This is a genomic window from Uliginosibacterium sp. TH139 (assembly GCF_002855595.1).
Classification (GTDB): Bacteria; Pseudomonadota; Gammaproteobacteria; order Burkholderiales; family Rhodocyclaceae; genus Uliginosibacterium; species Uliginosibacterium aquaticum.
This window is the reverse complement of sequence record NZ_PKRR01000003.1, coordinates 109,864-224,906: the sequence shown is the minus strand read 5'-3', so window position 1 is coordinate 224,906 and position 115,043 is coordinate 109,864. Positions and strand designations below refer to the sequence as shown.

Genomic DNA, 115,043 nt, shown 5'->3' with positions numbered 1-115,043 from the left:
CCAAAAAGCCGGCTGGCTACAGCCTCTGGCAGGCCTGCCTTGCGGGAGGCCGCGCCGATCAGCAGGGAGAGCTTGGGGGCCGCTTTGCGCAGGGCCCCCCACAGGCTGAAGACCAGCACCAGCGCGAGGATGACGGGTTCGAGCGAGGCGTAGCTCATGTCAGTGCGGCCGTGATGTGGAAAGTGAGGAAGGCTGCGCCGTAGGCGAGGCCGGTCAAAAGAGCTGCCCACACGGCGGTGGCGCGCCAGGAAGCGGTTTCGCGGCGCACCACGGAGAGCGTGGCCAGGCACTGCGGGGCGAACACATACCAGGCGAGGAGGGCGAAAGCGGTGGCCAGCGACCATTCGTTGGCGAGTGCCGTGCCGAGGATCTGGGCAGTTTCCTCCTCACCAGCGCCGGAGATCGCATACACCGAGGCGAGGCCGGAGACGGCTACTTCGCGTGCGGCCAGACCCGGAATCAGGGCTACGCAGATCTGCCAGGAGAAACCGATCGGCTCGAAGAAGATGGCCAGGGCGCGGCCGATATGGCCGGCGAAGCTGTATTCGATAGCCGGGCGGCTCCAGTCTGCCGGCGGGGTCGGGAAGGTGGCGAGGAACCACAGCAGCACTGACAGTGCCAGGATCAGGGTGCCGGCGCGGCGCAGGAAGATCAGGCCGCGTTCCTTGAGGCCCAGCAGCACGTCGAGCGGATTGGGCAGGCGCCAGGCCGGGATTTCCATCATCAGGGCCTGTTCTTCCGCACCGCGACGACCGAGTAGGCGGGCCACCCAGGCCACGCTCAGCGCGCCGAAGATCCCGGCCATGTAGAGCGCGAAGAGGGTCAGGCCCTGCAGGTTGAACACGCCACCAATGGCGCGGTCCGGGATGAAGGCGCCGATCAGCAGGGCATACACCGGCAGGCGGGCCGAGCAGGTCATCATCGGCGCGACGAGGATGGTCAGGAAGCGATCGCGCGGATCCGGGATGCTGCGGGTGGCCATGATGCCGGGAATCGCGCAGGCGAAGCTCGACAGCATCGGGATGAAGGCGCGGCCCGAAAGGCCGGCGCCGACCATGAAGCGGTCCAGCAGGAAGGCCGCGCGCGGCAGGTAGCCGGATTCTTCGAGCACCAGAATGAAGAAGAACAGGATCAGGATCTGCGGCAGGAACACCAGCACGCCGCCGACGCCGGCGATGATGCCGTCCACGATCAGGCTATGCAGCAGGCCTTCCGGTACGTGTTCGCCGACCAGAGCGCCGAGTGCGCCGATGCCAGCCTCGATACCGTCCGAAAACGGCCCGGCCCAGGCATACACTGACTGGAAGACCACCAGCATGACGGCGGCGAGGATTACCAGGCCCAGCACCGGGTGCAGTACCCAGCGGTCGATGGCGGCGTCGACCGGGCTGGTCGGGCTCGGCATGCTGACCGTGGCGGCCAGGATGCGGCGGGTTTCGGCGTGCAGGTCGGCGTCTTCCGCAAGTTTTGGCGGAGCCGGCGGCAGGTGGCCGTCGAGGGCCGCGATCAGGTTGGCCGCCCCCTTCTTCTTGATGGCGATGGTCTCAATGACAGGGATGCCCAGAATGGCCTCAAGTGCCTGGGCATCGATGCGGATGCCACGGCGGGCGGCGGCATCGGCCATGTTCAGGGCCAGTACCATCGGGCGGCCGAGGCGTTTCAACTCAAGTACGAAGCGCAGGTGCAGACGCAGGTTGGTGGCGTCGGCCACGCACAGCAGCAAGTCCGGCTGTTGTTCGGCCGGATGCTGGCCCAGACACACGTCGCGGGTTACCGCCTCGTCAGGGCTGGTAGCGTTGAGGCTATAGGCACCGGGCAGGTCCAGCACGCGGGCATGGCGGCCTGAGGGCAGTACGAAGAAGCCTTCCTTGCGCTCGACGGTGGCGCCGGCGTAATTCGCCACTTTCTGGCGGCTGCCGGTGAGGCGGTTGAAGAGGGCCGTCTTGCCGCAGTTGGGCACGCCAACGAGGGCCAGGGAGAGCGGGGTGGTGATCAGGCTGGCGCTGTTCATGCACGGGCTCCTGGCAGTTCGATGGTGATGCGCGCGGCTTCCGAGCGGCGCAGGGCAAAGCGTGTGAAGCCGATCTGCACCAGCAGAGGCTCAGCGCCGAAAGGTCCGTGGGCGACCAGACTGACTGGCTCACCCGCTACAAAGCCGAGATCGCGCAGGCGGCTGGCGATCGGATCGGGGCTGCCTTGTTCGCAGACCTGCAGGACGGTGGCCGGCACACCCGGCGTGAGTTCGGACAGCTTCATGGTCATCAGTATGCGATGTGTTGCAATTGAGAATACTTCTCATCGACTGTTTTGTGAACAGGGTTTTATCAAGCCTTTGCCAAATCCTGTGTCTTCGCCAATAATTACTGACCGGTTAGTCATTTGTTTGGCTGACGGCCCCGGTGGTTTGTTGCCTTTCCATTCTTTGTTGTCTTTGCTGCACTCCCCCTGCTTGCCTTCCATGACCCGTGCCATTCGCCAGCGTCGCAAGGAAACCCGCCCGGCCGAACTGCTGGCGGCGGCGCTCGACGTTTTCGTCGGCAAGGGTTTCGCTGCCGCACGCATGGAGGACATTGCCCGCCGTGCCGGCGTTTCCAAGGGCACGGTGTTTCTTTATTACGAGAGTAAGCAAGCCCTGTTCCGGGCCGTGGTGCAGGAGGCGGTGCTGCCGCACCTAGCGGCCGGCGAGGCCTTGCTGGCGCAGCACGCAACCGATCCGGCGCAGCTCTTGCGTGAGTTGCTGCTGCGGTACTGGCAGGTGCTGGGTAATCCGCGCTTGGGCGGCATTTCAAAGCTGGTAATGGCCGAGGCGGGCAATTTTCCAGAGATTGCGGCCTTCTATCACGAACATGTCGTGCAGCGTGGCCACGCCCTGTTCGCGACGGTACTGGAGCGCGGCATCCAGGCTGGCGTGTTTCGCTCCTGTGATCCGCTGATGATGTGCCAGCTGGCCATTGCCCCGCTGATGTTCAGTTGTCTGTGGCAGCAGTCCTTTGCTGGCTGCGAGGCGCAGACCGTTTCACCCGATCTTTACGTTCAGACCCATCTGGACATGTTCATGCGCGGTTTGCTGTGCGAGCCGCCTCCTGCCAGGAGTTCCCGATGAGAAGTACCATTTTCCTGATCGCCAGCGCCCTGACGCTGTCTGCCTGTCACAAGGCGCCCCCTCCGCAGGCGGCGCCGCAGGCGGCGGTGGTTATCCGGGCTGGCAGCGCTGCGGGCGTGAATACCTTGGCCTACGCGGGCGAGGTGCGCTCGCGCTACGAAGCCGATCTGGCTTTCCGCGTGGCCGGCAAGCTGCTTGAGCGACGCGTGAATCTGGGCGACACGGTACGCAAGGGGCAGGTGTTGGCGCGGCTTGACCCGGCAGACCTGGGGCTCTCGGCCAAATCCGCCGAAGCTCAGCTGGCGGCCGCCGAAGCGGATCTGGCCCTGGCCAAAGCCGATTACGAGCGGGCGCAGCATCTCTTTGCACAGAAATTTCTCAGTGTCAGCGCTGTGGATGCGCGGCGCAGCCAGTTCGATGCGGCTCAGGCTCGCCGCCAGCAAGCCCTGGCTGCGCGTGAAGTGGCGCAGAACCAGCTGGGCTATGCACAACTGGTGGCCGAGCGAGATGGCGTGATCACGGCGGCGCCGATTGAAGTAGGCCAGGTGCTGGCGGCTGGTCAGCTGGTGTTGCGGATTGCTGACCCAGCCCAGCGCGAGGTGCTGGTGTGGATTCCGGAATCCCGCGTGGCCGGCCTCAAACCAGGTCAGGTGGCCCAGGTGCAGGCCTGGAGTGCGCCGGACAAGCTCTATTCTGGCGTGCTGCGCGAGCTTGCCGCGAGTGCCGACGCCAGTACCCGCACCTATGCCGCCCGCATCAGCGTGACGGCGCCCGACGAACATCTGGGCCTGGGCTCCACGGCAGCGGCGGGTTTTGTGCTGCCCATCCCTGCCGGAGCGAATATCGAGCTGCCGCTGGCCGCGGTGATCCGCGGCGACGGGGGCAAGGGCCGGGTGTGGATCGTCGATGAGCAGGATCAGGTGCAGCCGCGCGAGGTGGAGGTGGCGGCCTGGGGAGATGAGAAGGTGCGCCTGACGGGGGGCGTGAAGCCCGGCGAGCGGGTGGTGACGGTGGGGGCCCATGCGCTGTCTGCCGGCCTCAAGGTGCGGCCGGTGGAGCAGGGCGCACCGGTGGTACTGGATGTGAAGCGATGAAAAGCTTCAATCTTTCCGACTGGGGGCTGCGTCATCCGCAGATCGTGTTGTTCATGATGCTCGTGGCGACGCTGATCGGTCTGTTCTCCTATACGCGTCTGGGTCAGAGCGAAGATCCGCCCTTCACTTTCAAGGTGATGGTGGTGACCAGCAAATGGCCGGGCGCCAGTGCGCTGGAAGTCGAGCAACAGCTGACCGACAAGATCGAGAAGAAGCTGCGCGAGATGAACGAGGTCGAGACGCTGAGAAGCTACTCACGCCCGGGGGAGTCGCAGATCATCGTGGTGGCGCGTGATTCGCTCAAATCCAGCCAGATGAAGGACATCTGGTATCAGGTGCGCAAAAAGGTGGGCGATATGCGCCACACCCTGCCGACCGGCGCCCAGGGCCCTTTCTTCAATGACGAATTCGGCGACACCTTCGGCAACATCTTTGCGCTGACCGGCGAGGGGCTCTCCTACACCGAACTCAAGCGCCATGCCGAGGCGATCCGCCTGGAATTGCTGCGCCTGCCGGACGTAGCCAAGGTGGAGTTCTTCGGCGAGCAGGAGCAGCGCATTTACATCGAGTTCTCGCCGCTGCGCATGGCGACCCTGGGGATCGACCCGAAGACCCTGATGGCGGCGATCTCGGAGCAGAACAGCAAGCTCGCCGGCGGCTATTTCGAGCTGCAGGACGAGCGCGTGTTCCTGCGTGCCAAGGGCGAATTTGTGTCGCTTGACGACATTCGTGCCCTGTCGCTGCGCGCGGGCGGGCGCACCCTGCGCATCGGCGACGTGGCCGAGGTGAAGCGTGGCTACGTTGATCCGCCAGCAACCAAGATGCGTTTCATGGGGCGCGAGGCGCTGGGCATCGGCGTGTCGATGCGTGAAGGGGGTGACATCATCGCGCTGGGCCGCCACATGGATGAGGCCAGCGCGAAGATCGAAGCGCAGTTGCCACTGGGCGTGAAGTTCGAGCGGGTGGCCAACCAGCCGCGCGCGGTGACCGAGTCGGTGCAGGATTTCGTACGTTCGCTGACCGAAGCGGTGGTGATCGTGCTGGCCGTGAGCCTGCTCTCGCTGGGTTTTCGTACAGGCGTGGTGGTGGCGATCAGTATCCCGGTGGTGCTGGCGATCACCTTCCTGTTCATGTACTACTTCAACATCGGCCTGCACAAGATTTCGCTGGGTGCGCTGATTCTCGCGCTGGGCCTGCTGGTGGATGACGCCATCATTGCGGTGGAGATGATGGCGACGAAGATGGAGCAGGGCTGGGAGCGCGCTCGCGCCGCGGCCTTTGCCTACACCTCGACGGCCTGGCCAATGCTCTCCGGCACCCTGGTCACTGCGGCGGGCTTCCTGCCGATTGCCACGGCAGCTTCTTCAACCGGCGAATACACGCGCTCGATCTTCGAGGTCACGGTGATCGCGCTGCTCGTTTCGTGGGTGGCGGCGGTTCTTTTCGTGCCCTTCATCGGCTACTGGCTGCTGCCCGATTTCTCCAAGCGCTCCGGCAAGACCGGCATCCTTGTGCGCCTGCTGGCAAAACTGGCGCCGCGCCTCGCGGTGCGCCTGATCGAGCGCAGCCACCATACCCACTCCGAAGCAGCGATCTATTCCACGCCCTTTTACGCGCGTTTTCGCCAGACCGTGGGCTGGTGCGTGCAGCATCGCTGGATGGTGATCGGCGCGACCCTGCTGGCCTTCGCCGTGTCAATCTGGGGCTTCCGTTTCGTGCCGCAGCAGTTCTTCCCGGATTCGACTCGCCCCGAGCTGCTGCTTGATCTGCGTCTGCAGCAAGGTGCTTCGCTGAAGGCTGTGGAGCGTTCGGTGGAGCGCATCGAGCACTACTTGCAGCAGCAGGAAGGCATCGAAAACTACGTGGCCTACGTGGGCGGGGGGAGCCCGCGCTTCTATCTGCCGCTGGATCAGCAGCTGCCGCAGGCCAACTTTGCCCAGTTCGTGATCCTCGCGCGCGGCATGCCGGAGCGCGAGGCCTTGCGTGCGCGCCTGATCGAGCTCTTCCAGCAGGAGTATCCGGAGCTACGCGCCTCCATCAACCGGCTCGAGAACGGGCCGCCGGTGGGCTTCCCGGTGCAGTACCGGATCAGTGGGCCGGAGCACGAGCGCATCCAGCAGATCGGTAGCCAGCTGGCTGGTGTGATGCGCGCCAATCCGCATCTGTCGAATGTGCAGAAGGACTGGGAGGAGGCCTCGAAGGTCGTGCGTCTGCATGTGGACACCGAGAAGGCGCGGCTGGCCGGCCTGTCCCGCGAAGCGGTGCAGCAATTCCTTGCCACCGCGCTGAACGGTGTGTCGGTGAGCCAGTTCCGCGAAGGCAGCGAAGTCATCGAGTTGCAGATGCGCAGCAGCCGGCGTGATCTGGGCCTGGCTTGGCTTTCCGAGCTGGTGATCCCGGTTGGCAGCAGTCGCGGCGTGCCCCTGTCGCAGCTCGCCACGCTCGAATATGACTTCGAGCCGGGTCTGATCTGGCGCCGTAACCAGCTGCCGACGGTGACCGTGCGTGCCAGCCTGTATGGCCGCGTTCAGCCGGCTGAAGTGGTCCAGCAACTGGCGCCGCAGATCGAAGCGATCCGTGCCTCTCTGCCGCTGGGTTATCACCTTGAAGTGGGTGGCGCGGTGGAAGAAAGTGCCAAGGGCGGCAGCTCGGTGGCGGCCGGCGTGCCGCTGTTCATCATTGTGGTGCTGGCGATCCTGATGCTGCAGTTGCAGAGTTTCGCGCGCATGTTGATGGTGGTGCTCACCGCCCCGCTGGGCATGATCGGGGTGACGCTTGCGCTGCTCGGTTTCGGCCAGCCCTTCGGCTTCGTCGCCATGCTGGGCACCATTGCGCTCTCGGGCATGATCATGCGCAACTCGGTGATCCTGATCGACCAGATTGATCAGGACGAAAAGAACGGCGTACCGCCTGCGCAGGCGATCGTCGAAGCCACCGTGCGGCGCTTCCGCCCGATCATGCTGACCGCCCTGGCGGCCATCCTGGCGATGATCCCGCTATCTCGTTCGGCCTTCTTTGGCCCGATGGCGGTGGCGATCATGGGGGGGCTGCTGGTCGCCACGGTGCTGACCTTGTTGTTCCTGCCGGCGCTGTATGCCGCCTGGTACCGGGTGAAAGAATGTAAGGCCTAAGGGCGGGGCCGGCGCGCACAGGCTAGAATTCCCGGCTTACGCCCCCGCCCCCATACAGGAAGGAAACAAGAATGGATATCGAACAGGCCCGCTTCTACATGATCGAGCAGCAACTGCGCCCTGCTGAGGTGCTCGACCCGGCCGCCCTGGAGGCCGTATCGCTGGTGCGTCGCGAGCGCTTCGTGGCGCCAGCGCAACAGGCCCTGGCCTTTGCTGATGTGGCGCTGCCCCTGCCGGGCGGGCGCAAGATGCTGACGCCCATCGTGGCTGGCCGCCTGCTGCAGGCTGCGGCGCCCAAGCGGGGCGAGAACGTGCTCTTGATCGGCACTGGCTCAGGCTATCTGGCCGCCCTGCTGGCCGTGCATGCTACGAGCGTGCGGGTGGTGGAGGCTGATCCGGTCCTGGTGAGCCTGGCGCGCGCCAATCTGGCCCATGCCGGGGTAGCCAACGTAACGGTGGAGGAGGCTGACGGCTTGCAGGGCGATGCGGCGCATGGGCCGTATGACCTCATCGTAGCGAGCGGTGCGGTGCGCGAAGTGCCGGCGGCCTGGCTGACCCAGCTCAAGCCGGGCGGCCGCCTGCTGGCTTGCGTGGGCAGTGCGCCGGTGCTCTGTGTGCGCCTGTACACGCCGGCGGGCGGCAGCCGTGCCCTGTTTGAAACCTCGGTGGACGCCTTGCGCACGCCGGCGGCCGCCTTCGCGTTCTGAGCGCGGCATCATGGTGACGCCTTTGAGTGCTGAAGACCTGGCTGCCTGGCTGGCCGATGGCGGGCGCGCCGCGCCGCTGTTGCTGGACGTGCGCGAGCCCTGGGAGGTTGAACACTGCGCGCTGGCCGGCATCACGCCGGTACCGATGGCCGAAATCCCGGCGCGGGCGCATGAACTGCCGGCACAGCAGGCCGTGGTGTGCATTTGTCATCACGGCATGCGCAGCCAGCGCGTGGCCTTGTTCCTGGCGCAACAGGGTTTTGAAAATGTGTATAACCTCACGGGTGGCGTGGATGCGTGGGCGCAGCGTGTTGATCCGGCCATGCCGCGTTACTGAATTTCTGGGAAGTCTGGAGTGGGAGAGAACATGAAGCGTATTGCCCTGTCCGTCGCGCTGCTGTGTGCCGGCAGCGTTCAGGCCGCCGATCTGCTGGGCATCTATCAGGACGCGCGCCAGAGCGATGCCAAATACGGCGCCGCCCGCTACCAGGTGGAAGCCGGGCGCGAGAAGCTGCCGCAAGGGCGCGCTGGTCTGCTGCCGACGATCAACCTGAATGGCGCCAGCACCTATAACAACCTGGATGCCAAGCTGCCGAACGAGCGTGAGTATGGTTACAACACCAACTCCTACACCTTGCAGCTTTCCCAGCCGCTGTTCCGCTGGCAGAACTGGGTGGCCTACAAGCAGGGCGAACTGCAGGTGGGCGTGGCCGAAGCGCAGCTCACGGCAGCCGAGCTGGATCTGATGGTGCGCAGCACCCAGGCTTACTTCGATCTGCTCAACGCGCAGGATGTGCTCACGGTGCAGAGTCAGCTCAAGAAGGCTTCGCGCGAGCAGCTGGATCTGTCAAAGAAAAGTTTTGAAGTCGGTACGGTCACGATTACCGACGTGAATGATGCGCAATCCAAGTACGACATCGTGTCGGCACAGGAAATTGCGGCCCAGAACGATGTGAACGTGAAGCGCGAAGCCTTGCGTGTGCTGATCGCCAAGGAGCCGCCGCAATTGGCGCGTCTGCGTGATGGCGTGATGCTGGAGCCGCCGATGCCGGCAGATGTGGAGCAATGGGCGCTGTCCGCCCAGAAAAATAATCTGGATGTGCAGGTCGGCCAGCTCAACGCAGAAATCGCTGCGCGCGAGGTGGAGCGGACCCGTGCGGCACATCTGCCGACCATCGATGCGGTAGGCTCCTATGGCCGCAATCATGGCGCGGGCTCTACTTCCTCGCAGAGCGAGTTCGAGTATCGCAACTGGCAGGTTGGCGTGCAGGCAACCCTGCCGATCTTCGCCGGTGGCGGCACCCAGTCCAAGGTGCGCGAGTCGCAGGCTTTGTCGGCCAAGTCGCAGCAGGATCTGGAGGCGGCCAAGCGTAACGCCGCGCAATTGGCCCGCTCAGCCTTCCTCAGTGTGACCAGTGGTGTGGCCCAGGTGAGAGGCTATGAAGCGGCTGTGGTGTCGAGCCGCAGCGCACTGGAGTCCAACAAGCTGGGCTATCAGGTGGGCGTGAAGATCAACAAAGATGTGCTGGATGCCCAGAGCCAGCTCGCTGACACCGCCCAGAAGCTGGCCAAGTCGCGTTACGACACGATCATGGCCCAGGTGAAGCTTAAGCAGGCAGTGGGCAGCCTGAGCCTGAAGGATCTGGAAGAGATCAACGCCTTGCTCGAACGCTGATTGAAGAAGGCTTCAGGATCACGAAGGGCGCGGCAACGCGCCCTTTTCATTGGTTGGTGGCGCTGGCTAGCAATGCAGTAATCGCCTGCAGGGTGCGCTCGGTCGCCCCACGGTTGGCGGCCGCAAAGGCTTCGCCGGCGGCTGCCATGGTCTTGCGTGCAGAAGTGTCCGCCAGCAGCTCACGGCAAGTGCGCAGGGCTGTGTCGAGATCCGCGCAGCGCCGGGCGGCGCCGGCTTCGATGGCTTTCATGGCGGCTTCGGTGAAGTTGAAGGTGTGCGGGCCGATCAGCACCGGCGCACCGGCTGCGCAGGCCTCGATCAGGTTCTGCCCGCCCAGTGGCTGCCAACTGCCACCGATGATGGCTACCTCGGCCATGCGGTAGTAGGCCAGCATCTCGCCCATCGAATCGCCGAGCCACACGCGCGTATCCGGTGTGATCTGCAGGCCAGCGCTGCGGCGCTGCAGGGTTAGCCCCAGCTTGCTGACCATGGCCGCCACTTCGTCGAAACGCTGTGGATGGCGCGGCACCAGCACCAGTAGCGCGTCTGCCGGTGCATGGATGAGGAAGGCGGCGAGCAGCGCGCCTTCTTCTCCTTCGCGGGTGCTGGCGGCGAGGATCACTGGGCGCCCGCCCGCAGCGGCGTGGAATTCCGCGCCGAGGGCGAGCTGGGCTGGCGTCAGCTCCAGATCGAACTTCACGTTGCCGCTCACGATCGGCTGCACAGCGCCGCAGGCGGCGAGGCGGCTGGCGTCATCCGCCGTTTGCGCCAACACCTTGCTGAAACGACCGAAGCTTGTGCGGGCGAGCTGGCCGAGGCGTTGATAGCCGCGTGCCGAGCGCGCCGAGAGGCGGGCGTTGGCCAGCAGCATCGGCACGCCCGCCTGCTCGGCGGCGCACATCAGGTTTGGCCACACTTCGGTTTCCATCACGATGCCCATGTGCGGGCGAGCACGGGCGAGGAAGCGGCGTTGGGCCCAGGGAAAGTCGTAGGGGAGATAAGTTCGTACGACACGCGCTTCCTTGCCGAACAGCTCTTCGCTGGTGGCGCGACCGGTGGGGGTCATGTGAGTGAGCAGGATTTCGTGCTGCGGATAGCGAGCGAGCAGGGCTTTCACCAACGGCTGGGCGGCGCGGGTTTCGCCGACCGAGACGGCATGCAGCCAGATGCGCGGCGCCTGACCTGCGCGTGGCGCCGCGCCGAAGCGCTCGCCCAGATGCTGCAGATACTCCGGCTGCTTGCGCGCACGCCACGCAAGGCGCAGGCCGATCAGGGGCAGGGCGAGGTGCCACAGTGCGGAGTAAAGCAGGCGATTCATGGGCGGATCTTCTTCGTCAGCAAGGGCTGCAGGGCGGCGAGCACTTCGGCCGGCGCGGGACATTGCCCCCTGCCACCTAGGTTGAACGCGCGCGGGCCGGCGTAGACGCCGGTCAGCCCGGGTTCGGTGGCCACATAGAGCGCCACGACCGGGCGATCCAGTGCAGCCGCAAGATGGGTCAGGCCGGTATCCACACCGACGATGCCGGCGGCCGCGCCGAGCAGCCGGGCCAGCTCACCGAGCGAGGAGGGTGGTGCCAGCTCGGCACCGGGGATGGCGGCGGCGATGCGGCTTGCTCGTTCGCGTTCGCGCGCCGAGCCAGCCGGCAGCACGCAGCGCAGGCCCTCCGCAGCCAGCGCTTGACCCAATGCCTGCCAGTGGGCTTCGGGCCACAGCTTGTCGTCCCGGCTGGTGGCGGTGAGCAGCACGCAGTAAGGCTTCGCTGTATCGGTCGTGTCGACATGCAGTCCGTAGCGCAGCGGCAGGTCCGGCGAATAGCCGGCGGCCGCGGCAGCCAGCCAGCGGTTGCGCTCCACCGCGTGCGCGGTTTTCGGGATCGCGTAGCGGCAGTCGTAGAACCAGGCGGCGAGTGGCTCGCGCGCGGCTTCGCGACTGTAGCCACAGCGCAGGCCATCGGCCATGCGGGTCAGCAGCGCACTTTTGAACAGCCCCTGGGTGTCGATCACGAGGTCATAGCAGTTGGCGCGCACGGCCTGCCGGAATGCACCTATTTCCTGCCAGGTGATGCGTTGCGTGAGCTGCTTGCGCCAGCGCCGGACGGCGACCGGAAAAACCTGACGCACGCCCGCATGCAAGCGCGGGATCTCGGCGAAGCTTTCTTCCACCACCCAGTCGATGGCCAGCTTCGGCCAGTGATGCAGCAGGTCGCTGACGACCGGCAGGTTGTGGATCACGTCGCCGAGCGAGGAGGTTTTGACGAGGAGGACGGAACGCATGCGCTAAGGGGAATCGCCGGGTCTGGCATAGAATGTGGCCCGGATTGTAAACCCTGGCCACTGCTCATGAGTGCTCGTCTTCCCTTGTCAGCCGTGCTGATCACACGTGATTGTGTCGGCCCGCTGCGCGCCACGCTGGAATCCCTGGCGTTCTGCGCGGAGATCATTGCCGTGGATTCGGGTAGCACGGATGGCACGATCGAGCTGCTGGAATCTTTCGGCGCACGTGTGATCCGCGAGGAGTGGCGTGGCTTTGGTCCGCAGAAACAGTTCGCGATCGAGCAGGCTGCGCATGACTGGGTGCTGTGCATCGACTCCGACGAAATCGTGTCCGAGGCGCTGCGCGTCAGCATCGAGCGCGCGCTCGTCCAGCCGGCCTATCAATGTTACGAATTTCCGCGCTGCAATCGCTTTCTCGGCCGCTATCTGAAGCACGGCGAGGGCTATCCGGATCTGTCGCTGCGCCTGTTTGACCGTCGCCACGCACGCTGGTCCGACGACATCGTGCACGAGCGTGTCATCACGCTCGGTGGTGTAGGCCTGCTGCGCGGGGATTTGCTGCACCACTCCGAAGACACGATCGAAAGCTATCTCGCCAAACAGAACCGCTACACGACGCTGGCGGCCAAGGCGCTGGTCGAGGAGGGCAGGCAGGTGTCGGCAGGCAAATTGCTGCTGAGCCCTTTATTCCGTTTCATCAAGTTTTACGTCATGCGGGCTGGCTTTCTGGATGGCCTTCCTGGCTTGATACACATCCTGATCGGCTGTTTCAACAGCTTCGCCAAGTATGCGAAAATGATCGAGTTTTCGCGGCGTTGAGGCCGCGTTTGTTTTTTCAGCAGCCTGGGCTGCAGGATGGGAAACGACCGGCATGAAAGTCCTCGTCACCGGTGCGGCCGGCTTCATCGGCATGCACACCTCGCTCGAACTGCTCAAACGCGGCGATGAAGTTGTCGGTATCGATAACCTCAACGACTACTACGACCCGCAGCTCAAGCACGACCGCCTCGCGCAGCTCACACCCTGGCCGAACTTCCGTTTCATCAGGCTTGATATCGCCGATCGTGAAGCTCTGGCAAAGCTTTTTGCGGACGAGAAATTCGAGCGCGTAGTGCACCTGGCCGCCCAGGCCGGCGTGCGCTACTCCCTGCAGAACCCGCATGCCTATGCCGACTCCAATCTCGTCGGCTTCGTGAACATCCTCGAAGGCTGCCGTCACAACGCCGTGCAGCACCTCGTGTACGCCTCCAGCTCCAGCGTATATGGTGGTAACGAGAAAACGCCCTTTTCCGAGCAGGATGCTGTGGACCATCCGGTGAGCCTCTACGCGGCCACCAAGAAGGCCAACGAGCTGATGGCCCACACCTACAGCCACCTCTACAACCTGCCCACCACTGGTTTGCGCTTCTTCACCGTATATGGCCCCTGGGGCCGGCCGGACATGGCGCCCTGGTTGTTCACCAGCGCCATCCTCGAAGGTCGCCCGATCAAGGTCTTCAACCACGGCAAGATGCTGCGCGACTTCACCTACATCGATGACATCGTGCAAGGCGTGGTGCGTACGCTCGACCGCCCGGCCGAGCCGGACGCCGCCTACGATGGCCAGGCTCCCAATCCCGGCACGTCGCCGGCACCCTACCGGGTCTTCAATATTGGCAATCAGGACCCCGTGCCGCTGATGGACTTCATCGCCGCTATCGAAACCGCCACCGGCAAAGTCGCTGAGAAAGACTTCCAGCCGATGCAACCGGGCGATGTGCCGGTGACCTCGGCGGACGTGTCGGCGCTGACGGCCTGGACCGGCTTCGCGCCGGGCACGCCGCTGCTGCAGGGGATGCAGCGTTTCGTGGACTGGTATCGCGCTTATTTCCGCACCTGAGCGAAGGAGCTCCGCATGGCTTCGTTCAAGGCCGGGATTCTGGCCAACATGGCCGGCCAACTCTATTCCGTAGCTATCGGAGTATTGATGGTGCCGGCCTATGTGCATTACATGGGGCTGGAGGCATACGGGCTGGTGAGTTTTTTTGTCGCCTTGCAGGCTTGGTTTGCACTGCTGGACGCGGGTATTTCTCCGACATTGATTCGTGAGATCTCGCGCTTTCGCGCCGGAGACGTCCTTGTTGAGGATTTGACTCGCTTTGTCAGAAGTGCAGAGCTTCTGTTTTCTGTGCTCGGGCTGGTGTGTGGAGCAGGTGTTTTTTTGGCAAGAGGTTGGTTCGGGAGCAACTGGTTCCAATTAGAAACAGTCAGTGTTGATCAGGTTTCGCGGTGTGTGGCACTGATGGGGCTGATGTTGTCGTGTCGCTGGTTGGCCAGCCTCTATCGCAGCGGTTTGATTGGCCTGGAGCGTTTCACGCTGATCAATGTCACACAAATCTCCTTGAGCACCCTCAAGTCAGTTCTGGTCTTGCTGGTGCTGGTCTGGGTGTCTAGCGATGTGGTGACCTTCTTTGTTTATCAGAGCATCCTTGCTGTCTCCGAATTGCTGATTTTTGCCAGCCTTTTCAAGCGTGAGCTGCCATTGTCTTCTGGCGTTCTGCCCAGTTTCCAGGCTTTTCGCCCGGTAGTTCGTTTTGCTGGCGCCATGGCGCTGCTGACAATGGTCTGGGGAATTCTTGCGCAGACTGACAGACTGATTCTGTCGCATTTCATCAATCTATCGGCGTTTGGCGAATATTCACTGGCGGCCGTGGCAGCCAGCTCTGTCGCCATCCTCGCGACGCCGTTTACCCAGGCGCTCCAGCCGCGCTTGGTTTACATCGCCGCCCGCCAGGACCCGCAAGGCTTTGAGCTGGTTTATCGGACCGGTACACAGGTCTTGGCGTGGATACTGGGGATAGTGGCAGGCGCGGCGATCATGATGGGGGAGCGAATACTCTTCATCTGGGTAGGAAACGAGGAGTTGGCCGCCAGAAGCGCCCCCTTGCTTTCCTTATACGCTGCGGGACATATGCTCTGGGCGTTTTCCAGCCTGGTTTTTCAGCTTCAGTATGTGAATGGCAAGGTGGGCCGCCATGTTGTCGGCACTTTGCTTTTGGCTGTGCTCTGGATCCCGGCGATTTATTTTCTGGTCGTCAGGTTTGGGGCCGTCGGCGCGGCATGGGCATGGTTTGGCGGCAATGCCCTGTTTTTCTTTGGCTGGATGCTTGAGACTCAGCGACGCATGATGCCAAAGCTGACACTAGCCTGGCTTGCACGGGATGTGTGTCTGATCCTTGCATGCTGCTTTCTGATCTATTGGTGTGCTAACCAGGTCCTTCCGCAAGGAGGACGCATTGCAACGCTTGCTGGATTTGGGCTGGCGGCAGTGTTTGCTGCGCTGGGCGGATTGGCAGCAGGAAGCATGTTGCGTCCCATGGCTGCACGGGTAGTGGGCCACTTGTATGCGAAGTGTCGAGAATGAGATCTGTACAGACTGTTGATATTCTTCTGGCTACCTTTAACGGGGCTGCCTTTCTTGCGGAGCAGCTTGAGTCCTTGCTGGCGCAAACACATCAGGACTGGCGTGTTATCGCGCGAGATGATGGATCCAGTGATGGAACAGTAGCGATTCTCGATGAGTACGTGAAGGCATTTCCCACCAGGTTCACCGTGGTGCGTGATGGCCTGAAGCTTGGGGCCAAAGCAGGATTTGCTTCGCTGATGACTCAGTCCGCTGCGCCCTATGTGACCTTCTGCGATCAGGACGACGTTTGGCAGCCAGAAAAGCTTGAAGTGCTTTTGAGGACGATTCGTGCTGCAGAGGCTGCGCACGGGGAGAGCGTTCCTTTGCTTGTGCACTCGGATCTTGAAGTGGTGGATGCCAGTCTGGAGAGGATTGCCCCCAGTTTCTGGCAGCACCAGGGAATTGACCCTGGACGTGACCGCGTGTCTCAGTTGATTGTGCAGAATGTCGTGACGGGGTGCGCCAGTCTCTTCAACAGGGCCTTGCTCGAAGTGGCATTGCCTGTCCCGCCGGAAGCCTTCATGCATGACTATTGGTTGAGCCTGGTTGCGAGTGCGCGCGGAAAGATCATCGCTGTGCCGGAGCCATGTGTCCGTTACCGTCAGCATGGGAAGAACACGGTAGGAGCCAAGAAAATGCCCGGTCTTTTTTCCTTGCCAAGCAGAATCTTTAGTCGCGAGGGCAGGCGTTTTGATTACTCCGCAGCCTGTGCTCAGGCGCGCAGCCTCCAGGCCGCACTGGGCGAGGCCGTGCCTGAGTCTGTGTCAGACTGCCTCTCGGCGTTCTCAAACCTCTATCGGTATGGCTGGCTTGGGCGGCGTGCCGTCCTGATCAGGCACGGAATTTTTCCGGCCCGTTTACGGCGTCAGCTCTACGTGTTGTTGAGGGTGTAGATGTGAGCTCAGTCAGCCAATTGCGATTTTCGCCTGATGAGACAACTCATGTTGCCGCTGTCATTGTTAGCTACCATCCTGACATTCAGGAGTTTCGACGCGTTCTGGAAAGCCTCCGCGCGCAGGTTGCCGCGATGATCGTTGTCGACAATGGTTCTGGTGATGGGTTTTTGTCGGCTTTGGAGGGGCTGCAATGGCCGGAACTGACTGTATTGCCGTTGCGGCGTAACGCAGGGATTGCTGCCGCGCAAAATGAAGGGATCCGCTGTGCCTTGGAGCAAGGCGCCACGCATGTCCTGCTGCTTGATCACGACAGCCGTCCTTTGACCGGCATGGTCCCGGTTCTGATAAAAGCGCTTGGGAGGCTCTCGGCCAAAGGTCATCGAGTGGCTGCTGTGGGGCCGACCTATGTCGACGCCAGACAGGGAAATCAGCCTGTTTTTGTGCGAGTAAAGGGACTTTCCCTGTCACGAGTTACCGTGCCCGATTTTGAGGATCTGGCGCGCGTGGATCATCTGATCGCTTCCGGCAGCCTGATATCTGCACCAGTTCTGCGGGATATCGGTCTGATGGATGATTCGCTATTCATCGACTATGTCGATGTTGAATGGTGCCTGCGCGCCAGCAGCCGGGGCTATGAAGTTTTTGGCTGCTTCTCAGCGCAAATGGAGCACTCTCTTGGCGACGAGCCTATTCGCCTGCTGGGGCGGAGTTTTCCGGCCAGAACGCCCTTGCGGCACTATTACACCTTTCGCAATGCGGTTGCGCTGACTCGCCGTTCCTATGTCGGTTCCGCTTGGAAACAGGCGAACCTGGTCGCGCTCGTTATCAAATTCGTGTTCTATCTGTCGTTCTCGACGTCACGATCACGCCACCTCAACATGATGTTGCGCGGAGTGTGGCATGGCTTGCGCGGGCTTTCTGGCCCTCTGCGTGAGACGACTTGACGCGGGACTTTGTATATCTTTATGGCCGTGACTTCGCTTTCCATCAGCCTTGTAACCTACCATCCTGACGAGCCCATGCTGCGCGATACCCTCGCCAGCCTGCGCGTTGCGCTTGTGCATGCCCAGGCTGAGGGCGTGATTGGTGAGGCCCGGCTGGTGCTGGTGGACAATGGCAATGACGCTGGCCTTGATGGGCTGATGCGTGATTCTGGCTGGGATGACTTTTCAATTCTTTCAGGGCACGGGAATGTGGGGTTCGGGCGTGGGCACAACCTTGCGCTGGCACAGGGGGCGGGCCAGTTACACCTGGTTCTGAATCCGGATGTTTATCTGCAGCCTGATGCGCTCAGTTCTGCAGCCCTTTTCATGGAGGGAAATCCGGAGTGTGTGCTTTTGTCGCCCGCCATTCTTGAAGGTGGGGGCAGGTGGCACTTCTTGTGCAAGCGCTATCCGAGCATTCTTGATCTCGTTCTGAGGGGCTTTTTACCGACGCTTGGCAAACGTTTCTTTGCGCGCCGTCTGGCGCGTTATGAAATGCGGGAGGCAAACGCTCTGCCTGTTCTTTGGGATCCTCCGATTGCAAGCGGCTGTTTTATGCTCCTGCGTGGAGACTCCTTGCGTGTGCTGAGGGGGTTTGATCCGGACTATTTCCTCTACTTCGAGGATTTCGACTTGAGCCTGCGGGCTGCACGCCATGGCCGGATTGCGGCTGTGGGCGATGTGCGGATTGCCCATTTTGGTGGTGGTGCCGGACGGAAAGGCTGGAAGCATGTGCGCATGTTCTGTCGCTCCGGTGTGCAGTTCTTCAATCGCCATGGCTGGAGGATCGTGTGAGGATTCTCGTTACAGGCGCGAACGGTTTTGTCGGGCGCGAATTCTGTCGTCGGATGCGTGAAGGCGGGCATGCTGTGCGCCCTTGGTTGCGTCAGGCGATTGCCGGCATGCCCGATGATGCGGTAATCGCAGATCTGCGCACATTGCCTGAGTGTTCGAATGCTTTTCTGGGTGTGGATGTGGTGCTGCATCTGGCGGCTCGCGTGCACAAGATGCAGGAGGATGTGGAAGATCCCGAGGCCGCGTATGCGTTGGAAAATGTTGCGGTGACCCGGCATCTGGCTGAGCAGGCGGCCCGAGCGGGCGTCAAACGGTTTGTTTTCGTCAGCAGCATCAAGGCCTGCGCTGAGCGCTCGCAGGGACGTCCTGTAAGCGAATCTGATGCGCCTGCGCCTGAAGATACGTACGGCCGCTCCAAACTCGCGGCTGAGCAGGCCTTGCGTGAAGTGGCGGAGGCTCAAGGCATGGAGTGGGTGATTGTGCGGCCGGTGCTGGTTTATGGCACTGGCGTCGGGGGCAATTTCGAGCGTTTGATTGGATTGGTGAAAAAAGGTGTTCCGCTGCCTTTTGGTAGGGTTGAGGCCTTGCGCAGTTTTGTGAATGTGTGGAATTTGGCTGCGCTATTGGAGCGCTGCTGTGTGCACTCCAGTGCGGTGGGGGAAGTTTTTCATGCTTCAGATACCGAATGTGGCACGGCGACGCTGATGCGCGAGATTGCGGCAGCTGCAGGTGTGCCTGCTAGGTTGGTGGCAGTGCCGCTGTGGCTGCTGCGGATAGGAGCAGGGTTTCCCGGCGTGGGGTCCGCCATGCGCCGCCTGACTGGTGAGCTGTGGGTGAGTGGTGACAAGGCACGGGCCGTCCTGGATTGGGTGCCGAGCGTGAGTCGCCAGGAAGCGCTTCGACGTACTGTAGGTGGTGAGGGTGCGAGGTTTGTCTGATTTTCATTTTGCCGCTGCCGGGCTGACGTTACTGACGTCATTTATTGGCACCCTGGCCTTGCGGCGCTACGCGCTGGCCCGACAGATCATCGATATGCCTAATGCGCGCAGTTCGCATACGGTGCCGACGCCGCGTGGCGGGGGCGTGGCGATCGTGCTGGCTTATCTGGCTGCGCTGATATTCTGGCAGCTCCACGCTGGCCTCGCGCCCGGTTTGTTCTGGAGCTTGCTGCTCGGTGGGGGGCTGATTGCCGTGCTTGGTTTCTGGGACGACCATGCCCCGTTATCGGCGCGAGTTCGCTTTGCTTTCCATTTGCTGGCAGCTGCACTTGCCGTGCTACTGCTGGATGGTTGGCCCCAGCTGGATCTTGGCGGTCTGATCCTCCACTGGGGATGGCTGGGGCATTTGTGCGGAGTTTTGTTGCTTGCCTGGGCTATTAACTTCTACAACTTCATGGACGGAATTGACGGCCTCGCCGCATCCCAGGCTGTATTTGTGGCAGGGACAGGAGGCGTTTTGATGGCTCTGTCCGGTAGCGACGGAATGCCTTTGTGGTTGCTGGCTGCGGCGAGTTGTGGCTTTTTGCTACTGAACTGGCCGCCGGCCAGGATTTTCATGGGGGATGCGGGTAGCGGCTTTCTGGGCTACGCCCTGGCGGTGCACGCCTTGTATGCAACAACGAGTGGGCAGACGACTTTGTGGCCGTGGTTGATCCTCTTAGCTGTTTTCATTGTGGATGCCACGCTCACATTGTTGCGGCGTGCGGCACGTGGCATCCGCGTGACAGAGGCGCACCGCACTCACGCTTACCAGTGGGCCTCACGTCGTGTTGGCGCACACCGGCCAGTGACCTTGGCCATACTGTTCATAGATCTGCTGATTTTGTTGCCGGCCGCTTTGAGTGCGCTGGCTTGGCCCGAATTTGCTTTGCCTATCTGTCTGACAAGCTTTGCCTTGTTGGCTGGGGTGGCTTGGTATTTCGATGCAGGCGTATCTGAATTTGAGCGCATTGAAGGCGCGGCGATGGGCAAATAGAAAGCCTCCTGATGCGAAAAATTGGCCTCAAATCCCTATTGGTATTCCTGTTTGACCTGCTTGCCCTGGCCTTTGCGTGGTGTTCTGCATTCTGGTTGCGATTCAACTTTTCTTGGCCTGAAGATTACGGCCATACCGTCCTGGTCGGTTTGTTGTGCATGCTGCCAGCACACGCGCTGGCTTGCTGGCTGGCGGGGTTGTATCGCGGCTTATGGATTTTTGCGAGCCTGCCGGACCTTAAGCGGGTGCTCAAGGCGGTGGGCGGTACTTTGCTGGCGATGGTGGCTTATGTCGTGCTGCTGACACCACAGCCACCGGTACCGCGTTCGCTGGTGGTGTTGTTCCCGCTGTTGCTGATTATGGGTATGGCTGGTGGCCGGATTGCTTACCGGATGTGGAAGGAGCATCGCATGTTTGGCGGTCTCGCCTGCCAAGGGAAGCCCGTGATTGTGATTGGCGCGGGGCGTGCCGCCGCCATGCTGGTGCGTGACATGGAGCGCTCTCCTGATTGGCGGGTGGTCGGCCTGCTGGACGACAATGCCGGCAAATGGGGGCGGGAGCTGGGGGGGCAACGCGTGATCGGAGCGGTTGACTCTCTGCCCGAGGTGGCGAGTGATCTGAAAGTCAGGCACGCCATTTTGGCAATTCCTTCGGCCTCGATTGCCGTGCGTCGTAAAGTTGCAGGCTGCTGCGCGCAGGCAGGCTTGCAGTTGCTGACCGTGCCAGCACTTGAAGACATCATGTCCGGCCGGATTGCCGTGAACGCTATCCGCAAGGTCGAAATTGAGGACCTGCTCGGGCGTGAAACCGTGTGTATCGATACCGCCAATGTTGCGGCCGTGCTCGCGGACAAGTGTGTGCTGGTGACAGGTGCGGGGGGGTCTATCGGTTCAGAGCTGTGTCGTCAGATTGCACATTTCTCCCCCGCACGCGTGTTGCTGGTGGAGCAAAGTGAATACGCTCTGTACACGATTGAGCAGTGGTTCGCACAGCACCAGCCGCAGATCCCGGTTGTTCCCTTGGCTGCCGATGTCAAGGATGCGGTGCGGCTGCACGAGATCTTTGGCGAATGGCGGCCGCAAGTGGTATTCCACGCAGCAGCCTACAAACACGTGCCGCTGATGGAGGTGCGTAACGCCTGGCAGGCTGTGCGCAATAATGTACTGGGGACGCTCAATGTGGCGCGCTGCAGTCAGTCTTACGGCGCTGAGCGCTTCGTGCTTATTTCCACGGACAAGGCGGTGAACCCTACCAATGTGATGGGGGCTACCAAGCGCCTGGCTGAAATGCTCTGCCAGGCTCTGTACTCAGTTTCCAATGCAACGCGGGTTGAAACGGTGCGTTTTGGCAATGTACTGGGCAGCAACGGCAGCGTCATCCCGAAATTCCAGGAACAGATTGCTTGCGGGGGGCCGGTGACGGTGACGCATCCTGAGATAACCCGCTATTTTATGTCCATACCGGAAGCCGCCTTGCTGGTCTTGCAGGCTGGCAGCATGGGAGAGGGAGGTGAGATCTTCGTGCTGGACATGGGAGAGCCGGTGAAAATTACCGATCTGGCGCGCAACATGATTCGCCTTTCCGGTTTTACCGAAGATGAGATCCGGATTGAATTTACCGGTCTGCGCCCTGGCGAAAAACTCTACGAAGAGCTTTTGGCCGACGCTGAGCAGACCCGACCAACCCATCATCCCAAGCTTAGAGTGGCGCGTTCGCGTCTGGTTGCGACAGACCTAATCCAGCAGGTCGAAGCTTGGTTGCTCCAGACTGCCAGCCCTTCTGATGGTGTCGTTCGTGACATGCTTCAGCGTTGGGTCCCAGAGTACACGCCCGTCTGCCACGAAGCCTGTGTTAACGCATCTACGGTCAATTCCCTGCGTAAGGCCTGAGCATGCTCCCCTGTCGTTATCGCTACGTAATTGGAGATATCCAAGGCTGCGATGCAGAGTTGGATGCTCTGCTGAGGGAAATAGATTTTGATCCTGTGCAGGATCGATTGTGGGTAGCGGGGGATATGATCAATCGCGGCCCCGGCAGTTTGGCGGTCTTGCGCCGGCTAATGGCGTTGGGTGACAGCGTGGTGTGCGTACTGGGAAATCACGACCTGTTCTTTTTGGCGGTAGTGGCTGGGGCTGTCAGCCAAGGGGAGGGGGATACCCTGCATGACTTGCTGGAGGCGCCTGATCTTTCTGAACTGGTCGATTGGCTGCGCTGCCGCCCGTTGCTCCACGTTGAACAGGGCTTCGCCATGGTGCATGCGGGCCTCCTTCCCAGTTGGACCATTGCGCAGGCGCGAAGTCTGGCGTGCGAGGTCGAGCACGTTTTGTCCAGAGCAGACTGGCAAGCTTGTCTAGGCGATCTGTGGGGAGGTAAGCCTGTGCTGTGGTCGGAGGATCTTATCGGTCCCGATCGACTGCGCATCATCGTCAACACCATGTGCCGGCTGCGTTTTCTGAGTCTGGATGACTGCATAGAACTTAAGCCGAAAGGGCCGCCGGAGGCTTGGCCAAGGCTCCGGCCTTGGTATGCCCATCCATTAGCGCAATGGCGTACGCACACTGTGCTGCATGGTCATTGGTCCGCACTTGGCTACCGAGATATGGGCGAAGTTATCTCACTTGATACGGGGTGTGTCTGGGGCGGACGCTTAAGTGCTTTGCGCCTAGAGGATAGGCGTCTTTTTCAGGTCGAAGGCCAGCCCGGGTGTGCTTCAGAGACAGGTGATTGAGCGCGTCCTCTTTGTCCTTTAGGGAATATTTGATGTGAGTTCAGACGAGGATTTGTGAAGTCACGTTAAGATATAGGGCTTTTTTTTGGGGTGGCCTTCGTTGTTGGGCTGCCTAATTTTTTTGGTTTAGGACATCATGAGCATTCTCGTTACCGGCGGAGCCGGCTTTATTGGCAGCAATTTTGTGCTGGACTGGTTCAAGCAGAGCGATGAGTCGGTGGTGAATCTGGATGTGCTGAGCTACGCCGGCAACCTGGAGAATCTCAAGAGCCTGCAGGGGGATGCGCGCCACACTTTTGTTCAGGGCGACATCTGCGACCGCGCCCTGATTGATCGCCTGCTGGCCGAACACCGGCCGCGCGCCATCGTGCACTTTGCTGCCGAAAGCCACGTCGACCGCAGTATCCACGGCCCGGCCGCCTTCCTGCGCACCAACATCGACGGCACCTTTACCCTGCTCGAAGCCGCCCGCGCCTACTGGAGTAGCCTCGAAGGCGAAGCCAAGGCGGCTTTCCGCTTCCATCACGTGAGCACCGACGAAGTTTACGGCTCGCTGGGCCCCAACGACCCGCCCTTCACCGAAACCAACACCTACGAGCCCAACAGCCCGTACTCGGCCAGCAAAGCCTCGTCTGATCACCTCGTGCGCGCCTGGCACCACACCTACGGCCTGCCGGTCACTACCAGCAACTGCTCCAACAACTACGGCCCCTATCACTTCCCCGAGAAGCTGATCCCGCTGATGATCGCCAACGCGCTCGCCGGCAAGGCACTGCCCATCTACGGTGACGGTCAGCAGATCCGCGACTGGCTGTATGTCACCGACCACTGCAGCGCCATCCGCGCCGTGCTCGCCAAGGGCAAGGTCGGCGAGGTGTACAACGTCGGCGGCTGGAACGAAATGCCCAACATCGAGATCGTCCAGACCCTCATCAAGTTGCTAGACGAACTCTCACCGCGCGCCGACGGCAAGTCCTACGCCGAGCAGATCACCTACGTCACCGACCGCCCCGGCCACGACCGCCGCTACGCCATCGACGCCCGCAAGATCGAACGCGAACTCGGCTGGCGCCCGGCCGAAACTTTCCAGACCGGCATCCGCAAGACCGTCGAGTGGTACCTCGCCAATCAAGACTGGGTGGCCAACGTACTCAATGGCAGCTATCGCGAGTGGCTTGCCAAGAACTACGAGGCGCGCTGAACCCATGGCCTCACGAATCCTCATTCTCGGCTGCGGTGGCCAGGTCGGCTGGGAGCTGCAGCGCGCACTCGCCCCGCTCGGTGACGTGATCGCGCTGGATTTCGACAGCACCGACTACTGCGGCGACTTCAGCCAGCCCGACGCCGTCGCACACACCGTGCGCACGCTCAAACCTGACGTCATCGTCAATTCAGCAGCCCACACCGCCGTCGACAAGGCCGAAAGCGAAGCCGACTTCGCCCGTCTGCTCAACGCCACCACCCCTGGCGCAGTCGCACAAGCCGCCAAAGACATCGGCGCACTGCTCGTGCACTACTCCACCGATTATGTGTTTGACGGAAGTGGCGACACGGCGCGCGACGAAACCGCCGCGACCGGCCCGCTCAGCGTCTACGGCCAGACCAAGCTTGAGGGCGAACAGCTGATCCAGCAATCCGGCTGTCGCCACCTCATCTTCCGCACCAGTTGGGTCTATGCCGCACGCGGCGGCAACTTCGCCAAGACCATGCTCAAGCTCGCGAGCGAACGCGAAGCGCTCAAAATCATCGACGACCAGATCGGCGCCCCCACTGGGGCCGACCTGCTCGCCGACGTCACCGCGCACGCCATCCGCCAGACCCAGGCCAACGAAGCGCTGTGTGGCCTCTACCACTGCGTGGCCGGTGGCGAAACCAGCTGGTACGACTACGCCCGCTTCGTCTTCGAAGAAGCGCGCAAAGCCGGCCGCGAGCTCAAGGTACAAGAGGTCAGCCCGATTCCGACCCGCGACTACCCGACGCCCGCCACGCGCCCGCTCAACTCGCGCCTCGTGACCACCAAACTCCAGCAAGCCTTTGGCCTCACCCTGCCGCACTGGCAAAAGGGTGTTGCCCGCATGCTCACCGAAATCCTCTGAGAAAGACCTCCCCGATGACCGCACCTCTGGCCAACAAGCCCCGCAAAGGCATCATCCTCGCCGGTGGCTCCGGCACCCGCCTGCACCCGCTCACCCTCGCGGTCTCCAAGCAGCTCGTGCCGGTGTACGACAAACCCATGATCTACTACCCGCTCAGCGTGCTCCTGCTGGCGGGCATTCGCGACATCCTGATCATCTCCACCCCGCAAGACACCCCGCGCTTCGAGCAACTGCTCGGCGACGGCAAAGCCTGGGGCGTGAATTTCGAGTACGCCGTGCAGCCGAGCCCGGATGGTCTCGCCCAGGCCTTCATCATCGGTGCCGACTTCGTGGGCGACCACCCCTCGGCCCTCGTGCTCGGTGACAACATCTTCTACGGCCATGATCTCGCGGCCCGGCTCAAGGCCGCCGATGCGAACCCGAGTGGCGCCAGTGTCTTTGCCTACCCGGTATCCGACCCCGAGCGTTACGGCGTGGTCGAATTCGATGCGGAAGGCCATGCGATCAGTCTCGAAGAGAAGCCCAAAGCCCCGCGCAGTCGCTATGCCGTGACGGGCCTCTACTTCTACGACCAGCAAGTCGTCGAGTTCGCCCGGAACCTCAAGCCCTCCGCGCGCGGCGAACTGGAAATCACCGATCTGAACCGGATCTACCTTGAGAAAAACCAGCTCGATGTACAGATGCTGGGCCGGGGGGATGCCTGGCTGGATACCGGCACGCACGACAGCCTGATCGAAGCGGGCCAGTTCATCCAGACCTTGGAGAAGCGTCAGGGGCTCAAGGTGTGCTGCCCGGAAGAGATCTGCTGGAGAAATGGCTGGATCGATGATGCGCAGATGGCCGAGCAGGCTAAGCGACTGGGCAAGAGCGGCTACGGGCAGTATCTCTTGAAGGTTCTCGACGAAAAGGTATTTTGATCGCTGGAGCCAAAAGCACCGTTAGCTAACCCCTCCCGTTTGCGATGTTGTTTTCTCGATGTTCTCACAAAATAATGAACACAAACGGATTTGTATTGCGCCGCAAACGGAGGCAAAAGTGGCTGAGCTCATCAGCCGCTTGCTAAGCGAGGTGAGGGAGTAAAGGGGCGCCGGGGGCGCCCCTTTTGGGTAGAGATCAAGGCAGGATGAAGTACGCTGGTTTACTCGGATGAAAATGTTCAATTTATTTAAAAGCATAATGCATCTTCTTCGACAGGATGGTGTTGTCGGGGTTTTTGCAAAGGCGTTTCGTATTTTTCGACGAAATGGAGCTGCTGGGTTGTGCAAAGCACTGCGCTTCGCTGCAACTCCGGCTTTTTTGATAAATGAATATGCGGATTGGATTCGTTTGTACGACACTTTGTCGGACGAGGATCGTGCGGATATGGCGACAAAGGCAAACAGCTTCAAGCACCGTCCGTTGATAACAGTCTTAATGCCTGTATATAAGTCGACTCCGCGGTGGCTGATCGAGGCTATCGAGTCCGTAAAACGCCAGACTTATCCAAACTGGGAGTTGTGTATAGTTGATGACGCGTCGGAGGATGAAGAGATGCAGGCCATCTTCGAGCGTTTCAGCAGGGAAGACTCCCGTATTAAAGTAAAGTGCAGGGAGACGAATGGCCATATTTCAGCGGCGTCCAACGATGGGCTGATGATGGCTAGTGGCGAATGGGTTGCATTGCTCGATCACGATGACTTGATGAGCGAAAGCGCCTTGTTCTGGCTGGTTGACGCAATCAACGCTAATCCAGATGCCCGTCTAATCTACTCGGACGAAGACAAAATCGACGAGATCAGCAAACGCCATTCACCATATTTTAAATGCGACTGGAACGTTGATCTGTTCTACTCGCACAACCTAATTACTCACCTTGGCGCCTATAGACTGGATCTCATACAAGAGGTTGGAGGATTCAGGATAGGATTCGAAGGTGCGCAAGATTATGACTTGGCTTTGCGGTGTATTGAAAAAATACGGCCCGATCAGATCCATCATATTCCGAGAGTGCTTTACCACTGGCGCGTTCATTGTGGAAGCACAGCGCAGTCCGCTGAAGCAAAACCTTATGCAATGATTGCAGGTGAAAAGGCTCTGAATGATCACTTCCAGAGGATGGGAGTGCGTGCAACCTCGGAGTTGCGTGGGCATGGCTACCGCACACACTACTTGTTGCCCGAGCAAGAGCCGACGGTGAGCATAATAATTCCAACGCGAAACGGATTGTCACTGACAAGGCAATGCGTTGAGAGCATTCTATCCAAGACTACATACAGCAATTATCAGATCGTAATTGTCGATAACGGCTCTGACGACCCTTTGGCGTTGCAATATTTTGAATATTTGAAGAGTTCGCGAGGAGTTCACATTCTGCGCGATGAGCGACCTTTTAATTACTCTTCCTTGAATAATGCCGCAGTAAAGTCCGCTCAAGGAGAATTTGTCGCCCTTCTTAATAATGATGTTGAGGTGATATCTCCTGAGTGGTTGTCGGAGATGGTGGCTATAGCAATGCAGCCAGGCGTGGGCGCCGTTGGGGCGAGACTCTGGTATCCGTCACTGACACTTCAGCACGCCGGAATAATTTTGTTGGGGGATTTGGTGGCAGGCCATGCGCACAAGGGGTTGCCAAAAAACTCCCCTGGCTACGCGGGCCGTGCTTCGCACATTCAAAGCTTTTCGGCCGTAACTGGCGCTTGTATGGTCGTCCGAAAGAGCGTTTACGAAGAGGTTGGTGGGCTCAATGAAGTCGACCTTAAGGTCGCCTTCAACGACGTGGATTTCTGTCTGAGGCTTAAGGAGGCGGGTTACCGAAATATTTGGACGCCTTACGCTGAACTATTCCATCATGAATCGGCCACTCGGGGGTATGAGGATACGCCAGAGAAGAAAGAACGCTTTGCAAGCGAGAGTTATTTCATGAAAAATCGGTGGGGCAATATTCTCTGGCATGACCCCGCATATAGCCCGAATTTGACGCTGGATAATGAGGGCTTTGGTTACGCCTGGCCTCCAAGAAACTGATTATGTTTTCTTGGCCAGGCTTCGGCTTTGTATTGGATTCAGCTGACTTTTTCTTGGCACGGCTCCCAATCCTTGTGTCAACTGCGACACTCGCGTAGTCGATGCTGGAAGGAACGTAGGGTTTTTATTGACATTTGCCGGCATGAAAACGGCTTGTTGAAATAGCCGCCAATCGAGGTGCGGTCTGCCTCCTTAAAAAGACGTAGCAAAAGTTGTTTAATCAGGAGATGTTCCTCTGATGCGCAGTTTCTCAGTTTCTCCCCTAGAGATGTTGGCCGGATTTTGGCTCAACCGTGGGCTTGTTCGCAATCTGATCCACCGCGAAGTAGTGGGGCGTTACAAGGGCTCCATGCTGGGCATTTTCTGGTCACTGATCACCCCTGTATTCATGTTGTTGGTGTATACGTTTGTATTCAGTGTTGTTTTCAAGGCCCGATGGGGCAGTGGTGATGGCGATTCAAAAGCAGAGTTTGCACTGGTGTTGTTTGCCGGCCTGATGGTTTTCAACCTCTTTGCCGAGTGTGTGACTCGAGCGCCAAATCTCATTCTGGCCAATGTGAACTACGTCAAAAAAGTGGTATTCCCTTTGGAGATACTCCCTTGGGTGGCGATGGGGAGTGCTCTATTCCATTTTTCGATTAGCTTCGGGGTGTGGCTGGCGGCATATGTTTTGCTGGTAGGTGTGCCTCATTGGGAGGTGCTGCTCTGTCCGCTGATCATTGCCCCATTTGTAATGTTCGTAATGGGGCTAAGTTGGGCATTAGCGTCGCTGGGAGTATTCCTGCGCGACGTGGGCCAACTGATTGGTGTTGTTGTACAGGTACTTATGTTCCTGACCCCTATCTTTTACCCAGCATCAGCGCTGCCAGAACGATTCCAGACGGTAATGTTTCTTAATCCTTTGACTCCCCCAATTGAAATGATGCGGGATGTGATGTACTGGGGTCGCCTACCAAATCTGCAGCTATGGGGGGGTGGCATGCTGACGTCCCTGGCTGTAGCAATGCTGGGGTTCGCCTGGTTCCAGAAAACTCGCAAGGGATTTGCTGATGTCCTCTGATAAGACTGAAGAGTTCGCAATTGAAGTAAATGATCTAAGTAAGTGCTATCCGATCTTCTCCAGGCCCAGCGATCGACTTAAGCAGCTCCTGATTCGTGGACGAAAGCGCTACTACAAAGAATTCTGGGCGCTCAACGGCATCAGTTTCACGATAAGGAGGGGGGAGACGGTTGGAATTATCGGCCGCAATGGTTCCGGCAAGTCCACCTTGCTGCAAATGATCTGCGGCACGCTCAACCCTACTGCGGGCGAGATCAGGGTAAATGGTCGAGTCGCGGCACTGCTGGAGCTAGGCGCTGGCTTTAATCCTGAGTTTAGCGGCGTTGAAAACGTTTATATGGCGGCTTCGCTATATGGGTTGAGCAAAGAAGAGGTTGATCAGCGCTTTGCGGCCATAGCGAACTTTGCCGATATCGGCGACTACATTCATCAGCCAGTTAAAACATATTCGAGCGGGATGTATGTGCGGTTGGCGTTTGCGGTGATTGCTCACGTCGATGCGGATATTTTGGTAGTAGACGAGGCGCTGGCTGTCGGGGACGCGGTCTTTACACAAAAGTGCATGCGATTCATCAGGGCATTTAAAGAAAAGGGTACGCTTCTTTTTGTGAGCCATGATATGGCATCAGTGAGAAATCTTTGCGAGCGCGCGATGTGGCTGGATTGCGGGGGAGTGCGCCTGCAAGGAACAGCAAAGGATGTTTCTGAAGAGTACTTGAAATATACGCTCCAGCAGGTATATGGAGAGAATATTAAGCTTCAGACAATTGATGTTGAAAAAGAGCGTCAGTTGTCTGGGTGTGTTGAAGCTCAAGTCATAGAGGGCCGGAGCTCCATAGATTACAGAGGTGAATTGTCCGTAGAGAATAATTTGTGTGCGGCCAATGGTTGGAAAACGGGGGCAGGAGAGTTGACTCATGTTGAATTTGGGTTGGCGGACCCGAGGAAAATTCTGAGCGGCCCATTGGCTGGAGGTGAGCTGGTTAAGGTGGGAATACACGCCGTCGCTCACCAAGATCTGGAGCGGCCGATATTAGGATTCATCGTGCGCGACAAGCTCGGTCAGGATTTGTTTGGTGAGAATACTCTTTCGTTTACTCAACGCAACCCGCTGAGATTTAACGCTGGGGGGCATTTTAAAGCAGAGTTTGTCTTTAGACTTCCTATGCTTCCGAATGGCGATTATAGCGTAATGGTTTCTTTGGCGGATGGCGATTTGGTTAACCACGTGCAGCACCATTGGCTTCATGACGCAATAATATTGAAGGTCTCATCAAGCGATGTTAGGTGGGGGCTTGTGGGTGCAGAGATCAAAGGGATTGAGTTAAGGGCGCTATGAAAAATTTAAAAGACTACTACGCCGAGCATGCAGGAAAGGGGTCCGACAAGTGGGACCTATACTTGAGCAGCTACGATCAGGTTCTTGCTGATTTAAGGAGCAAGCCTGTTTCCATGCTTGAAATCGGAGTCCAGAACGGCGGTTCTCTGGAAATATGGTCGAAATATTTCAAGAATGCGCATAGCCTTGTTGGCTGTGATATCGATCAAAGGTGTGAGCGCTTGTCCTACTCGGATGAGCGAATTTCTTTGGTAATTGGAGATATAAATAATAAAGAAACACTTGAACAAGTTCTGAAAATTTCGACCGAATTCGATTTAATTATTGATGACGGGTCGCATGCGTCGGGTGATATTGTCAAGTCGTTCGCGAGACTTTTTTCGCGCGTAAAGGAAGATGGCGTTTACATCGTCGAGGATTTGCATTGTAGCTATTGGGCTCACTATCAAGGCGGCGTGTTTTATCCGGAGTCGTCTATAAATTTCTTCAAAATGATGGTTGATGTCGTCAATCATCAGCATTGGGGTAATGGCTATTCGCGAACGAAAGTTGTCGAGAATTTTTGTTCAGCGTATGGATGCGAAATTTCGGAAGAGGATCTTTCAAATATTCATTCGATTGAGTTTTTTAACTCGATATGCGTAATAAAGAAAAAAAACTCTGACAAGAATGTGTTGGGTACTAGGCTTATTTCCGGAAGCGTATTCGATGTTTGCGAACCAGCACAGATAAATAGTTTTAGCCGGATCGTTCAGGCTTCGGAGTTCGGAAACAAGTGGGCATTTGTTCAAAAAACAGCACAGGAGCATGACGAAGAAAAGCGACTTCTTGAAGGTGAGAAAAACAAATTTTCAGAAGAAAACGAAAGGCTGTCGGCGGCTTTAAATAAGCTCTCCGCCGAAGCGGAGTCCATGAGTTCATACATTTTGAAACTTGAAAAGGATGTCAAGCACTTTGAGGTGCTGGATAACGAAAAGTCAATTCATCTTGAACAAATGGCCGCTACTCTTTCGTGGCGAATCACGAAGCCTCTTCGCGCCATGCGCAGGGTGTTTCGTAACACCTTTGGTCGCTAATCGGATTTTGCATGCTGACATGCTAAAAAATGCAATTAGAATTATTTTGATGTGGTGCGGTCTGTACAAGAGGCCGGCCTATCTAGGCAATAAGATAATATTCAGCGAGCGAGCCTTCGGGCGGGTCAATCGGCTGGATTTTGATCGCAATTTTTATCTCGAGTGCTATGACGACGTTCGCCAAAGCGGCCGAGATCCTGTTTTGCACTATCTAGATTTTGGTAGGCATGAAGGGCGCGTAGGCATGCCCTTTGCGCCAGAAATAGATTTAACGAAAATAGACAGAAGCATGGAAGCCGTATTGCTGGTGACCCATGAGCTTTCTGCTACGGGCGCCCCTATTCTCGCATACAACATTGCCAAAGAATTATGCGCTAAATATAATGTTTTGATAGTTTCGCTGGGGAATGGATGCCTGCTAGATGAGTTTTTGAAGCTGGGCGTACACATGTTTTGCGAGCCGGGGCTGCGCCGCTCCGAGCCCATGTCTAAATTTCTCATTGATAAGTTGAATGATTCAATAAGAATCAAGTTTGCCATTGTTAACAGCATTGAGTCGGCCTCTGTTTTGCCCGGTTTGTACAGCCTCGACATACCAACCGTTTCCTTGCTGCATGAATTTCCGAGCTACTCTGGCGGTCTGGACAGATTCAGAAGATGCATTTATTGGTCAGGAACTGTGCTGCTTTCTAGTGAATTGGCAAGAACCGATTTGCTGAAATCAGGGCAGATATCTAATTCAGATAAGATCTTTGTTCTGCCGCAAGGAAAGTGTCTAGTCCCAAGCTACGGAGCTAACAACACAGAGTCTCGCCCAGCCCTTAAATCGCGTGGGGTTATACGCATCATTGGGGCAGGGACAATTACGTACAGAAAGGGCGTGGACCTCTTCATTGAGTGTGCCCGGACAATTCGCGAGAGGCTCCCTGGTCGTGCTCTGGAGTTTGCGTGGGTTGGTAAAAATGTTGATAGCTCAATAGGAGCAGATTACTTCCAATACTTGGAAGATCAGATTGAACGGTCCCGGCTGACCCAATGCTTTAGCTTCATTGATGAGGCTGATAATTATGAGGAGCTGCTTGGGTCCGCTGATGTATTTCTTATGACGTCTCGGCTAGACCCTTTGCCGAATGTGGCGATCGACGCGTTTGCGAAAAACGTTCCGGTTTTTTTCTTTCGCGACGCTTGCGGCCTTACAAGCCTGATATCCGCAGCCGGCCAAGGGGGTTTTCTTTGTGCGGAATACCTAAGTCCTTCTGATATGGCCAGCAAGGTTGTCCGTTTTATCCTGGATGAAGGGAAAGGCGATAAGCTGGCGGAGGTCAAAAGAATATACGAAGAACATTTTAGATTTGATGCGTACTTCAAAAAACTCGAGACCTATGCAAGCGAGACAATTGAAAAACATCTGCAATTTAATCGGGATGCGGACTTTATTAGATCAAAATCGGCCATTAATGAAAGCTTTTGTGACCCGAGGGCGTGGGAATTGTTTGGTCCGGAAGATAAGGCTAAGCGATATGTCAACATGTGGAGGTCAAATATCTACCAATACAGGCCCGTCCCTGAGTTTCATCCGAGCGTGTATCGCGATGCTGTAAATCCAGAGTGTGATCCGTATGTTCACTATCTGAAAAGTGGCATGCCTTCAGGGGCGTGGAAAAGCGAATTGGTGGATGTTACGACTGATCCAAAATCAGTTTCCGAGCTGTCTGTTGCGATTCATATACATTGCTACTACCCGGATCTGCTTGGAGAAGTGCTTCGCAGACTTGCTGTTAACCACAGCAATGTAGATATTTATGTTTCTACCGATACAGAAGAAAAAAAGAATGCAATCTCGCTGGTGTTCGACGAATTTCACCTAGCACCGAGCTCTATAGATATCGCACCAAACGTTGGGCGAGATATTGGGCCATTTTTGAACATGTATTGCCGGAATCTGTCTGATGGCTATGACGTGATATTCCATGTTCACACAAAGAAGAGCCCTCACGTCAATGAGGACGACGGCCGGAATTGGTATGAATATTGCCTGGAGAATTTATTGGGCGGGGTTGGTGGGCGTGTGCTAGATAAAATACTTTTTGATTTTCAGGATAAATCTTTGGGTTTAGTTTTTCCGTCTGACCCAAACTCTCTTGGTTGGGGCAAGAATTTAAAATACGCAGCAAACATTCTTGGAAGGCTTGGCTATAGTGCCCCAGAGGGGGAGTTTAATTTTCCGATTGGAACGATGTTTGCAGCTTCCAGGCAAGTTATCCGGTCGCTTTCGGAATTGAATTTCTCCTGGGATGAGTATCCCAGCGAACCACTGCCGATTGATGGAACGATGTTGCATGCAATTGAGCGTGTAATTCCGTTTATTTCGGAAGGCTTGGGCTTGCGCCAGAAACTTGTGTACGTTGATAAAACGACGAGGGTATGAGTTTCAAAGGGCGGAAAGTGGTCGCAGAGCCTGATTTCTGGCGACTAGTGGATGTTCTCCTGAGGGAGGAGGGGGGACGTATCAAACCAGCATGATCCGATTTTACAGCCCATAAAGAGAGTGATGCGTGGACGGTTTTTGCCAAAATCCGGTCTCAAAAAAGGTGTGTCCTGAATTTCGTGTCGCCGCCGACATAAAGGTGTAACGCGTCCTAGTAAACAGGTACGCCTGATCTTCTGGCATAGGCGGCGTCGAGGTTTGTGCTGAGATTTTTCTCTGTATGGCTGTCAACCTAGTTGCAGTCATGTTTCTGTTTGTGCAACGCGGCTGTTTTACCACGAGTGATGGTCGGGGGGCTGTTATGAATGCACCGGGGTTGATGGGATGAAAATAGGAATATTTGGAGGCGGGGGATTCATCGGTTCGGCAATTGTTGATCGGTTGCTGATGGATGGGCATGAACTTAAGGTGTTTGAGCGCCCTCGAGTAGAGCCTTTCAGGAGATTTTTAGAGGCGGAACGCGTTGAATGGATTGTCGGCGATTTGATGAGCGCGTATGACGTTGGGAATTTCGTTGACGGACTGGACGCTGTCATCCATTTGGTTTCGACCACCTTGCCAAAAAGCTCCAATGACGACCCTATTTATGATGTTCAGACAAATCTAATCGCATCGCTGCAAATCTTGAACGCGATCCGGTCCCGTGGGGTGGGGAAAATTTTGTTCATTTCTTCGGGCGGAACGGTATATGGAAGGCCCGTCTATTTGCCAATTGACGAGGCACATCCGACTGAGCCATTGGTTTCGTACGGGATCACCAAGTTAGCTATTGAAAAGTATCTCCTGCTGTACCAGCGTCAGCATGGGATAAAGGCTACAGTTCTCAGGGTGGCAAATCCGTATGGAGCACGCCAGCGCGTAGAAACCGCGCAAGGGGCTGTAGGTGTTTTCTTGAGCCGAGTTGTGCAAGGACTCCCTGTTGATATTTGGGGCGACGGTAGCGTAGTCCGTGACTACATCTATGTGGGCGATGTTGCGGAGGCATTTGCGCGCGCACTGGATTACGATGGAACGGAGTCCGTGTTCAATATCAGCTTTGGTGCTGGGACCTCTTTAAATGAACTTGTCGGTTTGATAGAAAATGTACACGGCCGAAAGGTTGACCGGCATTATTCTCCGGGCCGTTTGTTTGATGTGCCTAGCAGTATCCTTGATAACAGCTTGGCGCGCCGGGAGCTTGGCTGGCAGCCAACGGTCGATCTATTGGGTGGCATCCGAATTACTTTGTCTCACATGCTACAAGCGCAGCAAGCATGATGCAGAGAAAATATATTCTGGGATTCGAGCCGTTTGTCAAATATCGTAGCTACAGTTTTTCGTGTGCGGAAGCGGATGTCTGATGACGCACCAGCAAGAATATTCTGCGCACTTAGTTTGGGATTTTTAAATTCATGCCCATCGGAAGGTGCGGTGGGTTTTTGATAGATGATTTTTGGGATATGCAGATGAGAGAGTTAAAGCAGCAAGGAAGCCTTGAACTCTGGATGCGTCAGAATATTGCTTGGGGAGTTTTCGGGATTCTGGTTATCCTTCGTATTGCTCTTTCGAGCAGACTTCCTTCCTATATCCTTGCCGGTACGCCTCATGATGATGGGTGGGTAGTCGGTCGTGCGGTTTCCATAATTAATGGTGATTGGTTAGGGGGGTACGATCAGTACACTCTTATCAAAGGCGCATTTTCTCCGTTATTGATGGCCTTTACTGCCCTATTTGGTGTTACGTACAGTGGATTAAATACCGCGATTTACTGTCTCGCGTGCTTTGTCTTTGTTGCGTCCGTGCGGCCAGTGATAAAAAATCATTGGTTTTTGCTCTTAATGTTTGCGATTCTCCTGTTCAATCCACTTACATATGCCATGGAGACTGGTCAGAGAATTTATAGAAACGGCATTGGGCAGTGGGAGATTCTGCTTGCCTTTGGCGGACTGATTGCCGTCTTATTTCGCCGTCATGCGGATTGGAAGGTGTTGTTGAAGTGGGGGCTTGTAAGTGGCTTTGCATTGGGTGCCTTTATGCAGACAAGAGAGGATGGGGCCTGGATCTATCCTTTTGTCATTGGTGTTATCGCCTCAACGGTATTGTTGTATCTCGTTGAGCAACGCAGCGGGAAAAAGAAAATATTAGTTTTTTTTGTTCCGGTATTTGTTGCCGTGGTGCTGAATCTTGCCATGGCCTTTGTGAATTACAAAACCTATGGGGCTCTGGTTCTGAATGACCGTAATGGCGGTAATTTTTCGAGAGTAGCGGGAGATTTGTACGCTATTTCCCCTGATCCAGAGGAAGATGCTCTTTATAAGTCTGAAGAGTATAAAGGTAAGTATTACAACATTTATGTGTCCACTATGGAAAAGGCGTTCGTCGCCAGTCCGACACTCAACAGTGCGTCGAAGTCCATCCGGGAGGCTATTCAGATGTGGGCCAACTGGGAGGACATAAAAAACGGCCAGCTATCAACCGACCATATGCTGTTTGCCCTGCGAGACGGAGTGAAGGGAGCTGGATACTATAAGTCGTTGCCTGAGACGGAGGCGTTCTACGAAAAAGTTCATGAGGAGTTGAAAGCGGCTTTTGATAAAGGCCTTTTGGTGAAGCAGGGGTTTCCCGTGTCGCCCTTAATGAAGCGCTTGCAACGAGGCGATGTCGGTAAAGCGCTTTCTCTTATGCCCAAGGCAGCGAAGGACGTCGTGACGTTTGCCGGCGTGAGTGCTGTAGACTTTCCGCCTGTTGGTCCCCCTGAAGGGATCAGGGAGTTTGTCTTCATGGCGGGGGGCGAATACAACGCCGAGCGCGGCAGACTTATAGGCGGTGGCTGGGCGTTTGCAAAGAACGACAAAGTTGTCCTGAGCGCAGGTTTGTATGACAAGCAAGGGCGCTTAGTTGCAAACCTGCCGTTCAGCGCGGGAGATGACGTTTTCGCGCACATGAATTCAATTGGATTCAAATATCAAAATGCGAAACGGTCCCGGTTTGCGTTTGATGTTGAAGGTTTTGATCTGAATAGTGGTGTTGTTTTGAAGTTTGTTGACCCAAACGGCGAAATATTCAGGGAAATCCCGTTAGATGGTTCGGCTCTTAATGGTGACAACGATTCGTTCCGCTATCACTTTGAGCAATTAAGCGAGACGGGTAAAAATAGCGTTCATTCACGCTTCGTGAAGCGCGCCAATCGTGTGAGCAGCGCGTATCAAAAAGTGGCGCTTGTTCTATTTTGGCTCGCATGTTTCGCTTATTTGTGCGCGACATGTATGTTGATTACGGAAGTGGCCATGAGGAAAGTGTTGAAGACGCTGCCTGTATGGCTAGTGCTTACTGGAACTTTATTGACTTTTATTTTGTTTTTGTTTGGCATGTGTCTGATTACTGCCACCTCTTTCAACGCACTGCATTATTTATATACTGCACCAGCTTACATTTTGTCCTTGATTTTCTGTACCGGGGCTTTTTTTTGGGGCGTGCAAAATATTACTGAGATAGGTAAGCGAGGCATTTTGTGAAGACAATTATTGTTATCGGGTCTGGTCCGGCCGGCGTGTCGGTCAGCAAGGCGCTGCTCGAACGTGGTTTGCGGGTGACCATGCTTGATGTTGGCCGAACCATAGAAAAAGACCTTGGCGACGAAATTGACGGCTTGCGTCGCAAAGATTCACTTTCGGAAGCCGATAAAGGCCGCATTCGGGGGAGTGTGAAGGCTACCGCGTCCGGCGTGGACGAAAAGAAGCAATTCGGCTCATCTTACGCCAACAAATTGAACGACAACTTCCGGGTTGAGAAGCGTAATGCCTGGTTTTATATGTCGTTCGCAAAAGGAGGGTTGTCGAACCTCTGGGGGCGGTTGATGATGCCGCTTTGCAAGGATGACGAGAGGGACTGGCCCTTTCCGGAAGGAACTTTGGCTCGTTATTATTCTCGCGTGCTGACGTATGTTCCGCTTGCGGGTCGTAAAGATCGCCTCGAGAAACTTTTGCCTCTATATACCAACAGTCCTGAGCCCATGACGTTGTCAGGACAGGCTGACAAGCTCGACAAACGCTGGAATCGTCACGTTGAATATCTGGAACAGCAGGGGTTTATCTTTGGTCAATCACGGCTAGCAGCGTGTTTCGATGGTTCGTGGGAGCGTTCAGATAAATGTCGACGTTGCGGGCTTTGTTTATACGGTTGCGCATATGAAAATCTGTATTCGTCGGCCTGGACGGTAGATGAGCTGTGTCGCGATAAAAACTTTACGTATTTGAGTGGCTATGTAGTCGACTTCGTTGAGAAGCAACAGGGCAAGTTGCTCATTCACGCAAAGGGGGACTGCGACGGTTCCCCCACGCAGTTCGAGGCAGATAAGGTTTTTCTGGCTGCCGGTTCGGTTTCGAGCACTCGAATTGTGCTTAAGTCCAAAAATATCTACGACGTGAAGGTAGATTTCAAGGTCAGTGATTTCTACATTTTTCCGTCGTTCACATTGTTTTCGCAACGCAATGTTGTAGAGGAAAAGCTGAATACATGCTGTCAATACTTCCTGCAGCTTGACGACAAGTCCGTTGACTCGCGGCTTGTCAATATGCAGGTTTATACGTATACGGATTACTATTACCAGGCGCTGCGGAGAATGACGGGAGTGCTCTTTCCGCTTCTCAAGGCGCCGATCAGTTGGTTTCTGGATAGATTCATCGTGGTATTCGTTTATTTGCATTCAGATAACTCAGCGCACATGCAACTACGTTTGAAGAAAGATGATGTCCTGGAAGTTGTTGGTGTGGATAACCCGGAGAGCCGGAACGTTATAAAGCGGCTTAAGCGGAAACTGTGGAAGTCAGCCGGAAAGACTGGAGTGATTCCTCTCCCATTTTTTGGAGAAGAACAGGAAATTGGCCATTCTGTTCATTTTGGAGCCAGCCTGCCAATGAGTGCCGAGTCAAAGGGGCTTTCTACGGATAGCTTCGGAAGGGTGGATGGCATTGATGGTCTCCATGTTGTCGATGCAGCATCTTTCCCTGCTATTCCTGCGACCTCTCTTACCTTTGTCATCATGGCGAACGCCTATCGAGTCGGGGCAGAGGTGGAGATTTGATGGAAAACACCGAAAGCAAGAGCTGTATCGCATGTGGGGCCTCTTACGTCGACGGCATTTGCGGCGTGGCGCGTTGTCCGCAGTGCGGCCTGCTCTTTTCCGGGCAGACGGCCGGGTTTGGCAACTCGATTCAAGGCATGAATGCTATAGCGCAGCGCAACTACGCGATCGTTGCAGATGCGCTGAAAAAAGCTCTTTCGCTTCGCGGAGCCAGGATATTGGATGTTGGCAGCGCTGAAGGGGGCTTTACCGAATTGATGTTGCGTGAGGGCGCTGACTGTGTTGGTCTAGAACCCGATCGTGATGCGGCCCGTGAAGCGCTAGAAAAAAAATTGCCAGTTGAGCTTGTTGGATTTGAGGGGTTTGTCGGAGAGAAAGATTTTTACGACGCCATTGTGTTCAATGATGTATTTGAACACATGCAGTCCCCCACCTTGTCACTTGAGAAAAGCTGCGATCTTTTGAAAGACGGCGGGTTGATTCTTATCAACCTGCCTGTCAGTACCGGGTTCATTTTCAGGATGGTCGGCATTGCCGCTCGCCTAGGGGTCGATACTCTCTATCGAAGAATATGGGCGCAGGGGCTTGCGTCGCCCCATATTTATTTTTACTCGGAACGAAACCTGACTGCCCTTGCCGGAAAGTTCGGGTTCAGATTAATCGGCAAAGGACGGCTTGTCGCGCTGGCGACAGAAGGAATGTATCAGCGCGTTCGGTCAACATACGGGCCGTTTCCCGCTATTGTTATCAGCGGGATAGCGAGTCTTTTCGTCTTTGTGTCAAACCTGTTCAGTGCTGACGTCGTCTATTTGATGTTCAAGAGAAATGAATAAAAAACAGAAGGTTGCCATTGATCGCGTGGTTGGTTACGCCTTGAGCGTTGCTTTGCGGGTGCCTGCGAAGATTCTCGAGCGCGTGTTGCGCCGTGATCATGCCATGCCGCCTCGCAATCCGCCCAAGACAATTGTGGTTGCCAAATATCTGGGGATCGGAAGCATCGTGCAGGCGACTCCGGTGCTCAAGGGGCTGAAGGAAAGATATCCGGATGCCCGGCTTATTTTTGTTTCTCTGAGGTCCAATAAAGGGCTTTTGTCCCGTTATGGATTCATCGATGACATCTTGTGCGTCGATGACTCATCCATTTCCAAGGTCGCGATATCGAGCTTTCGAGTTATTTCGGACTTGATGCGAAGAAAGGTTGACCTTTTTCTTGATCTTGAAGTCCACTCGACTTACGGCTCTCTTATGTGCCTGCTTTCGTGTGCGCGAAACCGCCTTGGTTTTTCCCTGGGCGACGAGGATCACAGGGCTTTTTTGTATACGCACCTGCTCTATCTGAACACCAGCTTTCCGATCCGGTATTGCTACGCCCAGCTAGGGCAACTGGCTGGGATGGCGCCACTTCCTCCAATGCAGACCCTTTTGTGTCCAAGCATCTCCGGTGCTGAGGTGAGCAAGGTGCGCGAGCGGATGGACGCTGTTTTCGATTTTGAGCACAAAGGCATTGTCGCAATTAACCCGAATGCTTCGGACTTGAGGTATGAACGCCGATGGAGCAGGGAGCGTTTTGCCGCCGTAGCAAAACACTTTTCTGATCAGGGTTACGCTTTGGCGCTGGTTGGTGCGGCTTCCGAGCATGCGTATGTCCAGGGAGTCGTCGAGCATCTTGGTAGCGATGCGGGAAGGGTGCGGAATGTTGCCGGGATGTTTTCGCTGATCGAGTTTTTTGCGTTCCTTGAGCAGTGCTGCCTAGTGGTAACCAACGATTCAGGCGTAATGAACATGGCGCTGACCTTGCCTGTCCCGATGCTGCTTCTGGCGGGGCCTGTGGACCCTGAGCAATACTTCATGCCCAATGACTACAGGTCTTATATCTACCATCAGACGTACTGCAGCCCGTGTACTCATTATCTGGATACCCCTCCATGCGCGGGGGATAATGTATGCATGCAACAGATACTCGCCGACGAGGTGATAGAGTATAGTGAGAGGCTTATACGCGGGGAGCATGTCGTGCCCAAGAGGAATGCTTGTTTTTCTCGCGGCTCAGAAGTGTTCGGTGTTCTCAAGAATGTGGGTAAATCATGAAACTATATAATGAACATGTCGAAAATTTCGGCGTCCGAGTCATTTATCTATTCAATACAATCAATTCATTTTGTGTTCTGTCCAGCATATTTGCACTGCTGGTGACTTATTGGTTTGCGCCGTTTCCTGTTGCTGCGCTTTCGATGGCCGTGGCGGCAATTGTCTGCTTTGCCTTGATGAAGATTGCTGATTGGCATCCTTATTATGTACCGTGTGCGCTGCTTTCTATGGTGTATCTGGCCTTTGCGTATGCACCGGACTACAGGGTGTATTCGATCGCACTTGCCGGGGTGACTGTTTTTTATCTCGGCGTGCTCCTCGTTATCAACGGAGGGCCTCAGGTCATTGTCGGGCGGGATTTGACCATCCCTTTCCGGATGTTGGCGCAGTGCATCACCACGGTTGTTCCGACTACGCTTTCCCTGCCGATTTCGGTGTTTTTTGGTTACTTCATGGCGTCCAGTGTACTGATTACCGGGCATGTGGTCGCGCAATCGCAGCCGCTTGCTTCGCTGGTGGGCGTGCTTGTGGTCAACGTTGTCTGGGCACTGGTTGTACGCAAATATCTCCCTGATAATGTCCCCGTCAATCAGTATCGTCCGAGAGAGTCGATTGCCAAGCCGTTCAAGAAGGTTGTCATTCTTAATATCGACGGGGGGCGCTGGGATATTATTCAGCAGCTTGACCTCCCCAACATCAAGCGTCTTATCGCCAACGGCACGCACGTCAAGAACGGTCTTTTGACTGTGTACAGGGCGCTTACCAATCCCGCATTCGGTACGATCCTGACCGGCGCGCGCCCGCAAGATCACGGCATTTTCGACAACAACATCGGACAAAGTCTGAAGGTGCAGGGGCTGGGCGATTTGGTCAAGATCACCATCTACGGCTGCATGCACATGAAGCACTTTGCCAAGGATGGATGGGAAACCAAGATCGTTTCATTGCCCGAAATCGGCATTCAGAAGAGTGACGATGTGGCCATGGAGTGGCTGCTTGACGATTTGCGCAACGACAAGAAGACCCAGTTCTTCGTCTTTGACTACAGCGAGGCCGATTTTTGCGGCCATAGCTACGGGGGGCAATCCAAGCAGTACAAAAATGCCCTGGGCAAGGTTGATGCACGGATTGGCAAGGCTCTGGAAGTTATCGAATCCCTCGAGGACAGTGAGGATATCGCTGTGATCGTTTGCTCGGATCACGGCTTGCACAATCTGGATCACGGCTATCGTTTGTTCCGGGGAGAGAGCTATGTTCCCTGCATTATTTACGGCAAGCGGATCAAGCAAGGCTATGTCATCGAGAAGGACGGCATGATTAATGACATTTGCATGACTGCGGCCTGGATGCTGGGTAAAGGGTATCCGTCGAGTGCGCAGGGTCAAGTCTTCGATGATGTTCTGAAGTAAGGAGTCGATCCTTCGTGACACAAGCTAAACCGTCCCGATCTGACGAGATTCGCGCGCGGATCAAAAGTCAGATAACAGAAAAAAATTTCTGGGAATTACTTCGCTACTTGATTATGGGTGGCATTGGTGCGCTGAGTTATCTTTTTTTCAGCAATCTCTACGACTGGATGGGGGTGGCGACGCATCTTTCGCCGTTCTATGCGTGGCTGTCTGGTCTGCTTATTGTTTATTTCGGGCACATGAAGTTCACCTATAAGGTGAAGGCTCGGCACAAGCAGATGGTTTTCCGATTTCTGGTCATGCAGTCTTACAACCTGGCGATGTCGACCTTCGCCACAATTGTGGTGAGGGATTGGCTCGAATTTCCCTACTTTGTTGCCTCTATTGTGGCTCTTGCTACGACGGTTCCGGTCCTCTACGTGCTGGGGAAGTGGTGGGTTTATCGCTCAAGCGATGCGGTTTCTGCTTCGGTTTAACCGACGATGAGTTGATTAGAGCCCATATGTAAAGGAAATCGGTGCGCCTGTTCGATTTGATCGGACAGGCCTTTTTTTATGCTGCGCAAGAGTTACGAAGGAGCAAGGCGCTGATGCAAAATTCAGGAGCATCCCAATCAGCAATGGGGGCGCTCTTTTGTGCGGCCGCTTTTGAAAGAGCCGACTTGTCAGTGCTAATTTGTTGAGCAGATAGCAATTTCCTCGAAAAACGCCTGATGGAACCGAGGGCGATTAAATCCGGGCATTTCCGCGTCAATTCGCTGCTGGTAGTGCAAGAGATTGCGCCAGTGGCTACCAGTAGGTCTTGGTCTTCAGCGGCAATTGTGAGGTGCGGGGCGGTGATCTTTCACTGGGGCTTTGTGGAAGAAACTGAGGTTTCGCGGAGCTATTGTTTTCGTTTGAGCATTGAATTTATAGAAAGTGGGTTGTATGTCAGTTATTGAGGATGTGATCCCGCATGGCGGCGGTATTGCAAAGCCCAAGCTTCCAGCCTTGACTGCCTTGCGCTTCTTTGCTGCTGCGCTCGTTGTGTATCACCATCTACAGGTGTATTTGTGGTTGCCCCCTCTCCATGATCTTTCGGTTATGAGTCAGGGGGTATCAATATTTTTCGTTTTGTCTGGCTTCATTCTGACGTATACGTATCCAGAGTTAGCCGACTGGGCGGCCAAGAAGCGATTTTTCCGCGCTCGTTTTGCTCGGATCTGGCCGGTCTATCTGGCGTCGATTGTGTTGGCGGTTATTGTTAATCCGTTTTCCGTGACGTCGCTGGATGCCTGGGCACTGGTTCGGCGTGGCGTAATTAATCTGCTCGGTCTTCAGTCCTGGAGTCCTGCCGGAAAGGCGTTCTTCTCCATAAATGGACCTAGCTGGAGCGTATCAACCGAGATATTCTTTTATGCGCTATTCCCTTTTCTTGTTCAAGGGTTTGCGCGGACGTGGTGGGTGAAGCTTCTTTCAACCTTCGCCTATGTTGTGTTGGTGATTGTTGCAGTATTGAAGTTCGATATTCCGGCGTTGGGGCCGGGTCTTGAATATTCAATCAACTCTTTTGCTCTGTTGTACGTCAGTCCGTATGCTCGAATCTTTGAATTTGTTTGCGGCATGTGCGCCGCTTGGGGCTGGCAGCGATTCTCGCTGCTAAATCGAACTGGCGCTTTTTACGTGACCGCGCTTGAGGTGGTCGCGCTCGGATTGCTCATGTTCAATGGCGTAGTTGCTCATGCTCTATTCCGGGCCTTTCCTGGCTTGAATAATCTCCCTTTTATTATTTGGTATGGTCAGGGAGCCGGCGCGGCGATCCCTTCAGCCACCTTTATGGTTGCGCTTGCCAGCGGGCGGGGAAAAGTGGCGTCTTTGATCTCTGCTCCTTGGCTGCTTATGCTTGGTGAGGTGTCGTATGCCATTTATCTTATTCACTACCCGGTTCTGCAGTGGTTCTCGAAAATGCTTCCGCGGGTGGCTGATGAGATCAGTTGGGGAACCGGCCTCTTGTTGTTGTCGGCAATCTTCCTGACGGCGCACATCATATGGATTCTGGTCGAGAGGCCTTGCCGAGAGATGTTGATGGGGGGGCGAAAATATTATGTCCGCTCAAATGGAGATGGGTTTCTTAACCCATCATGGAAGGTCGCTGCAGTGGATGTGATACTGCTTGCGTGCGTGCTCGCATTCGTGTTTTTGAAAGCAAGCATTCCTGGCTCTTTAGGGGCTGGTGCAGTGCGTGCCATGGCCGAGATTCCTGACGACATTCGGGGAGCGAGGTTCGGATCTGTTGCTGAGCTCAAAGGTTATTATTTCGTTGAGCGTGGCGACGGCGCGACGCTCCATTTAATCTGGGAGGCATTGGGGGTCGTCGATAGAAATACCAGCTTTGCTGTGCACTTGGTTCAGAGCCCCGAGGGCAACCCCGTTTCACAGGGGGACTATATCGGAAAGCGCATTGCTACCCGGGATAAGCAACTCTTCGAGGATTCCGTTGTGTTGTGGGGGGGGGCTCTGAAGAGCGCTTGTTATATCGCTGTTGGCATATATCCAACCGGAACGGGGGGGCTTGTAAGTATTAGTCATGGCCCTACTGATCTTGGAGGGCGTCGCTTGCTAATTCCTGTCCCATTGTCATTGAACGGAAAATGCAACCTATAAGTGTTGTTATTTTTTGATGTCCTGCATGTTTGGAGACCCAGGGGGAAAGTCCGATATCTCCAGCGAAAGATGGTTTTATGTTGCTAGGCGTTAAATTCATCTTGATCTTTTTATTATTTTCGACGAGCTTTTTGGGTGGGAGTGTGTCGATTGATACACTATGTTCTATGTAAGTTTTAATGCTGATGGGGTGTGTATCTATGCGCGAAAGCAGTACATTTATTAGTGGTTATGCCGTGGGTGGAGTGCAGGGGTTCGTGGTTCTGACAAAAATCAGTCAGCGATTTTCGCGCTAATAAAATATTTTTTAGCTGAGGCGGATAAATGTCAGATGACTTGTAGAAACGGGAAAATAAAATTTTCGGGTTCAGTCGAAGTGTCGCGTATTAATCGTTTTCTGATGCTGTTTGTTGGCGCCGGTGCGCTTTTATACGTGGCATCGATGTTCTTTCTCGGCTGGTCCGAGGTTGCCGCTACGTTGGCTGTGCTTGGATATCCCGTCCTGATCGCCGGAGCTTTGTTTGCTTCGACAGCCTATCTATGGCGCTTTTGCCGATGGGAGTTTTCGCTGAACCGTCTCGGGTATAACGTCCCGCGGTTGAAGCATTTTGGAATCTATTTGTGCGGACTGGCTTTGATGGTGACGCCTGGGCGGGTTGGAGAAACCTTCCGCTCTGTGTTGCTGCTACGGCAAGGTGTAAGGTGGCAGCACAGTCTGGTGGCTTTTTTTGTTGATCGTTTAACGGATGTGCTGGGCATCTGTTTGGTGGGATTCATTGCAGCGGTGCTTACATCCAATGCTTTCGCGTGGGTTTGGGGTCTTGCCTTTGCAAGCTTTTTTATCGGGAGTTGGGTGGCTACGTATTTATTCCTCCACTTGCGAGAAGGCGGGGCATGGGCCTGGCTGATGCGCAAGTTGCATCGCCTTCCGCTTAATGGAGGGCTTTTGATATTGGAGGCCTGGGCCCTTTTGTGGAGGCCGGGAAGAGTCCTAGCGTATTCTGGTGTTGCCATGCTCGCCTATGGCAGTCAGGCTTTCGTATTCGGATGGTTTTGTAGTGTCGCAGGCGTGGCTGCGTCGTTTGCCGATTGCGTGCTGATCTTTGTACATGCGACGTTGTTTGGTTCGGCAACCTTGCTGCCCGGCGGTTTGGGGGCCACGGAAGGTGCGATCGTGCTTCAACTGGTCGAGCGCGGCGTGGGCGACGTTGCTGCGGTCTCGTTAGCAATTGCTATTCGTTTGGTCACGATATGGACGGGGCTGTTGATCGGAGCGCTTGCGTTGTTTTTTGTTAGAAGGTGAAGCGGTGGGCGTTGAAATCGGGATGTCGCGAGAGCGTCTAGTTTTGTGCTTTTGGATATTCCGTGACTAGCTAACTGGCGCAGGATGATCAAGCACATGCCTGCTCTATTAGGTCACTGCATGGCAGGGAGTATTTCAGATGCTGCAAAAATTCTGCACTGGTTGATGACCTTCGACCAATGCCGACAGTGTTTTTGCCGATCCCGCTGCAAGCGTCCAGCCTAGCGTGCCGTGTCCCGTGTTGTAGTAAAGATTCTCGAGTCCGCCACGCCCGATGATGGGGAGGTTGCTGGGGGTGGTGGGGCGCAGGCCAGCCCAGTAGTTGGGCTCGCTGGCGTCGCAGGCGCCGGGGAAGAGGTCTTCTGCCCAGCGCAGCAGGGCGCCACAGCGCTCCGGATCCAGGTCGGTGTTGTAGCCGTTGAGCTCCGCTGTGCCGGCAATGCGCAGGCTGTCGCCGAGGCGGGAGCAGACGATGCGGCGGGATTCATCAGTGAGGCTGACCGTTGGTGCGCGGGAGGGATCTTTCAGTTTGAGGGTGGTGGAGTAGCCCTTGACCGGGTAGATCGGCAGCCGTTCGCCCAGTGACCTTACCAGCAAGGGGCTGTAGCTGCCAGCGGCGATGACGTAACTGTCGGCTCCGAGGGTTTCACGTTGCCCGTCGCGTTCGATCTCGATCCCGCCGACCCGGTTGTTGTCACGAATCAGGCTGCGGACGCGTGCGTTGAACAGGAACTCGACGCCGATGTCGCGACAGCGCTCAGTCAGTTCCGTGACGAAGCGCTGGGCATCGCCACTTTCATCCTCGCTTCCTAACATGCCGCCAACCAGACGCGTTTCAACGTGCGCGAGACTGGGTTCCTGATCCACACAGGCGGAGGGGGTGAGCATCTTCGAGGCGATGCCGAGCTCGCTCAGCACGCGTTGCTGGGCTTCGCCGTGGAGGTAGTTCTCCTTGGCGAAGTAGAGGTGCAAAACACCGCGCGAGAGACTGTTGTAGTGAATGTCGGTGGCTTCACGCAGGGCGCGCAGTTCGTGGCCACTGAATGCTGCCAGACGCGCAATAGCAAGGGTGTTGCGACGGGTGCGGTGGGGCAGGCATTCGTGCAGGAACTGCAACCCCCACTTGATGCGTGCGGCCTCGGCGGGCCAGCGGAAAAGCAGTGGGGCATCCTTGCGGCCTAGCCACTTCAGGATGGTGAGCGGTGCGCCGGGGTTGGCCCAGGGTTCGGGGTGGCTGATGGAGATCTGGCCACCGTTGGCAAAGCTGGTTTCGAGGGCGGGAGCGGCATTGCGCTCGATGACGGTAACGCTGTGACCGGCGGTACGCAGGTACCAGGCGGCTGTCACGCCGGCGAGTCCTGCACCAACGATAAGGATATGCATGGTGGGAAGCTACGGGTTCGGGCGCCGCCACGCAGCGGCAAGCGCGATTATTGCCGATTCCCGTCCGCGTGGTATGACCTGTGCCAAGTCGGGGCACTATGTCCTTAGGTTCAGGTGCTCCAATCTGTGATCAAGTCGTGACCCTGGTGAGCCGTAAAGCAGGCTGTTGATCCGCTTTGTCGGCGAAGGGCGCAAAAATGAAGATCAGAACGAAATTGCTCATGATCCTGCTGCTGGGGGCTGCGATCATTCTCGGCCAGGGGCTGTGCGGGCTGTGGCAGATGCAGCGCCTGGAGGGCAAACTGGATGCTGGCCTGGAAAGCCGGTTGGTGGCGGCTGAGCTGGAAAAGACCGGAGCGGAGGCGCAGGTGGCCTTCAAGACCCAGGTGCAGGAATGGAAGAACATTCTCATCCGGGGCAATGACAAGGCACTTTACGAGCGCTATCTCAAGCAGTTTGGAGAGGAGGAGGCTCGGGTGGCCAAGGCCCTGGCTATCCTGGATGCGGGGATGCAGCGAGTGGGACTGGATGCTGCTCCAGTGCGCAAGGCGGATAGCGAACTCAAGGCCTTGGGTGAGAAATACCGCAGTGCTCTGCAGCAGTTCGATCCGGCCGATCCGGAGGCGGGCAAGAAGGTGGATGTGGCTGTACGTGGCATGGACCGAACCCTGGCTGCGGCAATGGCCGAGCTGGACAAGGTGATTGCGACCTACGCTCTTGAGCAGACCGAGCACTTCAGGGCGGAGGCCGCCAGCATCATGCATAACGCACAGTGGCTGACTGCGGCAGGCGTGGTGCTGGTACTGGCTGGACTGGCTGGGGTCGGCTGGTACCTGCTGCAATCGATCATGCGCTCGGTGTCCGGCCTGCGCAGCACCATGTTGCAGGTGGAGCAGGACTGGGATCTGACTCACCGCGCGCCGGTGAGCGGTAAGGATGAGCTGGCGGAATGCGGGGTAGCGCTTAATCAGATGCTCGAGCGTTTCCAGCAGATCGTGCGGGAGATCCACACACGAATGGATGAGCTTGCCCGGCAGACTGCGTCGATCGCCAGTGCGGTCGATCAAATGGGGCATTCGAGCAATGCCCAGAGCAGTGCGGCCAGTTCGGTGGCCGCAGCGGTCGAGGAGCTGACCGTCAGTGTCGGTCAGGTGGGTGATGCGGCGCAGGAGGCCGAGCAACTGGCGGGACGCTCGCGCAGAAGCGCGCTGAACGGGCATGGCGCTGTCGAGCAGGGCAATGCTCAGTTGCAACGCACCTCCTTGCGCGTGCATCAGACGGCTGCGGTACTGGAGGAGCTTGGAACGCGCTCTGACGCCATTTCCGGCATCGTGCAGACGGTGAAGGAAATTGCTGACCAGACCAATTTGCTGGCCCTGAACGCCGCCATTGAAGCGGCGCGAGCCGGTGAGCAGGGGCGTGGGTTTGCGGTAGTAGCCGACGAGGTGCGCAAGCTGGCGGAGAAAACCACCAGCTCAACCGCTCAGATCAATGCGTTGGTAAAACTCATCCAGGAAAGTTCGGTGCAGGCGATTGCCGATGTGCGCAGCGTGGTACAGGCCTTCGAGGAGCAGTTGGGGCTGGCTTCGGAGGCTGAGCAATCCATCGGTGAGATCAGTCAGGCCGCAGATCAGACCACCGAAGCCAGCATGCGTATCAATGCCGCCTTGCGCGAGCAGAGTTCGGCCAGTCAGCTGATTGCGCAGCAGGTCGAGCAGATTGCCAGCATGTGCGAGGAGAGCAACGGCGCGGCACAATCCGTGGACCACAATGCGCGCAGCCTGGATCAGCTGGCCGTCGCGCTGGTGGAGACGGTGCGGCGTTTTCGCGTCTGAGGCTCAGCCAGCTACGGCCGGTAAGGCTTCGGACAAGGGATCGGTGGGCTCGATCGGCGCCGGTTGGGCTTGTGGCGTGAAGCCCAGCGCGCAGGCAATGATCTGCTCACTCTGGCTGGCCAGTTCGCGCCGGCTCTTGCTTGGTTCTAAGGGGCTCAATACCTGCAGCCGCGCACGCAGGCCTGAAGCACTGGCTATTGCGAGCATGCTTGCGCCAAAACTGATGTCACCATCGTAAGCTGGCGCAAGGCTGAGTTCATCGTGCCGGCCGAGGTAGCGCAAGCCCAGCGGCTGGACCCCTGACGCAGCCTCCACTGCCGCTTCAAACAACGCCGGGCGAAAAGGCAGCATGGCGTGGCCTTGAGTGGTCGTGCCTTCCGGGAACACCGCAATGCGCTCGCCTTCGCGCAGGCGCTGGGCCATTGCTGCGGCAGAACGGGCGGCTGCAGCGCGGTTGCCGCGCTCTATGAAGAGTGTGCCCGTATGCGCCACCAGCCAGCCCAGTGCGGGCCAGGCACGTACGTCATCCTTGCAGACGAAGGTGGTGGGGGCCACGGCATTGATTACGAACACGTCCAGCCAGGAAATGTGATTACACACCACCAGGCTTCGTGGAGGGATCTCCTCCGTGGGGGCTTCGAGTGTTACGCCCAGCGAGTCGACCAGGAAGGCTGCCCACAGTTGTTTGACACGTCGCTGGTGGGAGGCGGACCAGAATGGGAAGAGGAAGCGCACGATGAGCAGGCCGCCGAGCACCAGGATGACGACTTGGGTCAGACGCCAGGTGGTGCGCAGGGCGCGAAAGGGGGCGGTGAATGCGCTGCGCAGCGTTTGGAGGGACGCGGGAAGGGCGGGGGCCTGAGGCGTGGTCATGTTTTGATCAAGGGCGGCTGCCCATTTACGTTTTTGGGGGCGGGCGCAAGGGCCGACATGGCGCACTGAGCGTACTGTGGCTCGGTGCCGCCCCGTTTCCCGCTCGGAGCCAACCTGCTGAGGTCGGCAGCCCGGGCGGATGGTCCGTGGCCGCGCGCTCAAGCGCCCTGGCGTTCCACGAAGTGCTTGGCGTAGCGCGCATCGACGCGCGCCATGTTCAGCAGGATCAGCAGATCGGCGGTATTGAAGTCAGGATCCCAGGCCGGTGCGCCGCACACCTGAGCACCGGCACGCAGATAGCCCTTGAGCAGCGGCGGGATTTCGGCGCGGGCCTCGCTGGCCAGCATTTCGACCGGCAAAGGATGGCGCGGGAAAACGTGGTATTCCACCGGTGCCAGCTTGTCTGCCAGCGCCTGGAATATATTCGCCGCGTTATGGCCACCGTCGGCCATACCGATCGAGGCGCATCCCATCATGTATTCGTAGCCACCGCTCTGCATGAAGCGGGCAAGGCCGTTCCACAGGAGGGTGATCACGGCGCCGGTACGGTATTCGGGATCGATGCAGGAGCGGCCGACCTCGACCAGATTCGGGCGCAGATGCTGCAGGCGGGTCAGATCGAATTCGGTTTCGGAGTAGTAGCCGCCGATCTTGCGTGCCGCTTCCGGGGTAAGGATGCGGTAGGTGCCGACGATGCGGCCATGCGCTTCATCACGCACGATCAGGTGCTGGCAGTAAGCATCGAAATGATCGCGGTCCACACCCGGTGTACGCGGGTTGAGGCGGGCGCCCATCTCTTCGGCAAAGACGCGGTAGCGCAGTTTCTGCGCGGCCAGGATTTCGGATTCGGTGGCCGCGAGGCCTACCCACAGCGAGCGGGACTTTTGTTCGGAGGTTTGCGGGCTGACACGCAACATGATTTTGATCCTCGAGTGGCTGCAGGGCTCATGCCTGCCGTGCCACTCTAGGAGGATCGTGTTGCGTGCCGGTTACCGGCTGGTTGCGCGGAAATTACACCGCGCTTTCAGAGGCTGGTGGCGCTGCCCTTGCTGTCTTTGGTCGGGCTGGGGGCCGGGGCAAGCGGTGCGGTGGCCGGAGAGACGCGGGTTTCACCACTGCTCTGGAGTACGCGCACATGGTCACCCGGGGCGAACTTGTCTTCCTTGCCGATCCCCTGCACTACCACCATGGTTTCACCGCTGGTCATGCGGACGGTGAGTTCCCAAGCATTTTCGCGGGTATAGCCTTCCTCGGTCGCCGCACCGGCCACGCCGCCGACGACGGCACCGACAATCCCGGCGACGATGGCGCCGCGTCCGTCACCAATCCCGCTGCCGGCCACGCCGCCGATGGCAGCTCCGCCCAGCGCGCCGAGGCCGCTCTTGGTTCCTTCCAAGCGAACCTTGCGCACCTCGAGCAAGGTGCCTTCGCGGTAGCTGATCGGCCGCCGTGCTTCTGCGCGTGAATACACATCCCCGGCCTTGCTGCTGGCGCAGCCGGCGGAGACCACTGCGGTGGCGATCAGGGCGAGGATCAGGAGCGGGTTCTTCATCTGCGGCTTTCCTTCGTGCTTACCAGGGGGCGCTGCCGTAAGCCTTGGCGTAGCGGGCAGCGATCTCATCCCGGCTCGGGTTGTAGTTCTGGCCCCCCCGGCTGGCGATCTTGAGAGCGCCCATGGTCGAGGCCAGGCGCGTGGACTTTTCCAGATCCCAGCCGTTCGAGAGGCCGTAGAGCAGGCCGCCGCGATGGGCATCGCCGCAGCCGGTCGGGTCGACGATGTCGTCGGCCGTTACGCCGGCGACTTCAATGACGCGGCCTTCGGTGTAGATCCGGGATCCTTGCGCACCGAGTGTGACCACCAGCCCCTGCAAACGTTCCGCCAGTGCCTCGAGGGAGAGCCCCGTCTTTTCGCAGACGAGCCTGGCCTCGTAATCGTTGAGGGTGCACCAGGTTGCCAGATCCAGACATTCAAGCAGCTCGTCGCCGGAGAACATTGGCAGCCCCTGGCCCGGATCGAAGATGAAGGGCAGGCCGGCAGCAGCGAAACCGCGTGCGTGGTGGAACATACCGTCGCGGCCGTCCGGCGACACGATGCCGATCTTGATGCCCTCTGCGTCGCGCACGCTATTGCGGTGCGAGAAGCTCATTGCGCCTGGGTGGAAGGCGGTGATCTGGTTGTCGTCCAGATCGGTTGTGATGAACGCCTGGGCGGTGAAGCTCTCCGGCACCTGACGGATGTGGCGGGTGCCGATACCCTGTTCTTCGAGGCGGGCCAGGTAGGGACCGAAATCGTCGCCCACGGTGGCCATGATCTGCGGCTCTCCACCCAGCAGCTTCAGCGACCAGGCGATGTTGCCGGCGCAGCCGCCAAAATCGCGGCGCATTTCCGGCACCAGGAAGGATACGTTCAGGATGTGGATCTGCTCGGGCAGGATGTGCTTCTTGAACTGGGAATGAAACACCATGATGGTGTCGTAGGCCATCGAGCCGCAAATGAGGACGGACATGGTCGGAATCCGGGTGTAAAAGTGCGCGGATTGTAGCGCATGGTCGCCGCCAGGCCTGTCAGGGTATTTGCCGGGCGTCAGTCCCTAGCCGAAAAACACCAGCCCCCACACTGCAGCCAGATTGATGAGGGTGATCAGCACGGCGGCGCTGCCGATATCCTTGGCGCGCTTGGCGAGCTCGTGGCGCTCCAGCGAGACGCGATCCACCACGGCCTCGACCGCCGAGTTGAGCAATTCCACGATCAGTACCAGCAGCACACAGGCGATCAGCAAGGCTTTTTCCGGGCCGCTGCGGGCTGAGAGCAGGGCGAAGGGGATCAGCAGAATGGCCAGCAGCACTTCCTGCCGGAAGGCGTCTTCGAGTTTGTAGGCAGCGCGGAGGCCGTCCAGCGAATAGTTGAAGGCATTCCAGATGCGGACGATGCCAGTCTTGCCTTTGAAGGGACTTTCCATTTGGGTGGGCTTCTCCATGCGGGGCTGCCAGCGTATGGCGCCCGTGTTACGGCACGCTTACCGCAGCAGGGCGTAGAATGCCGCACCTCCGATTGAATGCACAGAGCCGCACTATGACCAAGCTGATCGATAGCGCCGAAATCATTGCTTTCCACGATGCCTGCGTGGCCAACCGCAGCTGGGCCAAGTCCGAGCCGGCCCGCTTTGCTGAAGGCCTGTGGCAATTCCTGGAACTGAATCACCGCTTCAACAACCTGCTCTGGGACGAAGAGGATCTGGCCCGCCGCAAGGACGTGGCCGATAGCGAAATCGCCGCCAACAAGCGTGCCATCGATGGCTACAACCAGAAGCGTAACGATGCCATCGAGCGCATGGACGAAGTCTTCCTCTCCGCCCTGCCGCCGGCAGTGACGGGCAGCCGCCTGAATTCCGAAACGGCGGGCAGCATGATCGACCGCATCTCCATCCTCGGCCTGAAGATCTTCCACATGGGCGAGCAGACCCGCCGCAGCGATGCTTCGGCTGAGCATGTCGCCACCTGCCAGGCCAAGCTTGCCCGCCTGCGCGAGCAGCGCGCCGACCTGGCCGCCTGCCTGGAGCAACTGCTGGCCGACTGTGCCGCCGGCGTGGCGCATTACAAGGTCTATCGGCAGTTCAAGATGTACAACGACCCGACCCTGAACCCCTATCTCTACGGGGGCAAGAAGAGCTGATCCGGATGCTGTAGCGCAACAACAGGGCCGCTCCATGGAGCGGCCCTGTTGTTTTCGGATGGGCGCTTCTTGCTTCTGATGGACGTCCGGGATCTGGTGTCGGGCGCTTCTTGATGCTGGTCATGCCCGGCGCGAAAAGCGTGATGGGAGAGGGTTTTCCGCCGCGCCAGGGGCTGTCGATCGGGGCTCTGAACACCTATCCTGACAAAGTGGTTTTGCGTGTGCAAACGACGATCCGGAGCGGAGTTTTTCATGAAGAGAATGATCAGTCTGGTGCTGGCCCTGATGGCGGCCGCACTCCTTACGCCGTGTCTCGCGGCCGAACCTGCTGCGGCGCAGAGCAAACCTGCTGGCGCGCGTATCGAGATGGGCGTGGGGCACTTCAACCGGGATGGCAAGGCCTTCCATTACTGGGACCAGGCGGCTGAAATTCCCGCCGGCTGCGCCCGCTGCCATGCGGCTCAGGGTGTGCCGGAATATCTGGCGAATGGCAAGAACGCCCCGGCCAAGCAGGTGAAGAATGCCTATGCCTGCACCAACTGCCATGCCGACATGCTCAGCTATGAGCGTCACAAGGTCAGCAAGGTCACCTTCGCCAGCGGGCTGGAAGTGGATGCCGGCCTCAATGACGCCAACCTGTGCATGACCTGTCACCAGGGGCGTGAGTCCACGGCCAGTGTGAACAAGGCGATTGCCGGCAAGGCACTCGACACGCCGGATCCGGCGCTGGCCTTCATCCATGTGCATTACTTCCCGGCGGGCGCCACGCTCTTCGGCACCCAGGCCAAGGTGGCTTACGAGTTTGCAGGCAAGACCTATGACGGGCGCTACAAGCATCCCAAGCAGCTGGATAACTGTCTGGCTTGCCACGACCCGCACAGCGGCCACGCCAAGGTTGAGAAGTGTGATAGCTGCCATACCGACAAGGGCGACCGCATCGCGGACTATCGCAGCGAGTTGAAGCAGAGCATGGATGCGCTGTATGCCGGCATCCAGCAGTATGCGATCAAGGTCGGAGGTGTGCCCTTGGCCTACTCTTCCAAGGCCTCTCCCTACTGGTACACCGACAGCAATGGCAATGGTGTGGTGGATGACGATGAACTCAAGCCGACGAACAGCTACAAGGCTTATACGCCGCGTCTGCTGCAGGCCGTGTTCAACTACACCTTCCTGTTGCGCGACCCTGGCGCTGCTTTCCACAACCGCAGCTACGCCGGGCAGATCGTTCATGACTCGCTGGAGAGTCTCGCTGTGAGCGGGCAAGCTGGCGTGAACATGAAAGGCCGGACCCGCCCCTGAGGCCTTCCGGATGCTGAAAAAGCCCGCCGCGTGCGGGTTTTTTCATGCCTTCAAGCCTGTGGCAACCGGCCGGCGGAGGGACAGCCAGGCCGGCAGGACTGCAATCAGCAGTCCGGCGGCTGCGAGTGCGCTGGCGAGCAGGAGCTCCTCGCTGCCAAGGGATACTGGCATTGCAAAACCCATGCGCGGTGCGATCCACTGCATCAGCAGCCACGAGGTGGCGTAGCCCAACAGCAGGCCGAGGGCTGCGCCGCCAGCCACCAGCAGGCTCACTTCGAGCCAGATCACGCTGAACACGTAGTGGCTGCCGGCGCCGATGGCGCGCAGCACCGCGAACTGGCGGGCGCGGGCGAGAAAACCGACGAGCAGAGACATCAGTACCGCGATCACGACGAGGACCTGGCTGGCTAGCGCCAGGATCGACATCAGATCGCGCACATCGCCCAGCGTGCTGTAGAGCTCGTTGAGCACTTCGGCGGGAAACAGCGCCATGCTCTCGTTCGTGCGCAGCTGGCCGCGCAGACCGTAAGCTGCGGCGACCGATTCGGGCTTGATGGCAATGGCCGGTACGCCCGGCACCCGGGTGGCATCCCAGGGCGGCCCGATCTGCGTGCTGCCTGGCGGGTGGCCCGAAGGTAGTTCATGCACGGCCCATACATCTTCGACGGGCACGAGGATGGCGTTGTCCCACACGTTATGCCGTGCGGGCAGGCGACCAACCACGGTGTAGGCGAGCTCATGTTCGTGGCCCTCCTCATCGTCGTCATGGTGATGGGCACCATGTTCCGGGTGTATCCGGGCTCCGATTGCCAGCGGCACCTGGGCGCCGATCACCGCTTCGCCGCGCTGGCGAAACGGGTGCCCCTCAAGCGGCGGCAGACGTCCGCCACGACTGGCGAAGTCTTCGGTCGTGCCCACGATGGGATGGCCTTGCCAGTTATCGCCGAACGCGATTGGCGCGGCATAGCGTATGCCGCGCGCCGTACTGGTTTTGACGAGCACTTCGCCGCTCACCAGAGGGATCGACTGCAGCTTCAGATAGACGCTGGTCAGCACCAGTTGGGTGGGGCTGCCGGGCGCGCCGACGAGCAGGTCGAAATCGTCCGCCGCACGCGCACTGCCCTGGCGCAGCGCGCGCTCCTGTGCAATGACGGCCACCCCGATGGCGACTGCGAGGGCGATCAGGGCGAGGGTGATGCCGACCAGCAGACGGTTGCGGCGGTAGTCGGCGAGCACGACGGGCAGGGGATTAAACATGGGCGGCCTCCGCAGCCTGCAGCGTGCCACTGCGCAGTTCGAGCACGCGATCCATGCGGCGGAGCAGCGCACTTTCGTGGGAAACGACGATCAGCGTGGCACCGTGCTCGCGCACCAATCCGCATAGCAGGTCGGCGATGATTTCGCGGTTTTCCGGGTCAAGGCTGGCTGTGGGTTCATCGGCCAGCACCACCGGCGGAGCGAAGAGCAGCGCACGGGCCACGGCGACACGCTGGCGCTCGCCGCGTGAGAGCAGTTCAGCACGTCTTGTTGGCTCCGCAATGCCAACCCGGCTGAGCAGACGGGTTGCCCGCGAACGCAGTGCGGGGGCGATGCGCCAGCCAGTGAAGCTGGCGGGCAGGAGCACGTTGTCCAGCGCCGAAAGGCCTTCGACGAGGTGAAAGTCCTGGAACACCAACCCGAGCTTTTGCTGGCGCCAGCGCGTCAGTCCTGCACCTGGTAATGCGGTGATATCCGTGTCGTCCCACACGATGCTGCCAGTAGTGAGTGGCTCAATACCGGCGAGGCAGTGTAGCAGCGTGGTCTTGCCTGCGCCGGAGGCGCCACGGATGCCCAGCATGTGGCCGGCGGTGAGTTCGAGGCGGTCGAGGGCGAAAAGATCGGCGGTTTGGCCGGTAAAGCGGAAGCGCAGGCCGGTGGCGCGCAGGGTGCCGGTGTTCATGGGTTCAGCGAAGCTTGTTGAAGCTGGCATCGCGGATGCGCAGCTGGCTGACGAAGCCGGTCGCGGGGTCGGTATGGCTGCCGACTTCCAGCGTGCCTTCGACTTCGATGCGTTCGGAGAAATTGGTGGGGACCACCGTCTTGCTGGCGTAGATGACCACGATGTCGACCGGCCATTCAGCGTCGGAAGAACAGAAGGGGCAGATCGATACTGGCTCGCGCGTGAGCACGAAGAACTTGCTTTCGGGTTTGAGTGGCGGCGCCATGTAGCCGCGCAGGCGCACGTTCTGGCCCTTGAGCGCCAGAGTGCGCTCGGCGAACTTGAGGCCCAGCACGGTATTGGATTTGTAGAGTCCGTCAAAACTCAGGAGCTCGGCCGCACGCAAGAGCGGGCTGGCGAGCAGGACTGCCAGGCCAAAGAAAAACCGGCGGCGTGAGCCGCCGGCAAACTGCGAGGAGAACATTGCTTACTTCTTGCCCGTTGCAGCGGGCTTGCCGAGTGCCAGCGCCTCGGCGATCACGCGGAATAGATCCGTGTTTTCCATCTGGCCATGCACGGCCGCCGAGCCGGGGCCGCCGGCGGTGAGCACCACGTCATCACCGGTATGTACGCCCTGGTTGGCGCCACGCGGGCCCACGTTCGGCAGGTTGCCGGTGCGGAACACGGCGCCCGGTACATCCTTGTATTTCTCGTTGGCCACCATCACGCCCTCGGCATTCTTGATTGCCGGCACGTTCTCACCGTCCAGGTAGGGGCGGAAGGTTTCGTAGTAATCCGGCGTGTTGGCGAACACCAGGCGGATACGCTTCGATACATCGACTTTTTCCGGATAACCTTCGGCGTTCGGCGCGGGGTAGTTCGGGAAACCGGCATCTTCATAGGTGCCGATCTTGTTGCGCATGTCGTTGCCCGCAGCATCGTCATTCACCGTGCCGACCACGCTCACGCCGTGGCTGTGATCGGCGGTGACGAGGATCAGGGTGTTGTTGCCGTTGGCCTTGCTCCAGCGCTTGGCTTCGGCGACCGCCTTGTCGAGCATGATCGTGTCGTAGATGGCGCGTTCGGCATCCATCGAGTGCGAGTACTTGTCGATGCGGGCAGATTCGACCATCAGCACGAAGCCCTTCTTGTTGCGCGACAGGATCTTGATGGCGGCCTTCATTTCTTCGACCACATCCGGCTGATCCGGGAACTTGCTGACCGAGCCCTTCTTGAGGAACTTCAGGTCCAGCGCGCCATCGATGTTGCCCGTGTTGTAGAGGCCCAGCAGGCGAGTGGTTTTCTTGTCGTCAGCCGCGGTGGCCATTTCGGCCTTGGTGGTGGCGAAAGCGTAACCTGCACCCTTGAATTGCTCGATGTAATCCACCTCGTCGGTGCGCTTGGAGCCCGGCGTGGATTTGGGCAGGAAGTTGGGCGAGCCGCCGCCCATGATCACGTCGATCTTGGTGTCGTAGAACATCTTCACGATGTCATTGAAGTCCGAGCGGCGACGCGTGTGGGCCACCATCGCGGCGGGCGTGGCATCTTCGATTTCGGAGTTGGTCACGGCGCCCACGGCAAGGCCGTTGCGCTTGGCCAGCTCACCGAGGGTTTCGACTTTCGGGTGATCCAGCGAGTTGGCGGCGCGCGAGCAATACACGCCCAGCGCATTCACGCAGCTCTTGTGGCCGGTGGTGTAGGCGTGTGCGGCGTTGGCCGAGTCGGTGATGATCGAATCGGTGCCCTGGGTGCTGAGGAGCGCCATGGCCGGCAGTTCGTCCATGGCCAGCTTGCCCTTGAGTTTGCCGTCTTCAATGCCTTGCGACAGGATGCGCGCCGCAGTGCGGTGGGCAACCGAGAAGCCGTCGCCGATGAAGAGGATCACGTTCTTCGCGGCAGGTTTGGCCGGCGTGGCGTAGACGTTCCACACCACCTTGCGGGTGTTCGTGCCGTCCGAGGCTTCGACGCTGTACTGGCCCGGTCTGGTGAGCGTTACGTCACGCAGGATCAGGCTGGAGGCGCCCTTGCCGGTTTCGTCCGGGATCAGGCTGGCAGACTTGCCGAGCAGCTTGTGATAGTCCTGCCCGTTGAGGGTCAGTTTTACGCTGGCGGCATCGACCGTGCCGGGGAACTCGACCTTCAGGTCGAAGCGCGAACCGGCGAGAATTTCGGCGCGATTGATCGGGTAGAGGGTCTGCGCGGCGGCAGGCAGGCAAACGGCGGCGAGCAGGGCGGCCGCGACGGGAAGGCGGGCAAAACGCATGGATGTGTTCCTTGTGAAGAGCGAGAGCGACATCCGGCAGGGTATGTGTTACAGGTTAAACATTTTTGACAGACGCCCGTCATTTAGCGGTAACCGCTTCGTCATCTCTCGAGGCAGGCCGCTCGCCGGTGGATAATGTTTGGCTTGTGATCAGCCTGCAGCGGAGATTTTCATGGCCCAGCACTTTGCCAGCGACAACTATGCCGGGATCTGCCCGGAGGCCTTTGCCGCCTTTGCCGAAGCAAACTCAGACCACGCCATGGCCTATGGCGATGATGAGTGGACCCGGCGCGTATCGGATCGCATGCGTGCGATCTTCGAAACCGATTGCGACGTGTACTTTGTCTTCAACGGCACGGCGGCCAATTCGCTTGCGCTGGCCTCGCTGTGCCAGTCCTACCACAGTGTGATCTGCCATGAGGCGGCACATGTGATGACGGATGAGTGCGGGGCGCCGGAGTTTTTCTCCAACGGCGCCAAGCTGCTGGCGGCCGCGGGCGAGTTTGGGCGGATCAGCCCGGACGAGGTGACGCGTCTGGTCGAGCGCCGCAGCGATATCCACTACCCGAAGCCGCGTGTGGTGACGCTCACCCAGGCGACCGAGCTGGGCACCTTGTATCGCCCCGAGCAGATCGCGGCGATCAGCGAGCGGGCGCGCCAGTATGGCCTGCGCGTGCACATGGATGGCGCGCGCTTTGCCAATGCGGTGGCCTCGCTGGCGGTGAAGCCGGCGGACATCACCTGGCGTGCCGGCGTGGATGTGCTGTGCTTCGGCGGCACCAAAATGGGTTTGCCGGTGGGTGAGGCGGTGGTGTTCTTCGACCGGCGCCTGTCCGAAGATTTTGCCTATCGCTGCAAACAGGCCGGCCAGCTGGCGTCCAAGATGCGTTTTCTGGCTGCGCCCTGGCTGGGCATGCTGGAGGACGGTGCCTGGCTGCGCCGTGCCGCGCATGCCAATGCGATGGCCGAGCGTCTCTCGCGTGGGCTGGCAGACTTGCCGGGGTTGCGCCTGATCGCGCCAACTGAGGCCAATGGTGTGTTCGTGGACTTGCCGGCCGAGGTCGCGGCGGGCCTGCGTCGGCGTGGCTGGCGCTTCTACGATTTCATCGGTAGTGCGGCACGCTTCATGTGCGCCTGGGATATCGAGGCGGAAACTGTGGATGCGCTGCTGGAGGATGCACGTTCCCTGTGTGAGGCTTGAGCTTTCCCTGCGGGAAAGCGTGTAGGGGCAATTCCCATTCTCGCGAAAAGGTCTTTTTGATTAAGATCAACTCCGCAATTTGAGGGGCGCGGAGAGGGGCGTGCAGGAGCGCCCTTCTTCAGCGACGGAAATGTTTGCCCAACCTACAGAGGAGAGACTCATGAACAAGAAAATGCTGGCGGCCGTGCTTGCCCTGCTGGCGGCGACGGCCATGCCTGCCGCACATGCCGAGGAGAGCCCGTGGTTGCTGCGGGTGCGCGCGGTCTATGTTGATTTCGATAACAAGCAGTCCGACGGTTTGCCGCTGGGGGGCTCGACCGCCATTGAGGCGAAGAGCCGCTGGATTCCTGAGTTCGATATCAGCTACTTCTTCACCAAAAATATCGCCACCGAACTGGTGCTGACTTATCCGCAGGAAGTCGACATCAAGGTGGGGGGCAGCAAGCAGGGCACGATCAAGGCCTTGCCGCCTTCGCTGCTGCTGCAGTACCACTTCACGGATCTGGGGGCTTTCAAGCCTTATCTTGGGCTGGGCCTGAACTACACCCTGTTCTCGGATCGCAGCAATATCCTTGGCAGGGCGGCCGAAGTCGAAAGTTCCAGTATCGGGCTGGCGGCTCAAGCGGGGCTGGACTTTGCCCTGAGCCGGAACTGGTCATTGAACCTGGATGTGAAATACCTCCAGATGGATACCGACGTGAAAGTGGGCGGCACCAAGGTCGGCAATGTGGGTCTGAACCCGATCACCTGGGGCCTCGGGGTGGGTTACCGCTTCTGAATGCTCTTTTGTCTGAGACTAGAAAGGCGCCTGCGGGCGCCTTTTTGCATGCCGGCGGATGGGCTTGAGGGTGTGTGCGTTGCTGTTGCAGTGAGGATTGACGCAGACTTGAGGGTGACCACGGATGATCGTGCCGGGGGCTTTGGGAACGGACCACTCGATGATATTCACTCCGCGACAACGCTTCATTGCCCTGGCGAGCTTGGGTTATGCCGTTTTTGCGCTGGCCTGGATCTTCCTGTCCGACCAGTTGCTGGCCGAGCTCACCGATTCGTCGCGCATCGTCTGGCTGTCGACAGCCAAGGGCGTGGCTTTCGTGTTCATTACCACGGCCATGCTGTTTTTCGCCTTACGTGCCGTGCCGGCCGCTGATGCGCTGCGCGCGGTGGCAACGCCGATGAATGGCTTGCGCCCACTGCTGGGGTGGCCCCGCTGGCTGCAATATGGATTTGCCCTTGTCTCCAGCCTGAGCTTTGCCTTCATGCACTTCAGCCTGGCGCATGGCCCGGAGACACCGGTTTTGCAGATCCTGATCTTGCCGATCATTGTCAGCGCGGCCATTGGTGGCCTGTGGCCGGGTTTGTGGGCCACGGTCCTGGGGGCGAGTGCTTCCCTTTTGTTGATGCCGCCGGAAGCTGCGGCCCAGTTGCTGTCCATCCCGAGTGAAAAGCTGCGCTGGGTTTTTCTACTCGCTAATGGCCTGCTGATCAGCGTGTTATGCGAAACCCTGCATCGCGCCTGGTTCCGTCTCGAAGCCAGCCGGAGCACCCAGGCTGCGATCCTGCGCAGCGTGGGCGATGCGATCATTGCAGTCGATGAGCGAGGCCAGATCAGCTATCTCAACCCGGAGGCCGAGCGGATCACCGGTTGGCCAATGGGCGAAGCGCTCGGGCAGGAGATCGGTGCCGTGTTGCGTCGCTCGGGGTTGGACGCCGTGCATGCTGCCGCGCTCTCGGGGGATCTGACCCTGATCCGCCGCGATGAGGCGGAGATCCCGGTGTCCCTGCGCGAGACGGCGATTCATCATGACGATGGACGGGCTGCCGGACGGATTTTTGCCTTCAGCGACGAGCGTGAGCGGCGGCGCATGGAGGCGGCCCTGAAGCATCAGCACGATTTGCTCAAGGACATGAGCGCGATGGCTGAGCTGGGCGCCTGGGAGGTGGATGCAGCGAGCCTGCAGGGGCCGCTTAGCGAGGAGGTAGCGCGGATTTGCGGCCTCGATGCCGCTGCACAGCCCCCTTTGCTGTTTGGTCCGCATCTGTTCAGTGAGCGCTGGCGTCTGTTGTTCGAGTCGGCCATGGCGCGCCTGTTTGGGGAGGGCAGCGCCTGCGACATGGTGCTGGCACTGCAGACGCCCGGCGGTGTAGAGAAGTGGGTGCGCCTGGTGGCCGAGCCAGTGCTGGTTGAAGGGCATATCGTGGCCGTTCGCGGTGCGATGCAGGACATCAGTACCCAGCGACGGACCGAAGATGCCCTGCGCGAGAGTGAGGTCCGCTATGCCCGGGTCATCGAAGGCTCGGAGCAAGGTTTCTGGGTGTGGAATGTGCAAACCAACCAGTTTGATATCAGTCCGCGTTTCGCTTCGATGCTGGGCTATCAGTTCGGCAAGTGGGATATTTCACCGGCCCGTTGGGTCGATTATCTGCATCCGCAGGATCTGGCGCGGGCGCACACTTCGATCGAGGCGCATCTGGCCGGACGCACGCCATTGCATGAAGTGGAGTTCCGGATCCGCACGGCCAGTGGGCAGTGGAAATGGATTCTGACCCGCGGCCGCATCGTCGAGCGCGATGCCGAGGGGCGGCCCCTGATCATGGCCGGCACCCATACCGATATTTCGGTGCGCAAGGAGACGGAACTGGCCCTGCGCCGCGCGGCTGCCGTGTTCCAGAATGCGCGGGAAGGGGTGGTGATCACCGACGCCGAGCTGCGCATCGTGATGACCAATGCCGCCTTCACAGAGATTACGGGCTATAGCGAGGCCGAGGTGCTGGGCAAACCCGGCACCCTGATGCGCTCAAACCGTCACGATGAAGCGTTCTTCAAGGGGATCTGGGAGTCCGTTGCGCAGCACGGCCACTGGCAGGGAGAGTACTGGGGCCAGATCAAGGACGGCCGCGTAGCGCCGGTGTGGCTCAGCATCAGCGTGGTACGCGATGAGCAAGGGGAAGTCTGCAACTATGTGCAGGTTTTCTCGGACATTTCCAGCCTCAAGGCTTCAGAGGAGCGCCTGGATCATCTCGCCCACCATGATGCGCTGACCCAACTGCCCAACCGCCTGCTGCTGTTCACACGCCTGGAGCATGGGCTGGCCGTGGCGCAGCGCGATGGCAGCCTGTTGGCGCTGCTGATGTTCGATCTCGATCGATTCAAGGATATCAACGACAGTTTCGGCCACCTTGTAGGCGATCAACTCCTGCAGCTGCTGGCCGAGCGGATTGGGGCACGCCTGCGCAAAACGGATTTCTTTGCTCGTCTTGGCGGCGATGAATTCACCATCCTGCTTGAGCACCTGGCGCGTCTCGAGGATGCGGCGCGGGTTGCTGAAGAACTGATTCACTCGCTTGAAACGCCTTTCCAGTTGCCCAACGGAATCGAGGTGCAATGCAGTGTCAGCATCGGCATCAGTCTGTTTCCTGGCTACGGCGAAACTGCCGAGGCCTTGCTGCAGCAGGCCGATGCTGCCATGTACCGGGCCAAGGCCGAGGGGCGCGGGCGCTTCCAGTATTACTCGTCAAGCATGACGGACGCCGCGCGCGACCGTATCAGCATCGATGCCCGCTTGCGCCGCGCGATCACCCGCGGCGAGTTGTTCCTGCATTACCAACCGCAGGTCGAGTTGCACAGCGGGCGCATCGTGGGAGCTGAGGCCCTGGTGCGCTGGCAGGATCCGGTGGAGGGGCTGCTGGCGCCGGCGCGCTTCATCCCGATAGCCGAGGAGACCGGCCTGATCCGCGAACTAGGGGCCTGGGTGCTGCGCGAAACCTGTCGCCAGGGGCGTGCCTGGCTGGATGCTGGCCTGCCGCCGCTGCGCCTCGCGGTGAATGTGTCGGCCCAACAGATCCGCCATGGCCAGTTTGATCAACTGGTGGAGCAAGTGCTGCGCGAAACAGGCTTTCCGGCCAATCAGCTGGAGCTGGAGCTGACCGAATCGGTACTGATGGATGCCCATAGCGAGGTTGCCCGACTGCTCGACAATCTGCGCGCTCGCCAGATCCGCATCGCGATCGACGATTTCGGCACGGGCTACTCCTCGCTGGTCTATCTGAAGCGCTTCCCGCTGGACGTGCTGAAGATCGACAAGGGCTTCGTTGACGGCCTGGTGCATGACCGCGACGACCGCGCCATCACCCTGGCCATCATCAGCATGGCGCGTGCGCTGGGCTTCAAGGTGCTGGCTGAAGGGGTGGAGGATCCCGAGCAACTGATGATCCTGCAGGCTCACGGCTGCGATTTGTACCAGGGCTACTTCTTCAGCAAGCCTTTGCCGGCGCAGGAGTTTGTGCAGCGCCTGCAGGCCCAGCCAGTTTCCTGAAAGCAAACGGCCCGCACAGGGCGGGCCGTTCAAGCAGAGCGCCTGGCGTCAGAAGGGCAGTTCGATGCCCGGCCAAGCCGCGCTGATCTTGCTGCGGAACTCGCTCTGGATGCGTTCCAGCGCGGCGGCATCATCGGCTTCGAAACGCAGCACTACCACCGGCGTGGTGTTCGAAGAGCGGGCCAGACCAAAGCCATCGGCAAACTCGATGCGCAGACCATCGATGGTGATGCGCTCGACTTCACCGGCGAACTTCACCGTCTTGAGCTTTTCGACCAGCGCCACCGGTTCGCCTTCGCTCATCTTGATGTTCAGTTCGGGCGTGCATACGGCGTCCGGCAGCGCCTTCAGAATGGCGTTGGCATCCGGGCTGCGCGACAGGATCTCGAGCAGGCGCACGCCGGTGTAAAGGCCGTCGTCGAAGCCGTACCAGCGTTCCTTGAAGAACATATGGCCGCTCATCTCGCCGGCCAGCGGAGCGCCAGTTTCCTTGAGCTTGGTCTTCACCAGCGCGTGGCCGGTATTCCACATCACCGGTTCGCCGCCGTGCTTGCGGATCCACGGGGCGAGGTTGCGTGTGCACTTCACGTCGTAAATGATCTGGCCGCCGGGCACGCGCGAAAGCACGTCGGCCGCGAAGAGCATGATCTGGCGATCCGGATAGATGATTTCGCCATCCTTGGTGACCACGCCCAAGCGGTCGCCGTCGCCGTCGAAAGCCAGGCCGATTTCAGCGTCGCCTGCCTTCAGCGCGGCGATTACGTCTTCGAGGTTTTCCGGCTTGGAAGGGTCCGGATGATGGTTCGGGAAATTGCCGTCCACTTCGCTGAACAATTCGGTCAGCTCGCAACCCAGGCGCTTGAAAAGTTCCGGTGCGGTGTTGCCGGCCACGCCGTTGCCGGAGTCGAGCACGATCTTCATCGGGCGAGCCAGCTTCACATCGCTAAGGATGCGTTCGATATAGGCCGGGCGCACGTCGGTGTGAGAAACGCTGCCGGTACCCTGAGCGAAATCGCCTTCCACAATGCGGCGGCGCAGATCCTGGATCATTGCGCCGTAGAGCGTCTGCCCACCCAGCACCATCTTGAGACCGTTGTAGTCCGGCGGGTTGTGGCTGCCGGTGATCGAGACACAGCTGTTGGCGCCCAGGTGATAGGCCGCGAAGTAGGTGATCGGGGTGGCGACGCAGCCAATGTCGATCACGTCGATGCCGGTGCTGGTGATGCCTTCGGCCAGGGCCGCCGCGAAGTCCGGCCCGGAGAGGCGGCCGTCGCGACCGATCACGATGGTTTTCTGGCCGCGCACCAGGGCTTCCGATCCCAGTGCCTGACCGATGCCGCGCACGGTTTCAACGGTGAGGGATTTGCCGACGATGCCACGGATGTCGTAGGCCTTGAAGATCTCGGGTGCCGGAGAAAACATGCGGATGCGCTCCTGATGGGTTGCCAAAGGCGGCGATTATACGGTGCCTCTGATGACAGGCTGTTAGTCCATAGCACGCTGCGTGCCAAGCACGACACGAATTGAGGGGAGCCAGCTCATCCAGTCCGTGTAATTTAGTGCTTGCAATTAAATTGTGCGCAATGTAATGTTTGGGCCATGAACTCCCGTGCTGCCTCTCCTGCCGATCAGCTCGACTCCGCCGCCTTGCTCAAGCTGGATAACCAGCTGTGCTTCGCGCTGTATTCCACTTCGCTGGCCATGACCAAGGTGTACAAGCCCTTGCTGGCCAGGCTGGGCCTGACCTACCCGCAGTATCTGGTGATGCTGGTGCTGTGGGAGCAGGACGGGCTGACCGTGTCGGCGCTCGGCGAGCGTCTGTTCCTCGATTCCGGCACCCTAACGCCGCTGCTCAAGCGCCTCGAAGCGCAGGGCATGTTGCTGCGGGCGCGCAGCGCGGAAGACGAGCGCCAGGTGATCGTGAGCCTCAGCGACACTGGCCGAGCCTTGCGCGAGGAAGCGCTGGCCGTGCCGCAGGCGGTGCTGTGCGCCACGGCCTGCACGATTCCCGAGCTGCAGACCATGACCGCGGAGCTGCAACGGCTGCGCCGCAAGCTGGGCGAAGCTTTGCTCAAAACCTGAATTTCCCGGAATTGAAGGTCGGTTGTTTTGGCCCGGCCTTCAGGTGCAAATATGTTGCACACAATTTAATAGCCAAAAATATGAAATGGAGTCCCAGCATGAAACTCGAACAAGTCGCCTACCGTGCCCAAGCCACCGCCACCGGCGGCCGTGATGGTCGTGCCGTGTCCTCGGACAACAGCTTCGATCTGAAGCTCACCACGCCGAAGGAACTGGGCGGTGCGGGCGGCGCCGGCACCAATCCGGAGCAGCTCTTCGCTGCCGGCTATTCGGCCTGCTTCATCGGCGCCATGAAGTTCGTCGCTCATCGCGATGGCATCAAGCTGCCGGCCGACCTCGCCATCACCGGCGAAGTGGGCATCGGCCCGATCCCGAACGGTTTTGGCATCGAAGTGGAACTGAAGATTTCCCTGCCGGGGCTGGACGAAGCCACTGCGCACACCCTGATCGAGCGCGCCCATGTGGTGTGCCCGTACTCGAACGCCACGCGTGGCAATGTCGAAGTCACCCTGACGCTGGTCTGATCTTTGAAGCCCTCCCGGCGGGTGTCGGGAGGGTGCTTCGATCAGTAGGTCTTGTAAGGCAGGAACTTGCCGCTCATGGTGATGCTCACGCGGTCGCCCATCGGGTTGGGTTCGCGTTGCAGATCCATCTTGAAATCGATGGCACTCATGATGCCGTCGCCGAATTCTTCATGGATCAGCTCCTTGAAGGTTGTGCCATACACGCTGATCAGTTCGTAGAAGCGGTAGATCAGCGGGTCAGTTGGCACAGCCGTGGGCAGCGAGCCCTTGTAGGGCACCACCTGCAGCAGATCGATCGCCTCTTCCGGCAATTCGAACAGCGCGCCGACTTTCGCGGCCTGCTCGGCGGTGAGCGTCATCTGGCCCAGCAGCGCGGCGGTGGTCCATTCTTTGGACTGGCCGACCACTTCGGCGATCTGGCTCCATTTGAGCTTCTTGGCGATCTTCTTCTCGATGATCATTTCGGTCACGTCGTAACGCTTCATGGCGGGCTCCTTCAGGCTGCGATGGGATTGGATACGGCGTCTTCGGCAACGAGGCCGGGACGCACGATGGGGGGATGCTTCGGGTCGTGGCCTTCCACCGCGTCGCCTGCATACAGCTTCGAGCGCTCGACGAGGAAGTCCACCAGATGGTTGCGGATGCGGTAGTACTGCGGGTCGTGGTGGATGCTGGCGCGGGTGCGGTTGCGCGGCATGGTCACCTCCACGATCTCGGCGATCTTGGCTTGCGGGCCGTTGCTCATGAGCAGGATCTTGTCGGCCAGCAGGATGGCTTCATCCACATCGTGGGTGATCATGAACACGGTCTGCTGCGTGGCCTGCACGATGCCCAGCAACTCGTCCTGAATCGTGCCGCGGGTGAGGGCATCGAGCGCGCCGAAGGGTTCGTCGAGCAGCAGCATCTTGGGCTCGATGGCAAAGGCGCGCGCAATGCCGACGCGCTGCTTCATGCCGCCGGAAAGCTCGGCCGGTTTCTTGTGCAGGGCGTGGCCGAGGCCCACCATCTCCAGATACTTCGTAGCATGCGCGGCCACCTGTTCGCGGCTCCAGTCCGGCCAGCGTGAGCGCACGCCGAATTCCACATTGGCGAGCGTGCTCATCCAGGGCATCAGCGCATGGCTCTGGAACACCACGCCGCGATCCAGCGAGGGGCCGCGCACTTCGCGCCCGTCCATGAACACATGGCCGCTGCTCGCTTCATCCAGCCCGGCCAGCACGTTGAGGATGGTCGTCTTGCCGCAGCCGGAGTGGCCGAGGATGCACACGAACTCGCCGCGCTCGATGCCGAAGTGGATGTTCTCGAACACGGCCGGGCCGTTGCTTGCGTAACGCCGGGCGAGTGCTTCAACTTTGAGGAAGGACATGGCTTATTCCCTGTAGCTCACGAGCTTGGTCAGCTTCGCCAGCGCCGTGTCGAGCAGCATGCCGACCAGACCGATCAGCAGGATGGCGGTGAAGATGTTGGTGATCGAGAGGTTGTTCCACTCGTTCCACACGAAGTAGCCGATGCCGGTGCCGCCCACCAGCATCTCGGCCGCCACGATCACCAGCCAGGCAATGCCGATGGAAATGCGCATGCCAGTCATGATGGTCGGCGCCGCAGCCGGCAGGATCACCAGAAAGGCGGTGCGCAGGCGGCTCACTTCCAGTGTGCGCGCCACGTTGAGCCAGTCGCGCCGCACGCTGGCCACGCCGAAAGCCGTGTTGATCAGCATCGGCCAGATCGAGCAGATGAAGATAACGAAGATCGCCGAGATGCCCGAATCCTTGATCGTGTAGAGCGCCAGCGGCATCCAGGCCAGCGGCGAAATCGGCTTGAGGATCTGGATGAACGGGTCCAGCGCGCGGTAGATCAGCGGCGACATGCCAATGGCAAATCCGAGCGGAATTGCCACCAGCGCGGCGAGCAGATAGCCGCCCAGCACGCGGGCCAGCGAAAAGCCGATCTGAATGCCCAGCCCCTTGTCGTTGGTGCCCTTGTCGTAGAACGGATCCTTGATGTGCGACCAGATCTTGGCTCCGACTTCACCGGGGCCGGGGAAGGCGCTCTTGCTTCCGGTGGCGGCTGCGCCGCCGACCAGTGCCGCGTATTCAGGATCGACGATCACCGCCGCCTCTTTCGGGCGCGTGGCCAGGTGCCAGGCGGCGAGCGTGAGCAGCAGGATCAGCAGTGAGAGGAGTGGCGCGAGCCAGGGTTTCTGTTTGGTCATGGTGATTCGTGTCGAGTAGCCCGGATGCAGCGCAGCGAAATCAGGGGGCGGTGCGTGGCAGAGGCCCCGGATTCCGGCCGCAGGCCTTCATCCGGGCTACGGGTGGGTTGTATCAACTCCGCTTGATCGCAAAGCCCTTCAGGTAATCCTCGGGTTTGGCGGGGTCGAATACCTTGTTCATGATCGTCAGCTTCTTCATCGACACCTCGGGCGCAGGGAAGCCGTTCTCCTTCATCAGGCGTGCGGCATCGGTGGCGAGGAACACGTCGCGTGCCACCTTGCGGTAATCCACATCGCCCTTGATCTGCCCCCAGCGCTTCATCTGGGTGAGAATCCACACCGCGAAGCTTTCATACGGGAAGGGGTCGAACTCCAAACGATCCGGCACTTTTTTCACGCCACCTAGGCCATCGGCAAAGGTGCCGGTGAGGATCTGCTCGATCACCGTCTCGGGCTGGTTGAGGTAGTTCGCTGGCGCGATGGCGGTGGCGATGTCCTTGCGGTTGGCCGGATTGCTGGCGAATTTGGTCGCATCGATGATGGATTTCAGCAAGGCCTGATACGTATTCGGCATGCTGGTCACAAATTCCTTGCTGGCGCCGAAGGCACAGCAGGGGTGGCCGTCCCAGATGTCGCGCGAGAGGATGTGGATGAAGCCCACGCCGTCGTACACTGCGCGCTGGTTCATCGGGTCCGGGCCGAGGAAGCCGTCGATGTTCTCCGCGCGCAGGTTGGCTACCATCTCGGGCGGCGGCACCGCGCGGATCTGCACATCGGTGTCGGGGTCGAGACCCGCTTCCGCGAGGTAGTAGCGCAAGAGATAGTTGTGCATCGAGAAGTCGAATGGCACGGCGAATTTGAAGCCCTTCCACTGCTTCGGATCGCGCTTGTCCTTGTGCTTCATGGCCAGCGTGATCGCCTGGCCGTTGATGTTCTCGATGGCCGGCACCGTCCAGGGCATCGGGTTTGATCCGATGCCCATGGACATGGCAATCGGCATCGGTGAGAGCATGTGCGCGGCGTCGTATTCCTTGTTCATCGCCTTGTCGCGAATCACGGCCCAGCCGGCGGTTTTCACCACTTCTACATCCAGGCCGTACTTCGCATAGAAGCCCATCGGCGCGGCCATGATGATCGGCGTGGCGCAGGTGATCGGAATGAAACCCACCTTCAGCTTCTGCTTTTCCAGCTTGCCGCCGGTTTGCGCGAAAGCCTCCTTGGCCGCGCCCAGCGGGAAGATCGTCGAGATCGCGGCCAATGCAGTGCCCGCGCCCACCGAGCGCAGGAAGTTGCGGCGCATGTTGTCGTCGGGGAAGAGGGCGCGCATCACCGCGCCTTCCACCGCACGGTCCTGCGCGGCCTGCAGTTCCATGTCATGCGCGGCCTGGCTGCTGTGCTGGCCGCAGCTGCAACCCTTGTGCAATCGGGTTTCAGGATCAAAGGGGTTACGGAAAATCGACATGGGGACTTCTCCTTTCAGGTTCAGGCGGCTGCTTGGCAGGGGGCGGTGGCGAATTCGATGTCGTCCTGATACAGATTCCAGGCTCGGTGGTATTCCATGATCCGGGCCACGTCGGCGACGAAAGCCTTGTCGTAGCCAGCACGGGCCAGCAGGTGCAGGCCCAGTTCCATGCCCGAGGCAATGCCGCCGGCGGTCACGATGCGGCCGGCATCCACCACGCGGGCGCGGCTGATCCGGCAGGCCGGCGCAATCTCGGCGAGGCGGTCAATCGGCGTCTTGCCCATGTGTGAGGCTTCGAGCCGGTCCGGCTCCTTGCGGTTGGTGGCGGGCAAGCCATCGAGCAGCCCCATGCGGGCGTAAATCCACGAGCCGGTGCACACGCTGGTCAGCAGGCAGGATTCCGGGAGGGCGCGGATGTAATCGTGCAGGCGGCGGTTATGCATCTCCTGCCGCGTGCCGAATCCGCCGGGAATCAGGAAGGCATCCAGCGCCGGCGCCTCGGCAAAGCTGTAGTTCGGCATCACGGTGAAGCCCGCCTGGGTCTGCACCGGGCGCAGCGCGTCGGCGATCAGGAAAACATCGATCTCCGGGTCCAGCCGCCGCGCCACCGACAGCACGCCAGCGGGCGCTGCGTAGTCGATGATCTCCGCGTCCTTGAACACATAAATGCCGAGCCGGAATCCTGCTGTGCGTGCCATGGGGCGCTCCCTGTCTGATGGCTCCAGATTAGGGAGGGCGGGGCGAGGGCGGTATCACCGGATTCGTGATTGGGGTGTAGTGATTGCACTACAGATGGGGGCTTGCCGGAAGTGGCAGGCGTAGGGCGCCGCAGGGAACAATGGAGCGAAGCGGAATTGCGCCGGATGTGGTTACCGGAGGGCGTGGTGGTTGTTATGATGTTGGCGTTGCGTGCGGCGCTTTTATTTTTACAGACCCTTGCAGGTGTTGGCTCATTAAGGGGCGCCTAAGAGACACGAGCAGTCTTGCCTGGGGCGTATGCATTAAATCTCAATGGCTTGATTTTTCTGCCAATTAAGCCAAAAGCTGTGTCTGATACCACATTTTTTTATTGAATTCATGCTTGAAATTTTACTTAATAACTCCCGGTCGTTTGGTGGATATGAAAACAAAACGAGCCAAGCTGATTTAGCTGTTTGGGAACGAATAGCCGAAAGATACTCCATTGTGGATGGATATACTGCAGACTTGGGTGCGTATCAGATTCAAATCGATTGGCAGTCGCGAGTGAGATACGAACGCAATTACTGCGATCTGTGGATTAAGGGTGTCGATAACGATTTTGATCGTTTTGATAAATTCGAATTCGAGCGCGTTCACGTCTGCCCTGTCAAAGTGCATTTTGATGCTGCATCCACTTGTGCTTATCAAGGCGGAATGCATGAATTACATTCGGTTCTCATCTATCTCTTTTTGGTCGCAAATCTCGCGACTCCTGGCTCATTTAATCTCTATCGTTCCTTTATTCGTGACACTGAACGCGATCCCACAAAAGACTCATTGGCGCAAACAGATTTAGAGCTTAGTGAGTACGTTTTTGAAAATGCATGGCATGAAGCCCAAACGTATCCTTGGTTGAAAGTGGGTTTTTTGCCTTTTGATCAAGTCGCTGCGTGGCTCGAATCTCTAAACATTAAAAACAAGAACGTCGCTACTACTGATTTGGATCGAGCCTTGTTCAGCTTGCTGTATTTAGGGCGTGCTTCGTTTATGGATCCCACTGCCGCGATGTGGATCGCTGCCGCCTTAGAGGCCTTGTTTGATACTCCAAGTGGTAGCTCGTTCTCATTTCTGTGCGCACGCATTTCGGCATTGTTTTCGCTGAAGGATCCGGAAGCGATTGACATGAAACGTCGTTTGCGCGCCTTCTTTGATTTACGCAATGCGTTTGCCCATGGTGGTGCTCGAATTCATCATATTCTCGCTGATGACCGCGATAAGGCTGTAGAGGGGGACATCGGGAGGCTTTTAGAGGTAACAGGTTTTGCTTCAGCTGTCCTCATAGCGGCGATTCAGGAGTTGATTCGCCGAGACTGGAAGGGCATGAGTTTTTGCGAACAAATTGTGCCATTAACCGAGTAGGGCGCGCATCGCGCACGCGGATTCAACGTTCGTACCCGCACGCTGCTTTTTAATCGGGCCGTGCGGTTCGTGATTATTTTGAATGGTGCGCAATGCGCACCCTACGGTTTGTGCATGGCGGCCTTTCGTCCGGCTTGTGGGAGGGCGGGTGGGTGGCGATGATCGGCGCTTTCCGTGCCGTGCTGATTCATGTCGCTCTACCGACGCTCGAATGCAACTGGCGCCACCTTCTTTTTTACGGTGGTGACGCACCGCCGCCAACGCATCCTGACGGATGAATCTTTGCGTGTGGCCTTGCGTGATGCGGTGCGGCGGGTGCGGGCGGAAATGCCTTTCTCCATCGATGCCTGGGTGTTGTTGCCGGATCACCTGCATTGCATCTGGACGCTGCCGCCGGGCGACGCGGACTTCGGGCGGCGCTGGGGGCGTATCAAACTTTTCGTGACGCGTGCTGTTGCGGCGGAATACGCACGGGCCGACTGGCGAAATCCTTCGCGCATCACCCGGCGCGAATCGACGATCTGGCAACGCCGTTTTTGGGAACATCAAATCCGCGACGATGCTGATTACGCCGCGCATATGGATTACGTGCACATCAATCCTGTGAAACACGGCTTGGTGCCCACCGTGGCGGATTGGCCGCATTCGACTTTTCACCGATTCGTTCGCGCCGGGGTGTATCCGGCGAATTGGGCGGGTGGTGAAACGCTGTTGCCGGATTATGGGCTCGATGAATAGCCGGGTAGGGTGCGCACCGCGCACGCTGAACCCCACGCTCGCATTCGCACGGCCCCCCCTTAACCGGCCCGTGCGATGGATGAACCACCGGAATGGTGCGCAGTGTGCACCCTACGCATGCCGAGCCTGTCTCACGCCCCCAGCAACTGATGCCGCGCGGCGTAATGCGCGATTTCGAGGGCGTTGCGCAGGCCGAGCTTTTCGCAGATGCGGGCGCGGTAGGTGCTGATGGTGTTGGCGGAAAGCGAGAGCTGCTGGGCGATGTCGCCCACGGTGCGGCCCTGGGCGAGCAACTGCAGTACCTGGAACTCACGGTTCGACAGGGTCTCGTGTGGGGCGCGGGCGTGGTCGCGGCGGATGTCTTGCGTCATCAGCTCGGCGATTTCGGGCGTGATGTAGCTGCCGCCCTCGGCTGCGCGGATCAGCGCGGCGAGCAGGGTTTCCGGTGCGCAGCCCTTGTTGAGATAGGCGGCTGCGCCGCTGCGGATCGCGCGCAGGGCGAACTGGCTTTCGGGGTAGACCGAGAGCATGACCACGCCGCATTTGGGGAACTCGTTGCGGAGGCTGCCGAGCACGTCCAGCCCGTCGCGCTCACCTAACGCGATATCGAGCAGCACCGCATCGATGGCGTGTTTGCGCAAAAGGCTCAGGGCGGCGGGGCCGTCGGCGGCTTCGTGGATGTCGCCGATGCGCGCGTCCTCGGCGAGGATCTGGCGCAGGCCACGGCGGATGATCATGTGGTCGTCCACAATCAACACGCGAATCATGCGAAGACTCCCTTGAGCGTGACGCGCACCGTGGTGCCGGCGCCTTGCGTGCTGTCGATTTCGAGTTCGCCGCCGAGCGCGCGGGCGCGCTCCTGCATGCCGAGCAGGCCGAAGCTGGTGGGCTGGGCAGGCGCGATCATGCCGCGCCCGTCGTCGCTGATTTCAAGCAGCAAGTCGCGCCCGATGGCGCTGGCATGCAGGCGGACGGCGTTGGCCTGGGCGTGGCGGCTGACATTGGTGAGCACTTCCTGCGCGATGCGATAGAGCGCGATTTCGGCTTCGCGGCCGAGGCGGCATTGCTCGATATGCGGCGCGCAGTCGTAGTGGCAGACGAGGCCCGTGCGCTGCTGGAATTCGGTGAGCAGGGCTTCGAGCGCGGCCCACAGGCCGAGGTGATCGAGCACGCCGGGGCGCAGGTCGGTGAGGATGCGGCGCACCGCGCCCATGGCGTTGCCGGCGATCTCCAGCATGTCGTCCAGTTTGGTCTGCAGGGCCGGCGCGGGGAGCTGGCGGCGCAGCCAGTTCATTTCGAGTTGCAGCGCGGTGAGCGAGGCGCCGAGTTCGTCGTGGATATCGCGGGCGATATGGCGGCGCTCTTCTTCGCGCACCGCATTCGAGTGCGCCGAGAGGCGTTGCAGCGCGGCGTGCGAGGCACGCAGTTCTTCGCTGGCGGCTTGCAGCTCGGCGGTGCGGGCGGCCACGCGCCGCTCCAGTTCGTCGTGCGCGGCCTGCAGGGCGGCTTCGGTGCGCTTGCGCTCGGAGATGTCGCTGAAGGTGACGACCGCGCCGACCACGTCACCGCCATGCTCGCCATCGCGGATCGGGTAGGACGCGTATTCGGCCGGGAAGGCGCTGCCATCGCGCCGCCACAGTACTTCGTTATCCACGCGCACGCCTTGCCCTTCCTGAAAGGCGCGGAAGATGCGGCAATCGTGCACCGGCATCAGCGCTGAATCGGCGTGAGAGTGGTGGATCAGGTAGTGCATGTTGCGGCCGAGCACTTCATCCGGCGTGTAGCCGAGCATTTCGGCGCCGGCGCCGTTGATGAAGATGCAGCGCCCGCGCAGGTCGATGCCGTAGATGCCTTCGCCCGTCGATTCCAGAAGCATCTCCAGCTGGCGTCGCCAGGCGTGGTGATGGGAGAGCTGGTGGAGATCCGCGAACATGAGGCGGCGTCAGTTGCTGCGCATCCGCGCATCTGGCCCTGTGCGTGTCGGAGTGATGAGCGCTTCGCGCCATTGCAGGACCTGGGCGGCGACGCCGATGGCAATCGCCTGCGGGGTTTTGTCGCGAATCCCGGGCACGCCGATCGGGCATTGCATGCGTTCGATCTGCGCGGGCGTGAAGCCGCGTGCTGCGAGTTGCTGACGGAAGCGGGTACGTTTGCTCTGAGAGCCGATCAGGCCGAAGTGGGCGAAGTCGCCCCGGCGCAGGATGGCTTCAGTGAGCGCGAGATCCAGCGCATGGTCGTGGGTCAGCACCAGATGGCTGCTGCCGGTGGGGGCGCTGGTGACGGCTTCGTCGGCAGCGTCGCAAGGCTGGCATTCGACACCGGCCGGCGCGGCCGCCAGCAGGTCGGTGCGCGGGTCGATCCAGCGCAGGCGCAGGTTCAGCGGGGCCAGCAGTGTGACCAGTGCCGTACCGACATGGCCGGCGCCATACACATTGAGGCAGAAGGCCGACGGGGTGAGCGGTTGGGTCAGCGACCAGTCGCGCGCGCTTTCGGTGGTGGGGAGTTTCAGCGCACCGCTGGCCGTTCCGGCGGACCAGCATGAGGCCGCTGCGTCACCCTCGAGCTGGCGCAGCAGGGCAATGCCTGAGGCATGTTGGGTGGCACGTGCCTGCCAGGCGGCCGCATCTTCTGGGTGCAGGGTTTCGTAGCTCAGCCAGACGATGCCGCCGCAACACTGGCCGAGGCTGGCGGCCAGCGCATAGCGGCGCAGCTCGGGGCGACGATGGCCGGTGAGCAGCATGGCACGGGCTTCGGCCATGGCCTCCCATTCGAGATGGCCGCCGCCGATGGTGTCGACCACGAAATCGGCGCCGACCAGCATTGAAGCACCCGCCTCGCGCGGCGCCGAGCCACGTATCCCCGCCACCGAGACCAGCACCAGTGGGCCGTGGGCGAGGGCGGTGGGAATCTGGGTGAGCCAGCTCATGTCATGCCTCCGGCATCAGTGAGGGCCGTAGCCTGGATGCAGGCCGAAGGCCGGAATCCGGGTCTCTCTGGGCGAGGACTCCCGGATTCCGCTGCGCTGTATCCAGGCTAGACATTCAGACCTCCGATAGCGCGCAGGATGGCCTCCGGGGTGGCCGGTGCCTGCAGCGGCGCGGGGGCGCCGAGGGCGGCCGAGCAGGCATCACGCAGTGCGAAGAAGGCCGCAAAGCCGTGAACCAGCGGCGGCTCGCCAACGGCCTTGCTGCGGTGGATGCTGTTTTCGGCATTGATGTTGTCGAAGAGCTTCACGTTCAGCACCGGGGGGCAATCCGAGGCGGCCGGGATCTTGTAGGTGGAGGGCGCATGGGTACGCAGGCGGCCCACGCCGTCGAAGACCAGCTCCTCGCTGGTGATCCAGCCAGCACCCTGAATGAAGGCGCCCTCGACCTGGCCGATATCCAGCGCCGGATTGATCGAGCGGCCGGCGTCGTGAAGGATGTCGGCGCGCAGGATGCGCGACTCGCCGGTGAGGGTGTCGATCACCACTTCGGCGCAGCAGGCACCGTAGGCGAAGTAGAAGAAGGGGCGGCCTTGTAGACTGGCCGGGTCGTAGTGGATCTTCGGCGTGGCGTAGAAGCCGGAATCCCACAGCTGGACGCGGGCGCGGTAGGCCGCGGCGGTGAGGGTGGTGAAATCCTCGCTGATCTCGCCGGCGCTGACCTTGCCATCGGCAAACTCGATCTTGGCGCCGCGCAGGCCGTGGCGGGTCGAGAAGAAGTCGGTGAGGCGCTTCCTGATCTTGCGCGCGGCGGCGAGTGCGGCCTGCCCGTTCAGGTCGGTGCCGCTGGAGGCGGCGGTGGCCGAGGTGTTGGGCACCCGGCTGGTGTCGGTGGAGGAGAGGCGCACCCGGTCAATGGAGAGGCCCAGCGCCTGGGCGACGATCTGGGCGATCTTGGTGTACAGGCCCTGGCCCATTTCGGTGCCGCCGTGGGTGACCAGCACCGAGCCATCGGCATACACACAGACCTGGGCGCCGGCCTGGTTGTAGTGCGTGGCGGTGAAGGAGATGCCGAACTTCACCGGGGTGAGCGCGATGCCGCGCTTGAGCACCGGGCTTGTGGCATTGAAGGCGGCAATCGCGGCGCGGCGGGCGCTGTAATCGCAGTCCTGCGCGAGCTGGTCGACGAGCTGCGGGGCGACGTTGTCCTGCACCGGCATGCCGTAGTGGGTGGTGGTGCAGGCGTCGTTGCCGGGCAAGCCGTAGAAATTGCGCCGGCGCACTTCGAGCGGGTCGAGGCCCAGATGATGGGCGATGTCGTCGAGGATGTACTCGATGGCGAAGATGCCCTGCGGGCCGCCGAAGCCGCGGAAGGCGGTGTTCGACACGGTATTCGTGCGGCAGCGCAGGCTGCGGATCGCAACAGCATCGAGGTAGTAGCAGTTATCCAGATGGAAGATGGCGCGGTCATTGACCGGGCCGGAGAGGTCGGTGGAAAAGCCGCAGCGCGAGGCGAGCGTGATCGCCAGCCCCTGCAGCTGGCCATGGTCATCGAAGCCGGCTTCCCATTCGTAGGCGAAGTCGTGACGCTTGCCGGTGATGAGCATGTCGTCATCGCGGTCCAGGCGCAGCTTCACCGCGCGGCCGGTTTTCCAGGCGCCCAGCGCGGCGGCACTGGCGACCTGGGCTGACTGCGATTCCTTGCCGCCGAAGGCGCCGCCCATGCGGCGGCACTCCACGCTCACCTGATGCGCGGCCCAGCCGAGCATGTGGGCAATCGTTTGCTGCATTTCGGTGGGATGCTGGGTGGAGCTCTGCACATGCAGGCTGCCTTCTTCGCGCGGGATCGCCAGTGCGATCTGGCTTTCGAGGTAGAAGTGTTCCTGCCCGCCCAGTGTGGCGCGGCCTTGCAGGCGATGCGGGGCGCTGGCCAGCGCCTTGTCGGCGTCACCACGCTGCACATGCACCGGCGGCATCAGCCAGGATTCGGCGGCAATCGCGTTGGGGATGTCGAGGATGGCGGGCAGGGTGTCGTATTCAAGCTTTGCCAGGCGTGCGGCGCGGCGGGCCTGTTCGTGGCTTTCGGCGAGCACCAGGAACAGCGGCTGACCCATGAAGTGGACCAGGCCATCGGCGAGGATCGGGTCGTCATGCACGATCGGGCCGCAATCGTTGCTGGCGGGGATGTCCTGCGCGGTGAGCACCGCCACCACGCCGGGGGCGGCGAGTACGGCAGCAAGATCCATGGCGAGGATGCGGCCATGCGCGATGCTGGCAAGGCCGAAGGCGGCGTGCAGGCAGCCCGCCGGAGCAGGCAGATCGTCGATATAGCGGGCAGCGCCCTGCACATGCAGGGTGGCACTTTCATGGCGCAGCGGCGCGCCAACAGGATGGGTCATGCGAAAACCTCGGTGATGCGATCAACGCGCAGCTGGGCCTGGGTGCTGTGCTCAAGCCACAGGCGGCGCAAAAGGTTACGGGCTACCTGCTGGCGGTAGGCGGCGGAGGCGCGCATGTCGGCAATCGGCTGGAAATCCTGCTCCAGCGCGTCCATTGCCGCTTCGATGCTGCGCAGTTCGAGCGGCTGACCGCGCAGGGCCGCTTCGGCTGCCAGTGCCCGGCGCGGTGTGGCGGCCATGCCACCGAAGGCGAGGCGTGCGTCGCTGATCAGGCCGGCGTCACCCAGGGTGAGGGCGAAACCGGCGCAGACCGCCGAGATGTCCTGATCCTGGCGCTTGCTGACTTTCCAGGTGCGGAACAGGCGGCCCGGCACGGCGCGCGGCACTCTCAGGGCACGCACGAATTCACCCGGCTGCAGGGCCGTCTGCTGGTAGCCGAGATAGAAATCTTCAAGGGCCAGCTCGCGCTGGGTTTCGCCTTTCTGCAGTACGACGTGAGTGCCCAGGGCGATCAGGGCCGGCATCGAGTCGCCAATCGGTGAGCCATTGGCCACGTTGCCGCCGAGGGTGCCGGCATTGCGCACCGGCAGGGAGGCAAAGCGCGCGGCGAGCTCCTGCCATTGCGGCTCATCGCGGCACAGCAGGGTGAAGGCTTCGGTCAGTGTGAGGCCTGCACCAAGTGTGAGCCAGGTATCGTCCGTTTCGGTGCGGCACAGCTCTTCCACTGCACCAAGATAGATGATGTCGCCGAGTTCGCGCAGCTGCTTGGTGACCCACAGACCGATGTCGGTGCCGCCCGCCAGCAGGCGAGCTTCGGGCAGCGCCTGGCGCAGGGTGGCGAGTTCGGTGAGCGAGCGCGGGGCGAAGAAGCGCTGACCGCCGTGATCGAAATCCAGAGCCGGCTCGCTGGCGATCTTTTCCAGCGCACTGCGGATCGGTGCGCGCTCCAGGCGTTGCAGCGGGTACTCGCGGCAGCGTTGGGCGGCCTCCAGGATGGGCCGGTAGCCGGTGCAGCGGCACAGGTTGCCGGAGAGCACCTGTTGCGCCTCTTCCAGCGTCGGCACGCGCGGCTGCTCCTCGTAATCGGCCCACAGGCTCATCGCAAAGCCTGGCGTGCAGAAGCCGCACTGCGAGCCGTGCAGGTCCACCAGTGCCTGTTGCACCGGGTGCAGGCCATCGGCGCCGGCGAGGTCTTCCACCGTGAAAAGCGCCTTGCCATCCAGGGTGGGCAGCAGCGCAATGCAGCTGTTGATGGCTTGCAGGCGCAGGCCGCCCGCGCCTTGCGCGTCCAGCGTGGCCACCACCACGGTGCAGGCTCCGCAATCGCCTTCGCCGCAGCCTTCCTTGCTGCCGCAGGCGCCACGCTCTTCGCGCAGCCATTGCAGCACGGTGCGCTGAGCGGGTTGGTCGCTCAGGCTCAGGGTCTTGCCCTGGTACCAGAAGCGGATATCGGTTCTTGTCATGGGTATTTCTCCTTGGGGTGTGCATACCTAGCACGTGACATGCCCATCCTTATCCGCATGCCCACATGACACTCATTGCGAGATCCGGCTGGACAGGCCGTGTCTTGGTGTGTGCAGCTCGGCTATGCTGGCACCACAACAATTCTTTCTCGCTGGAAGCAAACAATGAACCCTCTCGAACTGGCCCTGAGCTGTCCCAAAGCCGAGCTGCACTTGCACATCGAAGGTAGCCTGGAGCCCGAGCTGGCTTTCGAGCTGGCCGCGCGCAACGGCATCCGCCTGCCCTACGCCGACATCGCCGCCCTGCGCGCTGCGTACGATTTTGAAGATCTGCAGAGCTTCCTCGATCTCTACTACGCCTGCGCTGATGTGCTGCGCACCGAAGAGGATTTCCGCGACCTGATGCTGGCCTACCTGCGCCGGGCGCGGGCCGACAACATCGTGCATGCCGAAATCATGTTCGATCCGCAGACCCACACTGCGCGTGGCATCCCGTTTGCCACCGTGTTGGCCGGGCTGGAGCAGGGCGCTGAGATTGCGCGCCGCGAGTGGGGCATGAGCACCCGCCTGATCATGAGCTTCCTGCGCCATCTCTCCGAAGAAGAGTGCATGCGCACGCTGGATGAAGCCTTGCCCTTCATTGAGCGCATCCACGCCTTCGGGCTGGACTCCTCCGAGCTGGGCCATCCGCCGGCCAAGTTCGCCCGCCTCTTTGCGCGTTGCGCTGCACTGGGCAAGCCGCTGGTGGCCCATGCCGGCGAAGAAGGCCCGCCCGCCTATATCTTCGAGGCGCTGGATATCCTCAAGGTGGCGCGCATCGACCACGGGGTACGCGCCAGTGAAGATCCTGCCTTGCTGGAGCGGCTTGCCCGCGAAGAGATCCCGCTCACCGTGTGCCCGCTCTCCAATGTGCGCCTGTGCGTGTTCGACGACATGCGCCAGCACAGCCTGCCGGCACTGCTCGCCCAGGGCCTGTGCGTGACGCTCAACAGCGACGACCCGGCCTACTTCGGCGGCTACCTCGGCAACAACATCCGCGCCGTGCAGGACGCCTTCGATTTCGACGCCGCCACCTGGCGCACCCTGATGGCCAACAGCTTTCGCGCCAGTTTCGTCAGCGAAGCGGAACGGGCCGTCTGGCTGGCGCAGGTGGAGGCTCACTTCGCTGGCTGAGTGCAGGCTGCCAGAGCGTGAGCGGGTTGATTGTCCTGGCTGCAGGGCGCGGCCAGGGCTGACCAAGTCTCCGGGCTAGAGATACTCGTCCACAAGCCTCCCGAGGGACGAGTCTTTCGGGGCGCTCGAATCTGCGCGGCGCGAGGACTCGGCCTGGGCCGGCTGTGAGTTGCCCTTCCGCTCTTCCAGTTGCGCCTGGCGTTTCTCCAGCTCGGCAATCTGGGCCTGCACGAGCTGGATCTGGGCCTGCAGCAGTTCGACTTTCTTTTGCGAGCCCTCGTCCGGATTCTTGGCCGTGTCGGCCATCTCCTTGGTGAGCTGCTTGAGTTTGTTTTTCAGCGCTTCGATCTGGCCGGCAATGCCACCCCCGCCACTCGCGCCTTGTGCGCTGGAGCTCGACCCGGAGCTGGCGACTGAACTCAGGTTGACTGTGATTGATTCACTCATCATGGATTCCATTCTTCAAATGCGGCATGCGTTAACTATCGGCTTCCGCATCGGAATCCGGAGTGGAATCGTGCTGTGAAGTCCGTCGCATGCCCCTTCTATGGGTGCCACACGGCCCATTCATGCCACACGGCCCCGAATGGGCAATGTATTCCGCCGCCATCTTGCATAGATTGATTGAGGACGCCCCCTGCTTGGCGGGCCGGCCAGGCGGGGCCGCTTCCTCAACCGCACGGGGCGCAGCATGGATGCATCTGACTGGCGAGGCGGGCGCGCGTGAAGGACGCGAAGCCGACGATTCTTCATGATCAACAGAGCCAGCGGCACAGCCGTTGCCGTCTGCGCTTGCGCCTTGCGCTGCTGGCGGCCCTGGTGTCCGTGCTGGTCATCAACCTGGCGGGCGTTGCGCTGTGGCAGGAGAAGCAGCGCTACCGCGAGCGCGCCTCGGTGGCTACCGGCAATATCGCTCGCCTGCTGGATCAGCAGATTTCCGGCGTGATCGACAAGATTGATCTTTCCTTGCAGACCAGCAGCAAGATCTACACCTCGATGCTGGCCGAAGGCTCGCTCGATGCAGCCCATCTCAACCAGCATCTCGCCGCGCAGGAGGCTTTGCTGCCGGAAATCGTGAGCCTGCGCATTGTCGATGCGCAGGGCGTCGTGCGTTATGGCCGGGGAGTACCGGCGGAAGGCTCGGTAGACGTCAGTGATCGCTCGTATTTTGCCGAAGCGCGTAATGATCCGGCGGATCGCCTGATCGTGCACGGGCCCTTTCTGGCGCGCATCAGCAAGGCCTGGGTAATCGTTCTGGCACGCCGCCTCAGCAAGCCGGACGGCTCCTTCGCCGGTGTGCTGTACGCCAACCTCGGTTGTAGCTACTTCGAGAGCATCCTGTCGCTGGCCTCCCTCGGGCCGAATGGAGCGGCCACCATCCGCACCACTGACCTGGCGCTGGTCCATCGCTTTCCCGATACCCGCAACGCGGTGGGCAGCAAGGATGTGTCAGCCCAGTTGCGCGAGGTGATTGCCGCACGGCCGCAGGGCGGCGAGTATCTGGCGACGACCAAGCTCGATGGCGTGGAGCGCAGCAACGCCTACCGGCGCGTTGAGCGCTATCCCTTCTACGTGATCGTCGGTCAGGCCACCGACGACTATCTGCGCGCCTGGCGCTTGAGCGTGCTGGTGATCAGTAGCCTCGCCAGTCTCACGTTGCTGGTGGCCTGGTTCGCCACCTTCCGCGTCTATCGCAGCCAGATCCGCCTCAATGAAGACATCGCCCAGCGTACCCGGATCGGGGAGGCGCTTGAGCGCATCATTGCCGAGCGCGCCCAGCTCTATGCCGAGCTGGAGCGGCGCAAGGATGCGCTCGAAGAGGCCAATGCCACGCTGGAGCAGAAGGTGGAGGAGCGCACGCTTGAGCTCAGCAAGGCCAATCAGGCGCTGGAGCGCTTCGCGCGCCGCGATACGCTCACCCGACTTGGCAACCGGCTGGCGGCGGATGAGCATCTGCACGAGGAGTTCCTGCGCATGAAGCGCAGCGGCCTGGCTTATTCCGTGTTGCTGATCGATATCGATCACTTCAAGCGGGTGAACGATCAGTTCGGCCACGAGCAGGGGGATAAGGTGCTGCGCCATGTGGCTCACACCCTCAACCACTCCTGCCGTGTCACGGACTTCCTGGCCCGCTTTGGCGGTGAGGAGTTTCTTGTCATCCTGCCGGCGACGGCACCGCTCCAGGCCGCGCTGGTCGCCGAGAAAATGCGCCAGACCCTGGCTGAGGCCCGCATTGAGCCGGTTGGCCAGATCACCGTGAGCATCGGCGTGGCCGCCGCCTGGCCCTCGGATGAGGATGAAAATGCTGCCGTGCGCCAGGCCGATGAAAACCTCTACCGGGCCAAGACCGAGGGGCGTAACCGGGTGGCGGAGGATCTGCGCTTGCCGCCCGGGTCGTCGTAGCGCTTGGGTGAGAGGGCGAGCGCCCATAATCCTTATTGGCGCCGCTGAGTCGACAGCCCGGGCCGGATCGGGACAATGCGCGCATCAACCTCTCTCAAGGAAAGCGCCATGAGCACCCTGTTGCTGAAGAACGCGGATGTGGTCGTGACCATGGATGCCGGCCGCCGCGAAATTCGCGGTGGCAGCGTATTCATTCGCGACCATGTCATCGAGGCCGTCGGCCTGGCCGCTGATTTGCCGCAGTCGGCCGGGGAGGTCATCGACCTGGCAGGCCATGTACTCATGCCGGGCCTGATCAACACCCATCACCACATGTACCAGAGCCTGACGCGGGTCATCCCGGCAGCGCAGGACGCCGAACTGTTTGACTGGCTTTCCGCGCTCTATCCCGTCTGGGCCGGCCTCACGCCCGAGATGATCCACGTCTCGACGCAGGTCGCCATGGCCGAGCTGATCCTCTCCGGCTGCACGACTTCGAGCGATCACCTCTACATTTATCCGAACGGCTGCCGCTTGGATGATTCGATCGAGGCCGCTGCCGGTATCGGCATGCGCTTCACGGCCTGCCGCGGCAGCATGAGCGTGGGGCGCTCACAGGGCGGGCTGCCGCCGGATGCCGTGGTCGAGCAGGAAGACGCCATCCTGCGGGATACCCGACGCCTGATTGAAACCTGGCACGATGCCTCTTCCCACAGCATGCTGCAGATCGCGGTGGCGCCCTGTTCCCCGTTTTCGGTAAGCCGGGATCTGATGCGTGAATCGGCCGCACTGGCGCGCAGCTATGGGGTGAGGCTGCACACCCATCTGGCCGAGAACTTCAAGGATGTGGATTACAGCCGCGAAAAGTTCGGCATGACGCCGGCCGAATATGCGGAGTCGCTCGGCTGGACCGGGCACGACGTCTGGCACGCCCACTGCGTGCAGCTCGACGCGGCCGGGATTGCACTCTTCGCACGCAGCCACACCGGAGTGGCGCATTGCCCGTGCTCCAACATGCGCCTGGCCTCTGGGATCGCGCCCGTTCCGCAGATGCTTGCGGCCGGCGTGCCGGTGGGGCTGGGCGTGGATGGCTCGGCTTCCAATGATGGCGCGCACATGTTGGGCGAGGCTCGCCAGGCCCTGTTGCTGGCACGCGTGGGGCGTGGCCCGGCCGCGCTGTCGGCTCGGCAGGCGCTGGAGATGGCGACCCTCGGTGGCGCCAGGGTGCTCGGGCGTGAAGACATCGGGGCCCTTGCGCCCGGGATGAGCGCAGACTGCGTGGCTTTCCCGTTGGGTGACGTCGGCCTCGCTGGCGGTGCGGTGCATGATCCGGTCGCCGCGCTGGTTTTCTGCACCCCGCCACGCGTGGCCTGGTCCGTCATCAACGGGCGGGTGATCGTGCGCGATGGCCAGCTGACGAGCATCGACCTTCCTGAGGTTCAGCGCCGCCACGATGTGCTGGCGCGGGGGCTCGCAAACGCCGCGCGTTGAGCCTTCTTTCCGACGGATTTTCCCCCTCGCTGATGAGGCGAAACTTTATCCCTGCAGGTGTTTTAAGCGCCGTAGCGGTCGGCTTCTTCACGCGCTTGAAGCCACGCTTCAGCACCTGCCTCGTTCTGCAAACAGCGCGGCTAGGGCAGATGTTCTGAGCGCCATCAAAACTCCGGATCGTGCGGCTTTCTGGCCAAGCGTGACGTGGTCACGGGAACTCAAAAACCCTTGAAATTCAGCGCGGGCGGGCTCGCGTTGGAGGTATTTCCCGATCAAGCACTGGCTATCACTTTCAGCATAGAATCCGGCCTGCTTGAGAAAAGCAGATGTTTTTTGATGGGTTTTTACAAAATAAAAGACAAGGGGAGTCTATGCGGGCCTGTTTAAAGTTGCTTTCGGTGTCAGCCTTGGCGCTGGTTCTTGCTGCATGCGGTGGAGGCGGCGGTGGTGGTGGTGGGGGCGGTACGGCCGCTGCGGTGTCGTCTGCCAGTTCTGCCAGCAGTTCTGTGACGAGCTCCGTCAGTGCCAGTTCGGCCGCTTCGTCGGCGCTCAGTAGCTCATCCTCCAGCTCGTCATCCAGCAGTTCCTTCCCGTCTGGCTGGGCCGTGTATTCGGCCGACAAACTGCCGACTGCTGCAGGCTCGATTACGCTGGCAGGCGGCACGGCGGGGCAGTTCAATCTGTGTGCCTCGGCTGGCTGTAACGCGAGTTATGCCTCGGTCAGCAGCGGCATTCTGACGGTTGATACCACCACAGAATCTGCCATTACCGAGCAAAGCTACTTTCAGCTCGACAATGCCTTCAAGACGGGTGGTTATCCGAAGTCGGCAACAGTCATTGCCCGCATGCGTGGCAACAGCGTGACAAACCTGAAAGGACTGACGATCGACACGGCTTTCTCCGAGCCGGGTGAGTCCGGGCCGCGCGTGCAACTGGTGCTCTTGCCGAATAATCACAGTACCGGGATGTATGCCGGGGCGCTCGATCAGTCCCTCACGGGCGACCAGAACGTGTACTCGTCGGATTTCGACACCACGGTCTATCACACCTATCAGCTCTCGGTGACGTTCACGAGCGCCACGGCAGGTACGGTGCGCGTGTATCTGGATGGTGCCGCCACGCCGATTCTGGAGAAGACGCTGAGCAATCTGAAGCAGGCGACTGCCGTGGGGCAGAACTATCTGCGGATCGGTGAGGAAAACACTTCGGAGCACGCCAAGGGTGATTTCGACTGGGTGATCTGGAGTTCGGATGCGGCTTACACCCCGGCGCAACTCGCCGGTGCGCTGCCTGCCACACTGGGCCCGGTGAGCGGTTACATGGGCTGGAATACCTATACGGCCGATCTGTTTCCGACTGCTACGGACTCGATCACGCTGGCCGGTGGCAGCGCGAGTCAGTTCAATCTGTGTGCCTCAGCAGGCTGCAACGCGAGCTACGCATCGGTTGCTGGCGGCATCCTGACGGTTGATACCACGGCAGAAACGGCTGTTACCGAGCAAAGCTACTTCCAGCTCGACAACGCCTTCAAGACGGGCGGTTATCCGAAGTCCGCCACGCTCATCGCACGCATGCGCGGCAATAGTGTGACCAACCTGAAGGGGCTGACGATTGATACGGCCTTCTCGCAGACCGGCTTGTCTGGCCCGCGCGTGCAGCTCCAGCTCTTGCCGGACAATCACAGTACCGGGATGTATGCCGGGGCGCTCGATCAGTCCCTCACGGGCGACCAGAACGTGTATTCCTCGGATTTCGACACCACGGTCTATCACACCTATCAGCTCTCGGTGACGTTCACCAGCGCCACGGCAGGTACGGTGCGCGTGTATCTGGATGGTGCCGCCACGCCGATACTGGAGAAGACGCTGAGCAATCTGAAGCAGGCGACTGCTGTGGGGCAGAACTATCTGCGGATCGGTGAGGAAACCACCTCGGAGCACGCCAAGGGTGACATCGATTGGGTGATCTGGACCAATGAGGCGGCCTATACCCCTGCGCAAGTGAGTGGTCTGCTGCCGGCAGCACTGGGCAGCATCAGCGGCTACTGAGATATTCTGGTGATGCCCGGAATAGATCGGGCAAAAAAAGGGCCGCGCACTGCGCGGCCCTTTTTCATGTGCGGACGGACCTGCTTACAGGTGCCACTCAACTTTGACCATCGGGGTGGATGTCTTCGAGCCGGTTCCGGAGGAGCCGAACTTGTTCTTCACATATTCGTAGCCCACGCCCGCGAGGAAGGTGTCCTTGCTGCCACCGGCGAGCTTGCCGGCATCCACCATCAGGAAGGCGTTGATCCAGGTTTCAGCCTTGGTTTCGGTGCCAAAGCCGTCCTTGCCCTTGGCCCCGGTGTAGGTGGCCCAGCCATTGAACTTGAGCGGTACGGGGCCGGCGTCGAAGCCCACGCCCCATGCGCTGCCCACGCGCCAGGTCAGATCGAAATCAACCGCCTTGCCGACGATGCCGTTGTGGTTCTTTTCCTTGTAGCTCAGGAAGTCCAGGTCGGCCCAGCCCCAGGAGCCGCCGAACTTGATGGTCGGGCCGAGGATGAGCTTCTGCACGCGCGAGGCGAAGGCGTCATCCTTGGAGTTCAGGTCGATACGGGTGGTCCAGGCGAAATCGCTGATCGGGCCAAGGGCAATCTTGCTGCCGGTGAGCTTGCCGTAGTGCAGCTGGTTGGAAAAGATTGCATACAGTTCCTGGGCGCCGCCGCCGCCGTTATTCGCCGGATCGTTGTGGTCCGACTTGAGTGCATCGATCGTGAAGAAGTTGCTGCCGTACTTGAAGCCGCTGACATGGGTGAAGTTCAGGATGTTCTTCGTGACGTCCTTGTCGTTGGCGGGCTCATGGAAGCTCGTGCCATAGCGATAGCTGACCGAGTTGTCGCTCCAGTCAGCGGCCTGAGCTGCGACGCAGCCGAAGGCGAGAATGAGGGCACTGCTGATCTGGGTGAGGCGGGTGTTCATTCGAAACTCCTTGTCATGAAGTGGGACAGTCCAGCGCGGGCTGTTGATGGCCATCCTATGAGAAGCGTTCGCTGCTGCTCCGCATGGCCTTCATACGGGAAATTGAATGCCTTGCAAGAGTGCGGGCGGGTGTCTTTTGTGCCCCAGGATGGATTTGAGGTGGTCTTGCAAGTAATTGAAAAAAAATAACAAACCTGAGCGTATGGTTAGCTTGCTGGTGCATGCACCGGCACGGTTCATGCGGCCTGGCTCTCATGTCGGATGAGGTAGATTGCTTATAACCAAAGTGATAAGACTGTGTGGCGCCGGCACAACACGATTTGATGCATTTGGAATTAAAAAACCGGCCCTCGGGCCGGCTTGCTTGGGGGCAGGGGAACTCAGCTCGCTAGCGCTTGGGGCAGGGCTTCGTCCTCCGCGTCGGCGCGGGTCGTGTTCTCTGCACAGGCGTACTTCGCACAGCCGGCCAGCACACCGGCTACTGCGAGGTAACTCAGGGCCACCAGCGGGCTTTGGGCGATGCCGATGGCCTCGCCGTGCATGAAGCCGAAGAAGCTCAGTACCGCAGCGCAGGCTGCGAAGGCGGCGGCCTTCATGAAGTTGCGGTCGATCACGCAGACGCCGATGGCGCCCAGCATCAGGCCGCCGAGGATGGCGCCACCGCCCATGACTTCCAGGCCGTGGTAAAGCACGCCGACCTGGCCCAGCTTGTCCAGCCCCACCGTGGCGGCGTTGGTGCCGGCTGCGGCCAGTGCGTTGTCGATCATCAGCTTGCCCCAGGCGGCAAGGTGAGGTGTGAGGGCCAGGATGATGGCTGGGGCATGCTTCTTCGGGCTTTCCTGAAAGGCCTGGGCGCCGATCAGCATGCCGATGTAGAGCAGGATCGGCGAGATCGCCACCACCGGGATCAGCGCCATCATCAGGGCGATGATGCCAAACCATGACATCAGAATCACTGCGAGGCCGGTCGCGGCGGAGTAGCCGATCCGTCCGCCCATGGCTTTCCAGCCCGGATGACCGATGTAGACGGCATTGATGAAGGGGTTGCCCATCAGGCAGCCAACCAGGCTGATCACACCATCTGCGGTGAGCACGCGGGTGGTGGGGAAACTGTCACCGGCCACGGCAGCGCTCTCCACGTTGTCCATCGCTTCAACCAGATCGTAGATGCCGAAGGGAATGGCGGTAACGAGGATCACGCCGAGAAACTCGAAGCCTGAAAATACATGCCCCACGGCGGGGAGCGGCAGCGAGAAACCGAAGCTTGCCAGGGCCTGCGTTACGTTGGCCACGCTCATGCCGCCATAGCTGTAGCCGGCTGCGGTGGAGCCCCAGGCAATCAGGCTGCCGGCGGCGATGGCTACGAGGCCTGCCGGGATGCCCTTGAAGAAACGCACGCCGCCGAACCAGCTCACCACGATGATGGCAAAGCACACCAGGCCGATCAGCGGGGTGATGAAAAGCTCCTGCGCTGGGCGCATCGAGATGAAGGCGATTGACACACCGGCCAGGGTGCCGAGCAGCGCGGCGCGCGGCGTGATCCTGCGGATGAAGGGGGCGATGAAGCCGCCGATCATCAGCACGAAGCTCTGGATGAAGACCCAGGTGAGCCCGGCCTCCCAGCCCTTGATCGGGTCACCGGTGCTGAGCGAGATCGGCAGCATGATCACGAAGACCACCACGAACATATGCGGCACGCTGATGCCGGAAGGCAGGGCACAGACATCGCTGCGCCCGGTTTTCTTGGCGAGCTGGTAGGCCAGCCAGGCGTAGTAACAGGTGGACAGGCACATCATCAGGCCCACGGCGGGCAGGATGCGGCCGAAGACAATGGCATCCGGCATCTTGAGTACGAAGCGCAGGAGGCCGGTTAGCACCAGCATGTTGACGAGGATGTTCGTGCCGAAGCCGAACAGGGCGTTCCAGTCGCCCGGCACCCATAGCCGGGGTTTGCTCATGGTCGAAATCATTGCTGCTCTCCAGTTGGCGCGCCTTGCCCGCTGAGGGGCCGGGCGTTTCTCGATCAAGCCTGCCGCTTCGCATCGCGAAGCAGCCCCGGGGCTTCAACTGCTGCTCATCAACGCAGCGAGGATGCGCTGCGAATCGGACACCCAGCCAAAGATCCCGCCCTGCGCGCTGATCATGCGCAGGGCGATTTCGTGAAATTCGGGAAAGTAGGAGGCACAGCCATCGGCGGGCAGCACGCAGCGGTAGCCGCGATCATTGCCCTCGCGCACCGTGGTGTGCACGCAGACCTCGGTGGTCACGCCGCAGACGATCAGGGTGTCGATGGCGCGCTTGCTCAGCACGAGCTGCAGATCGGTGGCGTAGAACGCGCCCTTGCCCGGTTTGTCGATTACGACCTCGCCAGGGATCGGCTGCAGGGCCGGGATGATTGCGTGGCCGGCTTCACCACGGACCAGGATCCTGCCCATTGGCCCCTTGTCGCCGATGCGCAGGCTCGGCGCACCGCGCGCGATCTTGGCGAGCGGCGCATCGCTCAGATCCGGTCGGTGGCCTTCGCGGGTGTGGATGACCAGCATGTCGAGCTGGCGCGCGCAGGCCAGCAGGCGTTGGATGGGCGCCACTGCGCTCTGCAGGCGGGAGACATCATTGCCGAGGGTTTCACCGAAGCCGCCGGGTTCCAGAAAGTCGCGCTGCATGTCGATCACGATCAGGGCCGTGTGGGCCGGATCGATGGCGATCGGCCCCGGTTCTGCATCGATCAGCGCTGTGCTCATGGTGGCTCCCGGTGTGCGGTGAAATATTCTTCGTTACGACTAAAGCAAGAGCTGAACCACTTGAATACAAGATGGTGGACAAGATGTTTTTGCTTTTAAAACAGAGTCTTGATGCTTGATTGGCGGCGCAGGAGGCGTTTGTATGCGCACCGAAGCGAGGCCGATGCAGCTGAAGCCGCACCTCCGGGAGGCGGTGGGTGCCGCCAGGGCATGGGCGAGTTCAGGTGGAGGTTTGTGTAGGGTCGGCTTCAGCCGGCGGGGCCCGTAAGGAGAGAGGGGCTGCGGCTGAAGCCGCACCTACGCGAGGCGGTGGGGGCCGCCAGGGCATGGACGAGTTCAGGTGGAGGTTTGTGTAGGGCCGGCTTCAGCCGGCGGAGCCCGTACGGAGAGTGGGTGGCGGCGGCTGAAGCCGCACCTGCGCGAGGCGGTGGGGGCCGCCAGGGCATGGGCGAGTTCAAGTGGAGGGTTGTGTAGGGCCGGCTTCAGCCGGCGGGGCCCGTACGGAGAGGGGGGGGCTGCGGCTGAAGCCGCACCTACGGGAGGCGGTGGGGCCGCCAGGGCATGGGCGAGTTCAGGTGGAGGGTTGTGTAGGGCCGGCTTCAGCCGGCGGGGCCCGTACGGAGAGTGGGTGACTGCAGCTGAAGCCGCACCTACGCGAGGCGGTGGGGGCCGCCAGGGCATGGACGAGTTCAGGCGGAGGTTTGTGTAGGGCCGGCTTCAGCCGGCGGGGCCCGTAAGGAGAGAGGGGCTGCGGCTGAAGCCGCACCTACGGGAGGCGGAGGGGACCGCCAGGGGCATGGACGAGTTCAGGTGGAGGTTTGTGTAGGGCCGGCTTCAGCCGGCGGGGCCCGTACGGAGAGGGGGGGCTGCGGCTGAAGCCGCACCTACGGGAGGCGGTGGGGCCGCCAGGGCATGGGCGAGTTCAGGTGGAGGGTTGTGTAGGGCTGGCTTCAGCCGGCTGGGCCCGTACGGAAAGTGGGTGACTGCGGCTGAAGCCGCACCTACGGGAGGCGGAGGGGCTGTCAGGGCGTGGGCGGGCGTTCAGCGGTCCAGCACCAGGCGCTTCCCGGCGCAGCGCGACACACAGGGCAGCATGAGCTTGCTGCCGGCTTGCTCGGCTTCGTTCAGATAGGCATCGTGATGCTTCGGTGTGCCTTCCAGCACCTCGCTGAGGCAGGCACCGCAGACGCCTTGCTCGCAGGAGGTGGGGATGTCCACGCCGCAGGTGCGGGCCACCTGGATGATGGGGACGCCCGCCGGCACTTCGGCTTCGATGCCGCTGCGCGCGAAGACAATCGTGAACGCGCCATCGTCGTTGAGCGCGGTGCCGGGTGCAGCGCTGAAGCGCTCGCTGCGCAGACGCTGGGCGGGGATGCCTGCGGCGGCCAGTGCGGTTTCGACGGCGGCCATGAAGGGCGCCGGACCACAGGTGTAGAAGCGGGTGCCCGCGTCGCCTGCGTGGGCGCGCACGATCATGGCGAGGGCTGCGGTGGTCTGTGTTCCGTCGAGTCCGGCATGCAGCGTGTCGGACTCACCGAGGCGGTCGGCCCAAGCCGCGTGGGCCGCACTGCGCGCGAAGTAGTGCAGTTCGGCGGTGGTGCCCAGCGCATTGCGCATGGCATACAAGGGGGTGATGCCGATACCGCCGGCCAGCAGCACATGGTGGCTGGCGCTGGCATCGATTTCAAACAGATTGGCCGGCGCACCGATTCGCAGCCGCTCGCCCACCTGCAGCCGGTGCATGGCCTGCGAGCCGCCGCGCGAGTTGGCTTCCAGCTTCACCGCGATGCGATAGAGCTGGTCCTCGCCGGGGTGGTTGCATAGCGAATAGGCGCGCTGCAGGCCAGCGGGGAGGCGGACCTGGATGTGTGCGCCGGGCGACCAGGGCGGCAGGCTTTCCCGGCCGGCTGGCACCAGTTCGAAGCTGCGCACCCCTTCGGCTTCGATGCGGATGCTGCGGATGATCACTTCGATCATGCGGCCTCCGCGCGGCGGATCAGCGCCCGGGTGGCGGCGCGGGCTTCTGCAGCCAGCTCGGCCATGTCCAGATCAGGAATGGCGCCCTCACGCACGATTTCACGCCCGCCCACCAGCAGGCTGCGCAGATGGGCGCTGCCGCCGCAGGCGACCGGAGCGATGGCCAGGTCATGGAGGCCGAAGTAACGCGGGTTGCGCGAGAGATCGTAGATCGCGATGTCCGCTGCCTGCCCTTCGGCCAGACTGCCGATGGCGGGCAGGCCCAGGACGGCGGCACCACCGCTGCTCCCCCAGCGGATTACGTCTTCCACCGTGGCGGCGTCCGCGCCAGCTTCCCCTGCGCCGCCGCGGAACTTCGGCTGGGCGGCTTCGCCGGCCTTGGCGCGCTGCATCAGCCAGGCCGCATGGGTCTCCGAGATCATGTCAGCCGCTTCGTTGGAGGCGGCGCCATCGACGCCGATCGACACCGGCACGCCGGCCGCTTCGAGTGCCCGGATCGGCGCGATGCCGCTGCCCAGGCGGCCGTTGCTCTGCGGGCAGTGGGCGATGCCGGTGCGGGTGGCGCCGAGCAGGGCGATCTCGTCCGGATCCAGTTTGACGAGGTGGGCGAACCACACGTCTGCGCCGAGCCAGTCGATGCTCTCGCAATAGCGCACCGGACTGATGCCGCGCATGGCATTGACGCTGTCCTGATAGCCGACCGTTTCCGACAGGTGCGAATGCAGGCGCAGGCCCAGCTTGCGTGCCACGGCGGCGGCTTCGCGCAGCTCGCCCGGCTGCATCGAATAGGGAGGCGTGGTGGGGGCCATCACCACGCGGCGCATGGCATCCGGTGCGGGGTCGTGAAACTGGCTGGCAAGGCGTTCCATGTCCGCCATGTAGGCCGCCATGCTCTCCGGGCGCAGGGCCTGCGGCAGCTCTGCTTCGAGCTGACGGGTGAGGGTGGCGCCGCCCCGGCACAGCACGAAGCGCAGGCCCAGTTTTTCCGCCTCCTCGAACAGGATGGCCGAGCTGTCGTAGTCCTGCCCGGGGTAGTAGAGGTAATTGTGATCGGCCACTGTGGCGCAGCCGGAGAGGGCCAGTTCGATCAGGCCGATGCGCGCCGCGAGGCGGAAACTCGCAGCATCGAAACCGGCGCGGAAGCGGTAGGGCGTGGCTGCCAGCCAGGGCGTGAGGGTGGCATTGAGGCCCAACGGCTCGCCTTTCAGGAGCGCCTGGAACAGGTGGTGATGGGTATTCACCCAGGCCGGGTAGATCACGCAGTCGGTGGCGTCGAGGATTTGCTCGCTGGCCTGAGGCGTGAGTGCGCCGAGGGCAGCGATGCGGCCGGCGCTGATGCGGATGTCCGGGCCGGCATGGCGCGCGGCGGCGCCAGCGAGGCCGGTCATGATGGCGGCGGCGTTCTTGATGAGGAGGGAAGTCATTGGGGATGTCCTGTCGGGATCAGAAGAGGCGTTTGTCTGTCAGCTCATCTCGCTCTCATGCCAGTGCGACAAGGAAATCTTTGCCAGCCAGGCCATCAGCGAGAACAGCAGCACGCCGGTGATCGAGATCAGCAGCAGGGCGGCAAACAGGCGCGGGATGTTGATCTGGAAGCCGGCCTGCAGGATCTCGTAGGCCAGCCCGGCGCCGGTGCCACCCGTGCCGGCTACGAACTCCGCCACCACAGCCCCGATCAGGGCCAAGCCGCTGGAGATACGCAGGCCGCCGAAGAAGCAGGGCAAGGCACTCGGGATGCGCAGGCGGGTGAGCGTCTGCCAGCGCGAGGCGCCATTGATGCGGAACAGGTTCAGCAGGCCCGGATTCACGCTGCGCAGCCCCAGCACGGTGTTGGAGATGATCGGAAACAGCGCGACCAGCGTGGCGCACACCACCAGGGCCGCAGTGGGATTCTTGACCCAGATGATGATCAGCGGCGCAATCGCCACCACCGGGGTGACCTGCAGCAGGATCGCGTAGGGGAACAGGCTGGTTTCGATCAGCTTGCTCTGCACGAACAGGAAAGCCGCTGCCACCCCCAGCACCACCGCCACGAAGAAGGCCAGGAAGGTGATTTTGAGGGTGACGCCCAGCGCGCGCAGCAGGCCGGGGCCGTCGGTCCACAGAGTGGCGAGAATGTCGGTGGGCTTGGGCACCAGATAGGTCGGCACCTTCCAGGCGGTGCACAGCACTTGCCACACCAGCAGCAGGAAAACGCCCAGCAGCAAGGGGGCGACGATTTTCACCACGGCAGGGCGGTGTAACAGAGGGGTTTTCATGGTGGCGCTCCTCAGTCGTGCTGCAACTCGCCGCCACTGGCCGCCAGCAGGCGGGCCGAGAGATCACGGCAGTGTTCGGTGAAGGCTGGCGAGAGGCGGAATTCCTCATCGCGCTGCGGCTCGGGGATCGGCAGGTCGGCCACGATGCGGCCGGGGCGGGCGGCCATCATCACGACGCGGCTGGAGAGGTACACCGCCTCGTAGATGCTGTGGGTCACGAAGATCACGCTGAGCTTGCCGGCTTTCGCAGCCCACAGGCTGCGCAGATCGGCATCGAGCTTGTTGCGCGTGAATTCGTCGAGGGCGCCGAAGGGCTCGTCCATCAGCAGTACATCCGGTTCGGTGACCAGCGCCCGCGCGATCGAGGCGCGCATCTGCATGCCGCCAGAGAGCTCGCGCGGATAGCAGTTGCCGAAGCGCCCGAGGCCGACCTGATTCAGCGCCTGTTGCACGCGTGATTCGCTTTCGGCCTTCGGGACCCCGGCCAGGTCCAGCGGCAGGCGCACATTGGCCGCCACGCTGGCCCAGGGCATCAGGGTGGCTTCCTGGAACACCATCGCGATCTTCAGGCCGCTCTTGCCGGGCGCATCCGCGCCCTGCCAGCGCAGATGGCCGTGCGATGGCGATTCGAGCCCGGCGAACATCTTGAGCAGGGTGCTCTTGCCGCAGCCGGAAGGGCCCAGCAGCGAAACGAAATCGCCGCGCTGGATGATGAGGCGCACTTCATCCAGCGCGCGGGTGCCGTTGGGGTAGGTTTTCTCGACGCGGTTGGCGAACAGCACGCTGTTCGCGTCCGGCACCAGTAGGGTCGGTTCCGGTTCGATATCCATGTATTTCATCAGCATGTTCAGCTCCTTCTGATCGCCACGCTCAGGGGCGGAAAATTTCGGTTTCGCCATGCGCCGTCAGCAGGTCCATCAGCTGCTTGCGGATGATCAGGCCGGGTTTGTCCGAGGGCATGTGGAACTCGACGCGGCGGCGCGTATCGACGCAGGCATCCGGGTCGGTGGCTTCGAGGATGTCGCGGTCCTCGGCGGTGATGGCCGCATCCCAGTCGATCAGCTCCTGCGTGCTGCAGGCTTCCTCTGTGTCGTTGCGATAGAGCCATTGCACGAGGACCATGTTGTCGTCGTCGATTGGCGTGGCGCAGTTGTAGATGATGTGATCCGTGCCGCTGGCCGGGTAGGTGCAGCCAAAGCGGCGGCAGAAGGGCAGGTAGTAGCGATTGACGAGATGGCGATGGGTGATCGGCTCGGTGGTGCCGGTGACGCGGTGGCTGGCCTCAGGGTTGCGGATCGGCACGGTGGTGATGGCCTCGAAACCGTAGTCGGTTTCATTGAACTCGTAAGGTGCCGGCTGCGGCTGCTCGAGGATGCCGAAGTTGGCCTTGTGCACGAAGGAGAAGTGCGAGTTGTCGAAGCTGTTCTCCATCATGCGCAGCGGGCTGGTTTTCCAGGTCTCGTAGAACTGGAAGATGCGGCGATAGCCGGGGGCTCCGTCTTCGGGGAAATGCGGGATGTCGCGCAGCGGCGCTTCCAGCGCGACCCACACATAGCCGTACTTCTCCTGGCAGTGAAAGGGTTTGACCTTGGCGCCCGGCGGAATCGCGCTGCCCGGGCTTTGCGGGATCTTCACGCAGGCGCCGCTGCAGTCGTAGCTCCAGCCGTGGTAGCCGCAGACGATGTGGCCGTTCTCCACGAAGCCCTTGGAGAGCTGCGCGGTACGGTGGCAGCAGCGGTCCTGCAGGGCGGCGGGCGTGCCGTCGGCCTGCTTCCACAGCACGAGTTTCTCACCGAGCAGGGTGAAGGGCTTGGGGCCGTCGTCGAGGGCCGTCATCGGCATCAGTGCGTACCAGAAACGACGCAGCACGGCTTGTTGGGTGACCAGCATTTTCGTGTACTCCTTGACTTCTACTGCTCCGGCCGGCGTGCCAATACGGTCGCCTTCGCCAGTGGGCTGCGCGGCATGCCGGCAGCCATTCAATCCAATCGTCATTCCGGCAGGCGCCGGCGTGACGGGGGTTCAGGCCTGAGCCGTGGCGCGATGCATTTCCTGTTCGCCGTGCGCCTGCAACAGCGCCAGCAGGCGCCGGCGCATGATCAGGCCCGGCTGGTCTGCGGCCATGTTCTGCTCCATGCGGCGGCTCACATCCACGGGTGCATCGGCATCCACCGTTTCGAGGATTTCCTTGTCCTCGGCGATTACGCGCAGATCCCAGTCGTTAAGCTCGCTGGCCGGGCAGTCGGCTTCACTGTCGTTGCGGTAGAGCCACTGCAGGATCTGGATGTGTGCGTCATCAATCGGTGTGGCACAGGTCACGATCAGGTGCTCCAGCCCGTTCGGATAGCTCAGGCCCAGGCGGCGGTTGAAGGGCAGGTGCCACTGATTGCGGAAGTGGCGCCGCGTGGTGGGCTCGGTGCTGCCGGTGATGCGGTGCGAGGCCGGCGGGTTGTTGATGACCAGCCGGGTTTCGGCCTCGAAGCCGTAATCGGTTTCGCGGATCTCGAAGAACTCGGGTTTCTGTGCCTGGAACTGGCCGAAAGTGCCTTTGTGCACGAAGGCGAAGTGGGCCGCGTCGAAGCTGTTCTCCATCAATCGCAGGGCGCCGGTCTGCCAGCGCACGTCGAACTGCTGGATGCAGCGATAGCCGGGCGCGGCGTGTTCGGGGATCTCGAACACCGGTTTGAGCGGATCTTCCAGGGCCACCCACACATAGCCGTATTTCTCCTGGCAGTGAAAAGCGTCCACCTTCGCGCCGGGTGGGATCGTGTTGCCCGGGCTTTGCGGGATCTTCACGCAGGCGCCGCGGCAGTCGTATTGCCAACCGTGGTAGCCGCAGACGATGTGGTCGCCCTCGACGAAACCCTTGGAGAGTTTCGCGGTGCGGTGGCAGCAGCGGTCGCGCACGGCAGCCGGGCTGCCATCGGACTTCTGCCAGATCACGATGGGTTCACCGAGCAGGGTGAAGGCTTGCGGGCCGCTGGCTAGCCTGGCCATTGGCATGATGGCGTACCAGAAACGGCGCAGGATTTTCTGTTGGGTCACGAGCATGATCGGTCTCCATGCGGGGCGGCGCTTTCTTCGCCGGTCCGACCGGCGTGCCAGGAGGGTCGCCTTCGTCGGGTGCGCTGCGGCACGGGCCGCAGCGCGGTGCATGAATCGCTTCAGGGCATGATCTTCAGGTCTTTCACGAATTGCGTCGTGTAGGCCTTCTTCCAGTCCGTGTCCGCCTTGAGCAGGCCGGCACCGACCATGAACTTGTAGGTCTGCTCCCAGCGCGCATCGGTCATGATGCCAGCGCCATACTTGGCGGCGTCACCTCCGTCAAAGACCTTGAGTTCCTTCATGCGCTTCACGCCGAAGGCGATCTGCTCGTCTTCCATTTTCGGGTTGTCTTTCTTGATCAGCTCGTTGCCGGCGGCCGGGTCGGCGAGGTAGCTCTTCCAGCCTTCGATCGAGGCCTTGACGAAGCGGGCCACCAGATCGGGCTTGTCGGCCACGGTCTTCTGCATGGTCACGATGGTGGTGCCGTAGGGCGGGTAGCCCTCATCTGCGAACAGGAAAAAGTTGGCCTTCACGCCGTTCTTCATGGCCTGGAAAGGCTCGGAAGAGGGGTAGGCCTGCTGTGCCAGCGTGGCGTCAGCAAAGAAGGGCTGCAGGTTGAAGGTGTAGGGGCGGAACTGGGCATCGGTGAAGCCGTAGCGGGCTTTGATCCAGGGCAGCCAGGTGGTGTGCGCGGTGGTGCCGGCGAGGATGGTCTTGCCTTTCAGCTCGGCCAGGGATTTGACGTCGTCGTGCGTCATCATGCCCTGCAGGTCTTTCTGGAAAGAGGTCGCAACGGTGGTGACCGGCATGCCCTTCTCGATCGAGTTGAGCACCTGCAGGTCGTAGCCCATGATGAAGTCGGCCTGGCCGGCGGTGAGCAGCTGCATGCCGTTGACCTGCGGGCCGCCCATCTTGAGCGTGACATCCAGCCCGTATTTCTTGTAGATGCCCTTGGCGACAGCCTGATAGAAACCGCCGTGCTCGGCCTGGGCGTACCACGAGGTGAGGAAGGTGACCTTGTCTTCTGCCTGTACGGTGCTGGCGCCGAAGGCCAGCAGTGCGGCGGGAAGGATGGTTCCAAGCAGGCGACCAAGAGGGCTACGGGTTGCTGTTGTCATGCCGGTTCTCCGTTGAGAAGTTTTTTCGCATGGGGGGCCATGCGGGGAACCGGAACTCACAGGGGCGATTCGGATCTTGCGCGGGCTGCTGGCAAACCTGATCGAACCCCGGTGCGTTCCGTAACGAACACAAGCGCCCGCTGGCGGGCACACAGTCGTCAGCCAGGGCTGACGACTGCCGGAGCAATGACCTGTTGCGCATGCCCTGAGGCTTCACAACTGACAGCTTCTACTCCACTGCTTGTTTAGCAATCGGCGTGCCAAGCATACGTGAGGAAATGGTGTGTTGATGAAAATCAAGGCTTTGGCTTGTGTGCCTATGCGCATGGCGTTGGCAGGGGCTGCTCAGGGCGGGCATGCAGGCGTCTGAAGAGCACTTTGTTGGATCGCCAAGCATGTGTTTGGGCACCGTGGGAGTGCAGTGTGCAGGCGTTTTTTGGTGCTGCTGGCGGAATCGGTTTGCTGCATTGCGGAGTGCGCTTTTTCCGCAATTACACTAGGGTTTCCCCTAGGCGGAGAAGCGGTGGGCAGAAGCCTGCTGCGACCATCAGCCCCCCTTCTGGAGCCATGAAAATGAGTGATCAAAAAAGGCCGGTAGTCATCATCGTCGGTGCAGGTTTTGGCGGGCTCTCCGCTGCGCGTGCGCTGGCCAGTGCGGAGGTCGACATCGTGCTGGTCGACCAGCGCAATCACCACATCTTTCAGCCTCTGCTGTATCAGGTGGCCACGGCGAGCTTGTCGCCCGCCGACATCGCCGGGCCGGTGCGCAGCATCCTGTCCAGCCAGCCCAATGTGACGGTGGTGCTGGGCACGGTGACCGGCATCGATTCTGCCGCCCGCAGCGTGAGCATCGACAATGGCGTGCGCAGCGGCGCGATTGCCTACGATTACCTGATCCTTGCTACCGGCGCACGTCATGCCTATTTCGGCAACGACCACTGGGAGCCTTACGCGCCGGGCCTGAAAACCATTGAAGATGCCACGAGCATCCGGCGGCGCTTGCTGTGGGCGTTCGAGCGCGCCGAGATGGCCACCGACATCGCCGAGCGCGACGCCAATCTCACGATCGTGATCGTGGGCGGCGGGCCGACCGGCGTGGAGCTGGCCGGTTCCATCATCGAACTCGCGCGCGCCGCGCTGGCCAAGGATTTTCGCCGCATCGATCCGCGCAAGGCGCGGGTGCTGCTGGTGGAAGCCGGGCCACGCATCCTGCCGAGCTTCACGCCCGAGTTGTCGGAGGCTGCGAAGCGCTCGCTGGAGAAGCTGGGGGTGAGCGTGCGGGTGAATGCCCGGGTGATGAACTGTGATGCGGAGGGCGTGGTGATCGGCGAGGAACGCGTGCCGGCGGCCACCATCCTGTGGGCGGCAGGGGTGCAGGCTTCGCCGGCTGCGGGCTGGCTCGGTGCTGCGGCGGATCGTGCCGGGCGGGTGCTGGTCGGGCCAGACTTCAGTGTGCCGGGGCATGAAGGCGTGTTCGCGATTGGCGATACCGCCAGCCTTACCGACGTAGCGGGCCAGGTGGTGCCCGGGGTGGCGCCGGCGGCCAAACAGGCCGGGCGTTATGTAGGCGACATGATCACGCGGCGGCTCAGCGGCTTTCCACAGCCGGCTCCGTTCCGCTATCGCAACTACGGCAATCTCGCCACCATCGGCCGCTATGCAGCAGTGGCCGATTTCGGCTGGATCCGTTTGCGGGGCGCGCTGGCCTGGTGGCTGTGGGGCATTGCCCACATCTTCTTCCTGATCGATTTCCGCAATCGGGTGGCGGTGACGCTGGGCTGGTTGTGGTCATTCCTGACCTTCAAGCGCGGCGCGCGCCTGATCACCGGGATGCTGCGTACGCCGGGCAAGTAGGCCAGGTTTGCGGGGCCGGCTTCAGCCGGCGGTGCCCGGCGTGGCGATGAGGAGGGTCGTGCAGCTGAGCGTGCGCTCAGCGGTCTGCGGGGATACAGGCCGCTGGTTCGAGCTGGACTTCGTCGCAGTTCGGGCCTTCGCCGGCACGGTCCAGCACCAGGAAATCACTCACTGCGTCGATCGCCAGCAGCGGGTGATGCCAGGTGCCGGTGGCGTAATTCACGCCTTGCTGGCCGCTGGCGAGGAAGCAGCGCAGATCCTGCGCGGTGGGGGCTTTGCCGGGCGGCGCGACGACGACCAGATAGGGTCGGTTTGAGAGCGGCACGAAGGCCTGCGAGGCGAGCGGATGGCGCTCCATCATGCTTACGGTGAAGGGCAGGGCACGCGGCTGGCCGCGGAAGATGCTCACGATCAGGCGGCCGGCGGGCCCGGCGTCGAGCCCGGCCAGATCGTGATAGCGCTCGGTACTGCCGGCGTTGATGGTGAAGTGCTGCACCGCTTCGCTGGCTTCGATGACCTCACCGAAAGGCGCGAAGGCCTCGCGGCTGAGCGCTTCGACTTTGAGTTCGATCACGCCGCCACCTTGCCGAAGAGGCGCAGCCGGCTCACGCCGCCGTCCGGGAAAATGTTGAAGCGCACATGCGTCACCGGGCCCATCGCGATGCTGGCGAAGCGGTGCTCGGCATCCATGCGCAGCTTCTGCGGCTCCAGCAATTCCTCCCAGAACATGCTCTGGGTGATCAGGCTTTGTTCCGTTGCCTCCCCCATGTACGCGCCTTGCAGTGAGCAGGCGTCGGGGAAATTGCCCTTGAAGTGGGCGGTATCCACTTCAATGCGTTCAATGATGCCGGGAGTGGCTAGCGCGATGATGACCCAGTCATTGCCGGGCTCGCGCCGGCGGCGGGTTTCCCAGCCATCGCCCATGTTCACGCCACGACCCGGCAGCAACAGGGTGGCGGCCAGACCGAAGTGTTCGTTGTTGGTGGCGACGACCCAGGCGCCGTTGATCGCGGCGGCCAGATCCAGTTCGCTGCCGAGCTTCACGGCGGACGCATCCGGCCGGCCATATACGCGCAGGCGGGCGATGCCGCCGTCCGGGTAGATCGAGAGGCGCACATGGGTCCAGCGGTTCGTATCGTCAATCGCGTGGTAGTGGCGGCTGTTGCCGGCCAGCGCCACGGCGGGCAGCAGGGTGGTCCATTGCGTGTCGGCACCCGGGATGGCTGCGTCGGTGCAGCAAGCTTCCAGCGAAGCGCCGGGCGGGTAGTTGCCGGTGAAGTGGCGAGTGTCGATCTCCACGCCGGCGATCTGGCCGGGGCGGGCCAGGCGCACGATGCACCAGTCATGGCCGGGGCCGCGTTTACGGCGCGATTCCCAGCCATCCATCCACTTGCCATGGGCGTCATACTTGCCCGGCACGAACACCGGCTCCTCCGGCGCCAGCATGCGCTGCATGTCGGCAAAGAAATCGTCGCTGCAGGCCACCGCAATCGCGCCCAGACGTGGGTCAGCGAGATTGGTGGTGCGGCGGGTGAAGGCGGGGGCGTTGGGGTCGAGGGTGACGATGGCCATGCTGTGGATCCTGTTTCAGTACCCCTGCAGCTTAGCTGCGGACGGGGTCGTGGCGGTGAATAGTGTTTATTGAAGCGTCTTAGTTGACCGCGCCGATGAAGTTCTGCAACTCGGGTGTCTGCGGGGCGGCGAAGAGTTCTTTCGGATGGCCGCTCTCATGCACCCTGCCCTGGTACATGAAGACCAGCTTGTCGCCCACTTCGCGTGCGAAGCGCATCTCGTGGGTGACCATGATCAGGGTCATGCCCTCGGCGGCCAGTTGCTTCACCACCGCCAGCACTTCGTTGACCAGTTCCGGGTCCAGCGCAGAGGTGATCTCGTCGCAGAGCAGCACCTTGGGCTCCATCGCCAGCGCGCGGGCAATCGCTACACGTTGCTGCTGGCCGCCCGAGAGCTGGTCCGGGTAGGCATCGAATTTCTCGGCCAGACCCACCTTGGCGAGCATGGCGCGGGCAATCGTCTCGCACTCGGCCTTGGGCGTTTTCTTCACCACTTGCGGCGCCAGCATCACGTTCTCGCCCGCAGTGAGGTGCGGGAAAAGGTTGAACTGCTGGAACACCATGCCGACCTTCTGGCGCAGCGCGCGCAGATCGGTCTGGCCGGCGTAGAGGCGTTCGCCATCGACTTCGATGAGGCCATCATCGAAGGTTTCCAGGCCGTTGATCGAGCGCAGCAGGGTGCTCTTGCCGGAGCCGCTGCGGCCGATGATCGCCACCACTTCACCCTGCTGGATGCGCAGGTCTATCCCCTTCAGCACATGGTTGCTGCCGAAGTGTTTATGCAGAGCATCAATGCGAACCAGAGGTGCTTCCATGGAACTTCCTTTCAAGACTTGCCGCGTAGTGCGACAGCGGATAACACAGGATGAAATAGCCCAGCGCCACGAAGCCGAAGACCATGAAGGGCTGGAAGGTGGCGTTGGCGAGCATCGAGCCGGTCTTGGTGAGCTCGGCGAAACCGATGATTGAAGTCACGGCGGTGCCTTTCACGATCTGCACCGAAAAGCCCACGGTCGGCGCGACGGCGACGCGCAGCGCCTGCGGCAGGATCACATGGCGCATCTGCTCCAGCCATGTCATGGCCAGACTCGCGGACGCTTCCCACTGGCCCTTCGGAATCGCCTCCACGCAGCCACGCCAGATCTCGGCGAGGTAGGCGCTGGAGAATAGGGTGAGCCCCAGCGCGGCGGCCAGCCAGGGCGGTACATCCACGCCGAGCAGGGCGATGCCGAAGAACACCATGAAGAGCTGCATCAAGAGCGGCGTGCCCTGAAAGAACTCGATGCAGACGCGCGCGCCACGCTGCAACCAGGGCGACTTGGCCATCCGCGCGGCCAGTACCAGCAGACCGGCGGTGCCGCCGAGCACGAAGGCGGTGAGCGAGAGGCCGATGGTCCACAGTGCGCCAAAGCCAAGGTTGCGCAGGATGTCCCACAGGGTGAATTCCATCATCATGCTGCGGCCCTCCGTTTTACGACAAAGCGCTGGCCGAGGCGGGCGAGCAGGGCGCGCAGCGCGATCGACAGACCTAGATACACCAGCGCCACCACGATGTAGGTTTCAAAGGCGCGGAAGTTGCGCGACTGGATGAAGTTGGCCGCGAAGGTCAGCTCCTCGGCGGCGATCTGCGAGCACACCGAGGTGCCCAGCATCACGATCACGATCTGGCTGGAAAGCGCCGGCCACACCTTCTGCAGCGCCGGCTGCAGCACCACATGGCGGAAGATCTGGCTGCGGGTCATGGCCAGCGAACCGGCCGCTTCGATCTGACCACGCGGAATAGCCTGAATGCCGGCGCGGATGATCTCGGTGGAATAGGCGCCCAGATTGATCACCACAGCCAGCGTGGCCGCCTGCCATTCGGCCAGGCGAATGCCCAGCGCCGGGAGGCCGAAGAAAATGAAGAACAGTTGCACGATGAAGGGCGTGTTGCGGATGAGCTCCACATACAGGCCGAACACCTGCGCGAAAGGCTTGATGCGCCAGGCGCGCAGCACCGCGCCGAGAGTGCCCATGGCGACCCCCAGCGTGGCGCCCACGGCCGTGAGCAGCAGCGTGTAGCCCACGCCGCTCAGGAGCTGGGTGTGGTATTCGGCGACAGCGGTGAAATCAAATGCGTAGGCCATGGGAATCCTTATGGCATGGGGCTGTGAGGGTCGGCTACGGCGCGTTGAAATCTCGATGAAACTGCCCCGTTCTGTTAGCGAGGGCTGACCATGTTTCGTAGGGCCGACTTCAGTCGGCCTTCCATGGTGGGTGTGCGACTGAAGTCGCACCTACGATTTCTGTTCAGCCTCTGTCCGTATTGATCGAGACACGGCAGGACGAGATCCCAAGCGTGCTTACAGCTCGGCCGGCAGCGGGTTGCGCAGCCACTTGAGGGCGATCTGGTTCAGCGAGCCATCTTTCTTGGCCTTGGTGATGACTTCATTGACGCGAGCGATCAGGGCCACTTCACCCTTGTTCACGCCCACGAAACAGGGCGAGTTCTTGATCAGGAACTTCGAGGTGAGCGGGCGCAGCTTGGTGCGCTCGTTGAGTGCCGCCGCGACCACGTTGCCGGTTGCGGCCAGTTGGGTCTGGCCGGAGAGATAGGCCGAGATCGTGGTGTTGTTGTCCTCGAAGCGCTTGATCACGGCTGTGGCCGGGGCGATCTTGGTGAGCTCCAGGTCTTCCACCGAACCACGCGTCACGGCGATGCTCTTGCCGGCCAGATCGGCGGCACTGGCAGCCTTGACGTCAGCCGGGCCGAACACGCCGTTGTAGAAGGGGGCGTAGGCGATGGTGAAGTCGATCACCTTTTCGCGATCCGGATTCTTGCCGAGGCTGGAGATCACCAGATCAGCCTTGCCAGTGGTGAGGTAGGGAATGCGATTGGTGGAAGACACCGGAATCAGCTCCAGCTTCACGCCCATTTCCTTGGCGATCAGCGCAGCCATGTCGATGTCGTAACCCTGGGGCTTCATGTCGGCGCCCACGGTGCCGAAGGGCGGGAAATCCTGTGGTACAGCCACGCGCAGCACGCCGGCCTTCTTGACGTTGTCGAGGCCGTCAGCGAAAGCCGGCAGGCTGCTGAGCAGGCCAAGGGCGAGAGCCGAGGTGGAGAGGAAGCGAAGGATGGTGCGGCGGTTCATGGGGAACTCCTGATAACAAGGTGCCGGGTCAGGGCGTGGGGGAAGAGGTGTCGATGAAACTGAGGCTGATCCGCGTCGCGGCGCGCCTCAGGTGGTAAGTCATGGCGCGGTGAGCGGCGGTGGCATCGCCCACGCAGATCGCAGCGAGCACGGCCTGGTGTTCATCCGCGGGCGCCCACACGCCGCCGGGATCGGCGAAGGGCAGGCGCAGGCTGTAGGCGATTGGCTCTTCGAGGGAGCGGATTGCCGAACTCAGCAGTGGATTGGCAGAGAAATCGGCGATCGCCAGATGGAATTCGAGATCCGCTTCGGAGGCACCGACCAGGTCCAGCGCATGCAGGGCGGCATCCATGCGTGCCTGGATCGCCTGCAGGGCTTCGCGTTCGGCGGCCGTGGCGTTACGGGCGGCCAGCGCAGCCGCAGCAGGCTCGACGATGGCGCGGAACTGGAAGACATCCTGCGGCGACATGGCCAGCGGCCCGGCCGGCACTTCGTTTGCTGCGCGGCCTGCGCCGGCGGTGACGAAAACCCCCTTGCCCGGCTGCGAGCGAACCATGCCCAGTGCTTCCAGCGTTGAAATCGCTTCGCGCAGTGCTGCCCGGCTGATTCCCAGGCTGGCGGCCAGATCCCGTTGGCCGGGCAGGGCGCTGCCGGTGGCGTAATGGCCGGCGTGGATCTGGCGCTGCAGGGTCTGGGCGGCAAAGCTGGAGAGGCGGGTCACGGTAGGGGCTCTGGTCTAACTGGTCTGACCAGTTAATGCAGAAGCCGTGCCAGATGCCAGAAGGCGTGCCGTAAAAATTTGATACGCCTTGCTGCAAGGGGATTACAGCGCCGTTCTGATTCTGCTTCGAGCGCTGCCTGAGACCCGTTTTGCACCATCCGAGTACCTGTGCCTCGGGGGCATGCACCCGGTCGGGATGGGTGTTCGATAGTTTTTTTGTTTTGATTGTTTTTGTGCTGATAGCTTTTTGGTATTTCGCCCATGAAGGTAATTCAATAGAACAAGCACAGTGCCATCGCTAAGCTGCGTCCATGCAGTTCAACACCCCATCCAAAGGAAACAACTCATGAGCAGCGAAGCAAAATGCCCCTTCGGCCACGGTAGCCGCACCACTGCCAGCCGCCAGTCCAATCGTGACTGGTGGCCTAACCAGTTGAATCTTTCCATCCTGCACCAGCACGCGCCGGCCTCGAACCCGCTCGGCGCCGATTTTGATTACGCCGCGGAGTTCAAGAAGCTGGATCTCGCTGCGGTCAAGAAAGATCTGGTTGCGCTGATGACCACCTCGCAGGACTGGTGGCCGGCTGACTGGGGCCACTATGGCGGCCTCTTCATCCGCATGTCTTGGCACAGCGCCGGTACCTACCGTACGGCCGACGGCCGCGGCGGCGCCGGCACCGGCAACCAGCGCTTCGCCCCGGTGAACAGCTGGCCCGACAACGGTAACCTCGACAAGGCCCGTCGCCTGCTCTGGCCGATCAAGCAGAAGTACGGCAACAAGCTCTCCTGGGCCGACCTGATGATCCTTGCCGGCAACGTTGCGCTCGAATCCATGGGCTTCAAGACTTTCGGCTTTGGCGGCGGCCGCGCCGATATCTGGCAGCCTGAGGAAGACATCTACTGGGGCGCCGAGAAGGAATGGCTGGCAACGAGCGATAAACCGAACAGCCGCTACTCCGGCAATCGCGAGCTGGATAACCCGCTCGCCGCCGTGCAGATGGGCCTGATCTATGTGAACCCGGAAGGGCCGGACGGCAATCCGGACCCGGTCGCCTCCGGCCGCGACGTGCGCGAAACCTTCGCCCGCATGGCCATGAATGATGAGGAAACCGTGGCCCTGGTCGCCGGCGGTCACACCTTCGGCAAAGCGCACGGCGCGGGTGACCCGAAACTGGTCGGCCCCGAGCCCGAAGCCGCTCCGCTTGAGGAACAAGGCCTGGGCTGGATCAACAAGCTCGGCACGGGCAAGGGCGTGCACACCACCACCTCCGGTATCGAAGGCGCCTGGAAGCCCAACCCCACGCAGTGGGACAACGGCTACTTCGACATGCTCTTCGGCTACGAGTGGGCACTCACCAAGAGCCCGTCTGGCGCGCATCAGTGGTACGCGAAGGACTGCAAGCCCGAGCACCTGATCCCGGACGCGCATGATCCGTCGAAAAAACATCCGCCGATGATGACTACGGCCGACCTCTCGCTGCGCTTCGACCCGATCTACGAGAAGATCTCGCGCCGCTTCCATCAAGATCCAGCCGCCTTCGCCGACGCCTTTGCCCGCGCCTGGTTCAAGCTCACTCACCGCGACATGGGCCCGAAGGCGCTCTACCTCGGCCCGGATGTGCCGGCCGAAGAACTGATCTGGCAAGACCCGGTGCCGGCCGTCGATCACCCGCTGGTGGATGCGGCAGATATCGCGGCGCTCAAGGCCAAAGTGCTGGCCTCCGGCCTGTCCACGGCCGAACTGGTTGCGACCGCCTGGGCCTCGGCATCGACTTTCCGCGGCTCGGACAAGCGTGGTGGTGCCAATGGTGCGCGCATCCGTCTCGCCCCGCAGAAGGACTGGGAAGTGAACCAGCCGGCGCAGCTCGCCAAGGTGCTGGGCGTGCTCGAAGGCATCCAGAAAGGCTTCAATGCAGCAGGCAGCAAGAAGGTCTCGCTGGCTGATCTGATCGTGCTGGCCGGCTCCGCAGCTGTGGCGCAGGCGGCCAAGGCTGCGGGCTTCACCGTGGAGGTGCCTTTCGCGCCGGGTCGTACCGATGCTTCGCAGGCTCAGACCGACGCTGCTTCCTTCGCGCCGCTGGAACCGCAGGCCGATGGCTTCCGCAACTACCAGAAGGCGCAATACCGCGTACCGGCCGAGGAGTTGCTGGTCGACAAGGCCCAGCTGCTGACGCTGTCAGCACCCGAAATGACCGTGCTGGTCGGCGGTTTGCGGGTGCTCGGGGCGAACGCCGGTGGCTCGAAGGACGGCGTATTCACCCAGCGCGCCGGCCAGCTGAGCAACGACTTTTTCGTCACCCTGCTGGATATGGGCACGGTGTGGCGGCCGGTCGATGAAAGCGCCCAGCGCTTCGAGGGGCGTGACCGTAGCACCGGCGCGGTGAAATGGACCGCCTCCCGCGTCGATCTGGTCTTTGGCTCGAACTCGCAGTTGCGTGCGCTGGCCGAGGTCTATGCCCAGGACGATGCGAAGGAAAAGTTCGTGCGGGACTTCGTGGCGGCCTGGAACAAGGTGATGAACCTGGATCGCTTCGATCTGAAGTAAGCGCGCAGCGCAGCGTGCAAGAGAAGGCCGGGCACAAGCCCGGCTTTCTTATTGTTGAGACGCGTGCCGGGTTGGTAGGGGCGCCCAAGATCGTAGGGCGCCTCCACTGGCCGCGCGGCTGAAGCCGCACCTACGGCGCTGCGCGGCTCCGTACGCAGAGGCGGTTTCTGCCAGCCGGGCTTAGTGCGCCTGTGCCGTACCGCTGGGAAGATGCAGATGGCTGCTGAGCCAGCAGCGCAGTTGCGCCAGCAGAATCATCGCCGCAGCCGGCGGCGGGGCTTCTAATTGCAGTCGGGCGCTGGCTGCGTCGGCGCGCAGGATCAGCCAGCCGCTTTCCTCGACCCGGCAGGCGTCCCCGGCACGCAGCCGGCGGGTGATGCGCAGCGGCTGGGCACCGATCCACATGATGGTTTCGCTGACTTCCACTTCCCCCTTCACGCATACGATGCGGGTCTGGCGGCGGGCGTAGGCCGAGAGGCCCATGCCGCGTTCAAGCTGGACTTCGCGGGCGGCGGGGGCCGGTTTCTGAGTGCTGCTGCGCATGATCTGCTCCTGTTTGATCCTTGACTGAATCCTAGGCGTCGGGGCGTCACGCTGGCAGGCACAGGGGCAGGCTTTGTGAAGCAGATCAGCAGATACAGAATCCAACTGTTATGGTTACAGAACGCAATTTCTGTATCTGTTGTGAGCGTATGGACCCGGAGCACCATCAGCCATGGATATCGCAACTCACACCCCTGAAGCCTCGCCGCTCTACCTGCAGCTGGCCGGCCACTATCTCGGCGCGATCGACGCCGGCGCCCTGAAGCCGGGCGACCGGATGCCCTCGGTGCGCGCGCTGACCAAGCTCCATCAGGTGAGCCTCAGCACCGCGTTGCAGGCCTGTCGCCACCTGGAGGAGAAAGGCTGGCTGGAGGCGCGGGCGCGCTCCGGCTATTACGTGTGCCGGCCACGCCGACTGGCTTTGCAGCCCTCTACCGAACCGGCGATTCCGGCCAAAATCGATGCCGCCCAGTTCCTCGGCATCCACGAGCGGGTGTCTGATTTTCTGGCGCGTTGCGAGCAACACTCGCTGCGTCTGAACCTGGCCCAGGCTTTCGGCTCGCCCGATGCCTACCCGGCGGCGGCGCTGAAGAATGCGGCGACTCGCGCCTTGCGTCTGCATCCGGATGTGCTGGTCAATCCCACGCCCTGGCATGGAGAGCAGGGCTTCCGCACGGTGCTGGCGCGGCGCGCGCTGGAGAGCGGCATGCGCCTCACTGCGGACGACATCGTGGTGACCCACGGTTGCACCGAGGCGATGAACCTCGCGTTGCGCGCGGTGACGCAATCGGGCGATACGGTGGCGGTCGAGTCGCCCTGTTACTTCGGCCTCTTGCAGATCATCCAGAGTCTGGGCCTGCGCAGCATCGAGATTCCGACCAGTCCGCAGACCGGCATGTCGGTCGAGGCCCTCGAATTGGCGCTGCAGACCCAGCCGATCAAGGCCGTGGTGGTGATCCCGAACTTCCAGAACCCGCTCGGCAGCGTGATGCCGGATGCGAAGAAGGCAGCGATGGTGGCGCTGTGCGCGCAGTACGGCGTAGCCCTGATCGAGGACGATACCTATGCGGCGCTGGGCGACGAGGATCAGCCGCTGCGCGCGGTGAAATCCTGGGATGAAGACGGCGGCGTGATTCACTGTGCCTCGCTGCATAAGACGCTCGCCCCCGGCATGCGCTTGGGCTGGATCAGCGGCGGGCGCTGGCATGCCCGCGTGAAGATGCTCAAGTACGCGCAGAGCCGGCCTAATGACACCTTGCTGCAACTCACCGCCAGCGAGTTCATGGCCAGCCCGGCTTTTGACCGGCACCTGAACCGCCTGCGCCGCCTCTTGCGGGCGCGGCGCAGCGCGGTAGCCGAGGCCATCGCGACCCATTTTCCGGCGGAGACGCGGCTTTCGATGCCGCAGGGTGGCATGCTGCTATGGGTGCAGTTGCCGGTGTTGCGCGACCCGCGTGCGGTGTTCAATACCGCCTTGCGCGAGGGCATCCGCTATGCGCCAGGCTGGATCTTCAGCAACTCGGATCGCTACGACAATTACCTGCGCATCAACTGCGGCATCCCTTTCACGCCCGAGGTGGAGGCGGCGATCCGGCGCCTAGCGGTGATTGTTGAGGAAGGACGGGTTTGATCACCATGTAGTCCGGATGCAGCGTAGCGGAATCGGGGCGTCGCCACCTTGCCCAATCCCCTACGAAACGCCTGCCCCGCCTCAGCGCGGTGCCGGAAATTTCTCGCGCCAGTGGCGCGCAATATCAACGCGGCGAGTGACCCACACCCGGTCATGCTTTTCGATGTGGTCGAGGAAATCGATCAGCGCCTTCATGCGCCCCGGCCGGCCAAGCAGGCGGCAATGCATGCCGATGCTCATCATCTTCGGTGAGTCTTCGCCTTCGGCGTAGAGCACGTCAAACGTGTCACGCAGGTAGGTGAAGAAATCCTGCCCCTGTGAATAGCCTTGCGGTAGCGCGAAGCGCATGTCATTCACGTCCAGCGTGTAGGGCACGATCAGCTGCTGCACGGTGTCGCCGTCAGTCTTCTGCACCGGTAGCCAGAACGGTAGATCGTCGCCGTAGTAGTCGCTGTCGTAGAGAAAACCGCCATGATCTGCCACCAGCCGGTGGGTGTTGGGTGAATCGCGGCCGGTGTACCAGCCCAGCGGGCGCTCGCCGGTGAGGCGGGTGATGATGTCCATGCCGACCTTCATGTGCTCGCGCTCGGTGGCTTCATCCAGATTCTGGTAACTGATCCAGCGCCAGCCGTGGCAGGCGATCTCGTGGCCCAGCTCCCTGAAAGCGGCGGTGAGCTCCGGGTGGCGTTCCAGCGCCATGGCGATGCCGAACACGGTGAGCGGCAGGCTGCGTTTTTCGAACTCGCGCAGGATGCGCCATACGCCGGCACGCGAGCCGTATTCATAGATCGACTCCATGCTCATGTGGCGATCCGGGAAGGCCGGTGGTGCGAACATTTCGGAGAGAAACTGTTCGCTGCCGGCGTCGCCATGCAGCACCGAGTTCTCGCCGCCTTCCTCATAGTTGAGCACAAACTGCACGGCGATCTTCGCTTTGCCGGGCCAGTTCGCGTGCGGGGGATTGCGGCCGTAGCCGATCAGATCGCGTGGGTAGTTTTTCGTCGTCATTCTGAGCTTTCAGCCTGTATGCGTAGCCCGGATGTAGGCGGAAAGCCGAAATCCGGGAGGACGCCTCCCATGGACCGCGCCAAGCCCCGGATTACGCTGCGCTGCATCCGGGCTACGCGTGTTCTGCGTTTGCGTCAGCCTCACTTGGCTCCGGCCGCGAACCAGGCGCCGATCTTGGCGCGCTCGTCATCGGTCATCTGGGTCATGTTGGCCAGTGGCATGTTCTTCAACTGCACCGCACGTTCAAAGACGCGCTGGGCATGTTGCTTGACGCGTTCTGGCGTATCCAACATCACGCCCATCTGGGCCACCGGCATGATGTTCGGATGCTCGGCGTGACAACCGGCGCAGCGGGCCTGGGCTATCTGGGTGATTTCGGCCAGCGTGGGGGCCGGCGCCGCATCGGCTGCCGGTTTCGGCAGGGGCTTGGGTGCGATCCACACCAGCACGCCGAAGATGATGGCGAGGCCGGCAATCGGGAACTCCCAGCGCACCACCTTCTTGTGACGCAGGTTGAAGAAGTGACGGATCAGTACTGCGCCGAGCATGATCAGCACCAGCACCAGCCAGGCATGCGGATGGTTGTAGGTGCTGGCGTAGTGGTTGCTGATCATCGCGAACAGCACCGGCAGGGTCAGGTAGTTGTTGTGGTAGCTGCGCTGCTTGGCACGCTTGCCCCAGATCGCCGGCACTTCGCCGCCCTGTTTCATGACCGCGACCTGGCGGCGCTGAGCAGGAATGATCCAGAAGAACACGTTGGCGCTCATGGTGGTGGCGATCATCGCGCCAACATGGATGTAGGCCGCGCGGCCGGCCAGCAACTGGGTCAGCACAAAGGCCACCAGGGTCACGAAGGCCACGTAGATGATGGCGAACAGCAACTGGCTGCGTTCGATCAGGAGGCGCGCGAGCTGGTCATACACGATCCAGCCCAGCACCAGGGTGCCAATGCCGATGCCTACCGACTGGGCCGGGGTGATGCTCGAAACACTCGGGTCCACCATGAAGGTGGCGGCCTGGAAGTAGTACATCACCGAGATCAGCAGGAAGCCGGTGATCCAGGTGGTGTAGCTGGGCCAGAAGAAAAAATGCAGGTCTTCGGGCAGATGCTTGGGGGTGTTGGCGTATTTTTGCGGGTTGTAAAAGCCGCCACCATGCATGGCCCACAGCTCGCCGCCGACGCCGTCTTCGATGAGTTTCGGATCGGTGGGGGTCTTGAGGCTGTTGTCCAGCCATACGAAGTAGAACGAGGCTCCGATCCAGGCAATGCCCACGATCAGGTGCAGCCAGCGCAAGAGCATGCTGCTGGCATCGATGAGGTAAGAGAACTCCATGGTGATGCTCCAGTGAATCAAGACGCCTTTTGACGCGGCATCCGCACGACCCGCCCTTGATGTCGATTTCGTCGTGCACGTTCGCAAAAGGGGCGGGAAGCTACTGCGCGCTCCAATCCTGCGAAGCGATGCTCGCCGTACCCGAGTACGGCTGCGCTTCTCCTCACAGCCTTGCAGCGCTCGCGACGCTTCCCGCTCCCTTTGCGGCATTCCTGTTGTGCAGAGTCTGCACAGCAACGGTTTTCTTCAGAGCAACTTCAGTGCCCGCAGTAGGGCGGAGTGCAAACTCCGCCGGTTTATTTTCGTAGAGCGGCCAGAGGCCGCTCCTGCATGAGCGTCACGAACCCCGGTACGTCGAATAACTCCACGGCGAGACCAGCAGGGGTACGTGGTAGTGACCAGCCGGGTCGGCGATACCGAAGGCCAGCGTGACTTTGTCGAGAAACGGCGGCTCAGGCAGTTCCACCCCACGTGCGCGGAAATACGCGGCGACCTCGAAGACCAGTTCGTAACAGCCAGC

General features: G+C 60.7%; 98 protein-coding genes (2 of these 98 only partly in view). 50 read left to right on the top strand and 48 right to left on the bottom strand.

Going from position 1 to position 115,043, the window contains the following annotated elements:
- The 3 genes in view from C0V76_RS08105 to C0V76_RS08095 are tightly spaced (each overlapping or abutting the next) and all read right to left on the bottom strand, a layout consistent with a single transcriptional unit that may run on beyond the window.
- A protein-coding gene (locus C0V76_RS08105) for a DUF6587 family protein (RefSeq protein ID WP_101941888.1) crosses the window boundary here: on the bottom strand, window positions 1-158 show its 5' portion. The gene continues 94 nt to the left of window position 1, outside the view; the window shows 158 of its 252 coding nt (coding positions 1-158); it begins with the start codon at window positions 156-158; the stop codon falls past the left edge of the window.
- Window positions 155-2,011: a ferrous iron transporter B gene (locus tag C0V76_RS08100; RefSeq protein ID WP_101941887.1), complete on the bottom strand. Its 1,857-nt coding sequence runs from the start codon at window positions 2,009-2,011 to the stop codon at window positions 155-157. The genes C0V76_RS08105 and C0V76_RS08100 overlap by 4 nt, the downstream gene beginning before the upstream one ends.
- The gene (locus C0V76_RS08095; RefSeq protein WP_101942228.1) at window positions 2,008-2,256 is read right to left on the bottom strand and encodes a FeoA family protein; all 249 of its coding nucleotides are present in this window, start codon (window positions 2,254-2,256) and stop codon (window positions 2,008-2,010) included. Before C0V76_RS08095 ends, C0V76_RS08100 begins: the two co-directional genes overlap by 4 nt.
- Before the next feature lie 202 nt (window positions 2,257-2,458).
- Here C0V76_RS08095 and C0V76_RS08090 point away from each other — a divergent pair, with 202 nt between their 5' ends.
- The 6 genes from C0V76_RS08090 (at window position 2,459) to C0V76_RS08065 (ending at window position 9,710) form a co-directional block, all read left to right on the top strand.
- Window positions 2,459-3,103: a TetR/AcrR family transcriptional regulator gene (locus C0V76_RS08090; RefSeq protein WP_101941886.1), complete on the top strand. Its 645-nt coding sequence runs from the start codon at window positions 2,459-2,461 to the stop codon at window positions 3,101-3,103.
- Entirely contained in the window at window positions 3,100-4,197 is a 1,098-nt protein-coding gene (locus C0V76_RS08085; protein WP_101941885.1) for an efflux RND transporter periplasmic adaptor subunit, read from the top strand. The genes C0V76_RS08090 and C0V76_RS08085 overlap by 4 nt, the downstream gene beginning before the upstream one ends.
- Entirely contained in the window at window positions 4,194-7,328 is a 3,135-nt protein-coding gene (locus C0V76_RS08080; RefSeq protein ID WP_101941884.1) for an efflux RND transporter permease subunit, read from the top strand. The genes C0V76_RS08085 and C0V76_RS08080 overlap by 4 nt, the downstream gene beginning before the upstream one ends.
- Before the next feature lie 71 nt (window positions 7,329-7,399).
- Entirely contained in the window at window positions 7,400-8,035 is a 636-nt protein-coding gene (locus C0V76_RS08075; RefSeq protein WP_101941883.1) for a protein-L-isoaspartate O-methyltransferase, read from the top strand.
- Between the two features lie 10 nt (window positions 8,036-8,045).
- The gene (locus tag C0V76_RS08070; protein WP_101941882.1) at window positions 8,046-8,372 is read left to right on the top strand and encodes a rhodanese-like domain-containing protein; all 327 of its coding nucleotides are present in this window, start codon (window positions 8,046-8,048) and stop codon (window positions 8,370-8,372) included.
- A gap of 30 nt (window positions 8,373-8,402) precedes the next feature.
- A complete protein-coding gene (locus C0V76_RS08065) occupies window positions 8,403-9,710 on the top strand; it encodes a TolC family outer membrane protein (protein ID WP_101941881.1) in 1,308 nt (435 codons plus the stop codon).
- Between the two features lie 46 nt (window positions 9,711-9,756).
- Here C0V76_RS08065 and waaA read toward each other — a convergent pair whose 3' ends face one another.
- On the bottom strand, window positions 9,757-11,028 hold the full coding sequence (waaA, locus tag C0V76_RS08060; protein WP_101941880.1) for a lipid IV(A) 3-deoxy-D-manno-octulosonic acid transferase: 1,272 nt from the start codon (window positions 11,026-11,028) through the stop codon (window positions 9,757-9,759).
- Complete coding sequence (gene waaC, locus C0V76_RS08055) at window positions 11,025-11,984, bottom strand: lipopolysaccharide heptosyltransferase I (RefSeq protein ID WP_101941879.1); 960 nt, start codon at window positions 11,982-11,984, stop codon at window positions 11,025-11,027. The genes waaA and waaC overlap by 4 nt, the downstream gene beginning before the upstream one ends.
- 66 nt (window positions 11,985-12,050) lie before the next feature.
- Here waaC and C0V76_RS08050 point away from each other — a divergent pair, with 66 nt between their 5' ends.
- The 27 genes from C0V76_RS08050 to C0V76_RS07920 all read left to right on the top strand — a co-directional run bounded on the left by C0V76_RS08050 (window position 12,051) and on the right by C0V76_RS07920 (window position 46,371).
- Complete coding sequence (locus tag C0V76_RS08050; protein ID WP_101941878.1) at window positions 12,051-12,803, top strand: glycosyltransferase family 2 protein; 753 nt, start codon at window positions 12,051-12,053, stop codon at window positions 12,801-12,803.
- A 52-nt stretch (window positions 12,804-12,855) separates the two neighbouring features.
- Window positions 12,856-13,863, top strand: coding sequence for an NAD-dependent epimerase (locus C0V76_RS08045; RefSeq protein WP_101941877.1), 1,008 nt, complete (start codon window positions 12,856-12,858; stop codon window positions 13,861-13,863).
- Between the two features lie 15 nt (window positions 13,864-13,878).
- On the top strand, window positions 13,879-15,387 hold the full coding sequence (locus tag C0V76_RS08040; protein ID WP_101941876.1) for an oligosaccharide flippase family protein: 1,509 nt from the start codon (window positions 13,879-13,881) through the stop codon (window positions 15,385-15,387).
- The gene (locus tag C0V76_RS08035; RefSeq protein WP_101941875.1) at window positions 15,384-16,322 is read left to right on the top strand and encodes a glycosyltransferase family 2 protein; all 939 of its coding nucleotides are present in this window, start codon (window positions 15,384-15,386) and stop codon (window positions 16,320-16,322) included. Before C0V76_RS08040 ends, C0V76_RS08035 begins: the two co-directional genes overlap by 4 nt.
- 2 nt (window positions 16,323-16,324) lie before the next feature.
- The gene (locus C0V76_RS08030; RefSeq protein ID WP_158239178.1) at window positions 16,325-17,269 is read left to right on the top strand and encodes a glycosyltransferase family 2 protein; all 945 of its coding nucleotides are present in this window, start codon (window positions 16,325-16,327) and stop codon (window positions 17,267-17,269) included.
- Between the two features lie 21 nt (window positions 17,270-17,290).
- Window positions 17,291-18,103 carry a glycosyltransferase gene (locus C0V76_RS08025; protein WP_101941873.1) on the top strand — a complete coding sequence of 271 codons (813 nt, stop codon included), beginning with the start codon at window positions 17,291-17,293 and terminating at the stop codon, window positions 18,101-18,103.
- Window positions 18,100-19,041 carry an NAD-dependent epimerase/dehydratase family protein gene (locus C0V76_RS08020; RefSeq protein ID WP_101941872.1) on the top strand — a complete coding sequence of 314 codons (942 nt, stop codon included), beginning with the start codon at window positions 18,100-18,102 and terminating at the stop codon, window positions 19,039-19,041. Before C0V76_RS08025 ends, C0V76_RS08020 begins: the two co-directional genes overlap by 4 nt.
- Window positions 19,034-20,077 carry a glycosyltransferase family 4 protein gene (locus C0V76_RS08015; RefSeq protein ID WP_216821694.1) on the top strand — a complete coding sequence of 348 codons (1,044 nt, stop codon included), beginning with the start codon at window positions 19,034-19,036 and terminating at the stop codon, window positions 20,075-20,077. The genes C0V76_RS08020 and C0V76_RS08015 overlap by 8 nt, the downstream gene beginning before the upstream one ends.
- Window positions 20,078-20,088: 11 nt before the next feature.
- Window positions 20,089-21,966, top strand: a complete 1,878-nt coding sequence (locus C0V76_RS08010) for a nucleoside-diphosphate sugar epimerase/dehydratase (protein WP_101941871.1) — start codon at window positions 20,089-20,091, stop codon at window positions 21,964-21,966.
- A gap of 2 nt (window positions 21,967-21,968) precedes the next feature.
- On the top strand, window positions 21,969-22,805 hold the full coding sequence (locus tag C0V76_RS08005; protein ID WP_101941870.1) for a symmetrical bis(5'-nucleosyl)-tetraphosphatase: 837 nt from the start codon (window positions 21,969-21,971) through the stop codon (window positions 22,803-22,805).
- Between the two features lie 136 nt (window positions 22,806-22,941).
- Window positions 22,942-24,006, top strand: coding sequence for a dTDP-glucose 4,6-dehydratase (gene rfbB, locus C0V76_RS08000; RefSeq protein WP_101941869.1), 1,065 nt, complete (start codon window positions 22,942-22,944; stop codon window positions 24,004-24,006).
- Window positions 24,007-24,010: 4 nt separating this feature from the next.
- Window positions 24,011-24,901: a dTDP-4-dehydrorhamnose reductase gene (gene rfbD / locus C0V76_RS07995; protein ID WP_101941868.1), complete on the top strand. Its 891-nt coding sequence runs from the start codon at window positions 24,011-24,013 to the stop codon at window positions 24,899-24,901.
- Window positions 24,902-24,915: 14 nt separating this feature from the next.
- Complete coding sequence (rfbA, locus tag C0V76_RS07990; RefSeq protein ID WP_101941867.1) at window positions 24,916-25,818, top strand: glucose-1-phosphate thymidylyltransferase RfbA; 903 nt, start codon at window positions 24,916-24,918, stop codon at window positions 25,816-25,818.
- A 229-nt stretch (window positions 25,819-26,047) separates the two neighbouring features.
- Complete coding sequence (locus C0V76_RS07985; protein ID WP_101941866.1) at window positions 26,048-27,904, top strand: glycosyltransferase family 2 protein; 1,857 nt, start codon at window positions 26,048-26,050, stop codon at window positions 27,902-27,904.
- 238 nt (window positions 27,905-28,142) lie between these two features.
- Complete coding sequence (locus tag C0V76_RS07980) at window positions 28,143-28,964, top strand: ABC transporter permease (RefSeq protein WP_101941865.1); 822 nt, start codon at window positions 28,143-28,145, stop codon at window positions 28,962-28,964.
- The gene (locus tag C0V76_RS07975; RefSeq protein ID WP_101941864.1) at window positions 28,954-30,303 is read left to right on the top strand and encodes an ABC transporter ATP-binding protein; all 1,350 of its coding nucleotides are present in this window, start codon (window positions 28,954-28,956) and stop codon (window positions 30,301-30,303) included. Before C0V76_RS07980 ends, C0V76_RS07975 begins: the two co-directional genes overlap by 11 nt.
- Window positions 30,304-30,365: 62 nt before the next feature.
- Window positions 30,366-31,379, top strand: a complete 1,014-nt coding sequence (locus tag C0V76_RS07970; protein ID WP_158239177.1) for a class I SAM-dependent methyltransferase — start codon at window positions 30,366-30,368, stop codon at window positions 31,377-31,379.
- A gap of 19 nt (window positions 31,380-31,398) precedes the next feature.
- A complete protein-coding gene (locus C0V76_RS07965) occupies window positions 31,399-33,807 on the top strand; it encodes a rhamnan synthesis F family protein (RefSeq protein WP_158239176.1) in 2,409 nt (802 codons plus the stop codon).
- Window positions 33,808-34,191: 384 nt separating this feature from the next.
- Entirely contained in the window at window positions 34,192-35,124 is a 933-nt protein-coding gene (locus C0V76_RS07960; protein WP_101941861.1) for an NAD-dependent epimerase/dehydratase family protein, read from the top strand.
- Window positions 35,125-35,258: 134 nt separating this feature from the next.
- Window positions 35,259-37,361 (top strand): hypothetical protein, encoded by a 2,103-nt coding sequence (locus C0V76_RS07955; RefSeq protein ID WP_101941860.1) that lies wholly within the window; start codon window positions 35,259-35,261, stop codon window positions 37,359-37,361.
- Window positions 37,358-38,929, top strand: coding sequence for a GMC oxidoreductase (locus C0V76_RS07950; protein ID WP_101941859.1), 1,572 nt, complete (start codon window positions 37,358-37,360; stop codon window positions 38,927-38,929). The genes C0V76_RS07955 and C0V76_RS07950 overlap by 4 nt, the downstream gene beginning before the upstream one ends.
- On the top strand, window positions 38,929-39,762 hold the full coding sequence (locus C0V76_RS07945; protein WP_101941858.1) for a class I SAM-dependent methyltransferase: 834 nt from the start codon (window positions 38,929-38,931) through the stop codon (window positions 39,760-39,762). Before C0V76_RS07950 ends, C0V76_RS07945 begins: the two co-directional genes overlap by 1 nt.
- Window positions 39,755-41,017 (top strand): glycosyltransferase family 9 protein, encoded by a 1,263-nt coding sequence (locus C0V76_RS07940; protein WP_101941857.1) that lies wholly within the window; start codon window positions 39,755-39,757, stop codon window positions 41,015-41,017. The genes C0V76_RS07945 and C0V76_RS07940 overlap by 8 nt, the downstream gene beginning before the upstream one ends.
- The gene (locus tag C0V76_RS07935) at window positions 41,014-42,426 is read left to right on the top strand and encodes an alkaline phosphatase family protein (protein WP_101941856.1); all 1,413 of its coding nucleotides are present in this window, start codon (window positions 41,014-41,016) and stop codon (window positions 42,424-42,426) included. The genes C0V76_RS07940 and C0V76_RS07935 overlap by 4 nt, the downstream gene beginning before the upstream one ends.
- Window positions 42,427-42,440: 14 nt before the next feature.
- Window positions 42,441-42,902 carry a GtrA family protein gene (locus C0V76_RS07930; protein WP_143707376.1) on the top strand — a complete coding sequence of 154 codons (462 nt, stop codon included), beginning with the start codon at window positions 42,441-42,443 and terminating at the stop codon, window positions 42,900-42,902.
- 450 nt (window positions 42,903-43,352) lie between these two features.
- Entirely contained in the window at window positions 43,353-45,068 is a 1,716-nt protein-coding gene (locus C0V76_RS07925; protein WP_101941854.1) for an acyltransferase, read from the top strand.
- 331 nt (window positions 45,069-45,399) lie between these two features.
- Window positions 45,400-46,371 carry a lysylphosphatidylglycerol synthase transmembrane domain-containing protein gene (locus C0V76_RS07920; RefSeq protein WP_101941853.1) on the top strand — a complete coding sequence of 324 codons (972 nt, stop codon included), beginning with the start codon at window positions 45,400-45,402 and terminating at the stop codon, window positions 46,369-46,371.
- Window positions 46,372-46,506: 135 nt separating this feature from the next.
- On the opposite strand, the gene C0V76_RS07915 is transcribed toward C0V76_RS07920, so the two are convergent.
- Window positions 46,507-47,754 carry a D-amino acid dehydrogenase gene (locus C0V76_RS07915; protein ID WP_101941852.1) on the bottom strand — a complete coding sequence of 416 codons (1,248 nt, stop codon included), beginning with the start codon at window positions 47,752-47,754 and terminating at the stop codon, window positions 46,507-46,509.
- Window positions 47,755-47,975: 221 nt separating this feature from the next.
- On the opposite strand from C0V76_RS07915, the gene C0V76_RS07910 reads away from it, so the two are divergent.
- Window positions 47,976-49,589: a methyl-accepting chemotaxis protein gene (locus C0V76_RS07910; RefSeq protein WP_158239175.1), complete on the top strand. Its 1,614-nt coding sequence runs from the start codon at window positions 47,976-47,978 to the stop codon at window positions 49,587-49,589.
- 3 nt (window positions 49,590-49,592) lie between these two features.
- Here the strand turns inward: C0V76_RS07910 and C0V76_RS07905 are convergent, their stop codons facing one another.
- The 5 genes from C0V76_RS07905 to C0V76_RS07885 form a co-directional block, all read right to left on the bottom strand.
- Window positions 49,593-50,462 (bottom strand): 1-acyl-sn-glycerol-3-phosphate acyltransferase, encoded by an 870-nt coding sequence (locus C0V76_RS07905; protein ID WP_101941850.1) that lies wholly within the window; start codon window positions 50,460-50,462, stop codon window positions 49,593-49,595.
- Window positions 50,463-50,620: 158 nt separating this feature from the next.
- Window positions 50,621-51,379, bottom strand: a complete 759-nt coding sequence (locus tag C0V76_RS07900) for a GNAT family N-acetyltransferase (RefSeq protein WP_101941849.1) — start codon at window positions 51,377-51,379, stop codon at window positions 50,621-50,623.
- Window positions 51,380-51,486: 107 nt separating this feature from the next.
- Entirely contained in the window at window positions 51,487-52,014 is a 528-nt protein-coding gene (locus tag C0V76_RS07895; RefSeq protein WP_216821693.1) for a hypothetical protein, read from the bottom strand.
- Between the two features lie 19 nt (window positions 52,015-52,033).
- Window positions 52,034-52,969 carry a carbohydrate kinase family protein gene (locus C0V76_RS07890; protein ID WP_101941848.1) on the bottom strand — a complete coding sequence of 312 codons (936 nt, stop codon included), beginning with the start codon at window positions 52,967-52,969 and terminating at the stop codon, window positions 52,034-52,036.
- Between the two features lie 84 nt (window positions 52,970-53,053).
- On the bottom strand, window positions 53,054-53,422 hold the full coding sequence (locus C0V76_RS07885; RefSeq protein WP_101941847.1) for a diacylglycerol kinase: 369 nt from the start codon (window positions 53,420-53,422) through the stop codon (window positions 53,054-53,056).
- 113 nt (window positions 53,423-53,535) lie between these two features.
- On the opposite strand from C0V76_RS07885, the gene C0V76_RS07880 reads away from it, so the two are divergent.
- Both C0V76_RS07880 and C0V76_RS07875 read left to right on the top strand, forming a co-directional pair.
- Window positions 53,536-54,135 carry a DUF4254 domain-containing protein gene (locus C0V76_RS07880; RefSeq protein ID WP_254048209.1) on the top strand — a complete coding sequence of 200 codons (600 nt, stop codon included), beginning with the start codon at window positions 53,536-53,538 and terminating at the stop codon, window positions 54,133-54,135.
- Window positions 54,136-54,387: 252 nt separating this feature from the next.
- Window positions 54,388-55,434 (top strand): hypothetical protein, encoded by a 1,047-nt coding sequence (locus C0V76_RS07875; protein WP_143707375.1) that lies wholly within the window; start codon window positions 54,388-54,390, stop codon window positions 55,432-55,434.
- A 42-nt stretch (window positions 55,435-55,476) separates the two neighbouring features.
- On the opposite strand, the gene C0V76_RS07870 is transcribed toward C0V76_RS07875, so the two are convergent.
- From C0V76_RS07870 to C0V76_RS07855, 4 genes are read right to left on the bottom strand one after another with little or no spacing between them, the layout of a single operon-like run.
- Complete coding sequence (locus C0V76_RS07870; protein WP_101941844.1) at window positions 55,477-56,691, bottom strand: FtsX-like permease family protein; 1,215 nt, start codon at window positions 56,689-56,691, stop codon at window positions 55,477-55,479.
- Window positions 56,684-57,373: an ABC transporter ATP-binding protein gene (locus tag C0V76_RS07865; protein ID WP_101941843.1), complete on the bottom strand. Its 690-nt coding sequence runs from the start codon at window positions 57,371-57,373 to the stop codon at window positions 56,684-56,686. The genes C0V76_RS07870 and C0V76_RS07865 overlap by 8 nt, the downstream gene beginning before the upstream one ends.
- A 4-nt stretch (window positions 57,374-57,377) precedes the next feature.
- Window positions 57,378-57,836 (bottom strand): hypothetical protein, encoded by a 459-nt coding sequence (locus C0V76_RS07860; protein WP_101941842.1) that lies wholly within the window; start codon window positions 57,834-57,836, stop codon window positions 57,378-57,380.
- Between the two features lie 3 nt (window positions 57,837-57,839).
- The gene (locus tag C0V76_RS07855) at window positions 57,840-59,615 is read right to left on the bottom strand and encodes an alkaline phosphatase (RefSeq protein WP_101941841.1); all 1,776 of its coding nucleotides are present in this window, start codon (window positions 59,613-59,615) and stop codon (window positions 57,840-57,842) included.
- Window positions 59,616-59,787: 172 nt separating this feature from the next.
- Between C0V76_RS07855 and C0V76_RS07850 the strand changes: the two genes are divergently transcribed.
- The 3 genes from C0V76_RS07850 (at window position 59,788) to C0V76_RS07840 (ending at window position 65,132) form a co-directional block, all read left to right on the top strand.
- Window positions 59,788-60,816, top strand: coding sequence for a low specificity L-threonine aldolase (locus C0V76_RS07850; protein WP_170020053.1), 1,029 nt, complete (start codon window positions 59,788-59,790; stop codon window positions 60,814-60,816).
- 160 nt (window positions 60,817-60,976) lie between these two features.
- Window positions 60,977-61,594, top strand: a complete 618-nt coding sequence (locus tag C0V76_RS07845; protein WP_101941840.1) for an OmpW family protein — start codon at window positions 60,977-60,979, stop codon at window positions 61,592-61,594.
- A gap of 160 nt (window positions 61,595-61,754) precedes the next feature.
- Window positions 61,755-65,132, top strand: coding sequence for an EAL domain-containing protein (locus C0V76_RS07840; protein WP_158239174.1), 3,378 nt, complete (start codon window positions 61,755-61,757; stop codon window positions 65,130-65,132).
- Between the two features lie 48 nt (window positions 65,133-65,180).
- Here the strand turns inward: C0V76_RS07840 and C0V76_RS07835 are convergent, their stop codons facing one another.
- Complete coding sequence (locus tag C0V76_RS07835) at window positions 65,181-66,554, bottom strand: phosphomannomutase/phosphoglucomutase (RefSeq protein ID WP_101941838.1); 1,374 nt, start codon at window positions 66,552-66,554, stop codon at window positions 65,181-65,183.
- A 177-nt stretch (window positions 66,555-66,731) separates the two neighbouring features.
- Between C0V76_RS07835 and C0V76_RS07830 the strand changes: the two genes are divergently transcribed.
- Together C0V76_RS07830 and C0V76_RS07825 are read left to right on the top strand one after the other, a co-directional pair.
- Window positions 66,732-67,214, top strand: coding sequence for a MarR family winged helix-turn-helix transcriptional regulator (locus C0V76_RS07830; RefSeq protein WP_101941837.1), 483 nt, complete (start codon window positions 66,732-66,734; stop codon window positions 67,212-67,214).
- A 98-nt stretch (window positions 67,215-67,312) separates the two neighbouring features.
- Entirely contained in the window at window positions 67,313-67,738 is a 426-nt protein-coding gene (locus tag C0V76_RS07825) for an organic hydroperoxide resistance protein (protein ID WP_101941836.1), read from the top strand.
- Between the two features lie 41 nt (window positions 67,739-67,779).
- Here the strand turns inward: C0V76_RS07825 and cynS are convergent, their stop codons facing one another.
- The 5 genes from cynS to C0V76_RS07800 form a co-directional block, all read right to left on the bottom strand.
- Window positions 67,780-68,223 carry a cyanase gene (gene cynS / locus C0V76_RS07820; protein WP_101941835.1) on the bottom strand — a complete coding sequence of 148 codons (444 nt, stop codon included), beginning with the start codon at window positions 68,221-68,223 and terminating at the stop codon, window positions 67,780-67,782.
- Between the two features lie 11 nt (window positions 68,224-68,234).
- Window positions 68,235-69,104 carry an ABC transporter ATP-binding protein gene (locus C0V76_RS07815; protein WP_101941834.1) on the bottom strand — a complete coding sequence of 290 codons (870 nt, stop codon included), beginning with the start codon at window positions 69,102-69,104 and terminating at the stop codon, window positions 68,235-68,237.
- Between the two features lie 3 nt (window positions 69,105-69,107).
- Window positions 69,108-69,950, bottom strand: coding sequence for a nitrate ABC transporter permease (gene ntrB / locus C0V76_RS07810; RefSeq protein WP_101941833.1), 843 nt, complete (start codon window positions 69,948-69,950; stop codon window positions 69,108-69,110).
- A 112-nt stretch (window positions 69,951-70,062) separates the two neighbouring features.
- Window positions 70,063-71,412 (bottom strand): CmpA/NrtA family ABC transporter substrate-binding protein, encoded by a 1,350-nt coding sequence (locus tag C0V76_RS07805; protein ID WP_101941832.1) that lies wholly within the window; start codon window positions 71,410-71,412, stop codon window positions 70,063-70,065.
- Between the two features lie 20 nt (window positions 71,413-71,432).
- Window positions 71,433-72,110, bottom strand: a complete 678-nt coding sequence (locus tag C0V76_RS07800; protein ID WP_101941831.1) for a DJ-1/PfpI family protein — start codon at window positions 72,108-72,110, stop codon at window positions 71,433-71,435.
- 379 nt (window positions 72,111-72,489) lie between these two features.
- Here C0V76_RS07800 and C0V76_RS07790 point away from each other — a divergent pair, with 379 nt between their 5' ends.
- Window positions 72,490-73,512: a hypothetical protein gene (locus C0V76_RS07790; protein ID WP_143707374.1), complete on the top strand. Its 1,023-nt coding sequence runs from the start codon at window positions 72,490-72,492 to the stop codon at window positions 73,510-73,512.
- 189 nt (window positions 73,513-73,701) lie between these two features.
- Window positions 73,702-74,250, top strand: a complete 549-nt coding sequence (locus C0V76_RS07785) for a transposase (protein WP_101941828.1) — start codon at window positions 73,702-73,704, stop codon at window positions 74,248-74,250.
- A gap of 131 nt (window positions 74,251-74,381) precedes the next feature.
- Here C0V76_RS07785 and C0V76_RS07780 read toward each other — a convergent pair whose 3' ends face one another.
- The 5 genes from C0V76_RS07780 to xdhA all read right to left on the bottom strand — a co-directional run bounded on the left by C0V76_RS07780 (window position 74,382) and on the right by xdhA (window position 81,035).
- Window positions 74,382-75,017, bottom strand: a complete 636-nt coding sequence (locus tag C0V76_RS07780) for a response regulator transcription factor (protein WP_101941827.1) — start codon at window positions 75,015-75,017, stop codon at window positions 74,382-74,384.
- Complete coding sequence (locus C0V76_RS07775; RefSeq protein ID WP_101941826.1) at window positions 75,014-76,183, bottom strand: PAS domain-containing sensor histidine kinase; 1,170 nt, start codon at window positions 76,181-76,183, stop codon at window positions 75,014-75,016. The genes C0V76_RS07780 and C0V76_RS07775 overlap by 4 nt, the downstream gene beginning before the upstream one ends.
- A 9-nt stretch (window positions 76,184-76,192) precedes the next feature.
- Window positions 76,193-77,176, bottom strand: a complete 984-nt coding sequence (gene xdhC / locus C0V76_RS07770) for a xanthine dehydrogenase accessory protein XdhC (RefSeq protein WP_101941825.1) — start codon at window positions 77,174-77,176, stop codon at window positions 76,193-76,195.
- 107 nt (window positions 77,177-77,283) lie between these two features.
- On the bottom strand, window positions 77,284-79,572 hold the full coding sequence (gene xdhB / locus C0V76_RS07765; RefSeq protein WP_101941824.1) for a xanthine dehydrogenase molybdopterin binding subunit: 2,289 nt from the start codon (window positions 79,570-79,572) through the stop codon (window positions 77,284-77,286).
- The gene (gene xdhA / locus C0V76_RS07760) at window positions 79,569-81,035 is read right to left on the bottom strand and encodes a xanthine dehydrogenase small subunit (RefSeq protein ID WP_101941823.1); all 1,467 of its coding nucleotides are present in this window, start codon (window positions 81,033-81,035) and stop codon (window positions 79,569-79,571) included. Before xdhA ends, xdhB begins: the two co-directional genes overlap by 4 nt.
- Before the next feature lie 165 nt (window positions 81,036-81,200).
- Between xdhA and C0V76_RS07755 the strand changes: the two genes are divergently transcribed.
- Window positions 81,201-82,208 (top strand): adenosine deaminase, encoded by a 1,008-nt coding sequence (locus C0V76_RS07755; RefSeq protein ID WP_101941822.1) that lies wholly within the window; start codon window positions 81,201-81,203, stop codon window positions 82,206-82,208.
- Window positions 82,209-82,283: 75 nt separating this feature from the next.
- Here C0V76_RS07755 and C0V76_RS07750 read toward each other — a convergent pair whose 3' ends face one another.
- A complete protein-coding gene (locus tag C0V76_RS07750; protein ID WP_158239173.1) occupies window positions 82,284-82,658 on the bottom strand; it encodes a FlxA-like family protein in 375 nt (124 codons plus the stop codon).
- Between the two features lie 273 nt (window positions 82,659-82,931).
- Here C0V76_RS07750 and C0V76_RS07745 point away from each other — a divergent pair, with 273 nt between their 5' ends.
- The 3 genes from C0V76_RS07745 to C0V76_RS07735 all read left to right on the top strand — a co-directional run bounded on the left by C0V76_RS07745 (window position 82,932) and on the right by C0V76_RS07735 (window position 88,129).
- The gene (locus C0V76_RS07745; protein WP_101941820.1) at window positions 82,932-84,611 is read left to right on the top strand and encodes a sensor domain-containing diguanylate cyclase; all 1,680 of its coding nucleotides are present in this window, start codon (window positions 82,932-82,934) and stop codon (window positions 84,609-84,611) included.
- Window positions 84,612-84,719: 108 nt separating this feature from the next.
- Window positions 84,720-86,081, top strand: a complete 1,362-nt coding sequence (locus C0V76_RS07740) for an 8-oxoguanine deaminase (protein ID WP_101941819.1) — start codon at window positions 84,720-84,722, stop codon at window positions 86,079-86,081.
- Between the two features lie 407 nt (window positions 86,082-86,488).
- The gene (locus C0V76_RS07735; protein WP_143707373.1) at window positions 86,489-88,129 is read left to right on the top strand and encodes a hypothetical protein; all 1,641 of its coding nucleotides are present in this window, start codon (window positions 86,489-86,491) and stop codon (window positions 88,127-88,129) included.
- Window positions 88,130-88,213: 84 nt separating this feature from the next.
- Here C0V76_RS07735 and C0V76_RS07730 read toward each other — a convergent pair whose 3' ends face one another.
- The 10 genes from C0V76_RS07730 to C0V76_RS07685 form a co-directional block, all read right to left on the bottom strand.
- Window positions 88,214-89,044, bottom strand: coding sequence for a hypothetical protein (locus tag C0V76_RS07730; protein WP_101941817.1), 831 nt, complete (start codon window positions 89,042-89,044; stop codon window positions 88,214-88,216).
- A 380-nt stretch (window positions 89,045-89,424) separates the two neighbouring features.
- Window positions 89,425-91,014: a regulator gene (locus C0V76_RS07725; protein ID WP_101941816.1), complete on the bottom strand. Its 1,590-nt coding sequence runs from the start codon at window positions 91,012-91,014 to the stop codon at window positions 89,425-89,427.
- Between the two features lie 93 nt (window positions 91,015-91,107).
- Complete coding sequence (locus tag C0V76_RS07720) at window positions 91,108-91,785, bottom strand: cysteine hydrolase family protein (protein WP_101941815.1); 678 nt, start codon at window positions 91,783-91,785, stop codon at window positions 91,108-91,110.
- Window positions 91,786-92,826: 1,041 nt separating this feature from the next.
- Complete coding sequence (locus tag C0V76_RS07715) at window positions 92,827-93,762, bottom strand: PDR/VanB family oxidoreductase (RefSeq protein WP_101941814.1); 936 nt, start codon at window positions 93,760-93,762, stop codon at window positions 92,827-92,829.
- Window positions 93,759-95,186 carry an amidohydrolase family protein gene (locus C0V76_RS07710; RefSeq protein WP_101941813.1) on the bottom strand — a complete coding sequence of 476 codons (1,428 nt, stop codon included), beginning with the start codon at window positions 95,184-95,186 and terminating at the stop codon, window positions 93,759-93,761. The genes C0V76_RS07715 and C0V76_RS07710 overlap by 4 nt, the downstream gene beginning before the upstream one ends.
- A gap of 39 nt (window positions 95,187-95,225) precedes the next feature.
- A complete protein-coding gene (locus C0V76_RS07705; protein WP_101941812.1) occupies window positions 95,226-96,020 on the bottom strand; it encodes an ABC transporter permease in 795 nt (264 codons plus the stop codon).
- An 11-nt stretch (window positions 96,021-96,031) separates the two neighbouring features.
- Window positions 96,032-96,865: an ABC transporter ATP-binding protein gene (locus C0V76_RS07700; protein WP_101942225.1), complete on the bottom strand. Its 834-nt coding sequence runs from the start codon at window positions 96,863-96,865 to the stop codon at window positions 96,032-96,034.
- A gap of 25 nt (window positions 96,866-96,890) precedes the next feature.
- Entirely contained in the window at window positions 96,891-98,015 is a 1,125-nt protein-coding gene (locus C0V76_RS07695; RefSeq protein WP_216821692.1) for an aromatic ring-hydroxylating dioxygenase subunit alpha, read from the bottom strand.
- Between the two features lie 27 nt (window positions 98,016-98,042).
- Window positions 98,043-99,071 (bottom strand): aromatic ring-hydroxylating dioxygenase subunit alpha, encoded by a 1,029-nt coding sequence (locus C0V76_RS07690; RefSeq protein ID WP_101941811.1) that lies wholly within the window; start codon window positions 99,069-99,071, stop codon window positions 98,043-98,045.
- A 113-nt stretch (window positions 99,072-99,184) separates the two neighbouring features.
- A complete protein-coding gene (locus C0V76_RS07685) occupies window positions 99,185-100,183 on the bottom strand; it encodes an ABC transporter substrate-binding protein (protein ID WP_101941810.1) in 999 nt (332 codons plus the stop codon).
- Between the two features lie 573 nt (window positions 100,184-100,756).
- Between C0V76_RS07685 and C0V76_RS07680 the strand changes: the two genes are divergently transcribed.
- Window positions 100,757-102,037, top strand: coding sequence for an NAD(P)/FAD-dependent oxidoreductase (locus C0V76_RS07680; protein WP_101941809.1), 1,281 nt, complete (start codon window positions 100,757-100,759; stop codon window positions 102,035-102,037).
- A gap of 76 nt (window positions 102,038-102,113) precedes the next feature.
- Here the strand turns inward: C0V76_RS07680 and C0V76_RS07675 are convergent, their stop codons facing one another.
- From C0V76_RS07675 to C0V76_RS07645, 7 genes are all read right to left on the bottom strand, one after another.
- Window positions 102,114-102,611, bottom strand: coding sequence for an ureidoglycolate lyase (locus C0V76_RS07675; RefSeq protein WP_101941808.1), 498 nt, complete (start codon window positions 102,609-102,611; stop codon window positions 102,114-102,116).
- On the bottom strand, window positions 102,608-103,609 hold the full coding sequence (gene alc, locus C0V76_RS07670) for an allantoicase (RefSeq protein WP_101941807.1): 1,002 nt from the start codon (window positions 103,607-103,609) through the stop codon (window positions 102,608-102,610). Before alc ends, C0V76_RS07675 begins: the two co-directional genes overlap by 4 nt.
- 79 nt (window positions 103,610-103,688) lie before the next feature.
- Entirely contained in the window at window positions 103,689-104,423 is a 735-nt protein-coding gene (locus C0V76_RS07665) for an amino acid ABC transporter ATP-binding protein (protein WP_101941806.1), read from the bottom strand.
- Window positions 104,398-105,060, bottom strand: coding sequence for an amino acid ABC transporter permease (locus C0V76_RS07660; RefSeq protein WP_371460099.1), 663 nt, complete (start codon window positions 105,058-105,060; stop codon window positions 104,398-104,400). The genes C0V76_RS07665 and C0V76_RS07660 overlap by 26 nt, the downstream gene beginning before the upstream one ends.
- Window positions 105,060-105,734: an amino acid ABC transporter permease gene (locus C0V76_RS07655; RefSeq protein WP_101941805.1), complete on the bottom strand. Its 675-nt coding sequence runs from the start codon at window positions 105,732-105,734 to the stop codon at window positions 105,060-105,062. Before C0V76_RS07655 ends, C0V76_RS07660 begins: the two co-directional genes overlap by 1 nt.
- Before the next feature lie 216 nt (window positions 105,735-105,950).
- Complete coding sequence (locus tag C0V76_RS07650; protein WP_101941804.1) at window positions 105,951-106,742, bottom strand: transporter substrate-binding domain-containing protein; 792 nt, start codon at window positions 106,740-106,742, stop codon at window positions 105,951-105,953.
- 28 nt (window positions 106,743-106,770) lie between these two features.
- The gene (locus C0V76_RS07645) at window positions 106,771-107,463 is read right to left on the bottom strand and encodes a FadR/GntR family transcriptional regulator (RefSeq protein WP_101941803.1); all 693 of its coding nucleotides are present in this window, start codon (window positions 107,461-107,463) and stop codon (window positions 106,771-106,773) included.
- A gap of 346 nt (window positions 107,464-107,809) precedes the next feature.
- Between C0V76_RS07645 and katG the strand changes: the two genes are divergently transcribed.
- Window positions 107,810-110,008: a catalase/peroxidase HPI gene (katG, locus tag C0V76_RS07640; protein ID WP_101941802.1), complete on the top strand. Its 2,199-nt coding sequence runs from the start codon at window positions 107,810-107,812 to the stop codon at window positions 110,006-110,008.
- Between the two features lie 180 nt (window positions 110,009-110,188).
- On the opposite strand, the gene C0V76_RS07635 is transcribed toward katG, so the two are convergent.
- Complete coding sequence (locus C0V76_RS07635; protein ID WP_101941801.1) at window positions 110,189-110,551, bottom strand: hypothetical protein; 363 nt, start codon at window positions 110,549-110,551, stop codon at window positions 110,189-110,191.
- 172 nt (window positions 110,552-110,723) lie between these two features.
- On the opposite strand from C0V76_RS07635, the gene C0V76_RS07630 reads away from it, so the two are divergent.
- Window positions 110,724-112,181 (top strand): PLP-dependent aminotransferase family protein, encoded by a 1,458-nt coding sequence (locus C0V76_RS07630; RefSeq protein WP_101941800.1) that lies wholly within the window; start codon window positions 110,724-110,726, stop codon window positions 112,179-112,181.
- An 81-nt stretch (window positions 112,182-112,262) separates the two neighbouring features.
- Here C0V76_RS07630 and puuE read toward each other — a convergent pair whose 3' ends face one another.
- From puuE to uraH, 3 genes are all read right to left on the bottom strand, one after another.
- On the bottom strand, window positions 112,263-113,189 hold the full coding sequence (gene puuE, locus C0V76_RS07625) for an allantoinase PuuE (protein WP_101941799.1): 927 nt from the start codon (window positions 113,187-113,189) through the stop codon (window positions 112,263-112,265).
- A 140-nt stretch (window positions 113,190-113,329) separates the two neighbouring features.
- Entirely contained in the window at window positions 113,330-114,523 is a 1,194-nt protein-coding gene (locus C0V76_RS07620) for a urate hydroxylase PuuD (protein WP_101941798.1), read from the bottom strand.
- A gap of 337 nt (window positions 114,524-114,860) precedes the next feature.
- On the bottom strand, window positions 114,861-115,043 hold the 3' portion of the coding sequence (uraH, locus tag C0V76_RS07615) for a hydroxyisourate hydrolase (RefSeq protein WP_101941797.1). It continues 165 nt past the right edge of the window; only the last 183 of its 348 coding nucleotides appear in the window; its start codon lies beyond the right edge, outside the window — the gene reads right to left on this strand; it ends in the stop codon at window positions 114,861-114,863.

Excerpts from the sequence above, each read along its gene's own strand:
- C0V76_RS07705 (WP_101941812.1), bottom strand. The coding sequence starts at position 96,020 with ATGAAAACCCCTCTGTTACACCGCCCTGCCGTGGTGAAAATCGTCGCC.
- C0V76_RS07945 (WP_101941858.1), top strand. The coding sequence starts at position 38,929 with ATGGAAAACACCGAAAGCAAGAGCTGTATCGCATGTGGGGCCTCTTAC.
- C0V76_RS07730 (WP_101941817.1), bottom strand. The coding sequence starts at position 89,044 with ATGAACACCCGCCTCACCCAGATCAGCAGTGCCCTCATTCTCGCCTTC.
- C0V76_RS07890 (WP_101941848.1), bottom strand. The coding sequence starts at position 52,969 with ATGTCCGTCCTCATTTGCGGCTCGATGGCCTACGACACCATCATGGTG.
- C0V76_RS07865 (WP_101941843.1), bottom strand. The coding sequence starts at position 57,373 with ATGAACACCGGCACCCTGCGCGCCACCGGCCTGCGCTTCCGCTTTACC.
- katG (WP_101941802.1), top strand. The coding sequence starts at position 107,810 with ATGAGCAGCGAAGCAAAATGCCCCTTCGGCCACGGTAGCCGCACCACT.
- C0V76_RS07620 (WP_101941798.1), bottom strand. The coding sequence starts at position 114,523 with ATGGAGTTCTCTTACCTCATCGATGCCAGCAGCATGCTCTTGCGCTGG.
- C0V76_RS07875 (WP_143707375.1), top strand. The coding sequence starts at position 54,388 with ATGAAGAGAATGATCAGTCTGGTGCTGGCCCTGATGGCGGCCGCACTC.
- C0V76_RS08035 (WP_101941875.1), top strand. The coding sequence starts at position 15,384 with ATGAGATCTGTACAGACTGTTGATATTCTTCTGGCTACCTTTAACGGG.
- C0V76_RS07790 (WP_143707374.1), top strand. The coding sequence starts at position 72,490 with ATGCTTGAAATTTTACTTAATAACTCCCGGTCGTTTGGTGGATATGAA.
- C0V76_RS07850 (WP_170020053.1), top strand. The coding sequence starts at position 59,788 with ATGGCCCAGCACTTTGCCAGCGACAACTATGCCGGGATCTGCCCGGAG.
- C0V76_RS07775 (WP_101941826.1), bottom strand. The coding sequence starts at position 76,183 with ATGTTCGCGGATCTCCACCAGCTCTCCCATCACCACGCCTGGCGACGC.
- C0V76_RS08040 (WP_101941876.1), top strand. The coding sequence starts at position 13,879 with ATGGCTTCGTTCAAGGCCGGGATTCTGGCCAACATGGCCGGCCAACTC.
- waaA (WP_101941880.1), bottom strand. The coding sequence starts at position 11,028 with ATGAATCGCCTGCTTTACTCCGCACTGTGGCACCTCGCCCTGCCCCTG.
- C0V76_RS07965 (WP_158239176.1), top strand. The coding sequence starts at position 31,399 with ATGCTAAAAAATGCAATTAGAATTATTTTGATGTGGTGCGGTCTGTAC.
- waaC (WP_101941879.1), bottom strand. The coding sequence starts at position 11,984 with ATGCGTTCCGTCCTCCTCGTCAAAACCTCCTCGCTCGGCGACGTGATC.
- C0V76_RS07750 (WP_158239173.1), bottom strand. The coding sequence starts at position 82,658 with ATGATGAGTGAATCAATCACAGTCAACCTGAGTTCAGTCGCCAGCTCC.
- C0V76_RS07900 (WP_101941849.1), bottom strand. The coding sequence starts at position 51,379 with ATGTTGCGTGTCAGCCCGCAAACCTCCGAACAAAAGTCCCGCTCGCTG.
- C0V76_RS07685 (WP_101941810.1), bottom strand. The coding sequence starts at position 100,183 with ATGACAACAGCAACCCGTAGCCCTCTTGGTCGCCTGCTTGGAACCATC.
- C0V76_RS07695 (WP_216821692.1), bottom strand. The coding sequence starts at position 98,015 with ATGACGATTGGATTGAATGGCTGCCGGCATGCCGCGCAGCCCACTGGC.
- C0V76_RS07780 (WP_101941827.1), bottom strand. The coding sequence starts at position 75,017 with ATGATTCGCGTGTTGATTGTGGACGACCACATGATCATCCGCCGTGGC.
- rfbA (WP_101941867.1), top strand. The coding sequence starts at position 24,916 with ATGACCGCACCTCTGGCCAACAAGCCCCGCAAAGGCATCATCCTCGCC.
- ntrB (WP_101941833.1), bottom strand. The coding sequence starts at position 69,950 with ATGACCAAACAGAAACCCTGGCTCGCGCCACTCCTCTCACTGCTGATC.
- C0V76_RS07835 (WP_101941838.1), bottom strand. The coding sequence starts at position 66,554 with ATGTTTTCTCCGGCACCCGAGATCTTCAAGGCCTACGACATCCGTGGC.
- C0V76_RS07660 (WP_371460099.1), bottom strand. The coding sequence starts at position 105,060 with ATGATGGAATTCACCCTGTGGGACATCCTGCGCAACCTTGGCTTTGGC.
- C0V76_RS07725 (WP_101941816.1), bottom strand. The coding sequence starts at position 91,014 with ATGATTTCGACCATGAGCAAACCCCGGCTATGGGTGCCGGGCGACTGG.
- C0V76_RS07815 (WP_101941834.1), bottom strand. The coding sequence starts at position 69,104 with ATGTCCTTCCTCAAAGTTGAAGCACTCGCCCGGCGTTACGCAAGCAAC.
- C0V76_RS07910 (WP_158239175.1), top strand. The coding sequence starts at position 47,976 with ATGATCCTGCTGCTGGGGGCTGCGATCATTCTCGGCCAGGGGCTGTGC.
- C0V76_RS08100 (WP_101941887.1), bottom strand. The coding sequence starts at position 2,011 with ATGAACAGCGCCAGCCTGATCACCACCCCGCTCTCCCTGGCCCTCGTT.
- C0V76_RS08050 (WP_101941878.1), top strand. The coding sequence starts at position 12,051 with ATGAGTGCTCGTCTTCCCTTGTCAGCCGTGCTGATCACACGTGATTGT.
- C0V76_RS07805 (WP_101941832.1), bottom strand. The coding sequence starts at position 71,412 with ATGTCGATTTTCCGTAACCCCTTTGATCCTGAAACCCGATTGCACAAG.
- C0V76_RS08005 (WP_101941870.1), top strand. The coding sequence starts at position 21,969 with ATGCTCCCCTGTCGTTATCGCTACGTAATTGGAGATATCCAAGGCTGC.
- C0V76_RS08075 (WP_101941883.1), top strand. The coding sequence starts at position 7,400 with ATGGATATCGAACAGGCCCGCTTCTACATGATCGAGCAGCAACTGCGC.
- C0V76_RS07830 (WP_101941837.1), top strand. The coding sequence starts at position 66,732 with ATGAACTCCCGTGCTGCCTCTCCTGCCGATCAGCTCGACTCCGCCGCC.
- C0V76_RS07905 (WP_101941850.1), bottom strand. The coding sequence starts at position 50,462 with ATGACCACGCCTCAGGCCCCCGCCCTTCCCGCGTCCCTCCAAACGCTG.
- C0V76_RS07700 (WP_101942225.1), bottom strand. The coding sequence starts at position 96,865 with ATGCTGATGAAATACATGGATATCGAACCGGAACCGACCCTACTGGTG.
- C0V76_RS08090 (WP_101941886.1), top strand. The coding sequence starts at position 2,459 with ATGACCCGTGCCATTCGCCAGCGTCGCAAGGAAACCCGCCCGGCCGAA.
- C0V76_RS08080 (WP_101941884.1), top strand. The coding sequence starts at position 4,194 with ATGAAAAGCTTCAATCTTTCCGACTGGGGGCTGCGTCATCCGCAGATC.
- puuE (WP_101941799.1), bottom strand. The coding sequence starts at position 113,189 with ATGACGACGAAAAACTACCCACGCGATCTGATCGGCTACGGCCGCAAT.
- xdhA (WP_101941823.1), bottom strand. The coding sequence starts at position 81,035 with ATGACAAGAACCGATATCCGCTTCTGGTACCAGGGCAAGACCCTGAGC.
- xdhC (WP_101941825.1), bottom strand. The coding sequence starts at position 77,176 with ATGAGCTGGCTCACCCAGATTCCCACCGCCCTCGCCCACGGCCCACTG.
- C0V76_RS07955 (WP_101941860.1), top strand. The coding sequence starts at position 35,259 with ATGCCCATCGGAAGGTGCGGTGGGTTTTTGATAGATGATTTTTGGGAT.
- C0V76_RS07800 (WP_101941831.1), bottom strand. The coding sequence starts at position 72,110 with ATGGCACGCACAGCAGGATTCCGGCTCGGCATTTATGTGTTCAAGGAC.
- C0V76_RS07650 (WP_101941804.1), bottom strand. The coding sequence starts at position 106,742 with ATGAACCGCCGCACCATCCTTCGCTTCCTCTCCACCTCGGCTCTCGCC.
- rfbB (WP_101941869.1), top strand. The coding sequence starts at position 22,942 with ATGAGCATTCTCGTTACCGGCGGAGCCGGCTTTATTGGCAGCAATTTT.
- xdhB (WP_101941824.1), bottom strand. The coding sequence starts at position 79,572 with ATGACCCATCCTGTTGGCGCGCCGCTGCGCCATGAAAGTGCCACCCTG.
- C0V76_RS07720 (WP_101941815.1), bottom strand. The coding sequence starts at position 91,785 with ATGAGCACAGCGCTGATCGATGCAGAACCGGGGCCGATCGCCATCGAT.
- alc (WP_101941807.1), bottom strand. The coding sequence starts at position 103,609 with ATGGCCATCGTCACCCTCGACCCCAACGCCCCCGCCTTCACCCGCCGC.
- C0V76_RS08025 (WP_101941873.1), top strand. The coding sequence starts at position 17,291 with ATGGCCGTGACTTCGCTTTCCATCAGCCTTGTAACCTACCATCCTGAC.
- C0V76_RS08085 (WP_101941885.1), top strand. The coding sequence starts at position 3,100 with ATGAGAAGTACCATTTTCCTGATCGCCAGCGCCCTGACGCTGTCTGCC.
- C0V76_RS07920 (WP_101941853.1), top strand. The coding sequence starts at position 45,400 with ATGACTTGTAGAAACGGGAAAATAAAATTTTCGGGTTCAGTCGAAGTG.
- C0V76_RS07845 (WP_101941840.1), top strand. The coding sequence starts at position 60,977 with ATGAACAAGAAAATGCTGGCGGCCGTGCTTGCCCTGCTGGCGGCGACG.
- C0V76_RS07635 (WP_101941801.1), bottom strand. The coding sequence starts at position 110,551 with ATGCGCAGCAGCACTCAGAAACCGGCCCCCGCCGCCCGCGAAGTCCAG.
- C0V76_RS07935 (WP_101941856.1), top strand. The coding sequence starts at position 41,014 with ATGAAACTATATAATGAACATGTCGAAAATTTCGGCGTCCGAGTCATT.
- C0V76_RS07690 (WP_101941811.1), bottom strand. The coding sequence starts at position 99,071 with ATGCTCGTGACCCAACAGAAAATCCTGCGCCGTTTCTGGTACGCCATC.
- C0V76_RS07870 (WP_101941844.1), bottom strand. The coding sequence starts at position 56,691 with ATGTTTAATCCCCTGCCCGTCGTGCTCGCCGACTACCGCCGCAACCGT.
- C0V76_RS08095 (WP_101942228.1), bottom strand. The coding sequence starts at position 2,256 with ATGAAGCTGTCCGAACTCACGCCGGGTGTGCCGGCCACCGTCCTGCAG.
- C0V76_RS07980 (WP_101941865.1), top strand. The coding sequence starts at position 28,143 with ATGCGCAGTTTCTCAGTTTCTCCCCTAGAGATGTTGGCCGGATTTTGG.
- cynS (WP_101941835.1), bottom strand. The coding sequence starts at position 68,223 with ATGAAGCGTTACGACGTGACCGAAATGATCATCGAGAAGAAGATCGCC.
- C0V76_RS07710 (WP_101941813.1), bottom strand. The coding sequence starts at position 95,186 with ATGACTTCCCTCCTCATCAAGAACGCCGCCGCCATCATGACCGGCCTC.
- C0V76_RS07755 (WP_101941822.1), top strand. The coding sequence starts at position 81,201 with ATGAACCCTCTCGAACTGGCCCTGAGCTGTCCCAAAGCCGAGCTGCAC.
- C0V76_RS08045 (WP_101941877.1), top strand. The coding sequence starts at position 12,856 with ATGAAAGTCCTCGTCACCGGTGCGGCCGGCTTCATCGGCATGCACACC.
- C0V76_RS07665 (WP_101941806.1), bottom strand. The coding sequence starts at position 104,423 with ATGGAAGCACCTCTGGTTCGCATTGATGCTCTGCATAAACACTTCGGC.
- C0V76_RS08065 (WP_101941881.1), top strand. The coding sequence starts at position 8,403 with ATGAAGCGTATTGCCCTGTCCGTCGCGCTGCTGTGTGCCGGCAGCGTT.
- C0V76_RS07840 (WP_158239174.1), top strand. The coding sequence starts at position 61,755 with ATGATATTCACTCCGCGACAACGCTTCATTGCCCTGGCGAGCTTGGGT.
- C0V76_RS08070 (WP_101941882.1), top strand. The coding sequence starts at position 8,046 with ATGGTGACGCCTTTGAGTGCTGAAGACCTGGCTGCCTGGCTGGCCGAT.
- C0V76_RS07825 (WP_101941836.1), top strand. The coding sequence starts at position 67,313 with ATGAAACTCGAACAAGTCGCCTACCGTGCCCAAGCCACCGCCACCGGC.
- C0V76_RS07715 (WP_101941814.1), bottom strand. The coding sequence starts at position 93,762 with ATGATCGAAGTGATCATCCGCAGCATCCGCATCGAAGCCGAAGGGGTG.
- C0V76_RS07960 (WP_101941861.1), top strand. The coding sequence starts at position 34,192 with ATGAAAATAGGAATATTTGGAGGCGGGGGATTCATCGGTTCGGCAATT.
- C0V76_RS07940 (WP_101941857.1), top strand. The coding sequence starts at position 39,755 with ATGAATAAAAAACAGAAGGTTGCCATTGATCGCGTGGTTGGTTACGCC.
- C0V76_RS07680 (WP_101941809.1), top strand. The coding sequence starts at position 100,757 with ATGAGTGATCAAAAAAGGCCGGTAGTCATCATCGTCGGTGCAGGTTTT.
- C0V76_RS07860 (WP_101941842.1), bottom strand. The coding sequence starts at position 57,836 with ATGTTCTCCTCGCAGTTTGCCGGCGGCTCACGCCGCCGGTTTTTCTTT.
- C0V76_RS08010 (WP_101941871.1), top strand. The coding sequence starts at position 20,089 with ATGCGAAAAATTGGCCTCAAATCCCTATTGGTATTCCTGTTTGACCTG.
- C0V76_RS07885 (WP_101941847.1), bottom strand. The coding sequence starts at position 53,422 with ATGGAAAGTCCCTTCAAAGGCAAGACTGGCATCGTCCGCATCTGGAAT.
- C0V76_RS07975 (WP_101941864.1), top strand. The coding sequence starts at position 28,954 with ATGTCCTCTGATAAGACTGAAGAGTTCGCAATTGAAGTAAATGATCTA.
- C0V76_RS07785 (WP_101941828.1), top strand. The coding sequence starts at position 73,702 with ATGTCGCTCTACCGACGCTCGAATGCAACTGGCGCCACCTTCTTTTTT.
- C0V76_RS07985 (WP_101941866.1), top strand. The coding sequence starts at position 26,048 with ATGAAAATGTTCAATTTATTTAAAAGCATAATGCATCTTCTTCGACAG.
- C0V76_RS07895 (WP_216821693.1), bottom strand. The coding sequence starts at position 52,014 with ATGAAGAACCCGCTCCTGATCCTCGCCCTGATCGCCACCGCAGTGGTC.
- C0V76_RS07655 (WP_101941805.1), bottom strand. The coding sequence starts at position 105,734 with ATGGCCTACGCATTTGATTTCACCGCTGTCGCCGAATACCACACCCAG.
- C0V76_RS07925 (WP_101941854.1), top strand. The coding sequence starts at position 43,353 with ATGTCAGTTATTGAGGATGTGATCCCGCATGGCGGCGGTATTGCAAAG.
- C0V76_RS07740 (WP_101941819.1), top strand. The coding sequence starts at position 84,720 with ATGAGCACCCTGTTGCTGAAGAACGCGGATGTGGTCGTGACCATGGAT.
- rfbD (WP_101941868.1), top strand. The coding sequence starts at position 24,011 with ATGGCCTCACGAATCCTCATTCTCGGCTGCGGTGGCCAGGTCGGCTGG.
- C0V76_RS07880 (WP_254048209.1), top strand. The coding sequence starts at position 53,536 with ATGACCAAGCTGATCGATAGCGCCGAAATCATTGCTTTCCACGATGCC.
- C0V76_RS07915 (WP_101941852.1), bottom strand. The coding sequence starts at position 47,754 with ATGCATATCCTTATCGTTGGTGCAGGACTCGCCGGCGTGACAGCCGCC.
- C0V76_RS07630 (WP_101941800.1), top strand. The coding sequence starts at position 110,724 with ATGGATATCGCAACTCACACCCCTGAAGCCTCGCCGCTCTACCTGCAG.
- C0V76_RS07855 (WP_101941841.1), bottom strand. The coding sequence starts at position 59,615 with ATGCGTTTTGCCCGCCTTCCCGTCGCGGCCGCCCTGCTCGCCGCCGTT.